97 protein-coding genes and 9 pseudogenes (1 of these 106 running past the window's edge) are annotated in these 115343 nt (G+C 39.7%); 76 read left to right on the top strand and 30 right to left on the bottom strand.

Annotated features, from left to right (window positions below; genetic code table 11):
- On the top strand, positions 1-274 hold the final stretch of the coding sequence (locus tag ACRWSG_RS23420) for a HipA domain-containing protein (RefSeq protein ID WP_462167699.1). 998 nt of this gene lie to the left of the window's left edge; the window shows 274 of its 1272 coding nt (coding positions 999-1272); its start codon lies off the left edge, out of view; it ends in the stop codon at positions 272-274.
- Between the two features lie 340 nt (positions 275-614).
- On the opposite strand, the gene ACRWSG_RS23415 is transcribed toward ACRWSG_RS23420, so the two are convergent.
- Positions 615-1118, bottom strand: a complete 504-nt coding sequence (locus tag ACRWSG_RS23415) for an HD-GYP domain-containing protein (protein WP_462167698.1) — start codon at positions 1116-1118, stop codon at positions 615-617.
- Between the two features lie 848 nt (positions 1119-1966).
- Here ACRWSG_RS23415 and ltrA (ACRWSG_RS23410) point away from each other — a divergent pair.
- A pseudogene (gene ltrA, locus ACRWSG_RS23410) lies at positions 1967-3439 on the top strand (group II intron reverse transcriptase/maturase).
- A 198-nt stretch (positions 3440-3637) separates the two neighbouring features.
- Here the strand turns inward: ltrA (ACRWSG_RS23410) and ACRWSG_RS23405 are convergent.
- A complete protein-coding gene (locus ACRWSG_RS23405; protein WP_138599705.1) occupies positions 3638-4186 on the bottom strand; it encodes a hypothetical protein in 549 nt (182 codons plus the stop codon).
- 183 nt (positions 4187-4369) lie between these two features.
- Here ACRWSG_RS23405 and ACRWSG_RS23400 point away from each other — a divergent pair, with 183 nt between their 5' ends.
- The 15 genes from ACRWSG_RS23400 to ACRWSG_RS23330 all read left to right on the top strand — a co-directional run bounded on the left by ACRWSG_RS23400 (position 4370) and on the right by ACRWSG_RS23330 (position 21858).
- Entirely contained in the window at positions 4370-5086 is a 717-nt protein-coding gene (locus ACRWSG_RS23400) for a hypothetical protein (RefSeq protein WP_462167697.1), read from the top strand.
- A gap of 13 nt (positions 5087-5099) precedes the next feature.
- Positions 5100-6068, top strand: a complete 969-nt coding sequence (locus tag ACRWSG_RS23395; RefSeq protein WP_462167696.1) for a hypothetical protein — start codon at positions 5100-5102, stop codon at positions 6066-6068.
- 151 nt (positions 6069-6219) lie between these two features.
- Complete coding sequence (locus ACRWSG_RS23390) at positions 6220-9966, top strand: conjugal transfer protein TraG N-terminal domain-containing protein (RefSeq protein ID WP_462167712.1); 3747 nt, start codon at positions 6220-6222, stop codon at positions 9964-9966.
- Between the two features lie 173 nt (positions 9967-10139).
- Complete coding sequence (locus tag ACRWSG_RS23385) at positions 10140-12083, top strand: hypothetical protein (RefSeq protein WP_462167695.1); 1944 nt, start codon at positions 10140-10142, stop codon at positions 12081-12083.
- An 8-nt stretch (positions 12084-12091) separates the two neighbouring features.
- Entirely contained in the window at positions 12092-13924 is a 1833-nt protein-coding gene (locus ACRWSG_RS23380) for a UvrD-helicase domain-containing protein (protein ID WP_285222127.1), read from the top strand.
- 566 nt (positions 13925-14490) lie between these two features.
- Entirely contained in the window at positions 14491-14808 is a 318-nt protein-coding gene (locus ACRWSG_RS23375) for a hypothetical protein (protein ID WP_462167694.1), read from the top strand.
- Positions 14809-14887: 79 nt separating this feature from the next.
- Complete coding sequence (locus ACRWSG_RS23370) at positions 14888-15076, top strand: hypothetical protein (protein ID WP_199528639.1); 189 nt, start codon at positions 14888-14890, stop codon at positions 15074-15076.
- Between the two features lie 170 nt (positions 15077-15246).
- Positions 15247-15840, top strand: coding sequence for a single-stranded DNA-binding protein (locus ACRWSG_RS23365; RefSeq protein WP_036973818.1), 594 nt, complete (start codon positions 15247-15249; stop codon positions 15838-15840).
- A gap of 268 nt (positions 15841-16108) precedes the next feature.
- Positions 16109-16249, top strand: coding sequence for a hypothetical protein (locus ACRWSG_RS23360; protein ID WP_462167693.1), 141 nt, complete (start codon positions 16109-16111; stop codon positions 16247-16249).
- Positions 16250-16338: 89 nt separating this feature from the next.
- A complete protein-coding gene (locus ACRWSG_RS23355; protein ID WP_036973819.1) occupies positions 16339-16950 on the top strand; it encodes a hypothetical protein in 612 nt (203 codons plus the stop codon).
- A 9-nt stretch (positions 16951-16959) separates the two neighbouring features.
- Positions 16960-17280 carry a hypothetical protein gene (locus ACRWSG_RS23350; protein ID WP_138600923.1) on the top strand — a complete coding sequence of 107 codons (321 nt, stop codon included), beginning with the start codon at positions 16960-16962 and terminating at the stop codon, positions 17278-17280.
- A gap of 85 nt (positions 17281-17365) precedes the next feature.
- Positions 17366-18418, top strand: coding sequence for an AAA family ATPase (locus ACRWSG_RS23345; RefSeq protein WP_285222126.1), 1053 nt, complete (start codon positions 17366-17368; stop codon positions 18416-18418).
- Between the two features lie 62 nt (positions 18419-18480).
- The gene (locus tag ACRWSG_RS23340) at positions 18481-19005 is read left to right on the top strand and encodes a hypothetical protein (RefSeq protein WP_235404592.1); all 525 of its coding nucleotides are present in this window, start codon (positions 18481-18483) and stop codon (positions 19003-19005) included.
- A gap of 94 nt (positions 19006-19099) precedes the next feature.
- A complete protein-coding gene (locus tag ACRWSG_RS23335) occupies positions 19100-20197 on the top strand; it encodes a DUF3150 domain-containing protein (protein ID WP_235404590.1) in 1098 nt (365 codons plus the stop codon).
- A 233-nt stretch (positions 20198-20430) separates the two neighbouring features.
- Positions 20431-21858 (top strand): VWA domain-containing protein, encoded by a 1428-nt coding sequence (locus ACRWSG_RS23330; RefSeq protein ID WP_462167692.1) that lies wholly within the window; start codon positions 20431-20433, stop codon positions 21856-21858.
- A gap of 259 nt (positions 21859-22117) precedes the next feature.
- Here the strand turns inward: ACRWSG_RS23330 and ACRWSG_RS23325 are convergent, their stop codons facing one another.
- Positions 22118-23023: a LysR substrate-binding domain-containing protein gene (locus ACRWSG_RS23325; protein ID WP_055022412.1), complete on the bottom strand. Its 906-nt coding sequence runs from the start codon at positions 23021-23023 to the stop codon at positions 22118-22120.
- A 145-nt stretch (positions 23024-23168) separates the two neighbouring features.
- On the opposite strand from ACRWSG_RS23325, the gene ACRWSG_RS23320 reads away from it, so the two are divergent.
- Together ACRWSG_RS23320 and ACRWSG_RS23315 are read left to right on the top strand one after the other, a co-directional pair.
- Complete coding sequence (locus ACRWSG_RS23320; RefSeq protein WP_055022413.1) at positions 23169-24035, top strand: DMT family transporter; 867 nt, start codon at positions 23169-23171, stop codon at positions 24033-24035.
- Positions 24036-24248: 213 nt separating this feature from the next.
- On the top strand, positions 24249-24464 hold the full coding sequence (locus ACRWSG_RS23315) for a GNAT family N-acetyltransferase (protein ID WP_171040401.1): 216 nt from the start codon (positions 24249-24251) through the stop codon (positions 24462-24464).
- Here ACRWSG_RS23315 and ACRWSG_RS23310 read toward each other — a convergent pair.
- Positions 24419-25390 (bottom strand): annotated as a pseudogene (locus ACRWSG_RS23310) (IS481 family transposase). The gene ACRWSG_RS23315 and the pseudogene ACRWSG_RS23310 overlap by 46 nt on opposite strands.
- A 330-nt stretch (positions 25391-25720) precedes the next feature.
- Here ACRWSG_RS23310 and radC point away from each other — a divergent pair.
- The 9 genes and pseudogenes from radC to ACRWSG_RS23265 all read left to right on the top strand — a co-directional run.
- Positions 25721-26215 carry a RadC family protein gene (gene radC, locus ACRWSG_RS23305; RefSeq protein WP_138557223.1) on the top strand — a complete coding sequence of 165 codons (495 nt, stop codon included), beginning with the start codon at positions 25721-25723 and terminating at the stop codon, positions 26213-26215.
- Between the two features lie 81 nt (positions 26216-26296).
- Entirely contained in the window at positions 26297-26455 is a 159-nt protein-coding gene (locus tag ACRWSG_RS23300; RefSeq protein WP_162898094.1) for a hypothetical protein, read from the top strand.
- Between the two features lie 109 nt (positions 26456-26564).
- On the top strand, positions 26565-27689 hold the full coding sequence (locus ACRWSG_RS23295; protein ID WP_138600911.1) for a toprim domain-containing protein: 1125 nt from the start codon (positions 26565-26567) through the stop codon (positions 27687-27689).
- A complete protein-coding gene (yfaE, locus tag ACRWSG_RS23290) occupies positions 27686-27928 on the top strand; it encodes a class I ribonucleotide reductase maintenance protein YfaE (protein WP_036973826.1) in 243 nt (80 codons plus the stop codon). Before ACRWSG_RS23295 ends, yfaE begins: the two co-directional genes overlap by 4 nt.
- Positions 27929-27994: 66 nt before the next feature.
- Positions 27995-28222 (top strand): hypothetical protein, encoded by a 228-nt coding sequence (locus ACRWSG_RS23285; RefSeq protein ID WP_036973827.1) that lies wholly within the window; start codon positions 27995-27997, stop codon positions 28220-28222.
- Between the two features lie 87 nt (positions 28223-28309).
- The gene (locus ACRWSG_RS23280; RefSeq protein ID WP_161805764.1) at positions 28310-28459 is read left to right on the top strand and encodes a hypothetical protein; all 150 of its coding nucleotides are present in this window, start codon (positions 28310-28312) and stop codon (positions 28457-28459) included.
- Positions 28460-29125: 666 nt separating this feature from the next.
- Entirely contained in the window at positions 29126-30166 is a 1041-nt protein-coding gene (locus ACRWSG_RS23275) for a GmrSD restriction endonuclease domain-containing protein (RefSeq protein WP_462167691.1), read from the top strand.
- Positions 30159-30839 (top strand): hypothetical protein, encoded by a 681-nt coding sequence (locus ACRWSG_RS23270; RefSeq protein WP_036973829.1) that lies wholly within the window; start codon positions 30159-30161, stop codon positions 30837-30839. Before ACRWSG_RS23275 ends, ACRWSG_RS23270 begins: the two co-directional genes overlap by 8 nt.
- Before the next feature lie 134 nt (positions 30840-30973).
- A pseudogene (locus tag ACRWSG_RS23265) lies at positions 30974-31400 on the top strand (tyrosine-type recombinase/integrase); the annotation flags it as partial.
- Here the strand turns inward: ACRWSG_RS23265 and ACRWSG_RS23260 are convergent.
- Together ACRWSG_RS23260 and cadR are read right to left on the bottom strand one after the other, a co-directional pair.
- Positions 31360-31767 carry a hypothetical protein gene (locus tag ACRWSG_RS23260; protein WP_462167713.1) on the bottom strand — a complete coding sequence of 136 codons (408 nt, stop codon included), beginning with the start codon at positions 31765-31767 and terminating at the stop codon, positions 31360-31362. The pseudogene ACRWSG_RS23265 and the gene ACRWSG_RS23260 overlap by 41 nt on opposite strands.
- 287 nt (positions 31768-32054) lie before the next feature.
- Positions 32055-32444: a Cd(II)/Pb(II)-responsive transcriptional regulator gene (gene cadR, locus ACRWSG_RS23255; protein WP_004588587.1), complete on the bottom strand. Its 390-nt coding sequence runs from the start codon at positions 32442-32444 to the stop codon at positions 32055-32057.
- 78 nt (positions 32445-32522) lie between these two features.
- On the opposite strand from cadR, the gene ACRWSG_RS23250 reads away from it, so the two are divergent.
- The 10 genes from ACRWSG_RS23250 (at position 32523) to ACRWSG_RS23205 (ending at position 42829) form a co-directional block, all read left to right on the top strand.
- The gene (locus ACRWSG_RS23250) at positions 32523-33140 is read left to right on the top strand and encodes a cation transporter (RefSeq protein ID WP_036973831.1); all 618 of its coding nucleotides are present in this window, start codon (positions 32523-32525) and stop codon (positions 33138-33140) included.
- Positions 33106-33522: a hypothetical protein gene (locus ACRWSG_RS23245; protein WP_015065927.1), complete on the top strand. Its 417-nt coding sequence runs from the start codon at positions 33106-33108 to the stop codon at positions 33520-33522. The genes ACRWSG_RS23250 and ACRWSG_RS23245 overlap by 35 nt, the downstream gene beginning before the upstream one ends.
- Positions 33523-33594: 72 nt before the next feature.
- Entirely contained in the window at positions 33595-34914 is a 1320-nt protein-coding gene (locus ACRWSG_RS23240) for a TolC family protein (protein WP_051501955.1), read from the top strand.
- A 14-nt stretch (positions 34915-34928) separates the two neighbouring features.
- The gene (locus ACRWSG_RS23235) at positions 34929-35864 is read left to right on the top strand and encodes an efflux RND transporter periplasmic adaptor subunit (protein ID WP_036973832.1); all 936 of its coding nucleotides are present in this window, start codon (positions 34929-34931) and stop codon (positions 35862-35864) included.
- Between the two features lie 60 nt (positions 35865-35924).
- Complete coding sequence (locus ACRWSG_RS23230) at positions 35925-39035, top strand: efflux RND transporter permease subunit (protein WP_462167690.1); 3111 nt, start codon at positions 35925-35927, stop codon at positions 39033-39035.
- Positions 39036-39160: 125 nt separating this feature from the next.
- Positions 39161-39760, top strand: a complete 600-nt coding sequence (locus tag ACRWSG_RS23225) for a methyltransferase family protein (RefSeq protein ID WP_036973833.1) — start codon at positions 39161-39163, stop codon at positions 39758-39760.
- A 307-nt stretch (positions 39761-40067) separates the two neighbouring features.
- Positions 40068-40349, top strand: coding sequence for a hypothetical protein (locus ACRWSG_RS23220; protein ID WP_462167689.1), 282 nt, complete (start codon positions 40068-40070; stop codon positions 40347-40349).
- 29 nt (positions 40350-40378) lie between these two features.
- Positions 40379-40771 carry a hypothetical protein gene (locus ACRWSG_RS23215; protein ID WP_462167688.1) on the top strand — a complete coding sequence of 131 codons (393 nt, stop codon included), beginning with the start codon at positions 40379-40381 and terminating at the stop codon, positions 40769-40771.
- A gap of 554 nt (positions 40772-41325) precedes the next feature.
- Positions 41326-41601: a helix-turn-helix domain-containing protein gene (locus tag ACRWSG_RS23210; protein WP_036973834.1), complete on the top strand. Its 276-nt coding sequence runs from the start codon at positions 41326-41328 to the stop codon at positions 41599-41601.
- Positions 41594-42829, top strand: a complete 1236-nt coding sequence (locus ACRWSG_RS23205) for a type II toxin-antitoxin system HipA family toxin (RefSeq protein WP_462167687.1) — start codon at positions 41594-41596, stop codon at positions 42827-42829. The genes ACRWSG_RS23210 and ACRWSG_RS23205 overlap by 8 nt, the downstream gene beginning before the upstream one ends.
- A gap of 94 nt (positions 42830-42923) precedes the next feature.
- Here the strand turns inward: ACRWSG_RS23205 and ACRWSG_RS23200 are convergent, their stop codons facing one another.
- From ACRWSG_RS23200 to tnpA (ACRWSG_RS23180), 5 genes are all read right to left on the bottom strand, one after another.
- Positions 42924-43100 carry a hypothetical protein gene (locus ACRWSG_RS23200; protein ID WP_155950874.1) on the bottom strand — a complete coding sequence of 59 codons (177 nt, stop codon included), beginning with the start codon at positions 43098-43100 and terminating at the stop codon, positions 42924-42926.
- Positions 43101-44015 (bottom strand): hypothetical protein, encoded by a 915-nt coding sequence (locus ACRWSG_RS23195; protein WP_235404402.1) that lies wholly within the window; start codon positions 44013-44015, stop codon positions 43101-43103.
- Positions 44015-44800: a recombinase RecT gene (locus ACRWSG_RS23190; RefSeq protein WP_462167686.1), complete on the bottom strand. Its 786-nt coding sequence runs from the start codon at positions 44798-44800 to the stop codon at positions 44015-44017. The genes ACRWSG_RS23195 and ACRWSG_RS23190 overlap by 1 nt, the downstream gene beginning before the upstream one ends.
- A 60-nt stretch (positions 44801-44860) precedes the next feature.
- Positions 44861-45997, bottom strand: coding sequence for a PD-(D/E)XK nuclease-like domain-containing protein (locus ACRWSG_RS23185; protein WP_462167685.1), 1137 nt, complete (start codon positions 45995-45997; stop codon positions 44861-44863).
- Between the two features lie 188 nt (positions 45998-46185).
- On the bottom strand, positions 46186-46581 hold the full coding sequence (tnpA, locus tag ACRWSG_RS23180; protein ID WP_175080771.1) for an IS200/IS605 family transposase: 396 nt from the start codon (positions 46579-46581) through the stop codon (positions 46186-46188).
- Between the two features lie 38 nt (positions 46582-46619).
- Here tnpA (ACRWSG_RS23180) and ACRWSG_RS23175 point away from each other — a divergent pair, with 38 nt between their 5' ends.
- From ACRWSG_RS23175 to ACRWSG_RS23165, 3 genes are all read left to right on the top strand, one after another.
- Entirely contained in the window at positions 46620-47843 is a 1224-nt protein-coding gene (locus ACRWSG_RS23175; protein ID WP_462167684.1) for an RNA-guided endonuclease InsQ/TnpB family protein, read from the top strand.
- A gap of 100 nt (positions 47844-47943) precedes the next feature.
- On the top strand, positions 47944-48462 hold the full coding sequence (locus tag ACRWSG_RS23170; protein WP_235404391.1) for a hypothetical protein: 519 nt from the start codon (positions 47944-47946) through the stop codon (positions 48460-48462).
- Between the two features lie 23 nt (positions 48463-48485).
- On the top strand, positions 48486-48710 hold the full coding sequence (locus ACRWSG_RS23165) for a hypothetical protein (protein WP_235404390.1): 225 nt from the start codon (positions 48486-48488) through the stop codon (positions 48708-48710).
- Between the two features lie 193 nt (positions 48711-48903).
- Here ACRWSG_RS23165 and nagB read toward each other — a convergent pair whose 3' ends face one another.
- The 7 genes and pseudogenes from nagB to ACRWSG_RS23130 all read right to left on the bottom strand — a co-directional run bounded on the left by nagB (position 48904) and on the right by ACRWSG_RS23130 (position 55542).
- Positions 48904-49710, bottom strand: a complete 807-nt coding sequence (nagB, locus tag ACRWSG_RS23160) for a glucosamine-6-phosphate deaminase (RefSeq protein ID WP_462167683.1) — start codon at positions 49708-49710, stop codon at positions 48904-48906.
- Entirely contained in the window at positions 49698-50582 is an 885-nt protein-coding gene (locus ACRWSG_RS23155; protein ID WP_462167682.1) for an ROK family protein, read from the bottom strand. Before ACRWSG_RS23155 ends, nagB begins: the two co-directional genes overlap by 13 nt.
- A 5-nt stretch (positions 50583-50587) precedes the next feature.
- Positions 50588-51171: pseudogene (locus ACRWSG_RS23150) on the bottom strand (N-acetylmannosamine-6-phosphate 2-epimerase).
- 131 nt (positions 51172-51302) lie between these two features.
- Positions 51303-53648 (bottom strand): sodium:solute symporter family protein, encoded by a 2346-nt coding sequence (locus ACRWSG_RS23145; RefSeq protein WP_462167681.1) that lies wholly within the window; start codon positions 53646-53648, stop codon positions 51303-51305.
- A gap of 140 nt (positions 53649-53788) precedes the next feature.
- Positions 53789-54220, bottom strand: coding sequence for an FCD domain-containing protein (locus ACRWSG_RS23140; RefSeq protein ID WP_462167680.1), 432 nt, complete (start codon positions 54218-54220; stop codon positions 53789-53791).
- Between the two features lie 55 nt (positions 54221-54275).
- Positions 54276-54494, bottom strand: a complete 219-nt coding sequence (locus ACRWSG_RS23135) for a GntR family transcriptional regulator (protein ID WP_462167679.1) — start codon at positions 54492-54494, stop codon at positions 54276-54278.
- An 82-nt stretch (positions 54495-54576) separates the two neighbouring features.
- Positions 54577-55542 (bottom strand): DUF4862 family protein, encoded by a 966-nt coding sequence (locus tag ACRWSG_RS23130; RefSeq protein WP_462167678.1) that lies wholly within the window; start codon positions 55540-55542, stop codon positions 54577-54579.
- 139 nt (positions 55543-55681) lie between these two features.
- Here ACRWSG_RS23130 and ACRWSG_RS23125 point away from each other — a divergent pair, with 139 nt between their 5' ends.
- From ACRWSG_RS23125 to ACRWSG_RS23075, 11 genes are all read left to right on the top strand, one after another.
- Positions 55682-56458, top strand: coding sequence for an alpha/beta fold hydrolase (locus ACRWSG_RS23125; RefSeq protein WP_462167677.1), 777 nt, complete (start codon positions 55682-55684; stop codon positions 56456-56458).
- Between the two features lie 165 nt (positions 56459-56623).
- The gene (locus ACRWSG_RS23120) at positions 56624-59038 is read left to right on the top strand and encodes a TonB-dependent receptor plug domain-containing protein (RefSeq protein WP_462167676.1); all 2415 of its coding nucleotides are present in this window, start codon (positions 56624-56626) and stop codon (positions 59036-59038) included.
- Complete coding sequence (locus ACRWSG_RS23115) at positions 58996-59529, top strand: TonB-dependent receptor domain-containing protein (protein WP_462167711.1); 534 nt, start codon at positions 58996-58998, stop codon at positions 59527-59529. Before ACRWSG_RS23120 ends, ACRWSG_RS23115 begins: the two co-directional genes overlap by 43 nt.
- Positions 59530-59652: 123 nt before the next feature.
- Complete coding sequence (locus ACRWSG_RS23110; RefSeq protein ID WP_462167675.1) at positions 59653-60753, top strand: cyclically-permuted mutarotase family protein; 1101 nt, start codon at positions 59653-59655, stop codon at positions 60751-60753.
- 182 nt (positions 60754-60935) lie between these two features.
- Positions 60936-63188, top strand: a complete 2253-nt coding sequence (locus ACRWSG_RS23105; RefSeq protein ID WP_462167674.1) for an exo-alpha-sialidase — start codon at positions 60936-60938, stop codon at positions 63186-63188.
- A gap of 201 nt (positions 63189-63389) precedes the next feature.
- On the top strand, positions 63390-64187 hold the full coding sequence (locus tag ACRWSG_RS23100) for a TonB-dependent receptor plug domain-containing protein (protein ID WP_462167673.1): 798 nt from the start codon (positions 63390-63392) through the stop codon (positions 64185-64187).
- Positions 64123-66225: a TonB-dependent receptor domain-containing protein gene (locus tag ACRWSG_RS23095; RefSeq protein ID WP_462167672.1), complete on the top strand. Its 2103-nt coding sequence runs from the start codon at positions 64123-64125 to the stop codon at positions 66223-66225. Before ACRWSG_RS23100 ends, ACRWSG_RS23095 begins: the two co-directional genes overlap by 65 nt.
- Positions 66226-66280: 55 nt before the next feature.
- The gene (nagA, locus tag ACRWSG_RS23090) at positions 66281-67411 is read left to right on the top strand and encodes an N-acetylglucosamine-6-phosphate deacetylase (protein WP_235404373.1); all 1131 of its coding nucleotides are present in this window, start codon (positions 66281-66283) and stop codon (positions 67409-67411) included.
- Positions 67412-67423: 12 nt separating this feature from the next.
- Entirely contained in the window at positions 67424-68344 is a 921-nt protein-coding gene (locus tag ACRWSG_RS23085) for a dihydrodipicolinate synthase family protein (RefSeq protein WP_055022402.1), read from the top strand.
- A gap of 14 nt (positions 68345-68358) precedes the next feature.
- Positions 68359-69606, top strand: coding sequence for a sialate O-acetylesterase (locus ACRWSG_RS23080; RefSeq protein ID WP_462167671.1), 1248 nt, complete (start codon positions 68359-68361; stop codon positions 69604-69606).
- A gap of 52 nt (positions 69607-69658) precedes the next feature.
- Positions 69659-69892, top strand: a complete 234-nt coding sequence (locus tag ACRWSG_RS23075; protein WP_462167670.1) for a hypothetical protein — start codon at positions 69659-69661, stop codon at positions 69890-69892.
- Between the two features lie 373 nt (positions 69893-70265).
- Here ACRWSG_RS23075 and ltrA (ACRWSG_RS23070) read toward each other — a convergent pair whose 3' ends face one another.
- The 4 genes from ltrA (ACRWSG_RS23070) to ACRWSG_RS23055 all read right to left on the bottom strand — a co-directional run bounded on the left by ltrA (ACRWSG_RS23070) (position 70266) and on the right by ACRWSG_RS23055 (position 73650).
- On the bottom strand, positions 70266-71738 hold the full coding sequence (gene ltrA / locus ACRWSG_RS23070; protein ID WP_462167669.1) for a group II intron reverse transcriptase/maturase: 1473 nt from the start codon (positions 71736-71738) through the stop codon (positions 70266-70268).
- A gap of 598 nt (positions 71739-72336) precedes the next feature.
- Entirely contained in the window at positions 72337-72738 is a 402-nt protein-coding gene (locus ACRWSG_RS23065; RefSeq protein ID WP_230237177.1) for a MerC family mercury resistance protein, read from the bottom strand.
- A 102-nt stretch (positions 72739-72840) separates the two neighbouring features.
- On the bottom strand, positions 72841-73218 hold the full coding sequence (locus tag ACRWSG_RS23060) for a MerR family transcriptional regulator (RefSeq protein ID WP_462167668.1): 378 nt from the start codon (positions 73216-73218) through the stop codon (positions 72841-72843).
- Between the two features lie 42 nt (positions 73219-73260).
- Complete coding sequence (locus ACRWSG_RS23055) at positions 73261-73650, bottom strand: Cd(II)/Pb(II)-responsive transcriptional regulator (protein WP_462167667.1); 390 nt, start codon at positions 73648-73650, stop codon at positions 73261-73263.
- A gap of 77 nt (positions 73651-73727) precedes the next feature.
- Between ACRWSG_RS23055 and ACRWSG_RS23050 the strand changes: the two are divergent.
- The 8 genes and pseudogenes from ACRWSG_RS23050 (at position 73728) to ACRWSG_RS23015 (ending at position 84045) form a co-directional block, all read left to right on the top strand.
- Positions 73728-74341: pseudogene (locus ACRWSG_RS23050) on the top strand (cation transporter).
- 55 nt (positions 74342-74396) lie between these two features.
- The gene (locus tag ACRWSG_RS23045) at positions 74397-75128 is read left to right on the top strand and encodes a transglutaminase-like domain-containing protein (protein WP_004588887.1); all 732 of its coding nucleotides are present in this window, start codon (positions 74397-74399) and stop codon (positions 75126-75128) included.
- Complete coding sequence (locus ACRWSG_RS23040; protein WP_004588886.1) at positions 75115-76017, top strand: cation diffusion facilitator family transporter; 903 nt, start codon at positions 75115-75117, stop codon at positions 76015-76017. Before ACRWSG_RS23045 ends, ACRWSG_RS23040 begins: the two co-directional genes overlap by 14 nt.
- A 55-nt stretch (positions 76018-76072) precedes the next feature.
- The gene (locus ACRWSG_RS23035; protein WP_004588885.1) at positions 76073-76423 is read left to right on the top strand and encodes a hypothetical protein; all 351 of its coding nucleotides are present in this window, start codon (positions 76073-76075) and stop codon (positions 76421-76423) included.
- A gap of 83 nt (positions 76424-76506) precedes the next feature.
- A complete protein-coding gene (locus tag ACRWSG_RS23030) occupies positions 76507-77724 on the top strand; it encodes a TolC family protein (protein ID WP_008468875.1) in 1218 nt (405 codons plus the stop codon).
- Positions 77725-77788: 64 nt separating this feature from the next.
- Positions 77789-79046: pseudogene (locus ACRWSG_RS23025) on the top strand (efflux RND transporter periplasmic adaptor subunit).
- Between the two features lie 11 nt (positions 79047-79057).
- A pseudogene (locus ACRWSG_RS23020) lies at positions 79058-82257 on the top strand (efflux RND transporter permease subunit).
- 345 nt (positions 82258-82602) lie between these two features.
- On the top strand, positions 82603-84045 hold the full coding sequence (locus tag ACRWSG_RS23015) for an IS1182 family transposase (protein ID WP_285222153.1): 1443 nt from the start codon (positions 82603-82605) through the stop codon (positions 84043-84045).
- A 328-nt stretch (positions 84046-84373) separates the two neighbouring features.
- Here ACRWSG_RS23015 and ACRWSG_RS23010 read toward each other — a convergent pair whose 3' ends face one another.
- Together ACRWSG_RS23010 and tnpA (ACRWSG_RS23005) are read right to left on the bottom strand one after the other, a co-directional pair.
- Positions 84374-85165, bottom strand: coding sequence for a hypothetical protein (locus ACRWSG_RS23010; protein WP_235404648.1), 792 nt, complete (start codon positions 85163-85165; stop codon positions 84374-84376).
- 153 nt (positions 85166-85318) lie between these two features.
- Entirely contained in the window at positions 85319-85714 is a 396-nt protein-coding gene (gene tnpA, locus ACRWSG_RS23005; RefSeq protein ID WP_462167666.1) for an IS200/IS605 family transposase, read from the bottom strand.
- Positions 85715-85752: 38 nt separating this feature from the next.
- Between tnpA (ACRWSG_RS23005) and ACRWSG_RS23000 the strand changes: the two genes are divergently transcribed.
- A complete protein-coding gene (locus ACRWSG_RS23000; protein WP_253109369.1) occupies positions 85753-86979 on the top strand; it encodes an RNA-guided endonuclease InsQ/TnpB family protein in 1227 nt (408 codons plus the stop codon).
- A 30-nt stretch (positions 86980-87009) separates the two neighbouring features.
- Here the strand turns inward: ACRWSG_RS23000 and ACRWSG_RS22995 are convergent, their stop codons facing one another.
- A complete protein-coding gene (locus ACRWSG_RS22995) occupies positions 87010-87738 on the bottom strand; it encodes a hypothetical protein (RefSeq protein WP_036973842.1) in 729 nt (242 codons plus the stop codon).
- A 159-nt stretch (positions 87739-87897) separates the two neighbouring features.
- Here ACRWSG_RS22995 and ACRWSG_RS22990 point away from each other — a divergent pair, with 159 nt between their 5' ends.
- Together ACRWSG_RS22990 and ACRWSG_RS22985 are read left to right on the top strand one after the other, a co-directional pair.
- Entirely contained in the window at positions 87898-88062 is a 165-nt protein-coding gene (locus ACRWSG_RS22990) for a hypothetical protein (RefSeq protein ID WP_155950875.1), read from the top strand.
- Between the two features lie 417 nt (positions 88063-88479).
- Positions 88480-91254: a collagenase gene (locus ACRWSG_RS22985; RefSeq protein WP_036973843.1), complete on the top strand. Its 2775-nt coding sequence runs from the start codon at positions 88480-88482 to the stop codon at positions 91252-91254.
- A gap of 401 nt (positions 91255-91655) precedes the next feature.
- On the opposite strand, the gene ACRWSG_RS22980 is transcribed toward ACRWSG_RS22985, so the two are convergent.
- Positions 91656-94133, bottom strand: a complete 2478-nt coding sequence (locus tag ACRWSG_RS22980; protein WP_051501958.1) for a hypothetical protein — start codon at positions 94131-94133, stop codon at positions 91656-91658.
- A gap of 65 nt (positions 94134-94198) precedes the next feature.
- Here ACRWSG_RS22980 and ACRWSG_RS22975 point away from each other — a divergent pair, with 65 nt between their 5' ends.
- The 4 genes and pseudogenes from ACRWSG_RS22975 to ACRWSG_RS22960 all read left to right on the top strand — a co-directional run.
- The gene (locus ACRWSG_RS22975) at positions 94199-95947 is read left to right on the top strand and encodes an MFS transporter (RefSeq protein ID WP_235404517.1); all 1749 of its coding nucleotides are present in this window, start codon (positions 94199-94201) and stop codon (positions 95945-95947) included.
- A gap of 4 nt (positions 95948-95951) precedes the next feature.
- Entirely contained in the window at positions 95952-98321 is a 2370-nt protein-coding gene (ygjK, locus tag ACRWSG_RS22970; protein WP_462167665.1) for an alpha-glucosidase, read from the top strand.
- 165 nt (positions 98322-98486) lie between these two features.
- A complete protein-coding gene (locus ACRWSG_RS22965; protein ID WP_462167664.1) occupies positions 98487-98675 on the top strand; it encodes a hypothetical protein in 189 nt (62 codons plus the stop codon).
- Positions 98676-98710: 35 nt separating this feature from the next.
- Positions 98711-99457 (top strand): annotated as a pseudogene (locus ACRWSG_RS22960) (dihydrodipicolinate synthase family protein); the annotation flags it as partial.
- 61 nt (positions 99458-99518) lie between these two features.
- Here ACRWSG_RS22960 and ACRWSG_RS22955 read toward each other — a convergent pair.
- Complete coding sequence (locus tag ACRWSG_RS22955; RefSeq protein ID WP_287151878.1) at positions 99519-100898, bottom strand: RNA-guided endonuclease InsQ/TnpB family protein; 1380 nt, start codon at positions 100896-100898, stop codon at positions 99519-99521.
- Between the two features lie 77 nt (positions 100899-100975).
- Between ACRWSG_RS22955 and tnpA (ACRWSG_RS22950) the strand changes: the two genes are divergently transcribed.
- On the top strand, positions 100976-101431 hold the full coding sequence (tnpA, locus tag ACRWSG_RS22950; protein ID WP_462167663.1) for an IS200/IS605 family transposase: 456 nt from the start codon (positions 100976-100978) through the stop codon (positions 101429-101431).
- A 111-nt stretch (positions 101432-101542) separates the two neighbouring features.
- Here tnpA (ACRWSG_RS22950) and ACRWSG_RS22945 read toward each other — a convergent pair whose 3' ends face one another.
- Complete coding sequence (locus ACRWSG_RS22945) at positions 101543-102757, bottom strand: M24 family metallopeptidase (RefSeq protein WP_036973848.1); 1215 nt, start codon at positions 102755-102757, stop codon at positions 101543-101545.
- Positions 102758-102799: 42 nt separating this feature from the next.
- A complete protein-coding gene (locus tag ACRWSG_RS22940) occupies positions 102800-104047 on the bottom strand; it encodes an NAD(P)/FAD-dependent oxidoreductase (protein ID WP_036973849.1) in 1248 nt (415 codons plus the stop codon).
- 267 nt (positions 104048-104314) lie between these two features.
- Between ACRWSG_RS22940 and ACRWSG_RS22935 the strand changes: the two genes are divergently transcribed.
- The 8 genes and pseudogenes from ACRWSG_RS22935 (at position 104315) to lhpI (ending at position 114298) form a co-directional block, all read left to right on the top strand.
- Entirely contained in the window at positions 104315-104530 is a 216-nt protein-coding gene (locus tag ACRWSG_RS22935) for a hypothetical protein (RefSeq protein WP_036973850.1), read from the top strand.
- Between the two features lie 3 nt (positions 104531-104533).
- The gene (locus ACRWSG_RS22930) at positions 104534-105535 is read left to right on the top strand and encodes a 4-hydroxyproline epimerase (protein ID WP_010557844.1); all 1002 of its coding nucleotides are present in this window, start codon (positions 104534-104536) and stop codon (positions 105533-105535) included.
- A gap of 13 nt (positions 105536-105548) precedes the next feature.
- Positions 105549-107044: pseudogene (locus ACRWSG_RS22925) on the top strand (aldehyde dehydrogenase (NADP(+))).
- Positions 107045-107164: 120 nt separating this feature from the next.
- Positions 107165-107836, top strand: coding sequence for a GntR family transcriptional regulator (locus ACRWSG_RS22920; protein WP_055022350.1), 672 nt, complete (start codon positions 107165-107167; stop codon positions 107834-107836).
- Positions 107837-108149: 313 nt separating this feature from the next.
- The gene (locus ACRWSG_RS22915; protein ID WP_462167662.1) at positions 108150-111143 is read left to right on the top strand and encodes a TonB-dependent receptor; all 2994 of its coding nucleotides are present in this window, start codon (positions 108150-108152) and stop codon (positions 111141-111143) included.
- Positions 111144-111307: 164 nt separating this feature from the next.
- Positions 111308-112354, top strand: a complete 1047-nt coding sequence (locus ACRWSG_RS22910; protein ID WP_462167661.1) for a proline racemase family protein — start codon at positions 111308-111310, stop codon at positions 112352-112354.
- On the top strand, positions 112351-113436 hold the full coding sequence (locus ACRWSG_RS22905) for a M24 family metallopeptidase (RefSeq protein WP_036973855.1): 1086 nt from the start codon (positions 112351-112353) through the stop codon (positions 113434-113436). Before ACRWSG_RS22910 ends, ACRWSG_RS22905 begins: the two co-directional genes overlap by 4 nt.
- A gap of 1 nt (position 113437) precedes the next feature.
- A complete protein-coding gene (lhpI, locus tag ACRWSG_RS22900) occupies positions 113438-114298 on the top strand; it encodes a bifunctional Delta(1)-pyrroline-2-carboxylate/Delta(1)-piperideine-2-carboxylate reductase (RefSeq protein WP_462167660.1) in 861 nt (286 codons plus the stop codon).
- Position 114299: 1 nt separating this feature from the next.
- Here lhpI and ACRWSG_RS22895 read toward each other — a convergent pair whose 3' ends face one another.
- Complete coding sequence (locus tag ACRWSG_RS22895) at positions 114300-115247, bottom strand: IS30 family transposase (RefSeq protein WP_462167215.1); 948 nt, start codon at positions 115245-115247, stop codon at positions 114300-114302.
- Positions 115248-115343 lie beyond the last annotated feature (96 nt).

The raw sequence follows: 115343 nt of genomic DNA, 5'->3' as shown, positions 1-115343 counted from the left end.
AAAATTATCAATACCGATAAATGGAAAAGAAACATTTGATGAATTAAGGCGAGATGATGTTTTGGCTTTTGCAAATGAAATTGGCATGCCAGACAAGGGAGCTGCAACTTACTTAGATTCCATGGTTAAAAACATTCAAGGTGTATTTGAGATTCTTTACAAAGAAGTCCTAGAAATGCCAACTACTCCTACACGCGCTGTAGAGTTACGTATGCTAAGGGAGATACAATATAAAGTTTTAAATGAAATGGTGGAAAGGTTAAGAATTAGCTAGTTGCATCAACTAAAGTAAGTTGAAGTATGAGAAACCAACTCATTTGAGCCCCAAAATTGTTTTTGGACAAAAACGAGTTAGAGCCGAAGGTCGGCTCTGTGCCATTTGCAGACATTAGCAACGCCTGAGCTCAGGTGCATTTGAGACAACGCCTGCTTTTGCGTTAGCAAAAAAGTGGGTGGCGGATCAAATGTCATCTGCAGAGACTTTTTAGGCAGCGTTCACCGTATTCTAGGAACGAGCGTTTACGAGGCACGTGCCGAACTGGCCTTTATGACTTTTGTAAACAACAAAAAAATATTTGGATCAAACTTCGTGTCCACTTCATGCTTCAAGATATTCATAGTTTCAAGGTGCGATTTAGCCATGCGGTATGGCGTTTGCTAGTCGTCAGTGCATCATACGCATCAATGATCGAAAGTATTCGACTACTCAGGGGAATATCGGCACCAGCCAGTCCGTCTGGGTATCCGCTTCCATCAAATGCTTCATGATGATGTCTGACAATAGACGCGACCTCGTCTCTGTTTGTCAGGAATGTCTCACTAATTATTCTCTCACCGATAACCGAGTGAGCCTTTATCTCTTCCCTTTCATCAGGTGTGAGCTTTCCAGGCTTCGAGAGAACAGTATCACGAACTCCAATCTTACCCACGTCGTGTAATTGACTGGCAATACGCAAGTCATCTAATGAGGGGGCACTCAAATCGGCCGCACGCCCCACTTCCAACGCAAGCGCACAGACGCGGTCACAATGGCCTCTAGTATACGCATCGCGCGCGCACAATGCCGTAATGAGTGATGGGTAAGCATTTTCTTGATCTGGTGCGAGGGCAAAAGCCATTGAATATCTCTCCTTGTTCAGCAACGCCTAACAATTTAATAGTGCGCTCATCACGCATATTTTTGCTGACTTCAAGCTCATCTATCCACATTCCAGCAAATAACCGAGGGTATTTCAAGATTTTAAATAAATTTAAATGTAGGATATACGCGTTGCTCGTTTGCTTGACTATATGAATAAACGACACAACTTTATCTATTAATTAGCCCTAAATTTAGCCATCCTCAATGACCGGTTATCGCTCTTTTGAGGCATTCGCCTAAACACGTTTTGGGGCGTGCGACGTGAAGTCGTATGAAGCGCTGTTCACCGCTTAATGAGTGAACCATCTGTATCACCAGATGATCCTAGGAGCCTGAATAAAGTAGCGGCTCTGACAATGTAACGAAGGTTGGTATGCGCCAATCGGGATCTTAATCGTGAGAGGACGATCCTCCTGATAACCACAAATCGGGTGAGTGCTAGGCAGTCAGTATGATGAACATAAGTGAATCCGCGTAAGGTGCGTTATACGATGAAACAGCGGAAGTGGTTAATACGCTGTAGCCAAAAGGCACGAGAGTCGGAAAGAGATTGCCCCATGCTCTTTCGTGATCACTGAACTCTCCGCACTATAGCGGGCATCTAACCTGACATTGCGCAACATACGGAACACGGTAAGCCTGTATCACTCCCTTTGGGAAAGCTTATATAGCCGATAGTGATGCAGGTAGAGGATGTTGGAGAAAGCAAAGGCTGGATTGTAATGATGCAGATACAGACGTCTGTCTGGCACGAAAGTGAGCTGACTTCCGACTGGTCTTCCTTTGCAAGAGAATTTGAAGAACTTTATTCAAGGAGAAACGCAAATGATGATTTCAAAAGAGATTAGTGCCTCTCCTGACAGTGCTCAATGGCAATCCATAAATTGGAAAACTGTTGAGTCACACGTTTTAAAGCTTCAGATGCGTATTGCAAAAGCAACAAGAGAAAGTAAACACGGCAAAGCGAAAGCGTTGCAGTGGATACTGACTCACTCGCATTCGGCAAGACTTCTTGCTGTTAAGCGAGTATCACAAAACAAAGGCAGTAAAACGCCCGGAATAGACGGCGTCATCTGGAATACGGATACGCGCCGCATGAAAGCAGTCAATCAATTGAGCAGAAAGGCTTATCAAGCCAAACCGCTCAAGCGTATCTACATCCCTAAGAAAAACGGCAAGCTCAGACCTTTGGGTATCCCGTGCATGGTCGATAGAGCGCTACAAGCGCTTCATCTTCTTGCACTAGAGCCTGTGTCAGAAACACTTGCTGACCCAAATAGCTACGGCTTTCGGCGCAATAGAAGCACTGCTGATGCTATTGCTCAGTGTTTTCTCTGTTTGAGTAAAAAGCAATCCGCGCAATGGGTTCTTGAGGGAGATATCAAAGCCTGTTTCGACAAGATTGGGCATCAATGGCTTATGAATAATATAGCTGTAGATAAACGAATGTTGGAACAATGGTTAAAGTCTGGTTTTATGGACAAAGGGCTGTTCTATCGCACTGACGAGGGAACACCACAAGGCGGGATCATATCTCCAACCTTGATGCTGATGACTCTTGCAGGTCTTGAGCAACGCATAAAGTCCACCGCACTTAAAAATGGGGCGAGAGCCAACTTTATAGGATACGCTGATGATTTCGTCGTCACTTGCACTTCAAAGAACGTGCTGGAGAACGATATCAAACCGTTGATTACTGACTTCTTAGCACACAGAGGCTTAACGCTCTCCGAAGAGAAAACGCACATTACTCACATTAGCCGTGGTTTTGACTTCCTAGGCTTTAACCATAGGAAGTACAAAGGAAAGCTGCTCATTAAACCGAGTAAATCTAACACGTTAATATTTCTGAGTAACTTGCGCGAACTCACTAAAAAGCACGCAACCACCCCCATTAACGATCTAATCAAGTTGATAAATCCGAAACTCAGGGGTTGGTCGAATTACTATCGCCATTGCGTTGCCAAACAAGTATTCGGATATGTGAGCCACAAACTATTTCTAGCGTTATGGCATTGGGCTAAAAGGCGTCATCCAACAAAATCAAAAACTTGGATCGCCATGAAGTACTTTATCAACCGTCGATGTTAATGGCAATTTCACGGTTGGCAGAAGAGCATGAATATGGATTGTCAGTTTAATCTATTTCAAATAGCTAAGGTGCCAATAGAGAGACATGTGAAAATCAGGAGTGAAGCTACGCCTTTTGATCCTTTATACCAAGAATACTTGGCAAAGAGAAAAGCAAAGAGGCAATGCCGCAACTCTTGGAATGAACCTAATCTCGCTGCTTTATAAGTTGCTGGGTACCAATTAGGTGCCTTCGTGAAGGCTTGAGCCGTATGCAGTGAAAGTTGCACGTACGGTTCTTAGGAGGGCGACACTTGGTAACAGGTGTCGTCTATCCGACAGAAACGTGTTACGCTTGAAGGTTAGCTATTGGCATAAAGCCGCCCTTTTGGAAATAGGTGTTAAAGTGAAGTATTAAAAGATTTCTTATAAATTACATTCATTAATCAATAACTGACTTATAGAGTCAGACTTTTTTGATAGTTTAAGGAGCTCATCATCCTTTGAAGGGGCTGTTGAATAGTTGAATTCTGAGCTAGAAAGAGTGTTCTTGATTTCTAAATAGTTAGATGAGAATTTTTGACAAAATTCAGTTATCTCCGCGTTAACTATTTCTTCGGAATTTTTCTTGTTCCTCATGTATAACTTGTAGTTCTCCGTTACAACTTCTAAAGCTGCATGATCGTAGCGTATGGTCGCAATCACTTCACTATCTTCGATTGTATAGTCAACAATACTTACAGAAATAGGTCGTAAGATGTTGGCCTTCTCGCTGTAGCTTGATACACCCGCTTGAGAATTGTTAACAATGAAATAAGCGCCTAGCTTTTGAGCTGCTTCTTTATATATTAAATCTGCAATGTTGTACTCATTAACCGTGAGGCCGATAGTTTTAAACTTGATAACTCTGACAGTATCAGCCGCATGAGCGCTATGGCTCAATACTAAAATGACTAGTAAAAACACAAATTTCATAAATCCCCCTCCAAAGTGAAAAGTATAAATTATTGAATGCAGGTTTGTAAGAATATAAAAAATACAATGAGATTTTTTCATAACCTATTGTAAAAAATTGATATTTAGTTTTGTTTTTAACATCTGCGCGAAATGAAATTCATGAAATGATTAATACAGTTTTAGCTATTGGAGATTGTTTTAATGAATTCATTGAAAGCGCTAGCAAATGGGGTTTTTATATCGATTGTATTCCATGCGATCGGGAGTGCTTATGGTGCAGAAAAGGTTAGTGTCAATTTAACGCTCGATAATACCACTGAGTACGACGCACAAGTAATAGAGTATTTACTTCACAAAAAAGCTGTGGAGCAAGCAAAAGTAAACCTCAACACGAATGTTATAAGCGGCAATCAATTATTGCCGAATATAAGGGCAAAACTTAAAGAGCTAAACATTAAGCAAGAGCAAAGTACCCTTAATGCAACGGCTACTTTTGAGTTAGCTGAAGGTCCTGAGTTAATGGCTAATAAGAATACTATTAGGATTTATGACGAAGTATTTCTGTTTAATGGCGTCGAAACAAAACAATCATCAATGAAAAAAAGACTCAAAGAAAAGGTGTTTGAATATAAATTCTTTGCTGATATCCAAAGCAAATTATCTAACCTAGTGACAATATCAGACTATAAAATCAAAGAACCTCAAATTAGTGAAGACCAAATGATTTATGGTGGCCTTAAGCTCTCAGAAGTATTGAACATCCGCGCTTTAGTTGCAGCCCAAAGTTACTCTCGTAAAAGTATCTCAAATGGAGTAAATATTCGAAATGAAGAGTGTGCGCAGCTTGATTCAAATCTGTTAGATGTAAACCCTCAATTTCCATCGATTGGAAAAACTGCACACTGGACCAGAATTTAAAGTAGGCGTATCGATGCTAACACTCCAGCTCTTGACTGGGTTATCTCCAAAAGTTTTAGAAATTGATTTTACTAAAAACTTACTACTATCCGAATTGCAAAAGTCTAGAGTGAGAGTAAAAGACTATAATAGTGACTTATTGCCTTATTCAAATATGTGGGATGCATACAGAGAAAGCATAGAGAACTTCAAAAATGTATTAAATGGGCAGACGTCCAATTTATCTGAAGAATATATGGGGAATATTGAGGCATCACCTTTCAGTCAATATCCGTTTGCAGATGTTAAGCAAGTTACAATGCACCTTAGCTTTGATGAATTAATTAGTGAAGGGGACTACGATGGTATTGAGTTCAATGATTGGTTTTGGGGTCCGAAAAACTACTATGGAGTACGAAACAGCTATATTAATCGCGTAGATGATTTATCGAGAGGCAAGCCTTACTTTTTTCTTGTGATAGAGGTTTCAGGTGTAAAATTCTATCGAGCTGTCCTAGATGTAAACTTTATTCATAACAAGAATAGTTCGGCAAAAGTAAATTTAATTCCAATAGATGTTTTGTCATTTTTACCAGGGTCAGAGTTAAATATCTTTAATCGAACAGACTACCGTAAGTTGTGGCTAAAATCTTTGGAACAAGTATCCGTGACTGATGGTTCAATGAGTAATCGAGCAGTCAATATACTGCCAAAAGAAACAATTGATTGTTTGCCCTATACGTTTGCTTTTGATGTAACACTAAGTGAGTTGTTTGCTTTTAGAAAGGGGCAGACTGCATTACTCGACGGCGACTTTAACCCGGTAAAAAATTCACATGGAGACTACGTTGTTAATCAGAATGGTTTTCTAGGTTTAATGTCTACAGAAGAGCCCGCCTTTCCCGTATCTGTCAGCATGATGGGTAACTCGATAAATATTAGCTATTACAAAGACCATAAAATTGGGGATATAAGCGTTTATTTTGAGAAAAAGGTATTTTAATCAAAAAATACTGAAATTCAGTTGAAAATCACGCTTTTAAAATTTTTTTCAATTTTAAGATTAAGCCAGACTCAATTTTCTGGCTTTTTTTTATGGATTTTACAATTTACTCAATCGGTGAAACAGCGTTCATGTATGAGGTTCTAATGGTATTCGAAGAATGTTTGATTTTGGCTTTTCATCTTTGCATATTTTGATAGGTGCTACAGCTCTACTTTCACTGATGACTCTTGTAGTAAAAAGTTGGATCAACCCAAACTCTAACCCAGTACTATCTTGGTTTATTGGGCTTTGCATGTTCATGGTCTTGTGTGGTCCATTTTCTAAAGTAGATGTTGTTATTGAGTCGGTAAGAACAGGAGATGTGTATTATGTGAATGATGCACCTGGCATAGCAGCTGTTATTGCAATGATGACCTCAGGAATGTATGGGCTTTCACGAGATTATGAAGATTCATTCGCCTCACCGGATGGTTATCAGGCTGGTCAATTTCTCGATCCGATGAGAGCGCTAGTGGCGCTTGATAAATTTGGATATATGGGCTCTGAAGAACTAGATTCAGGCGTTAATGCCCAAAGGTACAGAATCAAAACATCTACAATGAACTACCTTCAAGACTGTGTAATTTGGGATCTTCAAGTTGGTGGCAATGACGCTGAGCTAAATGCTGACAAAATAAAAAAAGCCCCAATGGAAAACTTCCTTGAGTCTATAAGAATTAATACACCATCAAGAAGCACTTATATTCAAATAGACACTCCTGCCATGGAGCTATTAACATGCCCAAACGCATACTTGAAGCTCAAAAGTTACTTTGATAGCTCAAGTTTCAGAGAGATGACTGACAGGTTTTTGCAGAAAGAAAATGTAAAACCACAAGATGTTGAAGCCGGTGCGGAATCGATTTCTGCATTAAGCGCGACAATGAATGCATATCATTTAGCGACGGGAAGGTATTTATCAAATGTTTTTGCTGAAGCTGCTGCAAAAAGTGGGGATATGCAAGGGCTCCGCTCTGAACTTACTTTAATAGAAACAAAGTCTCAGCGACATTACCAAATGGCCGCGGATAGAAACCTAGCTTTGGAGCTATCAATTGGTTTTGCAACCTTCATTGAGGCCTTTGTGTTTTTCTTGATCCCAGTTATTGCAATCATGCTTGTAATGGGTGCTGAAGCTATGAAATCAGCTGCTATGTTCTTTGGGGTAACTGTGTGGGTTAACTTGTGGCCGGTAACCATGAGTGCGGTTAACCTTTTTACTTTACTTGCTATTCAAGGTCGATTCACATCAGTGTCAGCTGGTGGCGGTGGTGTAAGTGCAATCACATTTGGTATGTGGGGGCATAGCATGTCAACAATCGAATCATTTATTGCAGTGGCAAGTAGTTTGGCTGCTGCAGTTCCAATGCTCACTTTATATATACTGCATAGGGGTGTTCACACCATGATGGGTGTATCTAATAAGACGTCTCCTGATACAAATATTGATTCCAAGAAATTGTCACCTGATGTCACAACATCTGCAAATGGAGGTAAAGCAAGTCAAGGTGATACTACTATGCAAGCCAGTGATGTTCATTCCTCATATGGGCAATGGAGCCAAGCTCAACTGAATGGTGGACAACGAAATGATGTAAGTATTAATCCGGGTGGCGCAGGACCAGCCTCGGGTTACCTTAAACAGTCATCAGCTGAGTTGTCAGCGATTGGCTCTAGAAATACTCAATTGGCAAATACTGAAGCCGCTAGCCAAACATTACAAAAAACTGCCACTGATAGTAAATCTGCTACTTTAGATTCAATCAAAGGGTATAAACAAGGAAAGTCGTTTGAGAGTGTGGATAGTTCACAATTATCACAGGACGAAGCTTTCTTAGCGGCACAAACCGCAGCATATGCAACTGAAAATAACATGAGTTTATCTGATGCATATGATCACGTACTACAGGGCTCGGCAAGCATGGTAGCAAAGGGGGCTCCATCAATAGCAGGGTTTGGTTTAGGTGCTGATGCGAAAGCAGCGATCACAGCAAAAGCGGCATCACAAAAGCAAGTAGGCGCCTCAGAAAGATTGTCAGAGGACGAACGTGCACAAGTTTCTGAATCGATAAAAGCTAACTGGGGGAATGCAGTAAAAATGGCTCAATCATCGAGCAGTGATAACTCAGTTGCAAGTAAAGAGGCGGTTTCCCGACAGGAAGCTGTTACAAATGCTCATACAAATATGCTTCAAGCTCAAGCCCTTGAAGCTGAGGGGAATACAGCTAGCTCCGCTTCAAAAGTAATGACGCAAATGAATGCAGGTGAGGTTCAAAACTCAACCACAGGAGCAAATAAAGCATCAATCGGTTCAATTGTTTCAACACTTTCAGATGAGCAGCAGCATGTTCTTTTAGGTAGTTTGATTGGTGATGAAGGCTTAAATAGTTTATCTGGTGACAAGAGAAGTGCTTTAATTTCTGAGCTGGGAGATAGGTTCGACTACCACAAAGAGCAGGTAAATAAAGGTGATAACGCGAGATTACCAGAAAGCCAAAAAAATAATATTGCTTTGGCCAATACGGTTACTGATGCAATCGCAAGAATGTCTGGAAATACTGAAGTGCTGTCTACTGATCATAATGGTAACCAACTTCCTCTTTCAACTGGAGTTACAGCACTAAAACAAGCTAATACCGAAAGAGGAGCTTCTGCAGGCTTAATGAGAGAACTAGGTGAAACACTACAAGCGCCGAGCCTAATTTCACTTAGTGACCAATTGAATGGATATAAACCGAGTGATAATTCACATATTCCAAAACCTGAAGATAATACTGGCATAGACACCAACACTTTAAGTAATGATGTAAATAGTGGCATAAAGACTGATCCAACAAACATGTTCAATAATGAGCGTAATGCACAAGCATTTGCTGAACACAAAGAGCAATCTCAAAACGAGGTTAGTAGTAGAGGGGCATCTGGTACAGGTGCTGTTAAAGCTAAGGGTGAGGATGTTGTTTCTGAGTCAGAAGATAAAAATGCAAATAATTTAGCGCATGCATTTGGATCATTAAAAGTATTAGGCTCAGAATCTAATGAATTATCTGGCGGTGTAGTTAGTTCTATTGGCTCACTATTCACCTCTTCAGTGGGTGAGGCTGTTACGGATGAGTTTAAGAAGTCTGGTAATGGTGAAGGTATTAATTCGAATCTAATTGAAATGGGTTTTAGTGTTTTATCAAACAATACACCAGAAGCTATTAGAAACTTACTAACTAGCGCAGCAAATGGTGAAGGTTCGATTATTAATGGTGAACGCTTATCTCCAAATGAAACACTAATGTATGCTGGGGCTGTTCAAACAGCAATGCGCCCTGAGTCTCTAGCTGCCTTCAATGAAAGTTTAAATTCAAACTCAGCTCTTCTTGCTTCAACGCTACCTAATAACCCTTACAGAAATGCTCAAGAAAATATCTCAGCTGTACAGGAGATGAGAGAGAATGAATCAATTAATAATGCCCTGAAGAGTAGTGAGTTAATTGCGGCATACTCAGCATTGGCAAACCTTGATGACGGTCAAATTGAGGACGTAATTGCAGCCACGAAAGGAGATGATAGTTTCTTAGGTATTAATGATGCTAAATACGCTCGTCATTTAGAAGCGCTAAATGAGTTATCCCCACAGTTAGGTTTAGAACCTCAGTACAACCCATCAAGGTATAAAGACGAGCCAAGTCAAAAAGGTAGTTTGGAATCAGTAAACTACGACTCTCAAGCTAGCTCAATGGCTGGGTTTGCTGGATTAAATGAGAGAGAAAATTTAGATCGAACTGAAAACAGATCGAAACCTAGTGACAAGGTCTTGTTGAGGGTATTACCAAAGGAAATTATGACCAAGATGCCAAAGAGATAGCTAAATATGCGTTAGCAAACTTTAATGCAACTGGTGATACATCAGGAGTTAGCTTTAAGGAACTTAATGATTGAAATTTAGATAATTTTAAATCAGCACAAGTTTCTAGTCGAGAATTTAGTATTCCTGACTTTACTAACATCACCCCTGAAGCAATGGAAGATCTGAATAAGATGAGGGATGCACTTTTAATTGCAGGTAAAGATAGCGAGGCAGAAACACTAACAAATACAATTGCTTCTATTACTTCAGATGAGCAAACTAAAAATGGGTATGAATCAAGTGTATCTAAGGAGCATGAAAGCCAAGTAATTAATAACGCAATTCACTCAGAAGGTGTTTCTAGTAAAGCGAAGGAGTTTGCCTCGAACGCCCTTTATGGCACAAGCGATACTCCAAGAAATCTTTCTCATGATGACATGAGAGATCTACTTACAATAAACAACTTACTAAGCACAGCTCCAGAAGCACAAAGAACATTAAGTGAAGCGATCACAACTGCCTTCACACCGAATTATAGTGATGCCGGTACTAAAGAAGCAAATCCACCTGTAAACAGCCTTAATTCAAGCGAAGCCTCAGTGCCGCAACAGTCTGTAAATGAAAGTGATTATGATAAGAGCTCTGTCACACAACAGAACGCACTGAGCGTAACACCAAAAAGCTTATCAGTTGATAATAACCGTGGTGAAGAAATAGAAGAAACCCCTATCAAGCCAAGTGAGGTAAATAGTGGGGTTAACAGTACTGGTAAAGATGAAAGCGGGAATGTTCTATCTAAAGAGTCATCGATTGCAGGCAATGATTCAAGGGATCGTATTGATACCTACCAATATTCTGGCACAAAAGATGATTCTTATCCGAATACTACAGATTCAGGTCGTTCTTTAGTGGGCACACAATCAGAAAACCTTCAGGCTTCAGTAAGTAATGGCGGCACATTAAATAGTGAGGTTGGTTCTACTGGCAGTACCACTAGTCCAGGGTTGCAAAGCAGCCCTGCGAGTACAGACCAATCAGAAAGCCTTAAGGCATCGGCAAGTACTGGCAGTAAGTTAAATAGTGAGAATAGTTCGACTGATCGCAATGCTAGTCCAGAGTTGCAAAGCAGCCTTGTGAGTCCAGACCAATCAGAAAGCCTTCAGGCATCGGCAAGTACTGGCGGTAAGTTAAATAGTGAGAATGGTTCGACTGATCGCAATGCTAGTCCAGAGTTGCAAAGCAGCCTTGTGAGTCCAGACCAATCAGAAAGCCTTCAGGCATCGGCAAGTGGTGGCGGTACGTTAAATAGTGAGAATGGTTCGACTGATCGCAATGCTAGTCCAGAGTTGCAAAGCAGCCTTGTAAGTCCAGACCAATCAGAAAACCTTCAGGCATCGGTAAATACTGGCGGTACGTTAAATAGTGAGAGCGGTTTAAGTGACCGCACAGCTAGTCCTGAGTTGCAAAGCAGTCCTGTGAGTCTAGACCAATCAGAAAGCCTTCAGGCATCGGTAAATACTGGCGGTACGTTAAATAGTGAGAGCGGTTTAAGTGACCGCACAGCTAGTCCAGAGTTGCAAAGCAGTCCTGTGAGTCCAGACCAATCAGAAAACCTTCAGGCATCGGCAAGTGGTGGTTCTATTGTTGCTGAGCCTAGTCTAAAACCTGACACAAGCGGTGATAATGTGCAGACTCAATCACAGTTAATTGCTTCTAATTCTTCTCAGAAAGGTGAGTCTTTTGAACAATCTAACTCAGATGAAAGTTCAGTTGTGAACAACTCTAGTTCTGAGAACCTAAGTTTTAATGAAACAAACGCTGGTGAAGCAGCGATGGTTAGCAATAGAGAAAATTCATTTGAAGAGAGAAACCCTTCTGGCCTACATCCTGTAGCTGGTGGTGAAGTCACTAGGACCGAGTCACAAGAGGTTGGATTAAGGCAAGTTATTGATAATACAGAAATGAGCAATGATGCATTATTAAAAGCGGAAAATATCTTGTCTCTAGGTACAAATTCCAATTTGAGCTCATTTACAAAGGAAGAAAAAGCAGAGCTATTAGATTTGGCTGACAATCTAGAGGCAAATAATTACATAGCTGAATCATTACGAATCAAAAGAACGTTGGAGAGCTAACATTGACGATGACATTAGAGCAAGAATCAGCAGCTAACGATGTTAATAATCACTCTTTGATTCTTGCTACAGCAGGTAGTGGTAAAACAAAAACATTAATTGAAAAAGTAAAAAACGTACTAAAAAAATCATATGACAGGAAGGTTATTCTCGTTACATTTACAAATGCGGCCGTCAACGAAATGCAAGAAAGGTTGGAAATAGCTCTTCCACAATCATCAATAAATAGAGTTTCTGTAACTACATTTCACAGGCAGTTTCTTAACCAAACAAAGAAACTCATGCAAGGTAAGCTACTAATTGGAGCAACATACTTCAACTTTATTGATAGGTTGAAGAATTACATCGAAAATGAGCACCTACTACCGGAGTTAAAAGTAACATTCAATGACATTACGAGCATTTTGAATGATCAGCCATTAGATGAAAAAAAAGGGTTTGATAAAGACGCTGTTAAGCTAGTTAAAGAATGTTATCAAGAGTTAAAGATAAAGAACCACCTTTATGACTTAGATGACGCAACCAGGCGCGCGGTAGAAGGAACTTTAAGTGGGGAAATACCGCTATTAAATTGTACAGACCTAATGATTGATGAGTTTCAAGACACAGATTTACTACAATATGAGTGGATTGCCCTGCAGGGGCGCGGAGGGATTAATCTAACACCTGTTGGAGATGATGATCAAAGTATCTACTCATGGAGAGGCGCTAGAAGTTATGAAACAATGCTTAAGTTTAAAGATGAATTTAAACCCAATATTCATATGCTTGCAAAGTGTTTTAGATGTAGACCTGAAATAATAGATGCCAGTAAAAATCTAATAGAATTTAATAAAGATAGAATTCCCAAAGGTATGGTTTCGGGGAAGGAAATTGGTGGCACTGTTAAAACATACATACATAAATTTAAAAAAAGTATGCTGTTAACATTTTTGGAGAACTACAGTAAATATGATGGTGAGTGGGCGATCCTAAGCAGAACTAATGTTGCATTGGACTCAATAGAAGAGTTTCTGATAGAACATGAAGTAGCGTATTCAAGAAACAATCAAACAAGTATTTTTAAAACAAGCGCTGGTGATTTTGTAATTAAACTGTGTTCTTATCTTTTAAATAAGTTTGCACACTACCATTTGTCAGAAGTTTTAGGGTACTTAAAAGAGGATGAGAACCTAATTCCTTTAATTTCTGAAAGTATCAAGAGTAATTCTGATATTGAGTCATATCTAAATAATTATGGTCAATCAATTAATGGAACGGCTTTTGAAATGTTCTATTCAAATTATTATTTATTTGAAAATACTCATGATTCTAAAGAGATAAACACCAGAATTGATTTGTTGATTGATTTCATCATAGAGCGCCGCTCAAAAGGCGACAAGCTGAATAAATGCGCTGTTGAAACATTACTTCTTGAAGGGCTCAAGACCAAAACAGGCTCTTGGTTCGAAAGAATTAAGCTTTACTCAGATAAAATTAAAGAGCAAAACAGCAAATCTGAAATTGATAAATCAGTAGTAACTTTAACCACATACCATGGCTCTAAAGGCCTAGAGTGGACTAATGTGGCTATTTTTGATGTTATCCATGAAACAATGCCAAATATGCAGTCACCAATCGATGAGGAAAGACGTTTGCTGTTTGTTGGGATGACACGCGCTGAGCAACGGTTATTTATTCATAGCTACTTAAATAAGGCTGATATTGATGATTTAAAGGATGTGGGTGAATTGGCACTATTCAAAAAAGATTACGAATATAGCCTGCCAATAACATCAGATATTAATGATGTTTGTTTTCCAAGCGAGTTTATCGAAGAGATTTACTACACTAACGATTAATCAAATGTTGTTTGACTTATTTCTGGAAATTTAATCTTTTGTATTGTTGACTAAAAATTTATAAGCAATTATATTGATTATAACCCTAAAGGTTCAGCCTTTAGGGTTAATCAATCAACACAGACTATCAACGTCACAACCACTCCTCTGAGTCATTATCGGAATACAAATTTCCAATAATGATTTCTCAATCCACTTTACCTTTTAGGTCTTTGATTTTTGCACTATGCATAATTATGCCTATTGGTATTTAAAGTGGCTTCTAGCTGTTGAAGTTAAATCTCAGCGTTAATACCTTCTTGGTATTAAGACGGTTGAAGTGATTCTTTCACAAATACCTAACCAATTCCTATACGGGATACTCTTCTGTATAGGAATCGAAATCTCATTCGATGCGACCGCTATACAGATCTACTTATTTTTAGTTCTGCGTTTTCGGTCAAATGCATTGGAGGAGATTATGGATATCATTCTTATATTACTGGCGTGCACATATGTTGCAATCAAAATTCACAGCATTATCGTTAAGCCAATTCTATCAATAGCTAGTTCAAGCTGGGGTTAATTTGAATAAACTAATTCCAACCTACTCGGGCTACAACAATCACAATCAGTTAAAGATTCAGAGTGTATATTGCATTGTATATGACAGGTTAACGTTAAAAGTTTTAGCAACAGCTGAAACACATAACGATGTTAGTCAAATAGCAACTGAGATATTCAACAAAGACAAAGTATTCGCTGTTCCCGGTGAAATTAGGTTTTCAGATGAGAGTATTTCACATAGTAATATTCTTGGAATGAACCTTGTTAATTTTGAATTCTTTGTTGAAGCAAATATGAGTCATCCACTGATTAAATCAACTTTCACAGGCGAGCATTAGCTCCCTGTGAATTTCCTTACTGGTTATACCTATGCAGCTTGAAGCAGGATGCTTAGGTATAACCAATAAGGAGAAACCTATGTTTGAAGATTCCGCTTTTCATATTTTCGACAAATCAACATCAACACTTACATTATTCACGGGTGAGATAAAACAGATTGATGTTAATCATTTAGACAAACCAGACTACCTATCAGCTGTAAAGCAAAAGGCCATTTCTAGTGGCTTAATTGGCGAAAGCGATTTTGTATGTGAATGGGATGTTTAACAGATAGTAGGGTAAACCTTACTCTCTGAATGGGCTTTATATATTAGAGTTTATTCAAAGGGTTACGGTGAATATTGCCGTTATTTTTGATTAAGTCGCGCGATATTTTCTTTATGTAATTATATCTACATCAGTTGTGATGATTTTATAACTTTATAAAAGGCTTATATATGCGTACTGCAAAAGATAATTCAGCAAGGCTTGGTGGTAGAGTCGCGAGTCTTGATATTAGAAATGGTCAAGATGGGTATTTTGGTACTGTGACAATTGCTTGTGATGACGGCTACTTTAAGAAGTCAAACGAACCTAACGGACAAAGTGAGTGGGTTGACAGAACTTACTTTTTTGATGTCAAAGTGGATAGTCGGTTTTTAAAGAATTTTAAACCAGCTATTGAAGTAGGGGACGAAGTAACTTTAAGAGGAAAACTTGTTCAAGAAAAGTGGACTGATAATGGTGGGCAAAACCGCTCTTCAACAAAGATTAAAGCTATCGAGCTAATTCAACATCTTAGAAAAGTTGAAGTGGAATGTTTAAAAGCCTCTGGCTTAATTGGCAATCAGAACCAACAAAATGGTCACCCACAACAAAATAGTTCTTCAAACTACCAAAGTGCGCCTCAGCATCATAGTCAACAGCAAAATAATGCACAAAACTATCAGCGCAGCCAGCAAGACCAGAGCGCACCAATACACTATCCGCAATCGCAGGGCGGTTTTGCTCCTAAACCTCAACCAGGAGGGTATGGCGGTAGTCAACAATAACAAGCTAGATAAGGTTTCCTAGCCTAGGAATTTGCATGACAAGGATGTTACTTTTGTTTTTTCTAATATTCATAATACCTTTTCGCTTCTCGCGAATAACTCTGCTATGGCAGTTAAAGTTGAATATTAGTTACGCACTCTCAACATCAAGTTGAAAAGCAAAAATCTATTTTGTGAGTGCACACCAAGCAACTTCGTTGCTTGTCTTAATCTCTGAGGGTTTAACCTTCACAGGTTAGTCCTTCAGCTTTTTAACTTGGAGGAGCTTATGAATAACAAGTCAATCGGCGCATATCTACGTCGTCGTGAGCGCAAATTAATTAAACGAGCAAAACGTAATAGATTTAACAAGTTAGCTATTCGCGCAAGCCGTTTATATCAAGAGTCAAACCGCGTTTTCCACGGTTAACTTCTAACTCAACCTATCTACCAACCCAGCAAGGGAATTTTCCCTTGCTGGGGATGTTCCCTTTAAAAATCTCTTTGGAGGAGAACATCATGGCTAGACCAAAAAAGGCCATAACCAAAGCTCAAATAAATGCAGAACTTGAAAGAAAGAAGCAGTTTAAACCGAAGCGAAAAACTGATCACTTTCTGTCAGTAAATGCAGAATATACGTGCCATTCGTTAGACGAAGATATCATAACAGCTCACCGAGTTGGTAAAGTTGCTCTTGGGCAGGATGTATTTTTTAGTTTAATGGATGATTGTTTGGATGCTGCAAGAGGTGAATATTACATTCATTGGTCAGACGAGAACATTAAGGCGTTATGGGAAAGTATTTTGTATCGTTCACTTGGTATGCTTCGATATGCTAAAGCGAATTCAGAGATACTAAACGACGAACTTGAATGGATTTGCTCTGCAAATTTTGATTATGTATGCCAGTCTCTAGATTTAGATGCTTGTTTAATTAGAATTGCAGTACCACAGATCTTACAACAGTATAATCAACTTAATGAAATACTTGTAACTAACAAATACGCTAAAGCTCTTTGTGAATACAAGCACTTCATCTTAAATGGTAGCAATTGCTCATCGTCTAACTCTCATCTTTATAGTGACTTAGAAGGACCAGACATCCCTCCTTGGCATGATCTAAAGTTTTAGGAGTTGATAATGGAAATTTATCCTACTCATGAGTCTTATACTTGGATTCTACTTGATGATAATGTTACTGAGCGAAAACTGCTATTAGGTCAGAGTGATGAAGGCTATCACTTTGGTCATATTGATGGTTGGCCAGACTCAGTTGAAGTTTGGAATTCTACCAGTTATGCAACTGAGGAATTAGCAGCAGAGGCTCAAGTGAATTTTATGCTAGACCTTGCAGTTGAGGATGAAACAGAAGCAGCATTTGAATATTGTTCTGTTCTAGACTTACCAAACCTTCATCTTTATGAAAAAAGTTATATAGACTTTTTAGAAGTACCATTTTAAATATTAAGAAATCAAACCCATCAAGGGACACTACACCCTTGACGGGATAAGTGTCCCTCAAAAATCTATTTGGAGGAGACACAATATGAATACTCAAGCACAATCAAACGTATCTACAATTAAACCTGCAACTAAAATTGATTATAACGAAATGATAGAAGTTGATGCTCATGAGCGTTTTCCTGAAATCTTCGACCCTAATCAATACAAGATTAAAATTCGTAAACACCGCCACCCAAATTGTCAAAAAGCTGACATGCATTATACGCCTGATGAAGCAACTCTTCGTAAAGCGTTAGCATGGTGGCTTGCGCCCGCTCAACCGAAGCCTCTTGGCTTGGTGGGTGAAACAGGTACAGGTAAAACGGAGTTATTACTATTCATTGCAGATCGCTTTAATGAGCCTGTTTTTATTGAAAAAGTAACCGTAGCCATGAGTGGTGAGCGTTTAGAGGGTGGTTATGAATTAATTGTTGATGGAAAAGGTCATAATGTCACTCGCAAGCGATACAGCCAAGCTGCATGCGGATACAAATACGGTGGTTTAGTTATCTTAGATGAAGTGGATAAAGCTAATGAAGATTTATCAACATCGCTTCATTTGTTTGTTGAAGGCAAGCCTTGGACACTTAGTGTTTTCGGTGAAACCATAAACAAACATGCTAACTGTCGAATAGCTGCTACAGCAAATACTACCGGTGGTGGGGATAGTGATAGGTATATTACTTCACAGCGTTTAGACCAAGCATTACGTTCGCGTTTTGGTTGGTTAAAAACTAAATATCCAAGCAAAGCAGTTGAGTTGGAAATTTTGGAAAAGAATTTTCCGAAACTAACATTGTCGATTCGCAAGCTTATGGTACAAACAGCTGACTCTTTAAGAACAGCTGCATTAGGTAAAGATCACGATGGCAACATCGATAATGGATTAGGGTGTGTTTTTTCAACACGAACTTTAGTCCACTGGGGTTTTTACATGATGACATTTGGTGCCAATCGTTCTCCATATGAGTCATTTGAATTTTCGTTCTTAGGTTCCATTGATAATGATGAAATTGAAGAGGTTATTTCTGTTGTTCAACGAGTATGGGGTGATGAAATTAATAAACCACTTGGCGAGTTAATTCAAAAAAAGTAACTACCTCAAACACTAACACATCTTCTAACTCGGCTAACTTAAAAGTTGAGAGAGGGGACACAGTGTTTGAGTGCTTTGAAGTTGAAAATGGTCGTTTTATTGGTTTTAGCTACCAACCATCAAATGGTAAATACCTCCGTATTGAAGGGGGTAAAGACCCACTTAAAATTGACGATGTAAGAGACATTAAAGCTATGAGTATGTCTGAGTTAATTCAGGCAACCGATAAGATTGATTACATTAGGAACGGCAATCCTTATTTTCTTATTCATTCGGATGAGAAAATGAAGAGCTGTGACTTTGTAAACTGTCGAGCTCAAGTTATGTTCAATGCTCAAGGTAACCTGAAATGTAATAACCCGTTTGATGTTTATCATCATGCCGGTGAAGGTAAATTTTGGGCTGTAACATCATTCCAAAATACGACATATGTGTTGTTCAAAAATGATAATACTGAATGGAAATGGGTTTTTATGTCTGTAAACGGTGAGAGAAATGCTCTTGCCAAAAATAAAGAACAAAGAGGTTATTCACTTATTGGAATAGGCCACTTTAATCAAAATACATGGGATATTGAAGTGATGTAACAAATCGCAGGTCCTATTAATCAACCAACCCTTTGGGGAGTACTTTCCCCAACAGGGAAGTCTCCCCTTTTTTTATCAAATTGGAGGAGACAACATGTCTTTATCAAACGAAGCAATCGCAAACGGCAAAGAGTTAGCAGAACAAAACACTTCACTTAAAAATGGAGCATGTTTGTTAGGCTGGCAATTAAGATCGCCATGTGGTGAATCAACTTTACCGAACGCAAAGATAGAACTAGATGGTCAGAAAGTATCATCTAATCAAATCAAGGGGAGTAAATTACAGTGGTTTCCTAGAAGCAAGCTGAAGCTTACAACGAAGTACAACAACCGGCTTACACGAACTTTTAATAGTTATGGTGTTAAGTATGGAGACTTTACGGTTGTCCCAACGACCAGGTTAGATGAGCTTAAGTCAGAGCTTGATGGAATAAAGCGTGATTGGCAAGATGAAGTATCAGTATTAATTGCTGAATATGATATTTCAGTTAATCAACATATGGCTGAAAATTCAGATATCGCTGCACTGATCTATAAATACGCTTTATCTCAGGTTGAGTTCCAATCAAAATTCAAACTGTCGTTTACAAAGCCTTTGGCTATGAAAGCGCTTTTTGATGATGATGAAGACGATATCAAAAACGATGTTGCAGAAACTCTTTGGCAAGAAATCGCTAAAGAAGCAGGCAGTGTATATAAAACAAACTGGTTTAAAGACAAAACGCCAGTTAATCGCGTAAGCCAAAAAGTACGTTCACCATTTAGAAGAATGATGAATAAACTTATTGATTTATCATTTGTAGATAATGGTATTGAAAACGTGGTTAGTACAATACAGGAGGTTTTAAATAACTTACCTTCTAGTGGCTACATTGAAGGTCATTCATTTTCAGAGTTAACCAACTGGTTACTCGTAATGAGTAATGAAGACACACTTCGCCTTCATGCTGAAGGAAAACCTCAATATAGTGCAACACCAGAGCCGGAAGTAATTACACATGAGGATACCGACGTAGCGAGCCTTTTCGTTTCAGGTAAATCTAGTGAAACTGCTTCTGAGAGTTCAATCATTTTAGAAACAGCTGATCAAGAAAATTCATTTGAATTTGACCGAGCGCCTAAAGAAGAAACCGTTTTTTTCGAGCCCGCTGAGCGTAACAACTCTTTAGGTGATTTTGGATTTAATTGGTAACAAATTAAGGAAGGAATCTAGCTTCCTTTAATTCTAAACCCACAGGGGATACTCACCCCTTGTGGGTGTATCCCCCTCTTAAACATTTCTGGAGGAGATGCAAATGAATAAATCAAAACTATTAAAACGATTTAGAATGCTTTCAAGAGTAATGAGTAACCGTGGTGACATTACGATTAACTTAACTGGTAACAGATGCTATACAGATTACAACAGCATTACTTTACCCGTAGGTGATTCTTGAAAACCCCGATTATCTCGAACTTTTGGAAGGCGCTATTGATCATGAAGTAGGACATCTACGATGGACCGATAGAACATGGACAGCTAAGTCGTATGAAAAAGGGGTATTTTTCAATGCTATTAGAAATGGCATTGAGGATATTCGTATGGAAAGAATGGTTTGTCTGGAGTGGCCGGGCGCCATCTTAAATTTATCTAAGATGGTTACTCAAGGTATTAAAAAGGGATGGTTCAGTAAACCAACTGATAGCTTCCCACCTTCATTACTGCTGCAAGCTGTAGTTGTATATTATGGTCGATATAAAATTAACAACCAAGTACAACTAAAGGAGTTCTGTGAAATTGCATTAGCTTTATTAACTGATTGTATTGGCCAAAAACCAGTACAAGATTTAATTTTGTTATTGGATACGATACCAACGCTTCAATCTAACCAACATAGTTATGAACTTACAGAACAGATCATTCAATTACTTAAGAAAATAGAGTTTAAACCGGGCGATAGCCAAGGTCAAAACTCAAATGTTAGCCAGCAAGTTATTAATTTTGTAAATGAATGCCTAAATGCCGATGAAAGTCAGCTCATGGCGGATTTACATGAACAAGTTAATAACGAGCTAGAGAAAATGGCTGATGAAGTAAGATCAAGTAATGATATGGAGCAACTAATTGACTTCAATGCTCCTTTAATATCAAAAAATGATCGCGGCACAGTTGGTACTGCAGAGCTAAACCTAGCTAAGAGACTTTCAACACCTATAAATCGAGAACTCCATAAAATAATTTATGAGTTACACCGAAAAAGTGTGAATTTTTCTAAGCAAGGTAGAACTGTTGAGGCAAATAGACTTGCTGGAGTAAAAGCTGGTAATTTTAATGTTTTTAAATCAGAAAGAATTACTAAAGCTCCAACAATGGCGATATCAGTTCTCGTAGACAGGTCTAGTTCAATGAGTGCTGATGATATGAATGGTGTTAATACTTCTGCGCTTGCAATTAACTTAGCAATAGATAAGTTGAAAGGCGTAAATAGTGAATGCATATATTTCAGTGCCGGTTACCTATATGAAGCAAAGTGTTTTAAATCAACAACTAAAGCCGTTAAAGATAACTTTAGAGTCAGTAGTAGAGGCGGAACACATACAGGGTTAAGTCTTTATTCTGTAATTCGTAGGCTGTCACTTCGTGTCGAGCAAAAGAAAGTTGTTTTTATCATTACTGATGGTCAAGCAAGCGATCTAAAGTATTTAGAAAAGTCGATTGAAATGTCGGAACTTCTAGGTATTCAAATTGTATGCATTGGTATAAATACAGGAATGCTTTATGGCTTTGAGAATCAGGAATTACTCAACATTCAAACCGTTGAAGAGTTACCCTCGATTCTAAAACAAGTAATTAAAAATAAATTAATTGCTTAACCAAGTAATGCGCCCTTTTGGACGCATTTTAAAGCAAACACAATGTTTTAAAATGCGGCTATAAGCTGAACAATCATCATGTGAATAAGTCTTAACTTGATCTGCCAGATTTGATTTATAGAGTTGAATTAAAACTGACAGTGAATAGCCAATAAAGGCCTCTGGCAAACTCATTTTGACTGGCAACTAACAAAACTAAACGGACGCTGACAGCTACTTCTAAGTAGCTAGTATTCACCTTCAACTCTAATTTAAATAGCTAAGCTGATTCCAGTTCATAACACTGCTGTTTAAGCCAACGACCTAATTTCATAATATCAGGTTGCCTAGCTCGTGTTTCCTTATAGACAAAATAGAAGTTATCTCCGGTATTAAGCTCGTGCATAGGTATGCGCACAAGACTTTGCTGGCGATCCTGATCATCCATCATGTAATTATTAATGAGGGTAATTCCCAAATTATATCGAGCCGCTTCAGCGGCAAGTAAGACATGACTAAATTGATTAATTTTGACGTCTTTGGGTAATTCAAATTTACCACTCATACACCAACGTAACCAGTCGTCACCAAGACTTTCATTTGTATCTGAGTATTGTACTGATAATAACGGGTGTTGCCATAATGAATCAGGTAGAGGCTTATTTCTTAACTGCTGCCAAAGCTTTTTTCCACACACGGGATAAAGTTTTTCAGTAAACATGAATTGATTGACAAAGTTACGTTCCGGTGGATTCACTGAAATAAAACAATCCGCAAATTGGTCATTATAATCTGGTTGATCCCCGACCATATTTAAAGTTATTTCTATTTCTGGGTGCTGATTTCTAAAATCTTCTAACTTCGGTATCAACCAGTTCACCGCCACAGAGCTATATAAAGCCAAACGAAGATTGCCTGATTTCCCGTGACGTATCATTTGACTGGCATTTGATAGATTTCCTAATGAGTTAGTCACTTCTTCAAAGTAACGTTCCCCGACCTTAGTCAAGGAAAAAGAACGCCCCTGTCGGTTAAACAGAGTTCCACCCAAATAGTCTTCGAGTAATCGAACTTGGTGACTAACCGCACTTTGAGTCACATTGAGGTGCTCAGCAGCTTTGGAAAAGCTATTAAGTCGCGCAACAGCTTCAAAGCATTGCAGGGCACGTAAAGGAGGCAACTTCATTATAAATTTAGCTCATACTAAAAAAATTTTAAACATTATACATCATATAAGGTATGGAATACGCTAATCATATAACCGTTTTACAAACGTAACTCTATTAATTCAGTTCCATTGACATTTTCTAGAATGTAGCAGGAGTAATGAAATGCCCAAAATAACTGTCGGACTCGCGATGACATTACTTATCATCGGAAATATAATTGGTGTTTTTTCTGACGCTTTGATAAAAACTCTGCCAGCAGATACTGCCATATACCAATTTGTATTATTTCGTCAATTGACCGCAGTGCTGATTCTACTTCCATTTTGTCTACTCAGTAATAAACAAAGCCTCTTCGCTGGCCTCAAATGGCACTTTATACGTGGCCACATTTGGTTATTAGGGACAATATTTATGGTATTCGCTCTGGGCGCTCTGCCGTTAGCTACCGTAAATGCTATTTTCTATACAGCGCCTTTGCTTATGCTGCCGTTAGCCATGATATTGTTTCAGGAAAAGCTGACTAGCCACTCAATTGCTGCTGCTGTTTTGGGCTTTATCGGCGTACTTATCGTGGTCAAACCAACACAAATTAATTGGGCAGCGATTGCCGCCCTTGTCGTCGCATTGACTATGGCTGTAAATAATTTATTGGTTCGTAAATTACCTCAGCATCATAATGTGTTCCAAACTTTAATGCTCACCAACCTAGTAGGTATCCCAGCCGCACTTGGGTTGGCGTTATGGGAAGGCAAACCTTGGGACTGGACTCCAATGTTAACGGCAACAGGCTCCAACACTTTTATCCTAATTTATGCTGGTATATGTGTATTGGTATATAGAGCAATCGAAGCCAGTAAAATTTCCAGTGCCGAATACACTGGTTTATTAGGTGCTGTAGTTGTAGGGGTGCTGTGGTTCGATGAAATACCGGACCTGAGCTTGGCTATAGGATCTTCTTTAATTATTATTCCGCTGATTTGGTTAGCCAAGATAGAAGCAAAGATAAAGCAAACAAGTAAAATAATATAAATGGTAAAGTTAATCTAACTTTCCAACGTGACCGCGTTTGGGAACGAGCGTTTAACTGCACTCCCATATGGGATAAATAATAACTAGTTAATTTTTGGAATATTATGACTGAAAATAATTTGATATTTTGTGACTATAGTAACTCTTATTTAGAAGACTGTCTTTGGGCTGGATATCGATCCTAAAATAAACCGTGCTCATATCACTTAGATTGTGACTTCTCCACGGGTGCAGGCTAATGGCATCGGAACGGCAATGATGTCTTACGCTAAGAAAATGGCAAAGGACAGTGACATGAAAGTTATAGATATCGCCGCCAGTCATCTTTCAGCTCCTTTCTTCGAAAAATTTGGGGCAAAGACAATTATAGAAATCTGTGTGATTCATAGAGATCGTTTCAATTTTGCGATCTCTAAATCCCTTCTGTAATTGGATAATTGAACACGTTCATTATGCGCTTGATAAAACCCCTCAATTTCATCTGAAAATGGCGTTTGTTCACTAACTTCAAAATACCTTTCTATCGGCGTTTTTCCATTGTGAGCACTATGTGGTCTCTCCCAATTGTAATAGTGCTGCCACTCAGAAAGTTGCTCGTGAATATCTTCAGATTCCAAATCAACAGTTGCATAAAACTCAGCTTTATCTGTTTTTTGAGAGCGTTCAACTTTGCCATTAAGGTGCGGTGAAGCTGGCTTATTTGGTCGGAATTTTATCTTGTATCTCATTAATAACTTTTGCACTTTTTCAGCAAAAAATTCTGTACCTCGGTCTGTCTAAAATCGCTGTATAGGGAATAGCATTTCTTCAATTACAGACTCTACAAAGTCAATGGTATTAGTGGCACTACGTCGCTTATAAAGCCTTAACACTCGATAGCGTGTACAGTCATCAATAGCTGTGTACTGGTATAAATTAGGGGCTATTTTACAGGTGTCCATTTGAACTCTTTCGCCAGGAATAGGCTTAGAGTATCTTTTGAAGTCAAGCTTTCTACGATAAATAACTATAGGGTCAACTTGGTGCTTTTTAAGCACTTTATGAATAGTAGCTAGCCCTAACTTAATTTGCTCATTTCTAAGCAACTCACTTTGGATTCTTCGAGCGCCTAAGTTTCTAGATTTTCTTAAGACTAAAATCTTAGCTTCCAATTCTGGAGACATTTTTTGATTTGGTGAACTGTGGGGGCTTTTACTCAAACTTTTAAGGCCATCAAGACCTTGCTCTTGATTCCTAGACCACCACTTTCGTAATGTTGGTCTAGATATTCCACAACGCAGACAAACCAAACCTGCGTTGTTTGTTTCTTGATAAAGCTTTATCCACTTAAGTCTTTGTTGAATTTCATCGTTCATAACATCCAAGTATAGAAAGGATGTCTATGAATCACACACACACTACTACATATAAGCCAAATTGATTTTCTGCATTTATCATTAATTTAATGATGGCACCTTGCTATCAAATTTACCGTAAGGTAATTAATTTTGATAAAGCATAAAAGCTACTCAAATCCTTGTATTTGTGTAGAACAAGTACCGACGTCTCGTTGTTACTTTGGGTTTAACCCTAGACTTATCATAAGCTAGTTCAGCTTGCTTGTGTTCAACAAACTTAAATCAACCCATAGGGGATTATTATCCTCTGGGTAATTGTCTCCGCTTAATGTTTCTTTGGAGGAGACAATGACTATTTCTAACTTAAAACTAAATGAAGAAACTGGTAAATATATAATCACGTCAGAGCTTAGCTCTGATGAAATTATTGAAACAGCCAAGAAGCTTCTAAACAATAGGCTGAGACGAGGTGCTATTTTTAAGAGCCCTACCCAAGTCACAGATTATCTAGAGGTCCATTTAAAGGGATTGGAGCATGAGGTCTTTTACATGCTTTATCTTGATAACCAAAATAGACTTATAGACAAAGAAATACTGTTTACCGGAACGATAAATGCTGCAAGTGTTTATCCTCGGGAGATTGTAAAAAGTGTACTAAAAAAGAATGCATCTTCTGTCATTTTAGCGCACAACCACCCATCAGGTATTGCCGAACCATCGCAAGCAGACAAGCTAATAACCACTAAGATCCAACATGCACTCAATCATATTGATGTACAAGTGTTAGATCACATCATTATTGGCGAAAATATTGTCTCTTTTGCTGAGCGCGGTCTTATCTAACTCAAATTAAAACCATTCCTTGTGGGGATACTTCCCATAAGGGGCGTATCCCCTTTTTTGTACTCTTTGGAGGAGATACGTATGAATAATTCAATTAAAAAGGCAATTATGCCAATCCCATCGTCAATACCTAACACTGAAGTGAGAGAGGTACATATTGGCGGTAAAACGATTCTTTCATTACGTGCTAAGTGGGGACCTTTATTTGAAGGTCAACAACGAGCTCAAGCTCAAGGCTAAACGTATGAGTTAGCCTTAGGGCTAACTCTTCTTTTTATTCGAGGCGACCACCTAAAGCGCCTTGTATTCAGGACGCTTTAGGGTCGTCTTGAGGAATAGGAGAGTTGTAATGATTGAATCAAAAATAGATAAAGTACTTGCTTTAGTTAAGTCAAATGGCGGGTGGTCTTCTGTCTACTCAGCCTACCCAGGACTTAATGAAGCAGTTTCAAAATCAAATAACCACGGTGGTTCACCACAAGTACCATGCCCAAAAACTGGAAACGGAAGAACTAAGTTTCGCCTTTTCCGAGATTGGGTTGATACCGGTGGTGCATACCATAACGATGTAGGTGCTTTACCCGGTGGAATAGATGTAATTGCGTTTATGGAGAGTTGCTCAAAAAGCCACGCTTTAAACAAAATAATCGATATCTGTGGTGGTGACTTATCAAGCATCTCGCGCGAATACGTTAAAAATGTGAAAGCTTCACAGCCAAAAGGTATTAACGATGATGAAAAAGCAAAACGAGTTGCAAAACTTGAGAAGCTATTTCAACACGCTATTCCTGCAGCTCATGATCAATCTGGTCGGATACAAGCTTACTTGAACAGCCGTGGACTTAAAACTGATGCGAAAACTTTACCGTATACACTTGGGTATGCTGATGAGCTTTGGTGGGGAGATGGTCAGTCTAAACCTAAGAAACTTCATGGTTTACTAGGTTCAATGACTGATCCAGATGGTAATCGGATCACGATTCATCGAATTTTCCTTAACAAGCAAGGCTTAAAAGCAGATGTACCTAATGCGAAGATGTTAATGCCTCCGCCCAGCTATATTGGTGGATGTTCAATTAAAATTGACTCACCAGTAACTGAAGGTGATAACACCTTTATTGGCGTATGTGAGGGAATTGAAACTGCATTAGCTGTTCGTGAGGCTACAGGTTGTCCTATGTGGTCATGCTATTCGGACACATTACTAAAAATGGTAAAAATTCCAGATAGTGTGACTTCAGTATTAATTTTTGCTGATAAGGATGCATCTGGAGCAGGTCAAGAAAAAGCAGAAGCATTAGCTGCGAGGCTACGTAGAGAAGGAAAGTTTGTTGATATTTATATGCCACCTTTAGATATACCTAATGGCAGCAAAAGTATGGACTGGCTGGACACCTACAACTTAGCAGGCCCTAGTGCTTTTTCATTTCGCTTACCTGTTGACATCTCTGTTAATACTGGAGGTGTCAAATGATTAGCGTTTCTGGTCAAGTTTACAATGACACAAATGGAACACTATTACAGACTTTAGAGCTGAATAGTGTTGCCCCTACATCTAACTGTAAATCAGGTTTTTGTGGGGCGTGTCGCATCAAATTACTAAAGGGCAATGTCGAATATATCGATGAACCAATTGGCTTTACAAATGAAGGTGAGATATTACCTTGCGTTTGTAAGCCAAAAGGTGACATTGAGGTTGAAGTAACCTTTTAGATTTTTACAACCAACCCATGCGGGGAGCCCCCCGCTTGGGAAGCTCCCCCTTTCTTTGGAGGAGCAATGAGTAAACATCATATTGAAATGGCAAAAGCTGGTGGTTCTCAGCTACGTCATTTCGCAGCATACCGTAATGGATACTATCCAGATATGGTTATCAGACACTTCATAGCAAAAACTACTCACTTTTTATTAATTGAAAAATATAGAAAGACTGTAGATTTGCTTGTGATACACAATGTGACAATCGCAAATGCCTGTGAAACGGCAGAATTGCTATTTGAAGCATAAACAACCCTTGGGGGATTACTCCCTCAAGGGTGTGAACCCTCAAATTTACTTTGAGGAGATTCAAATGAATTGCTTATGAAAAACAAAATGCTAAATAAGATCATGGTTGAACTAATCTTATTAGCAACAATTGTTGGCTATATTCCAGAGCTCTCTGTTAGTGGTTTTGCGGATATGTTTGGCCGTGTGGTTTCGACAACAAAACATGCTACGAAATTCAAATTCAAGGACTTATAAAGCTAGTCATTGCTTTTGTTTGTATGTTGGCATCTGTTGTGATAGGTTTCTATATAACTTTCCTAAATGGTTCCGAGGAGGACGATCAAGATGAATGAAATCCAAGCTATTGGTTTGACCTTTTTCATTTTTGGTAATGTAGTTTTTTTCGGTAGTTATTTATGGATGCACCACCGAATAAGCAAAAAATAAAATAAGAAAAGACCGTTAATCGGTCTTTTTTTTTGTCAAAATTTGAAGAGAGGAGCTACTGCGCCTAGAACAATAACCAGTAAGGGGTAGACGCGAAGCTCTTCTATATTGCTGAAAATAGAAAAATTTCAATCAATTCCAAGTGTGTGAGTAGAATAAAGATTCATACCAAGTATTAAACTATCATCCTAAAATGGCAGCGATTGCATCGGTACGCTGCCATTTCTAAAACGTTTTTGCCCCATTGTGTGCTAGTACACTTTTTCTTTGCACTTTACGAATGCTTTTTCTAATCGTTGTGGTGTCTTGTAATGTGAGAGTTTACAAGAATATCGACGTGAGCTTAGCCCTCAGTCCTCCATGAATTGTTAGATAGTGTTTCTAGTCACCATTCACTAACCTATTGACTAATATCGACTAAAATATGAGTTGTTGTTACACTGGAATAAACTTAGATAGCTCACTGGAGAACACATGAAAGATTATATGAATCAACTCGATCAAGAGACTAGGAAAGTAGATTTTGATTCATTTGATATATCTGTTAAAGAGTTGATTTCTATGGCGAATGAATCAATTATCAACATTGCTCCTGAGTACCAAAGGCAATTTCGTTGGCCCGAAGATAACCAGTCTAAACTTGTAGAATCTGTTTTATTGGGAATACCTATTCCTAACTTGTTCATGGCTGCAAATAGAGATGGATCTTGGGAGTTAATAGATGGCGTACAAAGGCTTAACTCATTGATTCATTTTTGTGGGACCCCAGAGCAAATAGAAAGTTTTGGGCTGGATAAGCCTCTTAAACTTAAGGGGCTAGATATCCTGTCTGAGTTCAATGGAGCAACGTTTAATGATCTGCCTCATTCACTTCGTTTGAAGTTCAGTTTACGTCCGCTTAAGGTAACAACACTAAGCGATAAAAGTAATCTAAAAGTACGATTCGACCTCTTTGAGAGATTGAATACTGGTGGAATCAAATTAACTCCTCAAGAAATTCGAGCTTGTGTATTTAGAGGGCAATTTAATGATTTTATCATTGAACTTGCAAAAAATGATGACTTCAACAAAGTTGTTAATGTGTCATCAACTAAAGCGAAAGACGGTACCAGAGAAGAGCTTGTTTTGAAGTTTTTGGCTTACAAAACAAAACGTGATGATTTTAAACACAGTGTAGAGATATTTCTAAATGACTTTATGGCCGATGCATCGGTACATTTTAACTATAAGAAGTATAGAGAGCTGTTTGAAAAAACATTTGAATCACTAAGAGCTGTCTTACCTAATGGAATTAAACGCGGCAATAAAGGAAGTACACCACAAGTGCTTTTTGAAGCCATTGCTATTGGAGCTGCCGATGCTATTGAAGAAGGAGTTGATATTAGCGGATCAAATGTAGCCAACTGGATTGATGATGAAGAGTTACGCCGCTTGACAACTGGAGCCACAAATTCAGGGCATCGCTTACGCGAAAGAGTCGAGTATTGTCGAGTTAGGTTTGTAGATAATGTTTAATGATATTGATGCTGGTGTTATGAATCGCTTGAGGCAACTAGATTCAATACTAGAGTATTTGTCAGATGAGGCACTGACTGAAGAAACTAAAAATTCAGACTTCTATCGTGCTCAGAAAGGCTTGGTGTTTGTTGCAATGTATGCAGCACTTGAGTTCGCAATTACACAATCAGTCACACGAGCATTAGAAGTTATTGGGCAAGAAGAAGCTCCTGCCAATCATTTTAAAAGTGCGGTATTGTGCTCGCTGTTTGATTCTCATTTTAAAGCTCTTCGAGAGTGCGGAGCCTCCAAAGTGTGGGAAAATCGTCATAAACTTGTTCTCGCAGTAACAAGTGATACTGAAGTGACTAATGTTGACAGTTCTGTTTTTCCATCAGGTGGCTCAATGAATATTTCTATTAAACAGCTAGAGAACGTGTGGAATTTTTTTGATTTAGAACGCTCACCACTGCCAGAAGGTGTGCAGCACTTTGTCTTAACCGAAGTCAAGGATCACCGTAACGCGATAGCTCATGGTAGAGAGACCGCAATTACTATAGGGCGAAGGTTTAACGTTACGCAGTTAGATAATAAAGCACGCAGTATAAAGCTTTTATGTCTTCACATTACTTCTTCGTTTGCCTCTTATTGTGCTGAAAAACGATATTTTGTTGCGGATACTGTGGCATAAAAAGCAACTGCTTTGCCATACCAGTAGTTATTCATGGATTGCTAATGCTCGATTTTTCGAAATTCATTTCTTTCCAAATCCTAATCAGTAATACATCCACTATCCTCATAGTGACTTTTAAATAGGAGGTCACTATGAAACCAGAACTAAACCACAATGCTACTGGTGTGAAACGTCCTTTCAAGCTTGAAGAGATTTGGCGTATTCGCACTCGAATTGAAATTCAAAACAACTTGATGCAATTAGCTTTACTGAATTTGGCTATAGATAGCAAGCTAAGAATCATGTGACTTACTCTCTTTAAAAGTTCGAGACGTCACTACTCTCGATCAAGTATTTGAAAGGGTTCAATTAACGCAGAAGAAAACTGGGATCGAAGTTCAATTTGAGATAACTCCGAGAACACAACAAAGTATTATCCATTGGATTCAAGAAGTTAAATTGCAACCCAGTGATTATTTGTTTCGGAGTATACGTCGCTCTAATCAACCAATAAGCTATTCATATTACAGGTCTATCATCAGGAGCTGGGCTGAGCAATTAGGACTTGATTGCGACTTGGGGACAAGAAAACCTTCGATGATAAAAACGCCATATCGATTGCACAACCTCTCTGCGAAGCAATAATGTCGATGACCGCTCGTACCCGTTTATCCTCAGGGCGCGATGAAAGCGCAGGACTATAGACTAGCCCTACCGCTTTATTTACTGTTTTCCACACTTTGTCGATATCGACGTCAGTAAATAGATGCTGAGAAATGGATCCCAATTCTTTGCTAGTAAGCGGCAGAGTATTAATTCCATCACTCCTGGCTTGACGTAAGGCTTTGAGAAATTGTTGGTTTTTCCTATCTTCAGGCTCTAAATAGATGACTACAATCTGATTGTCCTGTGCCAAAACCTTGTGAGGGACATCTTCGAAAATCACAATACATTGTCCGGTGTGAATACTTTGTGCCTTGTAATCTTGAACCGAGATGTCTTTGTCTAAACCAATGCAAATTTGGACAGCATGATGTGCATGAACATCATTATCAGGACTGATTCCGATGTAAATCGCTTTGTAGGGTCACAAATGAATATGCATGGCTGACTCAGTATCAAAAGTTCAGGCTATTGATTTTTGCCTTATAAATCTACACAAATGACGAATGTTAGCCGATAGATACACGTTGAGGCGAGTGCGCACAGTGAAACTGTGTGCTTCTTACACTTTTAAGTGTGTAAATAATTTAAAATGCCACAGTCCCTAATGGTTTTGTTTTGATCACACTTTGACGCCATATTTTCGAGTGATGACTTTAATGCGTTTAGCTCTTCAATGCGAATAATGACGTCTGATAAATGCTTAGCTATTAACGTATTGATATTTGAACAGCTCTGATCTGGCTTCGAACGACTGTCCATGAGCGTTTTTACTTCCATGATAGACATATCCAATGAACGACACTGTTTAATAAATAGGAGTTGTTCAATAGTCCCCTTGTCGTAGACACGATAATTTCCACTTGAGCGCTTGAGCTCAGGCAATAGCCCTTTCTTTTCATAAAAACGAATGGTCTGAATACTACAACCTGTCGTCTTTGCGACATCACCAATTTTCATTTTTTCTCCTAACCGTTGACTCTATACCAAGTATAGACTTTATACTCATACTATTCATCAGTAAAGAGTGTGTTTCTAATGAGCGGATGTGGGTGCGAAGTTGAAATAAAAGACCAGTCTCAACGACAGGTTTTGTATTGGCTTTTGGGAATAAACGCGACAATGTTTGTTATAGAAATGGGGATCGGGTTGCTTGCTCATTCAACCGCATTAATAGCCGATTCACTTGATATGCTCGCCGACGCAGTTGTATATGGTGTTGCCCTTTATGCTATTGGTAAATCGCTATTGCACAAAGCCAATGCGGCTAGAATTAGCGGCTTTTTTCAGATGGCACTGGGTGTGTTGATTATCATTGATATTGTAAGACGGTCAATTTACGGTAGCGAACCTGTATCGGGACTAATGATGGCTATGGGGGCAGTTGCACTGGTTGCTAATGTCATTTGTCTTGTGATCATACGCAAACAAAGAAATGAAGAAGTGCATATGCGGGCAAGCTGGATATTTTCAGCCAACGATGTGATTGCCAACTTAGGTGTTATCTTTGCTGGCGTTTTGGTGTTTTGGCTCGATTCTCGATGGCCTGATCTGGTTATCGGTGTGATAGTTTCGTGCGTTGTGTTGCGCGGGGCAAAAATGATCCTCGAAGATGCTGGAAATGAAAGACAGCGAGCGCTTAATGCGCAAAGTTGATAAGAAAATGCCAATTTTTAATTGCACATCAAAACTGCGTAGGTTGGCATGGCTACTTATTACTTTGCTCATGTGTCAATCGGGCTTTTCGTTCGCCGCTCAATGCGATGACTACCCTGCGGAGGTATCGTCAGTCCCTGAACAATCAAAGTCGATAGGCACTTATGATGTTCCCGAAAAAAATGTAAATGCTGGTGATAATACGTCGAGTGAAGAGTCTAAGTGTTTCCATTGTGTGCTGTGTCAATGTGGACAGATTAAGTTTCTGGCACAGCACCCAATAAATGACGTATCTAAACCGTTATATACCAATCAATACAGTTATTCCCGCAACGTCACTGACGGCCTAGTCGAAGGCCTTTTGCGCCCACCTCAACATTAATCCATTCCCTCCTATATGTTTGCATGGGTGCTTTCCATGTATGTCGTTATCTTATGAACAAAAGGTTCTTTTATGAGTTCTTCACGCCCATTGGGCATAAAAAAAGCTAGCTCAGCGTATCTGAAATTGATATCTGCTGCACTGGTAACCATGAGCATATCTGTTCAATCTGCCAATGCGCAAAAGTCTTCAATCACGCTTGAAAATGCGCTCAAACGCACATTATCAAACAACCCAGATTTAGTTGTGTTCGAATTTAAATCTTCGGCTTTGGATGGTGAATCAAAAATGGCCAGCTTACGACCTGAAATGTCTGTTGGGGTTGAAGTTGAAAATGTGTTGGGAACAGGCGAAGTGTCTGGTATCAAAGATGCCGAATTGACACTGACCTTATCGTCGGTCATCGAGCTTGGAGATAAAGTCAGCGGCCGAATGAATGTGGTGAGTTCAAAAAAAGCACAACTGCTTACACAACGGCGCATTCGCACGCTGGACATCTTGGGTGAAACAACTCGACGATATATCAATGTCATTGTCCAACAAGCGTTGCACAAGACTGAGCAACGAGCTGAAATGCTGGCTCGCACAATGCTTCAGACAGTCTCTACACGGGTTGAAGCGGGGGCTTCTTCACCACTTGAGAAAAAACGTGCAGAGTCAGCGTTGTCGCAGGCGCGTTTGTCGTTATTGATAAGTGAACAAAAACTCAATGAGTATAAACGCGACCTGGCCATCATGTGGGGTGACACTAACGCTGCGTTTGCGGAAGTTGAAGGGACACTGTTATCGTTTCCAAATTCACTATCACTTGAACATATGCTTTCACAGCTTCAAAGCAATCCACACGTTCTGCTTTATGCTGATAACTATCGGGTACAAGAGGCCAGATTGAGAGTGGTTCAGGCCAGTCAGCAGTTCGACATTGCGTGGGAAGCCGGTATCCGAAGAATGCAGGGAATTGATGACACAGCGTTAGTCGCCAGTATTTCGGTGCCGTTAAATACCAAGCAGCGGAATCTAGGTGAATACGAACAACAGCGCGCATTGCTTGACAGTATAGACTATCAAAAACAAGCGAAAATTCGTGAACTTACTCGCCAATTAAATCAAGTCATTAGCGCAAAAGACCAAGCCTTGCTCACTGTTACGACCCTTCAAGACAATGTCGTCCCAACATTGGAATCTGCATTGAAATTGGCGCGGGATGGCTATGAAAGTGGTCGCTACAACTACATAGAGTGGGTGACAACGCAACAGCAACTCATAGATATGCAACGAACTATGATAAAAGCCGCAGGCTTAGTTCACCTTCGAAGCGCAGATCTAGAGGCACTTACGGGAATTCCCGTGTTTTCTGACTCTCCCTCGACGTCTGCTCAATCATCACAATGAATAGAGAAAAAATAATGAATAAATCACAATTTACATTAGTTACTAGCGCACGTGACTTGCTTGGCATGTTAGTCATGCTAGTTACTTTACTGTTTGCTTCTGTCGCCCTGGCTGATGATGACGATGAGGAAGCCGAAGAAAGACCCGAGTACGTAGTGTTATCTCAAGAACGGATGCTTGAACACGATATCGTGACTGCATCGGCCGCATCAGGAACATTATCGCTCACAACCAGAACCTTTGGGCGGATAGTTCATGATCCTGCGTCACTGAGTCATATTCGTGCCCGCTTCGACGGTGTTGTAAAACGTATCATGGTGAATATTGGAGATAAAGTAGAAAAAGGTGACACACTGGCAATCATTGAGTCAAACGAGAGTTTAAATCAATACTCAATCACCTCACCGATGTCTGGAAAAATCATAGCTAGACACGCCAATGATGGTGAGCTCACCAACGGTCAAGTACTGCTTTCTGTTGCTAATTACTCTCGCGCAATTGCTCAATTGGCTATTTTCCCCAAACAACGTACTCGTATTGCCGCTGATATGGAAGTCACTTTAAGGCTTGAGGAATTGCAGCAACAATCAAGTATAAGCCACATTACGTCCTCACCTGATGACAAACCTTATTCTATCGCGTTTGTGAACGTTGATAATGGCAGTGGTTATTGGCCTTTAGGCGCTATGGTAGAGGGTTATATTCAGATTGGGTTCCAAGAAGTCAATCTGGCTCTCCCCAAAAGTTCAATACAAGAGTTAGATGGGCAAACCATTGTTTTTGTCAAAGAAGGGGAGCGATTTTACCCCCGCCAAGTAAAGCTTGGGAACACGGACAACCGTTTAGTAGAGATTGTGAAGGGCGTTCAAATAGGCCAGCAAGTCGTTGTAGAAAATAGCTATCTACTAAAAGCTGATTTATTAAAAATGGAGGCGGGCGATGATGACTAATTACCTGCGCATTTATTGTCAAAAGCAAAGCCAAGTCCATAAAAACGGTGAGGTGAGAACATGATAGCACCAATACTCCGTCTATCCATTGAGCGACGTGGTGTCATGATGTTGTTCGCCTTGTTTGTCGCCTTTTTTGGTATGTACAGTTACAAACAATTGCCGATTGATGCTGTGCCTGATATCACCAACGTGCAAGTGCAGATAAATACCGCAACCCCAGGTTACTCGCCTTTGGAGACTGAACAACGCATAACGTTTATAGTTGAAACCTCGCTGGCCGGTTTGCCTAATTTATCGTATACCCGCTCGATATCACGCTATGGTTTGTCGCAAGTCACAGTCGTGTTTAAAGAGGGCACTGATTTATATTTCGCACGAAATCTCGTCAACGAGCGTCTCACCGCCATCGCGGCGCAATTGCCAACAGGGTTAACCCCTGAAATGGGCCCTATCTCCACAGGCTTGGGGGAAATTTACATGTACTCGTTAAGTGCTGAGCCTCAGGCGCGACAGGACAACGGTCAACCCTATGATGCTATGGCATTAAGGGAGATCCATGATTGGGTAATTAAGCCCCAATTGTCGCTTGTTGAGGGGGTGACCGAGGTTTATGCGATAGGCGGATTTGAAAAGCAATATCATGTGAATCCTAATCCAGTCGCAATGATAAACTTTGGGATAAGTACAGGTGACCTTCTCAGTGCGCTAGAACGCAACAATGCGAATCAAGGCGCTGGTTTTGTAGAACAAAATGGGCAACAAGTACTAATCAGATCGGAAGCCCAACTTAAGGGCATTGACGATATCGACCAAGTGGTTGTTAAGATCATTGATGGCGTACCGGTAAAAATTCAAGACATCGCCCAAATCAACCTCGGTAAAGAGCTGCGCTCTGGAGCCGGCACGTTAAATGGCCAAGAAACAGTGATTGGCACGACAATGATGTTAGTGGGAGAAAACTCTCGTACGGTCGCCAAAGCTGTGGACAGTAAGCTCGAAACCATTAAAACAAGCTTACCCGAGGGCGTAATCCTTGAAGCGGTTTACGATAGGACAAGCCTCGTTGACAAAACCATCGACACAGTGCAGAAAAACCTCGTCGAGGGCGCTTTACTTGTCATCGTTGTGCTATTCGTTTTGCTTGGGAATGTGCGAGCTGCACTTATTACCGCCGCTGTAATACCCTTGGCAATGCTTGCCACGATATCGGGCATGGTCAAAACAGATGTGTCTGCTAACTTGATGAGTTTAGGCGCACTGGATTTTGGCTTGATTGTCGATGGCGCAGTTATCATTGTTGAAAACTGTATCAGACGATTATCCGAATCCCAGAAACAAAACGGCGCTACTCTACCGCTCAAAGAAAGGCTGAATGTTGTATATGAAGCCACTAATGAAGTCATACGTCCCAGTTTGTTTGGTGTATTGATCATTACCATTGTTTATATCCCCTTGTTCACGCTCACTGGCGTCGAAGGTAAAATGTTCCACCCCATGGCAGCGACCGTGATAATGGCTTTGCTTGCCGCAATGGTATTTTGTTTTACCGTAGTGCCTGCGGCGATAGCAATTTTCATGAGAGGTAAAATTAGCGAAAAAGAAAGCCCAATTATTAAAGGTGCAAAGGCAGTCTATCGTCCTGTTTTAACCGGAGCGCTGCGTTTTAGATGGCTAGTGGTAGTAGCAGCGAGTGCTTTGGTTGTCGGCAGTTTATGGATGGGCAGTAAATTAGGCTCCGAGTTTATTCCCCAGCTCAATGAAGGTGATATCTTAGTACAAGCGATACGCATCCCTGGGACTGGGGTAGAACAAGCAGTTGAAATGCAAAAAACTCTTGAAGCGAAACTTATGCAGTATGAGCAAGTACAGACGGTATTCGGTCGCACGGGTACGGGTGAGGTCGCCACCGACCCTATGCCACCAAACATTACTGATACGTTTGTTATTTTAAAGCCTCGGGAGCAATGGTCCGATCCATCAATGACAAAAGCTGAGTTAGTGAAAACGTTTGAAGAGGACTTGTTTACTTTGCCCGGCAATAATTATGAATTTACGCAACCTATACAAATGCGTTTTAACGAATTGATTAGTGGCGTAAGGGCAGATTTGGGGATAAGGCTATTTGGGGATGACTTAGATACGCTCTTTGCATCTGCTTCTGACATTTTGACCGTTATTTCAACGATTGAAGGAGCTGATGACGCGAGGCTTGAGCAGGTAGAAGGCATTCCAATCTTCACCGTCACACCAAAGCCTGATCAATTGGCACGCTTTGGTTTGGATATAGCCGACTTGCAGTTATGGCTCAATGCTGCGACAGGTGGAGAAACCGCTGGAATGATTTTTGAGGGCGACAGACGCTTTGAAATTGTCGTGCGATATGCCGACGACATTCGAAATGAACTCACTCAGCTTGAGAGCGTTCCCATAGTCACGCCCTCTGGTGAGCATGTACCAATAAGCGAATTAGCCACACTTGCATTTAAAGAAGTACCTAGCCAAATAAGCCGGGAGAATGGCAAACGTAGTATTGTTGTCACAGCAAATGTGCGTGACAGAGATATTGGCACTTTTGTTGAAGAAGCTCAGGCGAGAATTAATGATGAAGTAGATTTACCTGCTGGTTATTGGCTCGACTATGGTGGAACCTTTGAGCAGCTCGAAAGTGCGAGTCAACGATTGACGATTGTGGTACCGGTTACGTTGTTTGTGATTTTGACAATGCTGGTAATTGCGTTTGGTTCTATACGCGATGCGTTGATTATCTTCACAGGTATCCCTTTGGCATTAACAGGCGGTGTAATGTCTCTTTGGTTAAGGGATATGCCTTTATCCATATCCGCGTCGGTAGGATTTATCGCGTTGTCTGGGATTGCCGTATTAAACGGATTGGTAATGCTGTCCTTCATCAAGCAACGTTTGCTAGAAACCGGAGAATTAGTGAATAGCATTGTTGAAGGGGCACTTATTCGCTTGCGTCCGGTATTAATGACAGCACTAGTGGCAAGCCTTGGATTTGTGCCCATGGCGCTCAATACGGGCATAGGTGCAGAGGTGCAACGGCCTTTGGCCACGGTGGTCATCGGCGGGATAATATCGTCAACCTTGCTAACACTGGTAGTGCTGCCTGTACTCTATCGACTCGTGCATAGTAAAGGGGATCAGTAGTGTTCTTGGGCATTTATTCGTAAATGCCCAAGTTTTACCTGAACGATTTTTAGGTACCTATTGACTCTTTATTAAGTATAGACTTTACAATCATATTCTTAACGTCATGTACGATAAGGATAGATATGGTTTCGCTTATTTTAATTAGTAGTTTTTTGGCGCTAGCCGTCCTCGGTAGAAGCTTTGTTCAATATAAGAGAAATGGTGATTTTGGTATAAGAGCAGCATCTATAAACGCACCATTAATAGAAATTGTACCAGGGGCTATATTCGTGGTTACGTTTTGCTTTGCATTTGGTCTAGTTCTTTTTGGTTACTTAGGACGTGCGCCCCTACTATTTGTTCCTTCAATTCCATTTCAGCTTCTCGGCTCCTTGATTGGCGCCTGCGGAATTGCTGTAACTTTGTTGTCTCAAATTCAAATGGGAGATTCATGGCGTATTGGCGTTGACCAGCAAGAAACGACTGCACTTATTACCCACGGGATTTACGCAAAGTCTCGCAACCCCATTTACTTTGGTATTTTTCTATTTTGGGCAGGGGTGTGTATAACGTTCCCACATTTGCTGCTTTGGGCATGTGCTTTTGTATGTTGGATTTGCATTGAAGTGATTGTTCGACAAATTGAAGAGCCTTATTTGAAGAAAGTGCATGGCGATGATTTTCTAAAATATAAGTCTGACACTAACCGATACATACCTAAGCTTTCACGCTTAAATAAGTAATGGCGCAGGCTGCTTTATATGCATAAACTAACGAACGGTATCTTTTAACGTCCATTTTTATGAACTGTCGTTATTCTTAAATAAAGTGAGCCGACTGATTATGTTTGCAAGCCCGTTCTCGATTAGCGTGAGTTCATTGTCAATTAAAGTGAGTCAGGCACCGGTCATATTCTCACTTAATGTGAGTCCAAAATGTACGATGTAATCAAGTCAGAGGGATTATGTTCGCGAGCCACTACATCTAGCAAGTGATACCTATAAGCGCTTTTTAGCAAATCAATCGGAAAGCTGTAGTGGCGATTTTGGCATGTCTGAGATGCTCATGACATTTTACGGGGGACAATCAGATAAGTCTTTTGGAGAAATCTTTCAGCAAGGTTCTGTTGATTTACAAAAGTACATGATGGAAGCTTTAGAGGGAATTGACGAAATTGCGCTAGATGAAACCATACATATAGAAAGTATCAAAAAGCTTATTGCAGATTTGCCTGCGTTGATGAGCAGTCAATCTTCGAGAGTAGCAGAGGAACTTGATGAAGGAGGCGAATCCCCAGTTTCAGAGTTCGAGGCCAAAACGGGAATTGGATAGTTATATTAAAAAATGTAAAACCGCCAAACGTGGTGGAAAAAATATGGCAGATTTTATCAGGCATTGAAGAATTCTCAGGAATTGGTATAGAAACATTTTTTGGAGTGAAACCTCGTAGCTTTGAAGCAGATTCGGATAGAGAAAGAACTATTCAAGAGAAAGTCAACGCAGTCTATCACCAGTTAAATTTTCTCGGTTACTATCGTGATTCAAAAATGAAAAAAGATAGAAGATTTCGGGCATCCTTTAGTGATATGACGCATGCAGGTGTTGCTTCATTTTGTCATTTTTTTCTGTGTAGAGACGAAGATTTGGTAATGAAGGCTGCTGCGGCTTATGAATATTTAGGTGTAAACACTAGAGTATTGCACTATAAAGCTTACAAGAAAATGCAGCCGACCGCTGACACGTCGGCTGATTAGGAATTACCAAATAAATACTCTAAAACGTTTTTGTCCAAAGATGAGTTTCTTATCTTATGGTCAAGATTGTCACTGCTCAAGCTCCCTAGTGTGATTTTTAATACTCAAATACTCAGTTGTAGCTCGATTGAGACTTGGTAGTAGCAATTATTTTGAACCTTTATTAAATTCACCCGTTCAACTCTTACACAAATTTAACTAGAAGAGTCTCTGTAGAACCCTTTTTAATACCAATAGGATCAATGCCTAAAGCCAAAGCCACCACCAGAAATAATGGGAGATGTAGGTTTAATTATTAAAAGCAGTGAATACACAGATTAATTTATAAGGCAGAATTCTAATCTTGATACTTTTTGATACTATAGTAACAAATTCAACTGATAATCTTATTTTTTGTTACTATAACAGCAATTTTATTCACCATCGGTGATGGCTTTTATATTGTCTCTTGATGAAACAATCTTCAATACCATTTCATATGTGACACAATAGTAACAAATAATGTCATTATTTATGCTATAATTGATACTATAGTGACATATTTGGAGGTGTGTATGTTATCCCTTTATACTGCTTATGATTTGCAGATGGATCTCAAAGAGTTTATCAAGTCAGCTCGAAAAAAAGACAAACTCAGTGTTCAGAAGTTAGCCGATCTGTCTGGCGTGCCTTATGCGACGATCCGAAAGTTTGAATCATCTGGTAACATCTCATTGCGTCAGTTTCTAATGCTTTATGAGACCGTCGGAGACTTGAAAAAAGTGAAAGAGCTGACAAAGTCGTGTGAGCCTGAATTCAAATCAATAGAGGATGTGCTACGACATGCTTAAATCTGCCCTAACCGTAAGGCGTAAGCTTAGCACCGGTGAAAAGGTGCTTGTCGGCAAGCTTGTTGAAAATAGTCAACAAAGCTTCTTTCAATTTGACGAGACGTATTTAAACGCTCACTCTACTTCTTTGGCCCCGTTCAATTTAAAAGCAGACACAAGCCTACAAGCTGCGCCTAGAAAACCGCATTATGGCATCCATGGAGTTTTTGCAGACAGCCTCCCTGATGGTTGGGGTCTTTATCTCATGGATCGTGTATTTAGGCAGAACAATCAGAACCCAAAAACAGTTACCGCTTTAGAGCGTTTGGCCTACCTAGGTGAGAGATGTATGGGGGCGTTGAGCTATGAGCCAGAGTTAGATTTACTTGATGAGTCCAAGGATTCAATTGATATTATTACCCTCGGTCGAGCTGCGATTGAAGAATTTGAAGGCACTGAGTCAGCTTTGCTTGAGCACTTGATGAAAACGGGTGGATCGGGTGGTGCTAGGCCAAAAATGAACGTTACGCGTTTAGCGAATGGTCAATATTCAACATTAGACGACGTACAAGGCACAAAGCTTATAGTAAAGCTTACATCAGAAAAGTTTGACTTGAAGCACTCTGAATCAATAGTTGAATATTGCTACATGCAAATTGCTCGTAATGTTGGCATCGAGGTTCCTGAGTTTGATTTAATTGATGCGGGTAATGGAAGATATTGGCTAGAGCAGGAGCGATTTGATTGCACAGAGCAAGGTGGTCGAATTCATATGATTTCTGCTTGTGGGTTATTAGATGCCCCTTTTCGAGAACCTTCTTTGGACTATGTGCATTTAGTAAAAGCTACGCGCATCATGTGCAGTGTTACAGAGTCTCAGAAGCTCATTAAGCGTTGCATGTTTAACTATTTAACTGTTAACCAAGATGATCATAGTAAGAACTTCAGTTTTCTTGCCAGTGACTCCGATGTTTGGACGCTATCACCTTTCTACGACATTGTTTACAGCCCAAGTCCTTACAAAGAGCATATGACGGCTTTTGGTGGTAATGACCAAACACCAAAGAATGTACTAAATCAGCTAGCTGCTCAGTCGGGGTTGTCTTCAAAAAAAGCGATTATGACTATGGCTGAAGAAATATTTGAAGCAACGCGCTCGTTTAGGCATGAGGCCAAGCATTTAGGTTTGTCATCTAATCTAATCAATGAGATTGATAATGATATGATAGAAAAGTTTAAGGCGCTTTAAATACAGGATAATTAAAATTGTCATGCCTTATTTTGCAAATGTCAGATAAGTTGAGAGATTTATACTATTTTTAGTCTAAAATAGGAGTCGCCTGTTAAGGCCCATACCAAAAATATGAAAGCTGACTTATCTGACAAATTTCGGTGCCAGCTTCATCATAATTTAGCTTATATTTATGCTGAATTGGGCTAAACCAAAAGTTAACTGGTTTACCGTTTTCCACTTCCTTAAAAGCTATTTGAATTAAAATTTCTGACTCAACTTTAATCATTCAGATAACTCCAAAATCAAGGTTATAAAATTCGCACTGATCTTCTGATGCTTCATTCATTTCGGTATCTTCATTACTCACTTGGCGGTTATGTTGGCCTAGTACGATAACATTTGCAGGTGGTTCAATGATGTCATCTAGTTTTTTTAATGCTTCTTCAAGTTCTCCACCTTCTGTTGATACGTACTGTGAAGTAATTACGCAGCTAGCAAACTTATCGTTATTGGCCTCTTTGTAGTACTTAAAAAAATCAGAGTAATATGAAGTTAATCGGCTTTTTAAAACGGGTAAGATTGGATGGCTAATTACGCTATCCTGCATGTCCAGTGTTTTCAAGGCACGAAGAATTAATGCAAAACCAGCCCATTCAAGTGTATTGTTGAATACATCCATACCCCCAAATACTTTGTTTTGCCATGCATCAAAAGCAGAGTGCATTTCATACTCATCCATATACCAAACTTTGCTTGTACCATTTTCAAACTCTAATAATAAATAGCAACCAGAGTATGAAGCCTCCTGAGTGCTATCGCCTTTAACGTGAGATACTTTGTTTGAGCTAACATCAATTGAAAATTTATCGTTGTCATAAACCACTGCAAGTTCATAGCTTTTTACAATACCTTGAGTTTCAAGGTAGGCAATTACATTATCTGTATTTAGTGCAGGAAACAGACAATATGCAGTAGTGTAGGGATGTTTCCTAACTCTTATGTTCACTAGGTTAAGCAGCTCAGGACTCAGAGAGCCGATCAACATATCCACATCTTTAATTGTCGCAACAACGTCATCTAGGGCGCACTCTTTAATCAAAGCGGAATAATGAGAATGTGAAGCCAAGTTGAACAATGTTTCCCACTGTTTAATATTGTCTGAAGCAGATTTAATTAGCTTTTCAATTTGAACTGATAACATTAGTACGCCTCGCGTGAATAAGCACTTTCGAATTTTTCTTCATAAGCTTGCTGATTGGAACTGTGCTGACAATCTTGATCATCAAACAACATTGGGTCATTCATAACACTATCTCTATAAATACAAGGGCAGAGAGTCTTCCAGTGACGTTTAATAAGGGTTTTCTCCCTCATTTGATCCACATGCACTGAAAGCCACGCTTCATTGCCCATCGCCTTACCTTGCTCTTCAATAGCTAAAATTTCTTCAGGAGGCATAACTGTAGTCTTAAAAGAACCATCAATTAGCTCAGTTTGACAATAGCCACCGGCTAATTGTCCACGCATTGCTTTAGATAGAACGGTTGTAGTGTGGGTAACTTTTGAATTTACACCGTTGTATTGGAAAGTGTCTTTTTCATAAAAAACATTCGCATTAATTTGTTTTACTTTTCCAGAACGGTAAGCAAGTTTAAGAATTCCCTTGTAGCCTAATCCTAATTGAGTCACATACTGGTCTGATGATTCACTATATTCAGTTTTTAAAAAGCAAAGCTGCTCAGTAGGGCAAAGTGAAAGGCCTATTTTTGCAGCTTTTAAAAATGAACTGATTACGGACTCAACTGGAGTGTAAGGGAAGCTGTATTCTACGTTTAATCCAGACATAACGATTTGATAGACGTAGTTTAGCTCTGTATTAAAGTCTAGCTTATAACCATTTTCGGAAAGATAAGCCTCAAACTGGCCTTTGCATGCTGTTAATTTTCCATACAATAAATTTTGATATTCTTGAAGTGATAAACTCATAACGCTCACCGTTGAACTTGGATATGTAATAAGAATATTTGATTTAAAAAATCGCGCTTATTACCAGTCAATAACAACGACCTCATCGTTTTTGGTGTATCCATACCAGTTTTCACTATCTAAACATTCTTTGAGAGTTGCAATTGCTTTCTTCATGTCATTATGAGCAATCATCTGGCGGGTACGTTTCATCTCAAAAACCTCGCATATATCAGCCTCTAAATATTCAACACCGATAAAAGCAAACAATTTAACGGGAATACCTGCTAAATTCGCAACATACTTATAGAAACTCTCTTGAACGTCATATCGAAGGTCTCTGCATTGGAATCTAAACTTATTTGGATTGGCTGAACGAGTAGACTTAACATCACTGGCAATTGCATGCTTGTTAATGTAATCGAATTTTACTTTAAGCATTAATCCTGAGTCAGGATCTCGCGCTATTACAGTAAGTTCCGCAAAACCATTTGAAATTAATCGCTTAGCTCTAGCGTGAGATTTGAATGTATTCAAAATTCTATGGGCGTCATCCCAGACTAAACCATCTATTGGTGTCTTATGGGTTATGTGTGAAAGCGCTCCATCGTTGAAAGCAGCTAATAGGCTAGAACACTTATTTTCTTCCACCATTTTTACAGCTTCGTTGTAGGCTTTGACTCCAGCGCCTTTTATTATGGATTTTGCAATCAAATCATCAAAAATTAGGGTGTTTGGTTTAGCATCTAACAAGCGCTTAACTAACTCTGATTTAGTGCCTGAGACCTTTTGACCTGCGGCTTTTAATGCGTCCTTTAGCTCAGCACTTGTGTGAAGCGCTGTAGGATACTCAATGGCAAGAGGTACACGGAAATAGCGATCATAAAAACCAATTGGCTCTAATATTAACTCATGACCATAAGTGCCAGTATCAAGAGTGTTTCTTTGTGCAGCAGTTCGTTTTCTTTCCTCATTAGAAAAATATTGACGAAATACATGAGCTGGTGTGTTTTTCGCTAACTCTTTAATCAGAGATGAGCTATGAGCATCTAATTTGTGGTAAACAGAATTTGGCACACCGCTATAAATACCCTCAACAAGATCACCATTAGAGTCCAAAAAGTTTGGATTACCTAAATCATCGTATGCAGGCAGAATAGTGTTAAACCACTCTGTAGGTTTTTCTGTTTCTTGAACTTTTAGATTTACTGATGCCATGTTCTTGCCTTGCTCTACTTATTTAAAGTAGTAACATCATGTCATAGAGATTTTTTCGTGCTGAACTGAAGAAGAAAACCTATCTTCAAAGTTAATGATGAGAATTGAGCGCGATCTTTAATTTTATCTAAACTCACCGAGAAAACCCCGTGATCAGAACAAAGTGATGTCGCGGGGATGAATAGGTGTCACCCCTGCTCTTGGATATATTTTCGTATAGTCTCTGCGCTTGCATTCCCTACAGAACACACAAAGTACCCATCAGACCAAAATGTTTTCTCTTTCCAAAATTGGTTTTTCAGATAAGGAAATGATTTCCAGATTTTAGCGGTTGTCGCTTGCTTAATCCTCCTTGCGTGCTGGCCTACTGAATATCGAGTGCCGATTGTAATCAGCATGTGAATGTGATCTTTGTCTATCTCAACCTCTTCGATCCTAAAGTCAGATGATAGAGAAACATCGAAAACCGTTTTCTTTACAAACTCACCCAGCCTTCCGTTTAGCAGAGGTTTTCTGTACTTAACCACCAAAATTAAATGAAGCGCAATTAGATATTTGCAGTGAGATTTAGTTTCATATTCCATCTTGACAACTTGGCCTTATACAGTAGTCTATACAGTATATGAAAAAGACGCTCAGATACAACTACAGGCTAAACCCTACGCCAGAACAAGAAGTTAAGCTCATTGAGTTTGGTGCGACAGCGCGTGGCATTTGGAATCTGTTGTTGTCTGAAAATATGCGTCGTTATGAATACGATAAAACATTCCTGTTTTACAAAGATATGGCTTCTCTCCTCAAGGAAATTAAGCCATTCGAGGAATTTAGCTGGATTAAAGCGTTTGATTCTGCAGCGGCTCAGCAGGTTGCTCGCGACTTGGAAACAGCGATGAAGAATGCATTTTCTAAAGGTCGTTTGCAGCATTTTCCAAAGCACAAAGTTTCCTACAAAAGGAAGCGGCTTCACAATGATAGCTTCCGAGCGGTCAATAATTCCAACTGTATTCGAATTGAAAATGACGCTATAAGCATCCCAAAGGTCGGCAAAGTGCCAATCGTTTTGCATCGTGGACTTGCGAGCAAAATTAAGACCGTAACCATTCAATATCGTCACGGAAAGTGGGGATGCAGCATCACACAGGAAGTGGAGTGTAAAACGGCTAAACAGGTTTTGGAAAAGATCACTGGTTTTGATATCAACTCAAAGCAAACGGTTGTTGGTTCGAACGGATTTGTGGCCGATAATCCGAAGTTTTTAAAACAGTCAAAAGAGAAACTAAATCAATTGCAACGCCAGCTTGCGCGTCGAACCAAAGGCTCAAATCGTTGGCACAAAACTAAACAACGCATCAATAAACTACACGGTAAAATCTCAAGGCAAAGGCTCGACTTTGCGCACAAAATTTCACGACAGATAATCAATGAAACTGATATAGCGTGTTTTGAAGATTTAAACGTAAAAGCGATGCAAAAGTTCAATGGCAGCATGGTTGCCGATAACGTAATGGGGCTGATAACTCAGCTTTCAAAATACAAAGCTGAGTTAGAGGGTAAGTTGTATCACGAAATTGGTCGATTTGAGAAGTCCACTGGGATCTGCTCAGAGTGCGGCCAAAACTATGTTTTAACATTGAACGATAGGTATTTCACTTGTGTAGCTTGCGGAACGTATCAAAACCGTGATCTATCGTCGGCTAAGAGCATAGAAAAGACAGGTGAATTAGATTTAATTGCGGCTGGAATCGTCGCAAGGGTAGCACCCGTATCTCAGGAGAAACAATCCGTTAAAACGAAAGTCTTCGAATTATCGAAGTTGGATTTTGGATATGAGAAAGAAGCAGCCTAGCCGTTAAGCTAGACTGTAGAAGCCCAGTGATCAGAGCGAAGCGATGTCGCTGGTTAGTTCACATAGATTGCTATTATGGACAATTAAACTAGGAAACTCGATGTTCGAAGGAAAAGCATTAAAAGATATTATTGGAAACCTTAGCGCTGATTTACCTGATACTCATTTTAGTGTTGAAGCACACCATCAAATAACCGATTTATTACCAAGCGAAATGATCGAAATTATAAAAAATTATTTCGAGGATCTAACCATTCAGAATATTTTGACGGTGGATGGAATAATACAGCGTATAGAGTGTGCAACCTCTACATTCACAGTGGACGTTATACCACTTTCAGAATGGAATGAAGAATCGCCATGTGGTGAGTTAAACATTGTCGCTAATTTTAGCGAAAAATACAGATTCATTAACTTGATCACAATAAATGAAATTAATGAATCAGTACCAGGGTTGAAGTTATTTAGAAAAAATGAAAGCTTACACTCAAGCACTCTACTGACAATATCATTTGGAGTCACAGCGCAAACTCTAATTAATCAGATAAATTATTTATTAGAAACAACTCAGCGGCTACAGCTGTCTTTATTTGATGAAAAGTCGAACTCTGTAAATTAATTCTATTTATAAGGAGTTGCCTGATGTGGTTTATTACGACGTTGAAAGAGCCATATAAATTCTATAACAAAAATGGAATACCTATATTAGTCTCTGAAATTGAGTGGACAAACTGCATTTATGACGCTGATGGTGATGTAGTTGGGGAATGTTCACCAAGTGTAATAAAAAATAAGCAGCAAGCACTTTTAGCTTTAGTGGATGATAAAACAGATGCTTTAGAAGCAATAGATAAAGGTTTCTATTAAATAAACGTTGGTTCTATATTTTAAGAATGTAAGGTAAGAAAAATTAGGTTAGACATTTAGACTGAGCTAAAAACTTACTCGATAAAGTAGGGATTAAATACATACTTTCAACGACAGATAAAAATGCTTACTCAAGAAAAGGACAGGATTAACTCATCAAGAGCAAGCATGACAACAAGTATAATTCTGTTTGTTATAAATCCTTAAAGTAACCATGTTTCTTTACGATGGATTCATTTTGGTTAGCGACCCATTGAAGATATTCTTTATTTTTTAGCTGACTCGCAGCTGCTTCATCTAAAAGAACAATTGTATTTGGGTGCATTTGCAGTGCCGACGCAGGACAGTTTGCAGATAATGAGCCATTAACCATGTCTGATACGGCTCTTGCTTTTACTTCGCCCGTGGCTAACAACACGATATACTTTGCATCTAAGATAGTAGCAATTCCCATAGTCATTGCTAACTGTGGTTGGCTTTCACCTTTCTCAAAAAGGCGGCTATTATCTTGAATTGTTTGAGGAGTTAGGGATTTTATTCTAGTACGCGATGCCAAACTTGATGTTGGCTCATTGAATCCAATGTGGTCATTAGCGCCAATACCAAGTAGCTGTAAATCAATTCCTCCACACTCTTGTATTAGCGCTTCGTAATGTTTACCTTGCTGGCCAGGGTTTTGATATTGATTACAAGTTGGTAGGTAGGTATTTTTCAAATTTATATCGATTTTTTCAAATAACATGGAGTTCATGAAATAGCGATAACTGTTTCTATTACCTTCATCGATATCATAATATTCATCTAAATTAAAACTGGCAGCTTTGGAAAAACTGATCTCTTTTTTCTCATAAAGTTTTACTAATTCTTTATAAAGTTCAATTGGCGTACTACCTGTTGCTAGTCCTAACGTTGCTGCAGGTTTTAGTTGAAGTAACTCTTTAAAAAGTTGAGCTGCAAAAAATGCAACCTTTTGTTTGTTTTCAAAAATTAAGACTTGCATAGTTCAACTCCTTTCAGCTTTTGCGCGTAATAGTGAACACCTAGCATATCCGCGTTCGCACCTGTAACGGGTTTAATGAGAGTTACTTGATATAAACTTGAAGCTCTTTTGATTCTTTCATTTACCATTTCAAAAAAAAGTTCTGAGTTACCTACACTGCCACCAAGCACCACATGCTGGTTACCGAGTGTAGCTTTCATATTGAAGATCAGTTCTGAAACTGCATCCGCTGCTTGATTGATTACTTCATTGACTGCTCTTAGCTGCGAAGAGTAGTCAAATGCAGTTTTACAATCGATAATTTCACCTAATACTGAGGAGGCATGTTTAGCGATGGCTGTTCCTGATGCTATTGCTTCTACACAGTTATTTCGGCCGCAGTGGCATGGATAAACGTTAGTACCTTTAACGTGGACTGTAGTATGACCTAGATGAGCACAAAACCCATCTTGGCAAGTTATTAAGTTGCCATTACAGACAATGCCAGCACCTACACCTGTGGACACAGTAATGTATACAAAATCTTGTTTACTTAAGTTCTGGTTTAACTCGTATTCAGCCCAAGCTGCAGCTGCAGCATCATTAATAATAGTGACGGGCAAATTGGTTAACTCTTCTAAACGGGATTTCAGTGGTAACTTTTTGCCAGCAGAGAGAAAACTTACTGAATCTTGACTAACTTGCCCTGTGCAGGCAACGTTCACGCTACTTGATTTTGGTAACCAATCTTTAATTAAATCAAATAGATAAATAGGTAGAGATTCAAGGTTTTGATGAATTATCGAATCGACTTTTTTACTCTTTAGAATTTGGTTTTCCTCTATAAGAGCACACGCGATTTTTGTTCCACCAACATCAATTGATATATCCATATTTGCTACGCTCTTGCTTGGCTTTCAATGCTATCAACAAACCAATTGGTTATGTGCTCAATACGTGTAATTGCAGATCCTACAGTGACGCAATGTGCACCCATTTGCATACCAATTGCAGCTCTCTCAGGTGTGTTATATCTACCTTCAGCTATTACTGGCACCCCGACTTCTGCAAGATCACTGACGAGCTTATAGTCCGGCTCGTTAGGCGTATTTGATAAATCTAGGTAGCCAGACATTGTGCTACCTATGAAGGTACACCCTGCATTGAAAAGTAAGCGTTCATTTTATAATCCGCACAGTCAGCCATTGCTATACACCCCTGTTCATGAATAGTTGCGAGTAGGGTTAAGCAATCAACAGGGCGTGTTCTATCAGTGCCATCAAAAGCGATTATTTTTGCTCCTGCTTTAGCTAGCGCAATGACATCTTCAACATACGGTGTAATGCGTATAGGCGAATCGTTTAAATCACGTTTCACAATACCAACAATTGGAACCTTGGTTATTGAAGCAACCGCTCTTACATTTTCAACACCTTCAATTCTTAGTCCTTTAGCTCCACCTGCAACAGCTGCTAGTGCCATTGCTACAATATGTTCAACCTTATCCATTGGACCATTATCGACTGGTTGGCATGAGGCAATTAAGCTTCCCTTAAGAGAATTTAAGAGTTCGGCCTCGAGTTGTAGGTTCTTTGACATGATTTTCTACCTTGCTATTTGTTCATCGTGAATAGAGTTAAGCCATTTAAATCTTTCTGGTGCTTAGGGCTGATAAGGCTGACTACGTAACCAATAATTAAACAAGTCAAAATACCAATTGTTCCGTATAGGTAACCGTTAGCCCAACCAAATTGCCAAGCCGATATCATGACGAGTACACCACTTGTGAGGCCTACAATTGCACCTAAAGAGTTTGCTCTTTTAGTTAATGCCCCAAGTACAAATATTCCGCCTAATGCCCCCATGAACATACCTATCACTTTGAAGTAAGCCTCCATTAATGAACGAATCTCAGGGTCGATGAAGATAAGACCGACGAGTGTTCCAAGTAAGCCAGATAAAAATGTTAATGCTCTAGCTACTTTCATGTATGACTTTTCATTTTTGACTAACTGAAACGGACGTACGAAGTCAGTCACAACAGTTGTTGCAATTGAATTCATACTGGTAGATACAGTTGACTGAGCTGCGGCAAAAATACCTGCGATTATTAAACCTGCTACTCCGATTGGTAGCTCATTTGAAATAAATGCCGGGAAGATTTGGTCGATTTGCAGGCTTGGATCAAGCTTTTCTGGGTGTTGTTGATAGAACACATACAATCCAGTACCAATACAAAAGAAGAGTAGTGCGCCGGGTGCTGCAAGCCATGCATTTGCCCAAATAGATTTAGTAGCTGCATTTGAAGATTCGGTTACCATGTATCGTTGCACTACTGCTTGATCCGCTGTATAGCTAGAAATATTTTGGCCAATGCCGCCGATTACTATGACCCAAATTGATAACGTTGTTATGCTATTAAGGCTAAAATCAACATTTGCAAATGTGAATTTATTATCGGCAATGCCTATTTCGATAAAGTGAGTAAATCCACCATCTAATCCCATTATGATGATTGCAAAGCAAGCAAAAGCACCTATTAGCAATACGATAGTTTGTACTGTATCTGTCCAAATAACGGCTTCAACACCGCCTAAAGTACAATAAAGTAAGCACAAGACTCCCATAATAAGAACACTTTCGGCCGCGCTAAGTGGAGTAACTGCGGATAATGCAAGTGCAGTAAGCGCCATTACAATACCCATCCTTCCAACATGGAATAACGTAAATAATCCGCTCGCAAATAATCTCACGGGTAGATTGAATCTTTTTGATAAGTATTCATAAGCACTTGTTGCATCTAGTTGTCGGAAAAATGGAATCGCAACGTAAACTGCAATAGGAGCAACAGCAATGATCATCCAAATACCCAGTAATAACACCCAGTCGGAGCGATAAACGACAGCAGGTAATGCAATATAAGTAAGGGAACTTAGCATTGTTGCATATATTGAACAGGTCGCTGCCCACCAAGGAATAGACTGACCACCTCGGAAGTAGTCATCTGTATTTTTATTTTTGAACATAAAGAACAAACCGACAGCTACAACAGCTAGCAAATAAACGACTAGCACTAACATGTTAACTAAACCAAAGTCTTTATTTGTGTTTTTAAGCTGTAATCTTGCAATTGAATCAGAACCGCTTTCACTATTGTTGAATGAAGCTACTAGTTCTGTGCCAACTAACTTTGCTTGAATAGTTCTAAGGTAAGGGCTTGCTTCATGATATTCACTCCATGCCTTTGTTACAGTATTAAACCCAATTACCTGTGCTGATTGAGTCATTACTAAGATGTGTGATTGTGCAAAAGCAGAGCTAAATGAAATTGGGTCTAATACAGCTATTTGATTAGCTGGTGTTATAGATTTCCATACACTTTCTTTTGATAAAAATTGGCTAACTTTTATTTTTTCCGTCGGCGAGCTTAGCTGGCTAATGCTATATATCGCTATTTTTTCACCGTCACTTTGAGCTGCTAAATAAACGTTTTTTACAGCACTATTTGGTGACACAGGTGTCGGCAACGATTGCCATTGGGCTTGCTCTTCTTGTAAATCTAAAGAATAAAAGAGCCATTTTTTTCTGTAGCCAACAAGATATAGCTTATTCTCTAAGATAGTAGCTTGGAACTTATCAAAGTGAATAGGAAGAACAGAAAGCTTTTCAATTTCTTGCTGTGATGAATTTTGATTAAAAGATACCTTCTTGGTGACTAAATTATCAGCTTTGTTACTACTAATAACTATGTAACTATCACCGTAAAGTAAAATTAGAGATGAGGGGTCAACATCGAGTTCTGGTTGCTTTTCATTATTAAATATCTGAAAAGCTAATGGGTTGCTAATAATATCCGGCTCCACAGCTTGTGCGTCTTGTTGCCAAGTTGATTGTGTATTAGCTGATGTTGATGATACATACATGAATAATACGATGATAAATATAATTATTTTTTTCATAACAGCTTTTGTTTGTTATCCTGTATACCTGTTATACCAGTGGTAAGTCTAAAAATCCATCATTAATTTAAATTTCAGGCACAAAAAAGGCTAATTTATAGCCTTTTAGGATGTTGCTTGTTCAACTTTATGGAGAGTTATTACCCGTAGTACTTATCGAAAACGTAATCTATATGGGCCATAAGCTGTGCATCAGCTCCTTCAACATCGCCATTCTTTATACATTCAAAAATAGCAACATGGTCATCGTAGCTGCGTTTATTCAATTCAGCAGTATTAACTCTGTCTGGGCGTGCATCGATCAACCAATCAACTAAAGCCTGATGCACCGCAAGAAAAATCGGATTGCCAGGTATAGAAGCGATAACTCTGTGGAAATAAATATCAGTTTTTCTAAATTGGCTGTCGTTTTCAATTGCTTTGCCATTTAATTCTAGTGCATCCTCCAGTTCTTTTATTTGACTTGGAGTCGCATAGGCTGCTGCATGTCTGACTAAGCTTGATTCGAAGAAACGGCGAAGCTGGTCAAAATACTTTAAACCATTTGGCTGTGCTAAAAAGTCTTTAGACATGCCTGAAAGCTCTGAGATGATAGTATCAGCAGAAGGGCGAGTTACTCTGGTTCTTTCACCACTGCTGATTCTTAACTAAGCCTTTTCTCGCTAATGCAGAGAGTGCATCTCGAATTGATGGTCTGCCGACACCGAAAGCCGCCATTAAATCTCGTTCAGATGGAAGAGCTTCACCTTCAGCTATCTCACCCTGGCGGATCATGAGTTCTAATTCTTCTTCAACAGTCTCTGAAAGTTTCTTACGTTCTACAGGGCGTGTTACTTTTAACGACATGTCTTTAACCTATCCTCTATCAAGCTATCATCCTATCATACCGAAGGGTCTTAGATTAGCAAATTAACCAAAACAATTATTTTTAAATTCTATTTTCTAATACATTTTTTATCACAGCTACAGTGTCATGTATGCACTTTATTTTTTCTTCCGTAGCTCTAGATGTAGGTAACAAGGAAATTTTACAGCCAATGAAGTCAAGCGAGCTTGAGTTTAATTCGTTAATAGAATCTTTTATTGCTTGAGTATCTAATTCCGAGTCTTCTAATGTAGGGTCTTCCAAGGGCTCCAAAGAGGGTGGCATATGGCTATCACGCCATTTTCCATAAATGTCAGAGCTTGCACTTGCTCCTGAAAAGATAAACCCATTGAGTAATTGTTTCGCATTACAGGCCTTTATATGCTCTATTGCTCCTAACTTACTTTGAAACTCGATTGCTGATTGACCCCAGTTTAAAGAAAAAGCTATCCCACATTTAGACTCTTGATTAACTTTACTTACAATTGCTAGTTCAGACTCTAAATCCATAAAGCCTTTTTCAAAAGGATTTTCTGGCTGCCATGCATCACAATGTTCAATTAGTAACTTGGCACCATGCCAATCATATGAACATAATTCTAATAAGGATTTTTCAAGTGCTTTATCACATCTATATTGTGGATTAGATGGAGCAGTATGAATTAATACATGAGTTACAGCCTGTTTCTTTAATTGCTTATTAATAGTGGCAATTGCTTCAGCCGCGCCTTTGTAAAATTGCATCGCCTTTTCTCGTCCAGCCGCTTGATTTGAAGCTATACCAAAAGACGCATCCTGATTGAGAGCCATCATTGTTCCAGGAATACAAGTCAGAACATATGTCCATCTTGCACTGAGCATGCTCAAATACCACTGCTCATCGAAGGAATGCAGTTTAGAAGTGAATGGTATTTCCAGCCCATCGATTGCATCGTTGCTTTTTAAAGCATCGTAATAGTTTGATTCTTCTTCTTTGTTCCATGTGTTGTTAGAAGGTGCAGATGCATAAGCGCCAACAATCAGTTTCATGTAAATCCCTCAGAATGAGTACTTTTAATGAAAACTCAAAAGTACATTTTTAAATTTTATTAATATTTAAATTATTATGTTGGTATAGCTGTTATACCAGTGGTATGGTTTTTACACAAGTTTAATTAGAGAAACAATCATGAAAATCTTCAAATACGGTGAAGACTCACAGCAATATTGCCAATTATATCGTCCTGATAATACACAAATGGTGCCAGTTCTTATCGTCATTCACGGTGGATACTGGAAAGATAACCATAGTTTAGATAGTTATGCGACTAAACGAATCGTTGAGTATTTTGCTGATAAAAATATAGCTGTATGGAATATTGAGTATCGCAGAATGAATGCTTTTGGTGATAATCACAGTGCGCCTTGGCCAACTTCATTACTGGATGTTGCAATGGCCGTTGATTATTTAAAAACGATCGAAAGAAGTGAGTATTTGGATCTTAAGAATATAACTATTGTTGGTCACTCAGCAGGGGGACATTTGGCTACTTGGTGTGCTTCACGAAAGAATATTAACAAAGAAAGTCCTCTATATCATAATGATCCATTAAAAATAAAACATGCGATTTCTATATCAGGAGTGGTGGACTTGAGACGCTCAGAAGACTTGGGGCAACCTGAGCAAGTTACAAAGTTATTGTCAGGTAATAACTTTCAAATTGCATCAAGGCTAAGGGATAGCAATCCAGTAGAGCTGCTAGATTCTAAAGTAAACTACCATTTCCTCCATGGCACCGAAGATGAAGAAGTGAGTATTAATCAGTTATCAAGTATTGAGCAAAATTCAAATATCTTAATCGATAGATTGAAGGGCAAAGACCACTTTAACTTTTTTCCTGGTTTCACATCAGATTTACGTTGTTGGAACAAAATTACTGATTTAATTCAGTCAACTCTAATTTAGCTTCTTATTAATATTCAATAAGTTAGATTTTTCAGAATAAGTTTATATCATTTTGTTATTACTTTTTTGTGAACAAAAATATTGCTGCAGGTATACTGGTATGATAGGTTGACTGGGTGATATTTGAGCTGTTGTCACTTTTTTACGATCACATAGAGGGAAACCATGAATAACAATAAAAGTATTTTTCACATGTCAGCGCTTGCGACATGTATTGCTGCGGCGATGAGTCAACAGGTTGTTGCAGAGGAAGCTAAAGCTGAAAAAGGTATTGAGCGTATAAATGTTACAGGCTCAAATATTTTCAAAGGTAGCGTAAATTTTACATCTTCATCTCCAGTAGTTGAGGTAGGTAAAGAAACAATTGAAGGGATCGGTGCAATTTCTATTTCAAATACGCTAAGCCGATTACCTTCTGTCACTGCAGGCACAAATGATGCGTCGAATAATCATGATGGTGGCGGTAGCTCAGGTATTAGTACTACTTCGTTACGTAATTTAGGTACGGCACGTACTCTTGTATTGGTTAATGGTCGTCGTTATGTATCAGGTACCTCTGCTGGAGATGGGTATGGTGTTGATTTAAACTCTATCCCTACATCTATCATCGAGCGTGTTGATGTTCTAACTGGTGGGCAATCTGCAATTTATGGTTCAGATGCAATTGCTGGTGTGGTGAATATCATTACTAAGAAAAACTTTGATGGCGTCGAGATTAATGCTTTCGGAGCAGATTCAGATGCAGGTGGTGCTGCTCGTCAAAATATAGATTTTACTTATGGTAAGAATTTTGATGGGGGCAATGCTTGGGTTTCTTTGGGACTTGCGAATCAAGATAACTTAAATGCTCGAGACCGTGACTTCTCACGAAATAGTATCAATGTACTGGATGATGATGGCGATGGTTTAAGAGAAACATTGCATGTACGTAATGGGCCAATGCATGTTGATGAAGGTGCTTTTAAGTTTGGTGATTTAAGTATATTCGGTAACGGTGATCCATTTAGCCAAAATGCGCCCACAATTACTTCAGATGGTCAGCTTAACGGTGAAAGTGATTTCTATAACCAGACTTATTATCGTAAAGCAATTGCTCCATATACACGCCAGTTTGCTGCAGCAGGTATGACTTTTGATATCTCTGATAAGTTATTTGCAGATCTTGAAATAAACTACTCAGAAGTTAACTCATCAACAAATATTGAGACAGCACCTTTAAGCGTAGTAAACGACGTTTTTGTCGTTAACCGTGGCGGTACGACAGGCATCGATGTTGCGAATAGCCCTTTCTTTAATGGCAGTAGTGCGCAGAGTCAGTTGCTTCCTTATCTATTAAATAGTGGTGATGGCAGTACTTCTTTAGATCGAGTAGAAACATTTCGACGTCTTGCTGAGTTTGACAATCTTGGTGTCGAAAATAGAAGAACAACTTTCCGTATCGCCGGTAGCTTAGATTATGAGCTAGACAGTGGTCTTCTGTGGAGTACATCTGCAGTTTACGGTACGACTACACAAGTTCAAAAAAATACAGGCGATGTAAATTTAGTTGCTCTTCGTTCTGCACTAAATATTGAAGAAGATGGAAATGGTGGCTATCAATGCGCTGATGTAACAGACAGATGGCAAGGTTGTGTGCCAGTTAATCCATTTGGTACTGTTGATAGTGAGCTAGGCCAAGCAGGAATCGTTGGTTTTTCTGATGAAGCAGTTGATTACATCTCTGTAGATACTGGTCAAAATGGCGTAATCAAGCAGTATGTTGTTAATAGTGCATTATCGGGTGAATTACCATTTACTTTAAATGATGAAAATCTAAGTTTTGCTGCAGGTATTGAATATCGCCGAGAAGAAGGTGCTGAAACTCCAGACGCTTTTAGACAAGCAGGTATTACTAGACGCCTACAGGTATTCCCTACAAAGGGTAGTTTTTATTCGTACGAAGCATTTGGAGAGCTTTTTGTCCCAGTTGCTGATTGGTTAAGCGTGAGTTTAGCATTGCGTGCAGGGGACTACTCTTCAATTGGCAGCACTTCGACTTATCGACTTGGTTTAGATGCACCGGTTAATGATTACGTTCGTTTTAGAGCGAGTGTATCTAGTGCGGTTAGAGCACCAAACGTGAATGATCTATATTCATCAGGCTCTGCCAGTGCAACAGGTGGGCATGATGTGTGTGATGGCGTTGATGCAAGCACCACTGGAAATATTGCTGAAAACTGTCGCAGCATTGCCGCAATTTCAGACCGCATTGATTCTACCGGAGCATTTACATTAGTTGGCTCAGAAAGCCAGAATGAGCGCTTTTTGCAAACAGGGTCAACGGACCTTAAAGAAGAAACCGCTGATACCTATACATTAGGTGCCATCTTTACGCCAGTAGAAGCATTCTCGTTATCTGTTGATTATTATTCGATTGAAATTGAGGACGCGATTTTAAATGTTGGTGCTGGTGAGATAATCAGTCGATGCTATGACGTTGACCCAAGTGAATTTGATCCAACCTGTGGTGGTAATGTTGTACGTGCAGTAAATGACCAATTCTTAATATTACCTCTCAAGCTATTAATGAAAGTGAAGTAAGAACTAGTGGTGTCGATATTGAAGCATATTATACATATGAAGGGTTCGACTTAAGCTTATCAGCTTCATACCTTGACGAGTATGTAACGACCAGTGCCGCAGGTGTAGAGCGAGATTATAAAGGTGAAGTTCTATACCCTGAATTCCGTTACACCTTACAAAGTACTTATAGTCTTACTGATGATATTAGCCTTTTTGCTCAACTCACTTATCGTGATGAAACGCAAAATGACGTTAATAATGATGTGAACCAAACATTATCAGACGATATTAATACCCTCGACTCAGTTTATTACTTAGATGTTAGAGCATCATACAATGTAACCGATTCATTGAATGTGTATGTTGGTACTAACAACCTATTTGATGAGCAGCCAGATATTATCCCACGCTTGACTGTGACCGGATCTGCGGCGGGTACCAATACAGAGCCGAGAGCTTATGACATTATTGGCAGACAATTTTTTGCTGGTATGAAGCTCAAATTCTAATTGATTCTTCCTGTGTTAGAACCAAAACCTAATCTTTAAGATTAGGTTTTTATATTTTAAAAAGGGTTAAAAGTGTTACGAATTATAATCTTAGGCTTTGCTTTGCTGATATCAAAGAATCTAATGGCAAAGGATTTATATAAGCAAACATTCGATTTACAGTGGCTGAAAGTAGCGGAGTTAGAAAGTAAAGATAGCCAAGGTAAGCCTATTGGATTATCCGCTATGTTTACAGGAATAATAGATCATTACTTAGTCATTGCAGGTGGAGCAAACTTTCCGAATGGACATCCTGTTTTTGATAAGGCAAACAAAGTCTTTCATAGCAACGTGTATGTGTATGATATTCAAAATGGAGCTTTTGACCTAGTTGCACAAGGCCAATTACCAGTTCCTCAGGCATATGGAGCGACGATCAAAACAGAGAATAGCTTATGGCTAGTTGGGGGTAAGAATGAAAATGGAGATATGAATGTCGTACTTGAGCTAACGCTTGATCGTCAGCTTCAAGTACATACTCGTCAAATTACTACTTTGCCGTTTACATGGTCAAATGGTGCGGCTGATATTTTCAATAATGAGTTATATTTGTTTGCTGGCAGTTGGGATGGAAAAGCCCAAGCACAAATGTGTCGTTACTCCTTCTCTAAAAGTGCTTGCGAAGTTACTTCTATTCCAGGCTTACCCCGAGTGCAATTTGCAAGCACAAGAATTGCTAACAAGTTTTATATTTTTTCTGGTATTGCCCAAACACCAAATGGTACTTCTCATGTACTAACAGATAGTTACAGTTTTGACTTCGAGCAACTCAATTGGCAAGCGTTATCTGAAATAACCTTTAGTGGAAAACCTTTCTCTGTGGCAGGGGGAAGCGCATTAGCTTTGGATGACCAGCATGTTTTGATCTTGGGTGGGGTGAATAAAAATGTATTTGATGATGCCTTAAACCAACTCACTACGTTGGAAGGTGAAGAGTTAATTAATTTTAAGAAAAAATATTTTGCAATGTCACCTGAGGAATTTAACTTCAGCCGCCAGCAATTTATTTTCAATATTCCAAATAATGAATGGCTTACTTTGAATAAACGTGTGCCATTTTATGGTGGCGCAGGGCCATTACAGACGGTTTTAGATCAGAAGTTTGTCTATTGGTTATCAGGAGAGATTAAAGCTGTAGAGAGAACGCCGGCCATATATCGAGCATTAATAATTAACAAAAAATAAACATTAAGAGTTTTTTCGTATTCTAAAGGTGTAACTGTTGACCTATTATACCAATGTCTCATATAAAGGTTCACGCTTTTGCTGTTGTGATGACAACCACTTTGCGTAACTAATTTTGTTGTTTAGTCACGTAATAAAGTTACCCCTTCATTGTAAGGGCTTTATTAGAATGTGAGGAAAACATGAGAAATACGATCGGAGCTAGCTTTTTAACGACTAGCTTCTTACTCCTAAATAGCTCATTAGCTTATGCTGAACTTGTTAAGCAATGGGACACATCAACAACTAGTTTTAATGGATCTTCTACGTATGTATCACTTGATTCTGATTTAGATCTAGTTAACTCCTTAACTAAAGGCAGTATCTATTCAGCTTTTAAAGCAACAGGCACAACTGGAACATTATTCAGCGTATCCAATGCGAACGAGGCATCAAGCGAATATGCATTAGTAATCGACGGAGATGGTACATTACGCATCCATGCCAGAGAAAACGGCGCCTTCATAAATAACTTGAAAACAACAAAGGCGTTTAATGATAACCGTGAACATAAAACGGTGGTTTTAACTGATGAAAATGGTACTAGCATTCTCGTGGATGGTGAATTGCTAGCTCAAAACTCATCGACTTCATTTTTAAATAGTGTCGACAGTCTAAGTTCTATGAACATAGGTCGAAACGAAGATAATGGTGGCGGTCAATGGTATTTCTCTGGAGAAATATCAAGTACTGAAATCTATTCTTCTATATTAAGTAAAGCTGAAGCAGCCTTAAAAACTCGCCCAAATAATGTTGTTGCTCTATTTAATAGTAACTTAGATGCTTCGCCTGATTTGTTAGGTTGGACAAATGACTCCACCCTTCAAGGGCAAGGTAGTTTGCTAGATGATAATGGTGATACTGTATGGCAAGCCGATGGTAGTGCTGGTAAAGCCGAGTGGGAAGTTATTCCTGACTCACAAACAAACTTAGACGCGACAAATTATGGCTGGTCTATGTCTAGTACAGTTAAAGTCCTGTCTGGTTCCTACATTACAAATTACTATGCAAATGGTAATAAACGTTACTTAGTTAATTTGAAAATTGATTCAAGTGGTGCACTCGTTGCTGATGTTGAGGGTGATGCACAATACACACTAGTTTCGCAGCAAGGCTCAGATCAATATCATGACTATGAAGTAAACTATGATGCAAGTTCCCAACAAGCCACTTTTTGGTTTGATGGTGAAAAGGTAACTAGTTGGTCAGGCTCAGCATCAAATCAAAATGTCATCGTCTTTGGCAATGGTTCATCAGGCACAAGTGGTGTTGCAAATTACAAAAATGTTCGCTTTGAAGTAACTGATAGCACTAAGCCGATAGCACTTAGCAGTGTATTCGTAGGTGGCGCTGAAGGTATAAATGGTATGTCTAACTACCGTATACCATCTATTGTTCAGTCTCAAGATAATACGCTTTTGGCTTTTAGTGAGGGGCGTCCTAATGGAGCTGATCCTGGTGCAAGTGGTTTAATAAATATCTCACTCAAGCGCTCTTTAGACTTAGGAAAAACTTGGCAACCGGTGCAAATTATCGAAGAAAGTTCACAATACGATTTTTCTGACCCTAGACCTTTAGTTGATGAGTCAACTAACACTATATTTGTTTTTTACACTCAGTGGCTCGATTTGTGCGCACAAAATGGCAACTGTACTGGTCCAGATGATCCTAACTACCTACTTTTTAAATCAAGCACTGACAACGGACAAACGTGGTCAAACACCGTTAACGTTAGTGATGAAGTTAAAGACCCTACTTGGCGTTCAATTAATGCCGATCCAGGTCATGGTATACAACTAAAATGGCAGTCTTCAGCGCAAGGAAGTCACAATGGGCGACTTATTTTCCCTGCTATTGTGCGTGCCTCAGATAGTTTATTTTATGTTGTGAGTGTGTTCAGCGATGATAATGGAGCAAGTTGGGATAAAGGAAATCTAACCCCAATCTCAGGGCCTACAGAAGCAGACTTTGTTGAGCTAAATGACGGTCGAATTTTGATGACCGCCAGAAATGATGGCTCTGCAGCCGGTACTCGTTATCACTTTTTAAGTAATGATGGCGGAATTACTTGGCAGCAAACAACTCATGATCTTGTTGTGTCTAAAGTCGATATTGGTATAACGCGCTTTAGTTCGACTGTTCAGGGAGATGCAGAGAATAAGATTTTAGTGTCGGCACCAATTGGTAACCCTGCAGGCGCTAATCGATATGATTTAGGTATCTGGGTGAGCGAAGACGAAGGAGTGAGCTTTAATTCTCCTACTCAAATCGTTTATGGCTTCAGTGCATACTCTGACATCATAACTCTAAGTGATGGAACAATAGCTGTTTTATATGAGGCTACAGGCAGCACTCATATTAAATTTATCAATTTAAATATCAACGCAGTTAATTAATCTTCCCCTTCCAGTAGGCAATCAATGGATTTTCTCCATGATAGCCTACTTTTAAATTTTATATTTATCAATACATTACAAAAATATTGTATTTTTCTGTTAGATCCTTTTGACAAAAACTGAACAATTGGTATGCTGGTATAACAGGTTAACAATAATACAGCTTGAAGCTGATCATAATCTATCAACGGGGTACATCACATGAGTAATAAACTGACCACGCTATTTTCAAAATCGCTCCTCAGCATTTGTGTTGGAGCTGCAGCAAGTAACTTTGCATTTGCAGAGGAGCAACCTGAAGCAACAGCAGAGGTTGAAAAAATTCTAGTAACAGGTTCACACATTAGAAAAGGTGATTTCGAATCTCCATCACCTATCAAAGTTGTAGATTCTGATGATATCGAGGGGGTAGGTGCCGTTAACGTTGGTGACTTACTCGGTAAAATTCCATCAATTGTTGGTGATACAACATCTTCAAGTTCAAACTCAAGTGAGCAGGATGGTGGCCTGAATACTATAGCGTTAAGAAATTTAGGCTCTTCAAGAACGCTAGTTTTAGTTGACGGTAAACGTTATGTGTCAGGGATGTCTGTTGGTTCAGGGTATGGTGTAGATTTAAATACTATTCCTACAACAATGATTCAACGTGTTGAAGTATTAACCGGCGGTCAATCTGCAGCTTATGGCTCAGATGCAATCGCAGGTGTTGTGAATATTATTCTGAAAAAGAACTTTGATGGCGTAGCGGTTAAATTACAAAAGGGTGAAACAGAAGCCGGTGCCGCAGGTACTACAGATTTAGAGTTTACAGTGGGCCATAACTTCGATAGCGGAAATGCTTGGTTCTCTCTAGGTTATTCTGATGATGAAGGTCTAAAAGCAACAGACCGAGATTATTCAAGTGTTCATTTAGACTCTGTTGACACCGATGGTGATGGTCTGGCTGATACGCCGCAGTTTGTTGGTTCATCACATATCCCTGAAGGTCCGAATTGGTGATTATAAAGGTGATGGCACTCCATTTGTACGAACTGGTGATGTTGAAACATCAGATGCATTTAATTTCCATGAATACCGTTCAATGATCACTCCATTGAATAGGACATTTGCTGCAACGGGGTTATCACTTGATTTGGATGATAAATCACGTCTTAACTTTACCGCAAATTACTCGCGAGTTGAGTCACGCACTCGCATGGAACCTATTCCTCTTGATACACGCAACGATATCTTCAAGTTATCACGTGGTGGCACTACAGGGATAGATATTGCGACGCACCCTTGGTTTGCAGGTACTGATTTAGGTAATGCCTTATTGCAAGATGGTATAACTAATCTAGACGATGTGAGCTTAACCTTCCGTCGATTATATGAATTCGGTGACCGTGGTGCTGAAAATGTGCGTTCGACATTTCGCGTTGCAGGTGATTACGAATATGACCTTACAGATAGTATTTATCTGAATGTTAGCGCCACCTATGGTGTTACAGATCAAAACCAAAAAAATCATGGTGATATCAACCTTGAACGTGCTCGTTATGCTTTGGATATTGAAAGTGACGGAGCCGGCGGATATCAATGTGCCGATGATATTGCTCGCATTAGTGGTTGTGTCCCGTTTAATCCATTTGCATATGATGGTATCTCGCAAGAGGCCGTAAATTATCTTGCAGCAGATACAGGGTTAAACGGTTCAATCGAACAATATGTTGTGACATCAGTCATTGCTGGCGATATTGATTTTGCTTTCAGTGATGATGTAAACAACCTAGGTTTTGCTGCTGGTGTTGAGTACCGTAAAGAAAAAGGTCAAGAGACTCCAGATCCATTAAGGCAAGCAGGAATAGTGCGTGGCAGTCGAATTGCAAAAACAAAAGGGGAATTTGATGTTGTTGACGTTTTTGCTGAACTGCACGTTCCAATTTTAGAGCAACTTAATCTTGATTTTGCTGTACGCGTAGGTGATTACTCATCTGTTGGAACCACGACTAACTGGACTATTGGTATCGATGCTCCAATTTCAGATTCAATTAAATTGCGTGGTGCTTTAGCAACAGCAGTGAGAGCACCTAATGTGAGTGACCTTTTCGCAGGTGGTACCGCAACAGCAGCATTTGTTGTAGACCCATGTAATGGTATTAGCAATGCAGATACTGGCAACATTGCTGATAACTGTCGTTCTATAAGTGCAATCCAAAACCGTATTGATAGCGATGGAGCATTTGTTCTTACACAAGTTGAAAGCCAGAATACTTCAGGTCTATTAAGTGGTTCTGAAAACGTAAAAGAAGAGAAAGCTGACACGCTAACGTTAGGTATCGTATTAACACCTGAGTGGTTAGACGACTTACAGATGTCGATTGATTATTACGATATAGAAATTGATGACGCAATTGCTAAAACAGACCGCACAGTTATTTTAAATCGTTGTTACAGTGTTGACCCTAGTGAATTTGATGCAAATTGTGGAGGGTTAGTTCGTCGTGATGGCCGTTCAGGTGCCGCACTAGATGTTAACTCAGCTTCAGGTAATGAAAACATTATCAAAACCAGTGGTATTGATTTAGATGTTTCGTATCAAACAAACTTAGATGTCGGTGATTTATATCTTGGGTTAGCAGCCAACTACATCGATGAATACAGCATTACGGGTATAGAATCTGGCGATACACAGCATCTTGAAGGTGAAGTGTTATTTCCAAAACTACGCTTTAATATCAACGCTTCATATAGTATCGAAAACTTTAATCTTTATTGGCAATTACGTTATTGGGACAGCACTAAAGACCGTAACGACAACACCTTGATGACAGATGAGTTAAATGAGATTGAATCTCGTACATATCATGATGCGCGCATCAGCTATAGCTTCTCTGACTCAATTAACGCCTATTTTGGCATTAAAAATGTTTTTGATAAACAGCCTCCACAGCTTACGCAAACCCATAAGTATTATCAGGTTGGTACGCTAACTAACGGTACCGCTTATGACTTATATGGTCGATCATTTTATGCGGATATAAAGCTTAACTTCTAACCTTGCTCAGTTCAGATGTGGGCGGTATGCCCACATTACAAATAATGGAAGACCGATGATATTTAAACCTACTCAACTTTTTGATGGTGTGCAATTTCATGATGATAAAGCAATAAGGGTTGTTAATGGCAAAGTCGCAGAAATAGTTACTTACTACCATGAGTCTTGTATTGAGCTAGATGGTGTCATGGTACCGGGCTTTATTGACACTCAAGTTAATGGCGGTGGCGGTGCATTATTTAACCATGAAACAACGTTAGAAACCCTACAAAAAATGGTTAAAGCGCATGCAATGTTTGGCACAACAAGCCTATTGCCAACTTTGATCACAAGTGACATTGCAAAATTGCAAGAGGCTGCTGAAATTGTCAGTAAAGCTATTAAGCAAGAAATACCAGGTATCGCAGGTGTTCACTTTGAAGGCCCTCATTTAAGCATCGTTAAGAAGGGTATCCACAATAGTCAACACATTCGCAAGATCACAGAAGATGAGCTGAAGATATATTGTCGCAATGACTTAGGGAAAGTAATGGTAACTGTGGCTCCAGAATCAATTTCACCGGCCCAAATTAGTTATCTTGTCGAACATGAGGTCATTGTGTGCCTTGGTCACTCAAATGCTGAATATGAAGATGTTGTTAAATGTATCGAAGCAGGAGCTATTGGCTTCACACATTTATTCAATGCAATGTCGCAGCTAACTTCAAGAGATCCAAATATGGTCGGGGCGGCACTTAGTGATGACCGATGCTGGACTGGAATAATTTTAGATGGTCATCATGTTCACCCTGCAGTCGCGAAAGTCGCTTACAGAGCAAAGCCGAAGGGAAAACTAATTTTAGTCACAGATGCTATGTCGACTATCGGAAGTCAGCAGCAGGCCTTTCACTTTGATGGTCATCAAATTTCATTAGCACAAGACAAGCTTGTAAGTCATACAGGTCAATTAGCTGGTTCAGCATTAGACATGATTAGCGCTGTGAATAATAGCCGAAAAATGCTGAACACGTCTTTTGCTGAATCAATAAACATGGCAAGCCGTTACCCTGCACAACTCCTAGGATTAGCGACATCTATTGGACAAATAGCTGTTGGTGCTGATGCTAATTTTGTGTTGCTCGGGCAAGAAAGTAACGGTGAATATCACGTCAAAAATACCTGGATCCAGGGTGAACAGTTTTATTAATAAGGAAACAAAATGCAAAAAATTAATGGGTTAATCAACGCGCCATTCACAGCGTTTAACGACGATGGCAGTATCAACCTGTCAGTTATCCCTCGATATATTGAAATGTTGGTAAATCATGGAGTATCAGGTGTTTTTGTTAATGGCTCATCAGGCGAGGGGCATTTATTAACTGATGAAGAACGCATGGATTGTGCTCAAGCGTGGGTAAATGCCGCGCCTGAGAATTTTAAAGTTATCGTTCATGTTGGTAGTAATAGCGTTCGTACTAGCCAAAAGCTTGCTATGCATGCAGCTGAAATTGGCGCGTATGCAACAAGTGTGATGGGGCCACTTTTTCCAAAGATCAATCGTGTTGAAGAGTTAGCAGCATACTGTGAGCAAATCGCTTCAGTAACCCCTGAACTGCCATTTTACTATTACCATATTCCGGCCTTTACCGGTGTAAACATCTCTATGCTTGCTTTATTAAAAGCTGTAGATAACAGAATTCTTAATTTTGCAGGTATTAAATATACTTTCGAAAGCTTATACGAGTATACACAGTGCAGACGCTATGAAAATGGCAAGTACGATATGCTGCATGGACAAGATGAAACACTGCTTCCTTCACTAGCCTTTGGTGGAGCGACTGGTTGTATAGGTGGCACATTTAACTATGCCGCTGACTTATATACAGGTATAAGGAAAGCGTTTGCTGAGGGTGACTTGGAAAAAGCACAACAGCTTCAATATCAGTCACTTGATTTAATTGATGTTATCGCAAAGTTTAGAGGCAATATCGTTGCTGGGAAACAAATTATGAAAGTAATAGGTTTAGATTTAGGTGGTAACCGTACTCCATTCCAAAACCTTTCTGATGATGAGTTTAAAGCAATGTCAGCTGAGCTTGAGGCGATTAACTTTAAATCATTTGCTAATAAAGTAAGTTAATACAGAGGCTTGGTATGACTAAATTTAAAGTGATTTTGTATTTAAGTTTAATTATTAGCTCTATTACATCCGGGTTTTGTTTGGAAATGCCGAGTGTATTTAGTGACCATATGGTTTTACAGCAAAAAAAATCCATACCTATTTGGGGCAAGGCTGAACCAGAGCAGGTTATTGAAGTTAGTTATGCCAAGCAATTGAAAACGACTAAAGCGAATGAGTATGGAGACTGGCAAGTATTACTTGATGCCATGGACGGTGGTTACGAGGCAAGTGATTTGATTATTACTACATCTAATAGTCATAAGGTCTTTAAAGATGTACTCATTGGCGAAGTATGGTTGGCTGCAGGACAATCAAACATGCGCTTTGAAGTTAGTAAAACTGTTGGTGCAGATAGTGAGTTAGCTAAATCGAGTAATAATGTGATTCGCTTGCTGGATTATTATAACGATGACTTTTACCCTGATGAGGTTGTTTTTTCAGTCGATAAATTAGCCAAACTCAATGAATCTAATTATTTAAAAACAGATGGTTGGAAACTGAGTTCGCAACAAAGCAATGCTACTTTTTCGGCTGTTGCTTTCTATTTTGCAGCTAAATTACAAAAAGAGTTAGATGTCCCCGTGGGTATTATAAATATATCCGTCGGCGGTACGATGACTGAAAACTTTATTAGTAAACAAACATTAGCCTCTATCCCTGAATTGGCACCTTTAGCTAACGACTGGATAAAGAGTATTATGCCATGGTGCAGAGACCGAGCACTCTATAATTTATCTTCATGGACAGAGCAGTTTCCTTTAAAAAAATTAGCGCATCATCCTTATGAACCTGGCTTTATTTTTGATTCAAGTGTTAAACCTCTTTCACCTTTTCAGATAAAAGGAGTTATTTGGTATCAAGGTGAATCGAATGCACCGATGACTGAAAGTCAAAAGCTTGAACCTTACTTTTCAAAAGATTTAAACAAACTAAAACTAAAAACACTGATTAAAGAATGGCGCCAAACCTGGGATGAACCTTCATTACCGTTTTATATTGTTCAATTACCTGGACTAAACCGCCCATGGGCTGAGTACAGGCAACTACAAAGCGAAGTTGCAAATGAACTATCGAATGTTTCTTTAGTTGTTAGTTATGATCAAGGTGAGGCCGAAGATGTCCATCCTAAGAAAAAGCACCCTTTAGCTGAAAGGATTGCAAGAATCAATACTCTACAAGATTTACGGAAACATAAATCAATATGTAGATGCAGCAATTGATAAGGTTAGCTTTAGAAACACACAAATTGTGATCAGATTCACAGATACAATTATGGTAAATAAGTCGGTTGCAGCCAATGCCATTGGAATTGAGGTAGGGGACCAGCAAGGAAAATTTTACAGTGCACAAACTAGGCTTGTTGGTAACTTACTAGTCGCTTGGAGTGAAAGTGTTAGTAACCCCGCTGCTGTTAGATATGCGTGGTTTGATGACCCAAAAGATAAGGCCAACTTAGTTACAAAGCTAAGTGATCCCATTGCACCATTTATATACTCCAAACAATAAATGTAGCCCCTTAATCGCTTTTTCTAAATTCACTGCGAGCCGCACGTTGCCGGCTCACTACTTAATGTCTGGGTAGTCAGGGTTCACTCTGATAATACTAGTGAGGGAATTGTACGCAAATATACTTTTCTATTGTGGTCATGCAAAGGCGTATTACTAACGATAATGTAAGGCGAGCCTGAAGGAGTAGCGTGCTACTCCTTTTTTATTTACTCATGTTTTAATGTAATAAAAACATGAGTAGTATTTCAACTTGTTTCTGTCGGATAGACGACACCTGTTACCAAGTGTCGCCCTCCTAAGAACCGTACGTGCAACTTTCACTGCATACGGCTCAAGCCTTCACGAAGGCACCTAATTGGTACCCAGCAACTTATAAAGCAGCGAGATTAGGCTCATTCCAAGAGTTGCGGCATTGCCTCTTTGCTTTTCTCTTTGCCAAGTATTCTTGGTATAAAGGATCAAAAGGCGTAGCTTCACTCCTGATTTTCACATGTCTCTCTATTGGCACCTTAGCTATTTGAAATAGATTAAACTGACAATCCATATTCATGCTCTTCTGCCAACCGTGAAATTGCCATTGGCATCGACGGTTGATAAAGTATTTCATGGCGATCCAAGTTTTTGATTTTGTTGGATGACGCCTTTTAGCCCAATGCCATAACGCTAGAAATAGTTTGTGGCTCACATATCCGAATACTTGTTTGGCAACGCAATGGCGATAGTAATTCGACCAACCCCTGAGTTTCGGATTTATCAACTTGATTAGATCGTTAACGGGGGTGGTTGCGTGCTTTTTAGTGAGTTCGCGCAAGTTACTCAGAAATATTAACGTGTTAGATTTACTCGGTTTAATGAGCAGCTTTCCTTTGTACTTCCTATGGTTAAAGCCTAGGAAGTCAAAACCACGGCTAATGTGAGTAATGTGCGTTTTCTCTTCGGAGAGCGTTAAGCCTCTGTGTGCTAAGAAGTCAGCAATCAACGGTTTGATATCGTTCTCCAGCACGTCCTTTGAAGTGCAAGTGACGACGAAATCATCAGCGTATCCTATAAAGTTGGCTCTCGCCCCATTTTTAAGTGCGGTGGACTTTATGCGTTGCTCAAGACCTGCAAGAGTCATCAGCATCAAGGTTGGAGATATGATCCCGCCTTGTGGTGTTCCCTCGTCAGTGCGATAGAACAGCCCTTTGTCCATAAAACCAGACTTTAACCATTGTTCCAACATTCGTTTATCTACAGCTATATTATTCATAAGCCATTGATGCCCAATTTTGTCGAAACAGGCTTTAATATCTCCCTCAAGAACCCATTGAGCGGATTGCTTTTTACTCAAACAGAGAAAACACTGAGCAATAGCATCAGCAGTACTTCTGTTGCGCCGAAAGCCGTAACTATTTGGGTCAGCAAGTGTTTCTGACACAGGCTCTAGTGCGAGAAGATGAAGCGCTTGCAGCGCTCTATCGACCATACACGGGATACCCAAAGGTCTGAGCTTGCCGTTTTTCTTAGGGATGTAGATACGCTTGAGCGGTTTGGCTTGATAAGCTTTTCTGCTCAATTGATTGACTGCTTTCATGCGGCGCGTATCCGTATTCCAGATGACGCCGTCTATTCCGGGCGTTTTACTGCCTTTGTTTTGTGATACTCGCTTAACAGCAAGAAGCTTTGCCGAATGCGAGTGAGTCAGTATCCACTGCAATGCTTTCGCTTTGCCGTGTTTACTTTCTCTTGTTGCTTTTGCAATACGCATCTGAAGCTTTAAAACGTGTGACTCAACAGTTTTCCAATTTATGGATTGCCATTGAGCACTGTCAGGAGAGGCACTAATCTCTTTTGAAATCATCATTTGCGTTTCTCCTTGAATAAAGTTCTTCAAATTCTCTTGCAAAGGAAGACCAGTCGGAAGTCAGCTCACTTTCGTGCCAGACAGACGTCTGTATCTGCATCATTACAATCCAGCCTTTGCTTTCTCCAACATCCTCTACCTGCATCACTATCGGCTATATAAGCTTTCCCAAAGGGAGTGATACAGGCTTACCGTGTTCCGTATGTTGCGCGATGTCAGGTTAGATGCCCGCTATAGTGCGGAGAGTTCAGTGATCACGAAAGAGCATGGGGCAATCTCTTTCCGACTCTCGCGCCTTTTGGCTACAGCGTATTAACCACTTCCGCTGTTTCATCATATAACGCACCTTACGCGGATTCACTTATGTTCATCATACTGACGGCCTAGCACTCACCCGATTTGTGGTTATCAGGAGGATCGTCCTCTCACGATTAAGATCCCGATTGGCGCATACCAACCTTCGTTACATTGTCAGAGCCGCTACTTTATTCAGGCTCCTAGGATCATCTGGTGATACAGATGGTTCACTCATTAAGCGGTGAACAGCGCTTCATACGACTTCACGTCGCACGCCCCAAAATGAGTTAACGTAAATGCACTAAGGGTGGCTTTGAGCGAAAAGCAGACATTGACCGTTAATCGTTTCAACGACGGCAATTAGCCATACGTTGCATGTTTGCTCCCTTACTGGTTTTACGATATCCAAAACCGACATAACGACCATTAAGCAAATACCAAAGTAAAATAGGTATGTGCTCCAATCATATAGCCAAAGAGGATAAAGCGTTAATAGCACTGCTACAGGCCCTAGAATGCTGAAGACAGCTCTGGTATGGTTTTTATTTTTGTGCCAGTTGTATAAGTTTACCAATAGTTCCAAAGATGCAAAAATAGGTAAAAGCGTATTTACAGCTATTCCTTCGAAGTGAGAGAAGAAGCCTAGTCCTAATGCCGATGCAAGTGACCTTAATGCAGGGAGGCAGGCCGTGCCGCTAGCCAAACGCCACTAGAGCCTACTCTGTCTAATATTTTATTTATCATTTGAAAGTCTATTGGTTGATATTACCATCATTCTAAACTCCGTATACAAGTACGGAGTCAATCATTTTAATGAGTCAATTATGGGGCAATGTGTTGGATTTTCGTTTTGCATACAGGTATTTGTCATACCCACAATTACTTTCTCTAAACGTTGAAGGTCATTAATTTTGTCTCGAATGATTGCTAACTTTTGTCGGTTTAATAGCTCAACTTGAGCGCAGTTGCTGTCCATAGACATTAGCGATTTTATTTCTCTTAACGTAAAGCCGAGCGCTTTGGCTTTTGTGATAAACCTAAGTTGTCCTGCTATTGATTCGTCATATTGTCTATAACCAGATATTGGTTTTTCAGGTTGTGTAATCAGTCCTTCTCGTTCATAAAAACGAATGGTTTCTACATTTAAATTTAATGATTGTGCTAATTTGCCAATGGTTTTCATTATTGCCTTTGTGAATACTACTAATCTAAAGTTATATTTAGTTCAACTATCTAATGACTTGATAATGCCACAGACTTCAATTGTACCGTCAGACCCGCAAGAGCTTGCCATTAGTTTTAACTCTTTTTTGAGTGCATTCAATTCCTTCATTCGTTGATTAACTAAAGTTAGTTGCCGATCAATTAATGCATTTACACTAGAGCAACTCTCCTCTGGCTTGTTTTTTAATTCAATGAGTCGCTTAATATCATTAAGCGGAATATCTAAACTTCGACAATGCTTTACGAACTCTAGCTCTTTAAATGCCTTATTAGAATACAACCTGAAATTCCCTTCAGTGCGATCAGGATTTGACAGCAAGCCCTCCTTTTCATAATATCGGATGGTTTGTACTGAATACCCCGATGTTTTCGATAACTCACCAATTTTCATAAAATTTCCAAATAAACTTGACCCTATAGTCACTATAGGATTTATAGTTAGAGCATACAAGTTAATCGGAGATGAAAATGAGCGATTGTGGGTGTGAAGTTGAGCTAAAAGATAACCAGCAAAAAACGGTGCTTTATTGGCTTCTGGCTATCAATGCCTCGATGTTTGTTTTTGAAATTGGCTTTGGTTGGTTATCAGAATCAACGGCTTTAATTGCAGATTCGTTAGACATGCTAGCGGATGCAATCGTCTATGCAATTGCACTATACGCGGTGGGAAAGTCAATCCAACATAAGGCTAATGCTGCTTTAGTGAGTGGCTATTTCCAACTGGGGTTAGGCGTGCTAATTCTAATGGATATTGCTAGAAGGCTGTATGGTGAAAGTGAGCCTCACTCTTGGTTTATGATTGGCGTAGGCATGGTTGCTTTAGTTGCAAATGTGATTTGTCTCATCCTTATTCGAAAGCACAACAACGATGAAGTACATATGAGAGCTAGCTGGATATTTTCAGCGAATGATGTAATTGCAAATCTTGGTGTCGTTATCGCAGGCATACTCGTTATGGTGCTGAAACAGCGTTGTCTGATATCGTCATTGGTAGCATCATTTCAATGTTAATTCTTCGAGGCGCTTACCGAATACTAAGCGATGCTAAACAAGAATTAGCTGTTGCTGAGAAAACACGTTAAACACCAAATGAAGATAAACAATCAACCTTTGGTTGTTCAAAGTAAGGAAACATCAATGAATAGCAAATATCTAGAAAAAACCAAGATAGTAAATTTTGAACACTCTACAATTCAATCATTAATTTCTGAGCGTAATTGGCAAGAACTCGATGACTTCAACAAAATTGGTGCAGCCTACCAATTTGTTAAAGATGAAATATTATTTGGTTACAATGAGAGTGATGATATTTCAGCAAGCAGTGTTTTAGCCGATGGTTACGGACAATGCAATACCAAGGGTAACTTGCTGATGGCTTTGTTACGAGGATTAGGTATTCAATGTCGTTTTCACGGCTTTACTATTGAGCAGCGATTACAAAAAGGAGCTATTCCAACTTATGTATTTTGGTTAGCACCTAAATATATCATTCATAGTTGGATTGAAGTTTATTTCAAGGATCGTTGGATAAACTTAGAAGGCTTTATATTAGATGAACAATATTTAAGTTCACTACAGCACAAATTTAGTCAAATAAAAAACGAATTTTGTGGTTATGGTGTTGCAACAAAGTGTTTCTCTTCGCCAGATACAGATTGGCGTGGTCAAGATACCTATATACAAAAAGAAGGTATTCATGATGATTTTGGTGTTTATAATTCCCCTGATGAGTTTTATCTCGAAAAAGGAACTAACTTATCAGGAATCAAACGTTGGATGTATCAACGAGTGATCCGTCACTTTATCAATTTTAACGTAGTCAATGTAAGAAATTTAAAAGTTCTTGAGGTGGAAAATGCACAATCATAGCCATAGCCATTCGCATGGAAAAGACGACCGTATAGGTTGGACATTTTTCCTTAATGTTTCATTTACTATTATCGAATTTATTGGTGGTTGGCTAACCAACAGTACCGCTATTATGGCTGATGCTGTACATGACCTGGGTGACAGTTTATCTATAGGATTCGCTTGGATACTGAGTCGTTTCTCGGATAAAGAAGCATCCGATAGATTTAGCTATGGCTATCGTCGTCTTACCCTGTTTGGCGCATTAATTAACAGTATTGTATTAGTTATTGGTTCTGTCTGGGTGCTATTTGAAGCAATACCAAGATTATCTAATCCTGAAATGCCAATGGCTGAAGGAATGTTGGGTCTTGCATTACTTGGGGTTGCTGTTAATGGGTATGCAGTATTTAAACTAAAAGCGGGTAAAACGCTGAACGAAAAAGTACTTACGTGGCATTTGCTTGAAGACGTACTTGGCTGGGTTGCAGTCCTAATTGTTTCTATCGTGCTGCTTTTTGTAGATTTACCAATATTAGATCCTTTGCTTTCTATAGGCTTTACACTGTTTATATTGTTTAACGTTTTGAAAAACCTGAAAACAACATTGGCACTATTTCTTCAAGCTACACCTGATGAAGAAGTGCAGAATAATATTGAAAAAGCGATAAAGGCTATACCTGAAATTAATGGGATTCATCATATGCACTTTTGGTCATTAGACGGGGAAAGTCACGTATTAACTGCTCACCTAGAGTTAGCCCATAACTTTGAGGTTGATAAATTAATTAGGCTAAAACAACAAGTGGCTAAGGAACTTTCTTCTTATAATTTATCTCATACAACCATTGAGTTTGAGTTTCCTCAAGAAACTTGCCGTGACGAGCATGAAAAACATGCGCATGGCTAGTTTAGAAAACCTTTTTTTGATATTATAATTTTTCATATTTAAGTAGGTGTTTATTTTGAAATTCAATGTTGCGTTAAAAATACTATTAGTCGTTTCGATTGTTTTGCAATCGTTAACTGCTGTTGTATCCGCAACACCTGAGAATCACCAAATAGATATAGAGCACCTTCAAATTCAACATGATCATGCAGATGATCGAAATGTCTCAAATGATAATGTAGGTGATGAGCAGCATAATGAAAAAGATTGTCATCACTGCGGACATTGCAGTGGCAGCCACTTATCTTGGATTTTAGTCAGTAATTCAAATACCACGGGCAAACTAAACATTATCAATAAAACGCCTTATCAAATTGATCAAACAAGTACCTTTCTTGAAGCGATACTTCGTCCGCCCATTTCTTAATTAGATTAATTTTTAATGACCTATTTATCCTTTAATAATGGATAAAGGTTTCGTGTTTATTAATTTTAAAATTAAGAATTTTTATGTATATATATTTAAAAAATGCAGGTTTAGTCCTGTCTTTATGTATGGCTGTGAGTTTTTCAGTTGCCACTTATGCCAAACAGAAAAGTATTTCATGGCTAGATAGTCAAATAAATAAAGATCCCGAAGTTGTTGCGGCTAAAGAGTTACTTAATGCAAGTAATCATAGAGCCAAGAGCTTAACTAAAGCCGTATATAACCCAGAGCTTGAAGCAAGCTATGAAAAAGAGGGTGATTTTGATAATTATTCTATTGGTATCAGTCAAACGATTGATTTTTGGGATAAGCAATCAGCAAATAAAAGCATTGGTGAAATTGGTGTTTATGCAAACCAGCAACAATTGTTATCTCTACTCGATTCTAAAAAGGCTAACGCTTTAACTGCAATAGTTAATTGGCAAGCAGCAAAAAAGGTGGCTCAGTTACTTTCAGTAAGAGAAAATCAATTACAAACGCTCGTTGGAATTATTGAAGATAAGCGAAAAGCAGGACTTTTAGAGCCACTTGACGCTGAACTGGTTTATTTAAACTTGTCCCAAGTTTTCAGTGAAATATCTGAGTCGCAAATTGCTTTGAAAAATGCAGAGGTAAATGTTCAGGAGTTATTGCCTGATTGGACGCCTAATACTACCAATTTGTTTTCATTTACTTTTGGAGCAACAAACTATTCATTTAACTCTCAGTGGGTTGAGGAACATCCAAAAGTTAAACTCGCTAGAGCGCAATGGAAGATAAAACAATCTAAAGCTCAACTAACCACTATGGAATCTAAAGCCAATCCAACCATTGGAGTTAACGCAGGGAAAAGTGGAGATGAAGACTTGATTGGCGTGACTTTCTCAATGCCTTTAAATATCAGAAATAACTATTCAGATACTGTTAAAGCCGCTTATTCAGAAGCAATTGCAGCAGAGGCTAACTTTCGGTCGGTTTATCGAAAGCAGTCATTTGAAGCAAAAGCTAATTATGAATCGCTTATTGTCAGTAAAAAATATTATGAGCAATGGCAAAAACTGACAAAAGGCAGATTAGATAGCAGCGAAAACTTATTAAATAAGCGCTGGGAAGCTGGTGACATTAATACTTCTGACTACTTACTTGCATTAAATCAACGTGCGGAAGGGCTTCATGCAGGAATACGTTTGGAAAATCAATTCAAGCTTGCAGAAATATCCTTCATTTTAAGTATGGGTCAGTTATCCAAATTTGAGATTTGAGCGCTTTGTTTTTTCAGTAGCGAAAAACGAAATCTTAAATTTATTAAAAATATAGGTTACAAAAATGAATACAGTAATTAGTAAAAAATTTTTAGCCGTAGTAATTAGCTGCCTGTTAGTTGGGTTTACTACAAATCATGATGCTTTTGCACAGTCGTCAGATGGAACTGGTTCTGTCACAAACGTTTCGAAACAAGAAGAAAAAGAACATCAAGATGAGCATGAACACGAAAAGGGACATGAAGAAGATAAAGGTGACCATGACGAGCACGGCCATGAAGGTGGTAATAAAGAGGGAGAAGAAGGACATGAAGAAGGTATCACTATTGATCCAAAGAAGATGTCGCTTGCTAACATTAAAGTGGAAAGTGTTAAGCCTGAATATCAATTTAGCACCGTATATGCACCAGGCGAAATAAAAGCTAATGGCTATAAAAGTTATGTGGTATCGCCACGTACAGAGTCAGTCATTATTAGTCGCCATGCAGCGCTTGGAGAGCATGTAGAAATAGGTCAGAAGTTAGTTACATTATTTAGTGAAGCAATGGCACAAGCACAGGCTGACTATTTAATCGCTTCAACCGAATGGCAACGTGTGAAAAAGCTGGGTAACAAGACGGTGAGTGAAAGTAGATTATTACAAGCAGAGACTACATACAATGCGAGTTACGGGAAGCTTATTGCTTTAGGGTTAACTGAAAAAGCAATAGATGGCATTTCTAACAAAGACATAAAAGCGTTTGGGCAATATACATTAATTGCTCAGCGTGAAGGGGTTGTACTTCAAGACGATTTTATCCAAGGGCAACGTGTTGATGCTGGTGATTCAGTAATGTTGTTAGCAGATGAAAAACAACTATGGGTTGAAGCAAAAGTTTCTCCAAATAAAAAGCTGAATTTATCAATTGATTCTCCTGCGGTACTTAAATTAGAAGGCCAGAGTTACAATGCCAAAGTTATCCAAGAAGCCCATACAATTGACCCTATTACTCGTACTCGAATTATTAGGTTAGGAGTAGATAATTCGGATGATAATCTTCATTCAGGCATGTTTGTAAAAGTTTACTTTCAGTTTGCCACAAAGCAGAAAGTGATGGCTGTGCCAGAAGAAGCATTGATCCGCAGCGCAGATGGTGATTGGACAGTATTTGTCGAAGACCACCCTGGAGAATTTAAAGCTGTAGAAATAGAACTAGGCCGAGCCTTAGGTGGTTTTAGAGAAATCATTGGCCTTGATAGTGGAACGCGAATTGTAACTAAAGGCGCATTTTTTGTTGCGTCTGAAATCGCTAAAGGCGGATTTTGATCCGCACAACCACTAGGGAGCAAGACTATGTTTAATAAAATAATAGATTGGTCTGTTAATAATAGACTCCTGATTTTGATTGCGCTGTTTGCCACTATGGTTGGTGCAGTTATGGTGATCCCAAAATTAAATTTGGATGCCTTTCCTGATGTTACTAATGTTCAAGTTGCTGTAAATACTGAAGCGCCAGGACTGGCTGCTGAAGAAGTTGAACAACTCATTACGTACCCCATTGAAGCGGTAATGTATGCCCTACCTGATGTAGAACAAGTGCGCTCAATTTCTAAAACAGGCTTGTCTGGCGTTACGGTTGTTTTCAAAGAAGGCACCGACATTTACTTTGCAAGACAACTCGTATTTGAGCGTCTTCAAGCCGCAAAAGAACTGATACCAGAAGGTGTTGGGACACCCGAAATGGGACCAAACACCCTGGGCTAGGCCAAGTATTTCAGTATCTTCTTATTTCAGATAAAGGTGCAGGTTATGATGCTATGGCACTCAGGAGTCTCAATGATTGGGTAGTAAAATTACTCGTTATGCCTGTCGATGGAGTCACTGATGTATTATCTTTTGGTGGTAATGTTAGGCAATACCAAGTCAATGTCGATCCATCTAAGCTCTTAGCATATGAACTAACGCAAGAAGACGTTGTTGGTGCCCTAGATAACAACAATGCGAATGTTGGCGGATGGTACATGAACCGTGGGCAAGAGCAGCTTGTGATTAGAGGCACAGGCTGGTTTGAGAGTGGTGAGGCTGGCATCAGTAATATCAAACAAGTTCCCGTTAAAACAGTAGATGGTACGGTTGTTACGGTTTCAGATATTGCTAAAGTTGAAATGGGCAGTGAAATTCGTCAAGGTGCTGTCACCATGACGCGCAAAACCGAAGACGGTAAAGTCGAAAATTTAGGCGAAGTTGTCTCTGGCATTGTCTTAAAACGCATGGGTTCAAATACTAAAGCCACCATTGATGGTATCAATGCAAGAATTCCATTAATTAATCAAGCATTGCCAAAAGGTGTTCGCTTTGAGCCTTTTTATGATCAGGCTGATTTGATTGAAAAAGCGGTAAATACAGTGGTTGATGCACTATTACTAGCATTTATTTTCATCTGTATTGTATTAGCACTATTTTTAATGAATTTACGTGCAACCTTCTTGGTATTAATATCTATTCCAATTTCAATTGGTATCGCGTTAATGATCATGGCTTGGTGGGGCATTTCTGCAAACCTTATGTCACTGGGTGGCATAGCGGTCGCTATTGGTATGCTTGTAGATGGCTCAGTGGTTATGGTTGAAAATATGTTTAAACATTTAAATAGACCTGACGCGACACATTCGAAATCGGTAAAGGAACGTGTTCCAACTTCTGACGCAGATCCGCACGATGTAGAACACGATGAGCACGGCATTAAATTACGTCTGCAAAATGCAGGTAAAGAAGTGGCTCGTCCCGTCTTTTTTGCTGCCTCGATTATTTTAGTCGTATTTGCGCCATTGTTCAGCTTTGAAGGGGTTGAAGCAAAGTTATTCCAACCTATGGCAATAAGCATCATCTTAGCCGTTGTATCTGCGATTGTGGTTGCGTTGTTTATCGTACCTGCACTGGCAACTTATTTATTTAAGTCAGGTGTAAAAGAGAGGGAAAGCTTTGTTCTTAGGTCATTAGACAAACTCTACAGAAAAGGGCTTACATTCGCACTAAAACGCACCAAGTTAGTCATTTCAGCCGCACTTATATTAGTTTTCTCTGCCTTTGCATTAGTTCCATTAATTGGTACTGAATTTGTACCTGAGTTAGAAGAAGGGACGATAAACTTAAGAGCAACGCTGGCACCTTCTTCCAGTTTAGATACCGCGCTCACTGTGGCACCAATTCTAGAAGAAAAACTAATGGCTTTTCCTGAAGTAACCTATGCATTAAGCCGAATTGGTCGAGCCGAAATAGGTGGAGATCCAGAGCCTGTGAATAACATAGAAATTTACATAGGGTTGAAGCCTGTTTCTGAGTGGACCAGTGCATCTAATCGATATGAACTTCAAGGGAAAATGGAGAGATCTTTAGAGGAGTTTCCTGGCTTACTACTAAACTTTTCTCAACCTATTGCGACTCGTGTTGATGAGTTACTATCTGGCGTAAAAGCTCAGTTGGCGATAAAGTTATTTGGCCCTGAGTTAGACGTTTTAGCAGCTAAAGGACAAGAGATCGAAGCGGCTATAAAGAGTGTTGATGGTGCAAGAGATGTTGCTCTTGAGCAAATTGCAGGTGAAGCGCAACTTGTCGTAAAACCTAATAGGCAAGAGCTATCGCGCTTTGGACTTTCAGTTGTTGATATAATGGAAGTTGTGCGAGATGGTATTGGAGGGGTTGAAGCTGGACAAATCATCAAAGGCAATGAACGTTATGATATTTACGTGCGTATTGAAGAAGAGTACCGACAAAATAAGGAAGCTATTTCAGATATTCGAATTCAGTCACCAACAGGCGCCTGGGTACGCTTAGGTGATGTTGCAACTGTTTCATTTGAATCAGGTCCTCCTCAAGTAAGGCGCGATGATGTTCAAAGGCGTGTCGTTATTCAAGCAAACGTTCAGAATAGAGATATGGGTAGTGTAGTAGCCGACATCAGAAAAGTTATTGCTGAGAAAGTTGACCTACCTTCAGGTTACTCGGTAGCAATAGGTGGCCAATTCGAAAGCCAGCAGCGTGCTCAAAGCAGACTAGCTATCGTTGTACCTCTATCTTTAGCGCTAATTGCATTGTTACTTTACTTTGCTTTTGGCTCTGTTGGTCAAGCTATGCTGATATTGGTCAACGTGCCGCTTGCTGTAATTGGCGGAGTTTTCTCCTTATATTTATCTGGACAATACTTGTCTGTACCAAGCTCCGTTGGCTTTATTACCTTATTTGGTGTAGCGGTATTGAATGGGGTCGTTATGGTAGAAAGTATCAACCAACGTATTAAAGACGGTCTAGAAGCATCTAAAGCCGTTTTTGAAGGCGCTACTTCAAGATTAAGACCTGTACTTATGACTGCTATAACATCAGCTTTAGGTTTGATACCGATGTTAATGTCTAATGGTGTTGGTGCAGAAATACAGCGCCCATTAGCGAGTGTTATTGTTGGCGGCTTGGTAACTGCAACACTGTTAACATTATTTGTTTTACCTGTTTTATATCGCTGGTTTTCAGAGAAAAAAATAAAAGAGCTATCCAGATAAAATTACTGTGAACTCTAACCCCACGCTAAAGTCACGTTTAGCGTGGGGTTATTGAGTAGATGAACGAAAAGAAAGATTAGATTTAACAATAAACTAATAGTCATGACTGCTTTGTCGGAATATTTGTCGTTAAACAGGCCAAAGCTAACTTCCGCTTTCGTATCTTTGCAGTCTTAATCTCTATGTGTCTCAAGGTCGGATTATGGCACAGACTGTGTGAAAACTCTGATCACCTTTTGGTCTAAGTATGTTCTGCTTATGATCTATTAATCTATACATTTAGTTCACTTAATATACTGATATTTATATAATTAGACTATTGATTCAGTTGAGGGTTGAGGCAGTATGTCAAAGTTTATAAGCGGTGAAAGTCGTGACCAATCAACGTTATTTCCAGAATCGTTGGAAGATTACGTCAGTGAAGATAATACGGTCAGAGTGATTGATGTTTTCATTGAGGAACTAAATCTAGCTGAATTGGGGTTTAAAGGATTAACTTTAAAGTCCACAGGCCGCCCTAAGTATCATCCAGCCACATTATTAAAACTGTATCTTTATGGTTACCTCAACCGTATTCAATCATCCCGCCGATTAGAAACCGAATGCCAACGCAATATTGAACTGATGTGGCTACTTGGTAAGTTGGCACCCGACTTTAAAACGATTGCTGATTTTAGAAAAGACAACGGAGATGGTATAAAAAATGTGTGCAAAACGTTTGTTGAAGTCTGCCGTCGTCTGAATATGTTTGAGAAACCAGTTGTTGCCATCGATGGTAGTAAGTTTAAAGCTAGCAACAACAAAGGCAATAATTTTACGCCAAGCAAAGTTAAATTCCACATCGACCGAGTCGAAAAGAACATTGAACGTTACCTTGAATTACTTGATGAAGCCGATAAAGAGCAAGCTAACGTCACAAAAATTAAAGCCACAAAAGATAGGCTAGCTGACTTTCGCAGCCAGTTAAAAAAACTACACGAGATTAAAGAACAAGTTGAAGCTCATCCTGACAAGCAAATATCCACTACTGATCCTGATTCACGTTTAATGAAAACTCAAGGTTTTACAAGAGTTGTGAGTTATAACGTGCAAAGTGCGGTTGATACCAAGCACCACCTTATAGTGGCGCATGAGGTGACCAACGTGCCAGATAGAGGCCAGCTTGCGTCAATGACAAAACTCGCACAAAAAGCATTGCGCAAGGAAGATATAAGGGTATTAGCAGATAAAGGTTACTTCAGTCAGCCCGATATAAAAGATACTATCGATTTGGGTGCAGAGCCAATCATGCCCAAGACGGATACATCGTCCTCTGAAAAGAAAGGGATATTTAACCGCTCACTCTTCAAATACGATGCAAATAAAGATATTTACTTATGCCCCGCTGGTAATGAACTTCAAAATCGAATGCAGGTATTTGAGCAAGGTAAATACCTTGATGTTTACTTCAATCACATTGCTTGTCGAGATTGTAAAATAAGAAGTCAGTGCACTAACTCTAAAAAAGACCCTAGTCGAATAAGGCGGTGGGTGCATGAGATTCTGACAGAAGAAATGCTTCAAAAGCTAAAGAATGAACCTGAATTGATGCTTCATCGCAAGCAAACTGTTGAGCACCCCTTTGGCACAATTAAACTCTGGATGGGAGCTACCCACTTACTAACACGAGGTTTAAAAAGCGTGGGGACAGAAATAAGTCTTCATGTCCTAGCTTACAACTTCAGAAGAATGATAACAATTATGGGAGTTAACGGCCTAAGTAAAGCAATTAGAGTAGCGTTGCCATAGCAGTTTCGCTCGCGCGGAGAAAATTGCGATACTGAGAAAAAATCGATCGCAACCATCTTAAATGGTTTCAAACTAAGAACATACCCAAGACAATTTATTAAAAATTAGTTTTCACACAGTCTGGGCACAGAGCCGACCTTCGGCTCTAACTCGTTTTTGTCCAAAAGTGAGTTACAACGAGTATGATACTTTAATATTCAGTTGTAGCTTGATTTGGACTTGATAGTAGCCTTTAGTATGAATTTTTATTTTTAGTCATGTTGAATCATAAGCGGTTCCAGCAGAGTTGCTTGATTGTTTAGCATGAAACTTTAATCCTCTCCTACATTCACTCGCACTGGTAAGCTGAAGCCATACTCATGAATTCATCAACTATCGTGCTTAGCTGGGAAAACCTAGTTTTAACCTCGTATAAGTACATCAAAAGTTTTTGATTGTTGGTTTCGCAATTCAGATAAAAAGGTATGGTTATTAAGTAGTCAGCAAGTGCTGGTGGTATGATTTCAACATGACCGGCATTGTTACGAAGCTCGAAAAACTCTAAGTCACTAACAGCAGAAATGTTAAGCTCATTTAGTTCATCACTTTTGCTCTTAACATACTCAATATCTGCCTTCATTGCCCAAAAAGGTACCCAAGCTGAGTTGCTGAAGTTATTTATAAGTTTTTTAAAATCACATTTTTCAGTCAGGCTACAATCTAAGAATTCTAAATTAGCTTCGTTGATGTCATAAGTTAATGATTTTACAGCCTCAAAACTGTCTTTTATGACACCAGTCTCTTCAGTAGAGGCAAACTTTATACGATGAAGCCAATATAAAACTAAACCATCAGCATACTCGCTGCTTAAACTTTTAAGGTTTATTCCAGCATAACTCTCAACAGGAATAAACTGGCCGTTCCAAGTAACCGGTTCAGAGAACAGAAATGTACCTTGGTTAAGCTTGCCATTAAAGTGATCGATAATAGTTGAGTAGTCAAAAGTTGGCTCTACACTAGAGTTGTCAGCGGGGTGACGTAATTGCAAATAAACTATTGATAAAATAGAGCAAAGTAAAATGGCAATGATAAACCACTTTGAGTTTTGATATTTTGAGTATTTATTCAGGTTTGTAAACATAACAGCCTCCATATATATGCTTAATAATGTACAGGTATACGCAACATATAGAGGCAAAAAAAGCCTAATATTTTTAAAAAATTACTTTTTATCTAAACTCACCGAGAAAACCCCGTGATCAGAACAAAGTGATGTCGCGGGGATGAATAGGTGTCACCCCTGCTCTTGGATATATTTTCGTATAGTCTCTGCGCTTGCATTCCCTACAGAACACACAAAGTACCCATCTGACCAAAATGTTTTCTCTTTCCAAAATTGGTTTTTCAGATAAGGAAATGATTTCCAGATTTTAGCGGTTGTGGCTTGCTTAATCCTCCTTGCGTGCTGGTTTACTGAATATCGAGTGCCGATTGTAATCAGCATATGAATGTGATCTTTGTCTATCTCAACCTCTTCGATCCTAAAGTCAGATGATAGAGAAACATCGAAAACCGTTTTCTTTACAAACTCACCCTGCCTTCCGTTTAGCAGAGGTTTTCTGTACTTAACCACCAAAATTAAATGAAGCGAAATTAGATATTTGCAGTGAGATTTAGTTTCATATTCCATCTTGACAACTTGGCCTTATACAGTAGTCTATACAGTATATGAAAAAGACGCTCAGATACAACTACAGGCTAAACCCTACGCCAGAACAAGAAGTTAAGCTCATTGAGTTTGGTGCGATAGCTCGTGGCATTTGGAATCTGTTGTTGTCTGAAAATATGCGTCGTTATGAATACGATAAAACATTCCTGTTTTACAAAGATATGGCTTCTCTCCTCAAGGAAATTAAGCCATTCGAGGAATTTAGCTGGATTAAAGCGTTTGATTCTGCTGCTGCTCAGCAGGTTGCTCGCGACTTGGAAACAGCGATGAAGAATGCATTTTCTAAAGGTCGTTTGCAGCATTTTCCAAAGCACAAAGTTTCCTACAAAAGGAAGCGGCTTCACAATGATAGCTTCCGAGCGGTCAATAATTCCAACTGTATTCGAATTGAAAATGACGCTATAAGCATCCCAAAAGTCGGTAAAGTGCCAATCGTTCTGCATCGTGAGCTAGTGAGCAAAATTAAGACCGTCACTGTTCAATATCGTCACGGAAAATGGGAATGCAGTATCACTCAGGAAGTGGAATGCAAAACGGCTAAACAAGTTTTGGAAACTATCACTGGCTTTGACATCAACTCAAAGCAAACGGTTGTTGGTTCGAACGGATTTGTGGCCGATAATCCGAAGTTTTTAAAACAGTCAAAAGAGAAGCTAAATCAATTGCAACGCCAGCTTGCACGTCGAACCAAAGGTTCAAATCGCTGGCAAAAAACAAAACAACGCATCAATAAATTACACGGAAAAATCTCAAGGCAAAGGCTGGACTTTGCGCACAAAACTTCACGACAGATAATCAATGAAACTGATATAGCGTGTTTTGAAGATTTAAACGTAAAAGCGATTCAAAAGTTCAATGGCAGCATGGTTGCCGATAACGTAATGGGGCTGATAACTCAGCTTTCAAAATACAAAGCTGAGTTAGAGGGTAAGTTGTATCACGAAATTGGTCGATTTGAGAAGTCCACTGGGATCTGCTCAGAGTGCGGCCAAAACCATGTTTTAACATTGAACGATAGATATTTCACTTGTGTAGCTTGCGGAACGTATCAAAACCGTGATCTATCGTCGGCTAAGAGCATAGAAAAGACAGGTGAATTAGATTTAATTGCGGCTGGCATCGTCGCAAGGGTAGCACCCGTATCTCAGGAGAAACAATCCGTTAAAACGAAAGTCTTCGAATTATCGAAGTTGGATTTTGGATCTGAGAAAAAAGAAGCAGCCTAGCCGTTAAGCTAGACTGTAGAAGCCCAGTGATCAGAGCGAAGCGATGTCGCTGGGTAGTTCACTTTGAGGTTGCTCAGCTTTTCGTAGCTCTACCTCTTTTTTGATCTCAAGCTCTTTAAGCTCAACATCACGCTGGTGAGTGGCTTGAATTGCTTTTTGTTCATCGCTCTTTCTATTCTGCAGTCGCTTTTCAAGTTCATCGAATGCAACAGACACTTTCTCTTCTACTGTTTTAGCACGCAAAGACTGTATTGCTCGGTTATATTCTTCATAAGGCATTTTTACAAGAACATATGCATTTGCTACTCCATCAACATTATACAATTCACGCTTTACTCTCTGCGCACCGGCAACACTAACTTCTTCGACAATTGAATCAATAAGCATATTAATTTGAGTCTCAAGGTTTGAATCTAGAGTCTGGTTTTCATATGAACGCTCTTGGCCAGAGATAAGCTGTTTAAAGCTCTTTGCTACATCAAATTTAGCTCTGAGCTCGGCTGCTTTTAATGCAAAAGGAGGTTTGTTTGATGAACCGAATCCAACGCCAAATACACCTGTTGAGTCAGATTGTGGTACATCTAAGTACCAATCTGGAATACTATTAATGAGTTGGTCCATTTTCTCGGTTTTTTTATCAACTTGCTTTTGGTGAGCAACTTCTATCTGTTCAATTTTTTCATGAATACCGTTACTAGAACATGCTGAAACTGTTAGTACAGTGATCGCGATTAATAGGTGACGTTTTAAAGTTTTCATGCATTTCTCCAAATTTGAATTTCAAAAGTAACGATACAGGATGTTTAAAAACGCGCATTTTTAAAAAAACTTAAATTTGATTAACCAGCAGGACAGTATTTAAGATCCGTATAACCCCCAAATTTGTGAGGGTTATTGAAGAAACTAAAGGATTTTTGCATGAACAAATTCGCCATATTGTTTGGGTTGTCATTTATTTTGCCCAGTAAAGTAATCGCTGTAACTGGTGGAGGAGATCAAGGCGGCCCAGCATATGAAAGTTGGCAAGGGTTGATTATTAAAGATGAAAATCGTTGCTATCCTGAGGTTAAGTTGCAGGCTTGACCATTCCGAGAGCGCTATTTGCTCCCTTACCTTTTCTAGATAGTAAAAACTAACATCTAAACAAATGATGACCTGAGTGTGGCCAACTGAAAACTATTTTAATTTTAAGAGCTGTTAATTTCGTTACTTTTACATTATACAAGTTTATCTTTAGTTTAGGGTGTATTTACATTTACGCATATCTACAGCTTTGTCCTTTCTAGCCATACTTCTCATTCTAAATATTTAATGACTTTGTTTTCTTAGTTGAAATATAGATTAACTTCAGACCTTATTTCTTTCGTCAAACCATCAACAGGATCTACTTACATCGTTATTTAAATATAAAATATATTGTATACAATGATAATTATATGTTACAAAAGTGTTTCTCTTTCCGGGTTGGATAGAGAAAACAATAATTATCAAAGGTAAATTATGAAAATTAAAACATTAATTCTGGCGCTACCTATACTTGGAGCAAGCTCTTTAGCTCAGTCAGCTAACCTGCAAGAGCGCTTGTTTACACCAAAAAATGCAGAAATTGAGCGCACACATCATCACGGTGTAGATCACCAACATAATGAAAAAGCCCCTATAGCTGAGTTGCAAAAGCAGCCGCAACAACTTAATCAATTTATGATGCGCAGCCAAGCCGCCGTTGTCAGTTGTGATTTAGCTGCGATGGCAAGTGCAAGCACTAGTACAATTATCACTGAACTTAAAAGCCAAGGTACTAGTTGTATTAATGAACTTTTTAGTGCGCCATCTTCTATTCAGAGTCAGGTTTATAGTTCAGATAACATGTATGCCGTTGCAAATCATGCTAAGTCACTCTCACAGACTTATGCTGGTGGTGGAGATGTTGATTTAGAAGCGCTGTTTTTATATTTGCGTGCGGGTTTTTATGTTGAGTTTTATAATGCTGACGTGAATTTTAGCTCTTGGGTACAACCTGCAGTAGTTGATGCTATAGATGCATTTGTAAACAATAGCCACTTTTATGATGATAATGATGGACACGGTAAAACACTTGCTGAAGTTATCATAACTATGGATAGTGCTGAGCAGCAGCATCGTTACTTAAACGTAGTAAAGCAGTGGTTAACGCGCTTCAATGAGAGTTATGCTGCAAAATGGAATATGCGCAGCGCTGTTAATGGTATTTTCACGCTACTTTATCGTGGCCAGTGGAATGATGCATTTGTAACCGCTATCGGCACTGATACTGACTTAGTTGCTAAGCTAAGCGCATTTACTCAAAAGCAGTGGATGATAGACTCAGATGCACAATACTTGATTGTTAACGCTGCCAGTGAACTAGCTCGTTTAAAACAATATTCAGGCACGCCAATACAAGAAAGTGTTGATACTGGTTTGAAAGCTATTTTTAGCACCTATAACAGTTTTGGTTATGGTGATGCAGTATGGCTTGCAGCAGCTGATTCTGTAAGTTATTACGCAGATTGTAATGACTACGGTATTTGTGGCTTTGTTGATGAACTAACTCAACAAGTGTTGTCACAAAATTATAGCTGTAGTAGTACTATAAAAATTCGCTCGCAAAATATGACGGCTATTCAACATGCAGCAGCATGTGATGCTATGGGCGCTGAAGAAGGGCTTTTTCATAATAAGCTAGCCACAAATAACACCCCTGTTGCTGATGACAACAATAACTTTTTACAAGTAAATATATTTGACAGTAGTGACGATTATAGCAAGTACGCAGGTGCTATCTTTGGTATAAATACTAACAATGGTGGTATGTATTTAGAAGGTGACCCATCTGTAGCTGGCAACCAAGCTAATTTTATAGCTTATGAAGCAAGTTATGCCAATGCAGAGCACTATGTATGGAACTTAGAGCACGAGTATGTTCACTATTTAGATGGCCGTTTCGACTTATATGGTGACTTTAACGCACCCACAGAAGATATTGTCTGGTGGTCAGAGGGGGTTGCAGAGTATGTTGCTAATTTAAATAACAACGATGCTGCAAAAGCCACTATTAGTGATGGCTCGCGCTATACACTAGCGCAAATTTTTGACACCACCTATGATGGATTTGATCAAGATCGAATTTATCGCTGGGGTTACTTAGCTGTTCGCTTTATGTTTGAACGTCACAACAACGAACTTGATGCTATGTTGGCTCATACCCGCACTGGTAATTGGAGTGCCTATAAATCAAAAACTGTAGAGTGGGCCAATAATTATGAGAATGAATTTGTACAGTGGTGCGATGACTTAGTTGCAGGTACGAGCACTAATACCCCACCAATAGCACAAATTAATGGCCCATATTCTGGCATGCAAAATAACAGTATAAGCTTCACGAGTAATGGTAGTAATGATAGCGATGGTAGTATCGCTAGTTATCAATGGAACTTTGGCGATGGTAGCAGTTCAAATCTGGCAAATCCTACTCATAGTTACACAAGTGCAGGAGAATACACCATAACATTAACTGTGGTTGATAATGAAGGTGCAAGCCAAACTGTCACTACAGTAGCAACTATCGAAGCTGACAGTAGTGTTGATGATGGTGTGCTATTGAATAGCCAGCCAATTAACATCAGTGGCGCTCAAGATGAATTTTTATATTTCACTTTTGATGTTCCTTCAGGCGCCAGCGACCTTATGTTTAATTTAACTGGTGGTACAGGTGATGCGGATTTATATGTAAGTTTTGAAGTAGCACCGAGTGAAGCTATATATGATTGTCGCCCTTACATTGGTGGTAACGAAGAGTCGTGTACTATTAATCCTGCACAAGTAGGCCGATACCATGTGATGGTTAGAGGTTATAATGCATTTGATAACGTTCAGTTAACAGCATCATTTACCCAAGTGACTTCTAACGTGCCAGATGTGTGTGCTAGTCAAGGCAGCCGAAGCAGTGGCCGCTTAAATGATGGCGAAGTAATTTGTCTAGGTAATAGCGATCCTATGTGGTTTAGCATTGCAGATGTTCAAGGCCAAAATGGTATTGCCATCACCACCGCTAATGGTAGTGGTGATTTAAGTCTAAGCTACGCTGCAAGTGGTTGGCCAAATGGTAACAATGAAGTGGCTGAGTCAAATAATAGCGGAAATGGAGAGTGTATTTATATTTCAGGCCAGAGTGAATACTGGGGCTACCTAAAAGTAGCAGGTAATAGCACTGGTGCAAGCTTAGTCGTCGACTTTAACAGTCAAGGGTGTCCTTAGTTAATATATAAACTTAAAGCGTGATCTCACGTACTTTATATAATGGAGTCATCAGTTTTCTGGTGGCTCTTTTTTTATAAAGAAACAAATGCAAAGGTTCATTTATTCAAAGTCAAAACCCCCTTTATCTTTTTTCTGGTGTTTTAAACTAACTATAAATTGAACTACTTGGATGTAAAGTTGATAAATAAACATTCAATTGTACTTACGTTGCAAAAGTGTCGATAAAGCAGACAACTTCAATATTGATGAGTGCATTGAAAGGTAATTAAATTAGGGCATAGATGGCTGAGTATGAAGAGAAAGGAAGCAACTCAGTTAACGCTGGACTAAATAATGGTTATCTAAAGAGAAGCTTAAAGCCACTTTCTTGCGAAAGTGGCGTCGTCCTATTGTTAAGCTTAGGACAAAGTAAGCTCTTGAATAAGGCGAATAGGCTCACCATCAACATTTAAAATGGCCTTTACAGAAATCTGTTGTGGTTTGTCAGTTTTTGTTACTTTGAAGGTGTATGTTTTTTGTTCATAAGGTGCTAAATCAACACTTTTCTGTTGAGATTTTGCGGGAGTGGCTTGCTCGAATGATGTCGAGGTTAGAATAATGTCACCAATTGTATCTCCAGAATAAGGCCCAGATAAATTAAGCTCTACTAACCAATAGTCTTCATGCTCTTTCGTTTTAATTACATTAAACTCAACGCCATTAAACGGGGTTACTCGCTTTGAGAGCGTAGATTGGTGCGTTAACGACTTCCATTTGAGAGTTTGCGCAATAGTAACCTTATCAGCATTTATTTCTGTTGGCAGTGAGATATTATGTGTTCCTGAGCTCAAGCTGCGTTTTAGCTGATGAGTTTTGCTTGGCTTATTAGCACTATTTGTGAGTGTCACTTGTGCAGTAATTTCTAAAGGGGAATCAGTTGGATTGACAACTCTTAAAAAAGGCTTCTGTTGGTGATAATAAATATCAGATTTAACCCCGGAAAGTGTACTAAAACCAGCATTATTTAATGTGGCTATATATTGACTTTCTAAGGCCTCTAGTTCAGAACTGGCTTCATCGTGCAGCTCTATAGAGGGTAATTTTGCTAAAATATTACTCAACTCAAGATCGCATTGTGGTATAAACCCCTCGTGTTGCTGGCAGGTTTTAAAAACTCGGTTTAGTAGATCATAATTTTTAAAAAGCCAAGGGTTTGTAAGCGCATTCTCTGCTGTGATAGGCAACAAGCGAGAAGGGGTAGGATTAAATAAGTAAGGGGTGATTTTATGATTGTTATTTTGACCTAACAAGCTGATCTTTTCGCTGTTAAGTGTTGCAATCATTTGCTTATTCAGGGGAATAGAAAATTGTTGGGTTACTTTCTTACTACCACGTTGAGCGTGTAAGTTAATGCTTAATTGTGCTTGCTCGAGCGTTAGGTTTATTGCAAGTTTCTTATCTGCGATTAATGCACTTTTTATCTCAGGTGTCAGGGCTATTTGCTTTGCTTTAAAGTTATCGTAGCTTTGTGCATTTATAATTAAGTGACTGCCATCTTCAATAAGCAGCATCAGCAATTGATCATCACTTGCCTGCTCTTCACCAACAAAAGTACGGCGATATTTTTGGTTTTTTTGGTTACGCTTTCCTTGTAGTGCTATGCCAATTTTTCCTCGATGTAATTGAGCAGCTTCGAACTCGATTAGCGCGGCCACTTGGTGTTTATTTGCCACATCAATGAGCGAACTCGGCTTTGGAGCAGGAAAGTCCATGACTGGGTGATTAGCCGTTGAGGGGGGGGTAATATCTAACCGCGATAATGCCGTCGATTGAGTGTTACGTAGCCAGTAAGCGTTACCGTCTTGCTCCCAAGGGCCCGATACAATATGGAAGCTAGGCTGGATATTCTCTACAAAATCAGCAAAACCTTGTTCTATTTCCGACCAATTTTTAAAAGTACTCTTAAGCAGTGAGTTAGCTGTTGAAAGTGTGGCTTCGCTGTGTGGGTTCGCTAATCTGAGCTCTTCAATAAAGTGAGCAAAGTACTGTGCCCGTTCAGGAGAGCTTAAAAGGTAATGAATTATAAAAAAATTAAGTCCACGTTTTAGTGCTGGATCGTCATTTATTTCTTCAATTGTAGGTTTATTTGCGCTGTAATATTGTTTTAAACCGGTTTCAATGTAATTCATTGGGGCGCGATCAAATACCATGACGGTGAGTTGTTTTTGCTTAGGATCATAAACATGGTGAGCAATCGAATCAGCTAAACCTTCGGTGATCCAATTAGGTGCCCACGTTGAATGGCCGTTTAATGCCATATGAAAAGCATGCATGGTTTCGTGAATAACTATATAACGCTGATGGTGCTCACGGTGGCTGGGGAAATTATATCCGGCACGGTTATAAAACATAGTTTCACCACCGGCCGTTTTATGTACTCCACGTAAAAAACCATCATCAAGCATGGCTTCTCGTACACGGGAGCGACTACTACCATAAACAACTGCAATGCGTTGGCGCTCAATATTTGGGGGAGCCATACCAAATAAAGCAACATAATGTGGATATGCCATTTCAAGTAGCTCTAAGTATAGCGTGACCTTCTCTTTGGGTAGATCACTTTTTAGCGCAAAGTGCTTACTTACCCACCAGTTGTAGCCCCGACTATTTCCTATTTTGCCATCGCTGTATGTATATGGAATTGTTTTTCCTAAAAACTCAATATCGATATTATTGAGTGTGCTGGTATAGCCCTGGACGGTAATGTTTGCTTGCATTTTACTTGGGCCGCTTTTTATGTTGCCGATATCAGGTTTATTATTCGCACTAGTATTAGGCGTGGGCTGACAGGCAGTGAGTAGTAAAGTTAATAATGTGAGAGATATAATTTTTGTCATTTTAGTTGCTTTGCTTGTATATTGTATGCAATATAAAATACTGCGTTTAATTGAAAAAGTAAACTATGAATAATAACCAACAATTACAATCAGCAGCACAGCAGGAAACTGGTAAAAATAAACAAACTTGGCGTAGCTTTGGGTTAGGTTTCTACTTGGCTAATACCATGGAAATTTTTGAGCGTTTAGCTTGGTATGGCTTTTTTGCAGTATCGTCGGTGTATATGACCACACCCATTGAGCAAGGGGGGGTCGGATTTAGTGATGCAGAGCGAGGCGCCGTGCAGGGGATAATTCCGTTTTTTTTATACTTATTACCTGTGATCACTGGGGCTTTTGCCGATCGCTATGGCTATAAAAAAATGTTTACATGCTCATTTATTGTGATGGCGCCGAGTTATTACTTTTTGGGTCAAGTGACAGACTTTAATTCGTTCTTTATGATTTTAATGTTAGTCGCTTTTGGTGCATCCTGCTTTAAGCCTGTTGTAGTTGGCACTATAAGTCAAAACACTAACGACAGTAACCGGGGTTTAGGCTTTGGTATTTTTTACACTATGGTTAATTTGGGGGGCTTCATAGGCCCGTTAGTGGCTGGGTATTTACGGACTATTAGTTGGGATGCGGTATTTATTATGTCGGCATCTTGGATAGTTGTTAATTTTATTCCATTGCTCTTTTACCGTGAGTCAAGCAGCAAACTACGTAGCAGCATAGGGGCGGCAGCGGTTTTACAGCAAGCTCAACATGTTTTGGGTAACAGCCGTTTCGCATTGTTACTGTTTACCAGTGTAATTATTTTAATGACGGGGGGAGTTAGCTGGTTAACATATACTCAAGCTTTTTCGCTAATTACGATTTGGTTAGCTGCGAACTGGTTATGGGATAAGTGCGTAAGCGTGCAAAAAGCGTCTAAATGGTATCTACAACCGGTGAGGGTTAGCAATCGTAGTTTTGCACTATATTTAGCAATATTAACGGGGTTTTGGACGGTATATAACCAACTTTTTTATACTCTACCTCTGTTTATACGTGACTATATTGATACTCAAGATTTAGTTGCAATCTTGAGCTACTTTAGTCAATCAGCAGTGGATTTTTTTGCTTATGTTGATATTCAGGCTTTAAGTAACAAACTGCAAACACTGGCTGCTACTCATAGTGTAACACCAGTCAAAGAGGTAAATTTAGAGGCTGTGCGTCTAGAGTTAGTCCACTTAAAAGTTAATGTTCCTGTTGCTGAAATAGCGCTATTTTTTAAACAAGCCAGTGCTTCTAGCTTTTCGGCTGAGCAAAGTATGCAATTGGCGCAGCAGTGGCTTAAATACCGACAGGTAAACCCTGAATACCTGATTAATTTAGATTTTGCAGCTATTGTTCTGTTACAAATAATAGTAAGTGTTAAATGCCAGCATTTTAAAGTTATATCTGTCCTAATAAGCGGTTTAATTGTCACAGCAGGTGCTTTTTTAGTGTTGTTATTAATGAGCGCGGGGGTATTACTAAGCCAATTGGGAGGTTTAGTAGTGGTAACGGTTATATTATTAATTGCTTTTGGTGAAATGCTCACCTCTCCAAAAAGCCAAGAGTATGTAGCCAGCATAGCTCCAAAAGGCAGTGCTGCTATGTTTATGGGTTATTACTTTGTATCTATGGCATTAGGCTTTTTATTTGCTGGATTTTTGTCTGGGTGGAGTTATGGTTACCTAGTCAAAGAGATAAAATCCCCCGAAATCATGTGGCTATTATTTGCAGGCATTGCACTAGTTACCGGATTTGGTTTTTATTTATTAGCGCGATACAAAAAGGGCTAAATAAATGATTTTTAAAAATCTGTTTATTTTAATCACCGTGCTTTTAATCAGTCATTGTGAGGCTGCTGCTAGTGATGTGGTTGATTATAAAAACTTAATAGATAGAACCGGAAGCCCATATTATATGCAGGACTTTGAGCAAGGTGGCCACCAACGTTTTAGCCCTCTTTTTGATCTAGGCGCGTGGCATGGACATTTGCTACCAACAGATGAAAACGTCGGCGCGTTCACCGGGTCTGCTATTGTTACTGAGGAGTATTTAAATTTTATAGCGCCTTATCTAGAAAAGCTGACTGTTTATAAAGGCATGAAAGTCGATGAGGCCAATAAAGTGAAGCTAGCAATGCGGGCTTACAGCGAACCCGGCGCGTTAGTGCAAGAGCTGAGCGGTGATGGGGTAAACATAACGCTTACTTTGCGCTTTGTGACAAATCGCACTTCATTAGTTAAAACACAGATTAAAACCACTGAGCCTGTTACATTACATTTCACAGGAAAGCTTATAAACCATTTACGTGCTAACAATGGCACCGAAAAAGCGGGGCGTTCGCCATTTGTGGTTTATCCGAAATTAACCCCCCGATGGCAAGTCACCAGCAATAGTATTGCGATTAGTTTTGGCAAAGTAAGGGCGCATGGACACCTGCTCACCTCGGGGAGTTCACAGTTATTGCTTAAAAAAACGTTAGCGGTTAAAACACGTCATGACGACCTAAGTTACTCAAGCACAACGCACATAAAAAACAATCGCACATTCTACACAAGCTATTCATATTTATTAAATAATCAAGACGTGGTACGTGAAAGAGAGATTGTTGATGAAATTTTAAAGCAACCCGAACACTATTTATCACGTAGTAAATTACGTTGGCAAGAGTATATAAATAAAGCGACACAGCCAATTAGTAACAAGCAGCCAGCCTTACAAAAACTTGCGGTAAAAAGTGTTGAAACGTTAATTGGAAATTGGCGCAGTAAAGCTGGTGCCGTAGGTTTTGATACCGTTAGTCCTGCCGTGACCGGTCGCTGGTTTTCAGGTAATCAAACTTGGCCTTGGGATAGCTACAAGCAGGCATATGCACTGGTAACATTTAATCCAGAGCTTGCTAAACAAAATTTGAATGCTGTGTTTGAGCATCAAATAACGCCAAACGATGCTGTCAGGCCATGGGATGCTGGATTTATACCTGACTTAGTGGCCTATAATTTTAGTGCAAAACGCGGTGGGGACGGCACAAATTGGAATGAGCGTAATACTAAGCCAAGCTTGGCAGCTTGGGCTGTGTGGCAGGTGTTTGAAAATACAGGCGATACTCAGTGGCTCGCGCACATATACCCTAAACTAGTTGCTTATCGTGGATGGTGGCTACGCAATCGTGATCATAATAAAAACGGTGTGCCAGAGTATGGTGCCACGGTTGATAAAGCCCATAATACTCGTGACGGCAAGTTATTATTTAATGTAAAAACCTCGGCAGGTTGGCGAACAAGAAGTGGCTTAAAAAACTATAGGACTTACCTAAACGATGAAGCAACCTTAGAAATTAAAGTTCCGGCACAAACAGCCGCATCTTGGGAATCTGGTCGTGATGATGCTGCTGTGTTTGGTTTTATAAATAATCAACAGTTAAATCGTTATATAAAAAACGGCGGGATTCGTGGTGACTGGCACGTTGGTTTTGCAGAAAATCGTAATGATACAGGTACATTAGTTGGGTATTCATTATTGCAAGAATCTGTGGATCAAGCCTCTTATATGGCTGCTGATAACCGTTATTTAAGTAAAATAGCGAAGCAGCTTAAGTTACCGCACCAAGCAAGTTACTTTTTAAGGCAAGCCGCTCAGTTAAGGGATTATATCAATCGGTGCATGTTTGATAAAAATACAGGCTTCTACTACGACATTGAAATAGCAGATACCCCCTTAGCGAATGGTTGCGCTGGGAGGACTTTAGTAAAAAGAGGCAAAGGTCCTGAAGGGTGGTCACCGTTGTTTAATCAAGTAGCGAGTATGGAACAGGCCAGTGATGTGGTAAAAACAATGCTTGATAACAATGAGTTTAATACTTACGTTCCGCTTGGCAGTGCTGCGCTGACTAATCCGGCTTTCGGTGCGGATATATATTGGCGTGGACGAGTATGGCTTGATCAAGCTTACTTTGGGTTAGTAGGTATGAGTCATTACGGTTATTGCAAACAAGCTCAGCAATTAAGTGAAAAGCTATTAAATCATGCCAATGGTTTGCTTTCTAATGCGCCAATACGTGAGAATTATAATCCGCTTAATGGTGAGCAACAAGGAGCGCCTAACTTTTCATGGAGCGCAGCACACTTATTACTAATTGCTCAAAAGCAAGGTAAATGGTGCCAATAATTGGCACTGTTTAATTCAGTTCACCAGACTAATCACACTATGGCATAAATTAATCACCACTGCTTAAGCTTCACAAATTACAAGAGAATTAACACAAATAGAATATTGTATACAATATTCTATTTGTGTTAATATTTATAGGAGTTACCTTTAAGCACAGGAAATATGATGAAAACAACGAACACAGATTGGCGCTTTTCAGTTATGCCGGCCGTATTCACATGGCTAAAAGAGTCTGAATCTGGATCATTTGAAATAGACTTTGATACAACAAAGAAATACGCTGCAGAAATTTTAAAAGTACAAGGGAAAGGCGGTAGTAGAATGGGGGGCTTGTTGGCTCAGGCACATTAGGTGAAAATAGTTATCTAAGTGTTGATCAGCGTCTTTCTTTACTTGAAGCTCTTTCTGATGTTGCAAAAGAATACGGTGTGCCACTGATCAGTGGTGCTGCGGCAGAAACGAAAGAAGAAATAGCTGAAATTGTAAAGCAACTTGCATCTGTTGGCGTAGATACTGTCATGGTTATGCCACCAAAAACCAAAGAAGCACCTAGTGATGAAGATATGTATGCATATTATGCGCTTTGTGCAACAGCCGCTAAAGAGGCTGGCATTACAATTATGCCTTATAACAACCCAGATGCAGCTGGCTACCATGCGCTCTCAACCGAGCTTCTTAAAAAACTTGCTGCGCTTCCTGAAGTAACTGCGTTAAAAATATCGACGTCAGATGTTTCAATCATTGAGACGATAATGCTAGAAAACAAAGATGCAAAAATTTTGGCAGGTGTAGACACTGTCACTGTGCATGCCGGACTAGCAGGAGCATGTGGCGGGATCACAGGTGTAGGTTGTATCTTTCCAAAAGCGAGTGTGACGATGCAGGAGTATGTAAATAAAGGGGAATGGGCTGAGGCTAACAAAATTTCTCAGGCTATGAATTCCATCTCTTACTTGGATGCTCAACCGCTACTTATGGAGTACCTTAAGTGCGCATTTGGAATTCATCATGACGATAAGGATGGTGGACTTCGTACTTTCGGTAATAAATTAACTCAACAGCAAATTGATGACGTTCGTGCAAGATACCTTATAGCACGAGAGAGGCTTAAAGCTTTGGACTTGTTAGGCTAATTCGTTGTCTAGTTCTGTGAACTACTCGCGCCTAAAGGCATCGAGCTTCCAAGATAATAGCCTAAGCTACTAACCTTTCTTTTTTGACGCTTCGTTGGACACCGCTAGTCGAGCTTTTGACTCGGCTAGTCTTACGATTGCCTCCACGTCCACTATCTGCCTGAGTTATTAGAACTCCATCGCCAGACAACACCGTTCCAGTGTCTAATATTAGGTTAATTGCCCGTTTCTTTATGACCTTTGATGCATTGTTATCTGCATTGTCAGTATTGCCACAGTTACCGCACACAAATAGCTCTTGTGATTTACGGTTGTCGGGGTGAGTGTGATCGCATTCAGCGCACTCCTGACTGGTATGCGGGGCGGGTATTTTGAAGACGGCTTTTCCTGCTTGGTAGGCCTTGTATTTGGTGTAAATCTCTATGATGTGCCAGCCAACGTTTAAAATAGACTTGTTTAGCCCAGCCTTTTGTTTGGCTTTGTTTGACACATACCGACCTTGTTCATCCTGCTTCGCCTTTGGCTTTCGCGTCATGCTTGAGGTTCGTAAAGCCTCGAACACTATAACCTTAGCCTTGCTTTCGATTAACGAACGACTTGTTTTATGTGCAAAATCGTTTCGAATCTTCGCCTTTTTAGCATGGTGCGTAGCAATGCGATGTTTGGTTTTGTTTCTTCGGCTAGAGCCTTTTTTCTGGCGTGATAACTTGCGTTGAAGTCGCTTGATATAGCGGTCAGCTTTGGTCATGTTCGATTTCTGGTTTTCGCAGAAATCGAACGTTATAGAGCCTGCGTGAACAGGAATTGCCACGCCACGATCTACACCAATAGTATGTTCTTCCAGATATTTTTTGGTTGAACCCTGCAAGAATTCCAAATGTTCAGCATTGCTAGGAAGTTCTTCTTCGCTATTGCCGTCTTCATAACAGAAAGATACATAATATTGACCACGCTCTTTGCGCACATATAGCGAGTTTGGGCTCTCGAACTTGCCATGCGCTTTAAAGGATAAGTAACCAATATTATTAGTCTTCGTGCCGATAAATAGTCGTAAGTTTCCATCTTCGCAACGTTCGAAGCTGAACACCTCACGAGTAAGATAGATGCTACCTCGGTCAGTTTTAGGTTTGCGCTTAGGTCGCCCACACACGCCTTTCATGAATTTTTGGTAAGTCTGATACCAGTTAACCGCACTGTTTCGGATAATCTGACTAGGGCATCGAGATAGCCAAGGGGTTAACTCCTTCGACTTGAATTGTGATGTTTTCTGGTCAATTGGGGCATAAGTGCCCGTTGGGTAGTATTTACGTGCAAAGGTGCGGTAATACTTTTCTTCGTCAACTTTGGCATTCCAAATACTGCGTGCGCAACCCATCCACTGGCTTAAAACCAGTTTTTGATATGATGTTGGGTTAGCACGTAGCTTAATGCCAGTTAGCATGCTCTTTCCGTCGGTTGTCAATTGCGGTAACTATTATTACACTTAGCGTTAAATTGTCAATCTAGTCTATAAGTAAAATGTACGAATGGAGAACAGGCAGAAACTGCCTATTTAAAAATAATGCTCATCTAGTATTTGTTACAAAATACCGAAGAGACGTTTTCACTAAAGAGATGTTAGATAGAACCAAAGAGATAATGGAGGAAACCTGTAAGCAAATGGATTGCGAGCTCTTAGAGTTTGGTGGAGAACATGACCACGTTCACTTAATGGTGTCTATTCACCCCAAAGTTGCTGTATCGAATTTGGTTGGCAAATTAAAAGGGAAGTCGTCATATATACTAAGGCGTGAGTATTGGAATCGGATTAAGACGATGCTTTGGGGAAATCACTTTTGGTCGCCTAGTTATTGTGTCGTGTCATGCGGCGGCGCGAGTTTGGATGTAATTAAGCAGTACATTGAAAATCAAAACACACCGCCAAGTGAAAGAGCCGTAAAAACTTCACGCGCTTTAAGTCAGAAAAAAGACTAGTTACCTCTTGCTTGACTCGCCCTTGAAAGGGTGAGATTGCGCAAGCCTAATGTTCAAGTACTAATTAGCTGCACGGTAAGTATTCGCCGTGCAGCAATGAGTATATTTATCTTATAACCCAAATGGGTTTTCGAGGCTATGAGCGGGTTCAGTGAACCACTTTGGACCATTTTCAGTAATATAAAAGTGATCCTCTAAACGCACACCAAATTCACCAGGTACAACTAGCATTGGCTCATTACTAAAGCACATACCTGCGGCTAGAGGTGTTTTATCGCCGCCGACTAGGTAAGGCCATTCATGGATGTCTAAGCCTATACCATGACCGGTACGGTGTGGGCAGCCAGGTGTTTGATACTCAGGGCCAAGGCCTTGCTCTGCTAAGTAAGAGCGGGCAGCGTTGTCGACACTCTCACAACTTTGACCTGTTTGAGCTGCATCAAAAGCGGCCATTTGTGCGGCTTTTTCATAATTCCAAAATTGGCGTTGGCGGTCTGTAGCTTCACCAAATACGTAAGTGCGAGTTATATCTGATAAGTAGTCGTGTACTTTACAGCCAGTATCAATTAAAACCATATCTCCTTTTTTAAGAATTTGTGGCTCTTTGACACCATGAGGAAATGATGTCGCGAGGCCAAACAAAACGATGCAAAAGTAGTTACCAGGCGCGCCAACTTTTTTGTGCGCTTGTTTAATAAATTCTTCTACCTCAGTTGTGCTTATACCCTCATATAGCATGCTGGCTGTGGCCTGATGAACTTTTAAGGTCATATCCATCGCACGCTGTATTAGCATTAGTTCATTGGCTGACTTATGCATGCGGCAATGAGCTGTAACAGGCTGTGCATTAACGAGGTTTAAGCCTGTTTGCGCTTTATTTATGCCATCGAAAATGAAAAACTGCGCGCTTTCGTCAATCCCTACAGTGCCGTTCTCAGCAATGCCCATTTCGGTGAGCACTTTGACAAATAATGCATAAGGACTTTCGTGTTCAAGCCAGCCGCGAATTGGGCCTTCTATAACTTTAAAGCCATTGAGAGAGCCAATTTCAAAATCAGGGGCTATATATTGTACTTCGCCCTTCGCGGGTAAAATAGCACCGACCATGCGCTCACTTGCGTACCAGCGCATACCCGTAAAGTAAGTAAGGTTAGTCCCTGCATTTAAGTAAATTGCATCAATATTATTGGCTTGCATATACTCTTGAGCACGGGCAATACGGGCTAGATGCTCATCAGCTTGAATGGGAATTAAATCGCGAGTCATATTGGAAAGACTAGCAAGTGCTTGTTCTTTCGTTTGAGTACCAATACCTTTGGTCATCATTAGGTTCTCCTATGTATTTGTTTAATTATAATTTTTAAAGAATTAGCGCATAAACCGGTTTATAGAATATGGCTCTAAATTTATGGAGGGGGCTTTATTGAGACACAAATCTGTAATTAACTCGGAAGTTATGGCTCCTTGTGTCAACCCTAAATGCTGATGACCAAAGGCAAAGTACAGGTTATTGTGATTGGGGGCTTGGCCTATTATAGGTAATGAGTCAGGCAATGATGGCCTACAGCCCATCCATGTAGTCTTGGCACTAAGAGGCTGGCTAGCTAATAACGCTTGTGCATGGGGCAGTAAAGCTAATGCACGTTTATTATTAGCCTTTCTATTTATACCCGCAAACTCCACTGTGCCTGCCACTCTTAACCCTTGACTCATCGGGGTCATGATAAGACTCCGTTCAGCGGAAGCTACGGGCCGTGTTAGGCCATGGTTAATATTAACCATACAGTGGTAACCACGCTCGGTATCTAAAGGTGCTGTGTATCCAAGCGGCTCGATGAGAGAGGCACTCCAAGCACCCGCTGCGATCACGACTTTATCGAAATTGAGACTATCTTGTTCATCACTCACCATAAAACCTTCACTTTTAGGCGTGATAGCAACTACTTTCTGTTGACGAAATTGCCCTTTTAATAAACTGAACTTTTGCGCTAATTGGATACAAAATAAATGTGGTTCAATACTATGAGCAACGTCTTCAAATAATAAAGCGTGTTTTATTTTGTCGGATAAACTGGGCTCTAGAGCATGTACTTGCTTTGTATCAAGTAGCTTTACTTTAATTCCTTGCGCTTGATACATAGCCAAGGTGCGCTGCACATCAACCAATGGGGTTTTTTCAAAGGTAAGTAAACTCCCTTGTTTAGTAAGCAGGTGGCCCAGTTGATAGTTTGCTAATAATCTTTCATAAGCATGAATTGCATGTTCATTTAAGGCTTTGAGAGCGTGTGTATGTGCAATAAATCTGGCAGTAGGCATATTTTTAATAAACTGCCAAAACCAAGGGAGAGCTTTTATTGCATAGCGCCAATCAATGCGCAATGGTCCTAATGGGTTAAAAAGCATAGCAGGTAATTTTTTTAATAATGCTACCTGCGCTAGAGGAAATACCTGTTCGGTGGCAAAGTGCCCAGCATTACCTTTTGAACAGCCTTGCGCTAGGCCATTTTCATCGTATAGCGTCACTGCAAAGCCAGCTTGTTGTAACTGTAAAGCTGTGCAAATACCAATTACACCGGCACCGATCACGGCGACTCTTTGAGTTCTTGTATTGGTCAAAATTACCTTCCCCTGATGATAAAAGTAAAACGCTATACGTTTTTTAAAAAATAAATCGATATTGTATTTACTGACAAGTAGTAAGAAAAAGCTCTACAAGCTCTTTCTAACTCATTTTTAGTTATAAATTTCAATTAGTTATGTGTAATTAGTTATTTGTAATCTTTTAAGGGTGTGTACCTATAAATTTAATATTAAAATAGGATATTGATTATTGTATACAATATACTTATCATATCAAGCATAAATTCAGTTCGGAATAGGCAAATGAAAACCAATTGGCATGGTGTAAACCCAGCAATAGCCGCTCAGTTTAATAGTGATGAGTTAGTTAACTCTACATGGCAACTAGTTGGCAGCGCTATAGTAAAAGCTATAGCAGATTTTAAACTACTGGTTGTAAATGAAAAAACTTCTTCATCAACGCTTAACGATACTGCGAAAGCGTATTGTGTTGATGTAAATAAACCTAAATTGGATTAAGTGATGCGCAAAGGAACATTTTTTTGTATAGATGGCCATACTTGCGGTAACCCTGTGCGGCTTATAACAAGTGGCCACCCCCTGTTACAGGGAAATACCATGAGCGAAAAGCGCCAGGACTTTTTAGCTAACCATGACTGGATCCGTCAAGCGCTCATGTTTGAGCCCAGAGGTCACGATATGATGTCGGGCGGTTTTTTATACCCACCTACTAGCGAAGATGGTGATGCAGCCATTTTATTTGTAGAAACTTCCGGCTGCTTACCTATGTGTGGTCACGGTACAATGGGTATTGTTACCTTCGCCTTAGAGCATGGTTTGCTACATGCTAAAACCCCCGGTACTTTAAAACTGGATACGCCAGCAGGACGAGTTCAGGTCAATTATGAAATGACTGGTGGTAAAGTGCAGTGGGTTAAAATTTACAATGTGCCTGCTTATTTAGCGCATCAGTCTATATGTATCAATATTCCAGAGTTGGGCGAATTAAAGGTTGATATCGCCTTTGGTGGTAACTTTTATATTATTGTTGAACCACAGGGCAACTTTAAAGGTATTGAACATTTTAGTGCAGGGCAATTACTCAAATACAGCCCATTAGTGCGTGATGCTATTAATACCAAAATACAATGTATCCATCCGCTCGACTCTACCGTTCAAGGTGCTAGCCATGTGTTATGGACTGGCTCACCCAAAAATTCCAACTCAGATGCGGCTAATGCGGTTTTTTATGGAGATAAAGCCATTGACCGCTCACCATGCGGAACAGGCACTAGCGCCCGCATGGCTCAGTTGTTTAGTAAAGGCTTATTGCAGCAAGGCGATGCATTTATTCATGAAAGTTATATTGGCAGCCAGTTTATTGGCTGTATAGAGCAGGTGTCTGAAGTGGCAGGTCAAACTGCTATTTTACCTAGCATTCGTGGCTGGTCTCGGGTAACCGGAACGAGCACCATTACAGTAGATGACGACGACCCATATGCCTATGGGTTTCAAGTAATTTAACGAGGAGAAAAGCATGACATTAACAGGACAAAGCCTAATTGCCGGACAATGGCAAGGTCGCGCTGAGCAAGGTGAATTTCAAGCCTTTTCACCGGCTAAAAATCAACCATTATCGACACGCTACTTTAATGTAACGAGTACTCAGTTAAATACGGCAGTTGATGCTGCTGATAATGCTTTTATCGAGTACAGAAAAACGAGTTTTAGTCAGCGTGCAGATTTTTTAGAGTGTATTGCAGAGCAAATTTTAGCACTTGGCGATGATTTACTAACGCAAACAGCGCAAGAAACCAATTTACCTATGGCACGCTTACAAGGTGAGCGAATGCGCACGGTTAATCAGTTAAAAGCATTTGCCAGTGCACTGCGTGAAAACCCAGATTCACCACTAGGTTTAAAGCTGATTGATGAAGCTGATAGTAATCGCTCGCCACTACCTAAACCTCGTACAGAGCTTAATTACTTACCGCTTGGGCCTGTAGCTGTATTTGGTGCGTCTAATTTTCCGTATGCATTTTCAACACTGGGGGGGATACCGCCGCCGCACTTGCAGCAGGCTGCCCAGTGGTTGTTAAAAATCATACTGCGCATCCAGGCACAGGGGAGCTAATGGCTCGTGCAGCGCTTGCTGCGATTAAAGAATGTGATATGCCGCTAGGTGTATTTTCAGTGCTGCAAAGTGATGTTTACGATATTTCGCATCAATTAGTCGCGGCGCCAGCTATTAAAGCTGTTGGTTTTACGGGGTCATTTAATGTCGCACGTTTACTACAAGAAACAATTGCCAAGCGTTCAGAGCCTATTCCGTTTTATGGCGAGCTCGGCAGTATAAATCCACAAATAGTTTTACCAAAAAAAGCTCAAAATGAAGGTAAAGCTATGGCTGAAGCGCTATGCCAATCAATGCTAATGGGTAATGGCCAATTTTGTACCAGTCCTGGCTTATGGCTGGTACCAACGGGCTGTGATGAATTAGAAGCCGAGGTAGCCAACTGCATTAGTGCAGCCGCCTCAGATACTTTATTAACCCCAGGTATTGTGAAGACCTTTAAAAAGCAAGTTAGCCAGCGCAGTGAGCTCGAAAACGTAGAGCTTATTGCAAAAGGCGCACTTACAGAAGACTTTCATGGTAATGCCCATGTATTTGCCTGTAATGTTGATACCTATTTAGCAACCCCTGCATTACGTGAAGAAGTATTTGGCCCAGCCGCTTTATTGGTTCGCTATGAAAGCATGGAGCAGTTAAGTTTACTAGTAGCAGCGCTTGAAGGGCAGCTTACGGCAAGTGTGCATGACAGCGCTGATGATTTAGCTAAAGCTGAACACGTTATAGAAGAGCTGAAATACAAAGTAGGGCGTTTAATACACAATCAAATGCCAACCGGCGTAGAAGTATGTGGCTCAATGAACCATGGTGGACCATTTCCAAGCTCCACAGATGTACGTAGCACTTCCGTTGGGTTAAATGCAATGTTGAGATTTTTGCGACCAATTTGCTATCAGTCTTAGTTAATTGTAGCGGGAGTGGAAATTGCATTTCCCGCTATCTCTTTATTGTGAAGGATTCTAACTTGGCATGCGTGTTTTTATAGGTATAATGTATATCAAATGCAATTTATAGAAATTACTATGGCCATAGAACATAAAACTCGAACTCAGCTTGTAGCAGAAGCTATTCGTGAAAAAATTCTTTCAGGTGAAATAAAAGCGGGTGATCCGCTACGCCAAGCTGCATTAGCCACAGAGCTAAACGTGAGTCGAATTCCGGTGCGTGAAGCTTTGCTACAACTTGAAGCCGAAGGGCTGGTTTACTTTGAAGCTCATAAAGGAGCCACTGCCACACAGCTTTCGGCGTCGCAAATTGACGAAATTTTTGACCTCAGAGCACTTCTTGAAGCCGAGCTATTAAAACATTCAATACAAAGCTTAACTGATCAAGACTTTATTGAAGCCGAGCTTATTTTAACTGAGCTTGAAAGAGCCATGGATGCCGGCGATACCCACCTTGCCACTGGCGATTTAAACAGCCAGTTTCATGCTAAATTATACAGCCGCGCCGCGCGACCACAAACCCGTGAGTTGGTTGATATGTACAGCAAAAACTCAGAGCGCTATGTACGTATGCATATTTTATTGGCAGGCGGTTTAACAAAAGCTCCTGAAGAGCACCGTACTTTACTCGAGTTATGCAGAAAAAAAGACTGTCAAAATGCCTGTGAATTTCTAAAAAATCATATTGTTAAAGCTAAAAACGATATAAAACAATTACTGATAAAATTAGAAAGTGAAAAAAGTAATTAAAAAATATACCTAGCAACTAGTACCGGCTATTAAACCCTAATTTATAACTTTAGGCATCGCTTTAGCTTTCCAGCAGCAATAATACAGAAGTGATGCCTTCCCCCCCTTTTTATTATTCCCATTAGCACCATAAATAGATCCTTTCTGTTGGGTCGAAAGTTCATAAGAATTTTTCATTAATAAGATCAGTTGCTTAAAGATGAATACGAATTAGGTGTATATTTAATATTGTATACAATATGTAATAGGTGTATATTTTTTGTCGTCTAAGTTAAATAGGCAATATAACCAACAGGAACAAGGGAACATTCACATGTTTACAAATAATAAAAAGCAAACTCGGGGAATAGGCATTAAATCGCTGTTAGCAACGGCTGTGACGGCTGCATTAATAATGACTCCTACAGTAAAAGCAGTTGATGGTAGCAGCATTGTTAAAGGTCATGTAGTGGCACAAGCTGGCAACGATTTAACAGGGGCTACAATAACTTTAAAACATAAAAGTAAAGGCTTAGTGTATACCATTACCAGTAATAATGATGGTGACTATTTACTGCGCAATGTGCCAGTGGGCACTTATGATGTAACCATTAGTAAAGAAGGTTTTGAGCCATTAGTTGAAGAAAATGTAGCCGTAACTATTGGCCAATCAATTATTCTAGACGCGCAATTATACAAAGCAGGTAGCGATATTGAGCGTATTGCCGTTACGGGATCCGCCATTCGCCGTGTTGATATGGCCTCGTCTACTTCAGGTCTAACATTCAGTGATGCTGAATTAAAAGCAATGCCAGTTAATACAGGCTTTGAAAGTATTGCTTTGTTAGCTCCAGGCACAGCGGCACCGGGCGGCGCAAGTTTTAATGGTGCTTCAAGCTTTGGTGGTTCATCAGCAGCTGAAAATGGTTATTACTTTAATGGCTTAAACGTAACCAGTATTCGTTCAGGTTTAGGCTCAATTCGCTTGCCATGGGAAGCTATTTCACAAACGCAAGTGAAAACGGGTGGTGTTAGTCCTGAATTTGGTGGAGCACTTGGCGGTATTGTTAATGCGGTGTCTAAGTCTGGTGATAATGACTTTAACTTCGGTGCAGAAGTACGCTGGGATCCTGATAGTTTACGTAGCCAGCACGACTCTATTTATCAAGAAAATGGCACTATTAGTACAAATACACAGCAAAGCAGTTACGATTTTAAAGAACTTCAGCTCTGGGCCAGTGGTGCAATTATCGAAGATACATTGTTCTTTTATGGTTTGTTTGCACCACGCCGTGAAGAGTCTACTGGCGCTGGCCAAACGACTTATTCAGATTTTGAACGTGATGAAGACCGCTGGTTCACAAAAGTAGATTGGTTTATAAATGAAGATCACTCAGTGGGTTTTTCAGCGATGAACAACAAGCGCACTTGGACCGATAAAACCTTTGCATACAGCTGGCAAGAGAATGTGATTGGTGAGCAACAAGGTGTGGATGCACCAGGGGAAGATGGCGGTAAAGTATATAGCTTAAATTATAATGGCTACCTAACTGATACTTTTTCTGTTTCAGCAGTTGTTGGGCGAGTGACTGAAAACGTTGAAAATGTGGTTGCATCACCAAAGCCAGGTGTTTGGGATGAACGTGATGGCTTTGTCACTTTGAGTCAACATACAAACTCGTCTGTGACTGAACAAGAGTTTACGCGCGACCAAGCAAGGATTGATTTCAATTGGGATCTAGACATGCATTCAATCCAGTTTGGTATTGATTACACTAATGTAAAAGTTGATTACTTTGAAGGTCAAAACGGTATTGGTGATGCTGAGGGATGGTGGACAGTTAAAACTGCCGGTGAAAATGATGTATCTGGTGCTTCTTTGGGGAGTGACTTTATAGAAAGACGAGTTCGAAGTCGCGAAGTCGATTCAGATACAACTTCACTCGCTTTTTATATTAATGATTCATGGCAAGCAACCGATAGTTTAGTGCTTAACATGGGGCTACGCTATAGCCAGTTTGAAAACACGGTATCAGATGGTCGTGCCTTCGTTGATATTGACAATCAAATAGCACCGCGTTTGCAAGCTATTTATGATGTGTCGGGTGATGGCAGTGCTAAGATCTTTGCTACATATGGGCGTTATTTCCAACCAGTCTCTGCGAACATGAATATTACCCAAGGATCTGCTTCGATTGAATGGTTTGAGTACTTTGAGTTAGATGAACTAGACGCAAACGGTGCACCAAGTTTAATGACTGATGGTTCGCCAAGCAGAGGGGACATGCTACGAGATAGGCGTTGGCGCCAGCGTGGTATTACTGAACCAGGGTTAATTGCTTCATCTTCATTAAAACCAATGTACAGTGATGAATTTACTATCGGCTACCAGCAAGAAGTGTTCGATACTATGTCAGCGGGTGTACGCGCTATTTATCGTGATCTTGGACGCAGTGTTGAAGACACTGATGTCGGCCCGGTATTAGCTAAAAAGCTGGCAGAAATGGGTATTACCGATAACGTGGGTCAAGGCTCTTATTATGTGCTTAATAACCCAGGTGAAGCTATTCAAATGTCATATGATTTTGACGGTGATGGGCAGATTGATGAGGTTAATTTAAGTGCTGATGAACTTGCTTTACCAGAGGCGAAGCGAAAGTACTTAGCACTTGAGTTTACCTTAGACGGCAATGTGACGGATGATTTACGTATTAATACCTCATATACCTGGTCACATAGTTATGGTAACACCGAAGGGCTTGTGAAAACGGATAACGACCAAGCTGATCCAGGCTGGACAACCTCTTATGACTATGGCGATTTGATGGATCACGGCTACGGTAACTTACCTAACGACCACCGCCATGCATTTAAATTCAGTGGTGCATACAACATCACAGAAGCTCTGACCATTGGTCTTGTTGCCCGTACTACATCAGGTCGTCCTAAAAGTTACTTTTCAGTTCATCCAGCGGGCGTAGATAGCTGTGCAGAGGGGAATCCTTGGGATGCGTGTATTAGCCAATACTATGATCAAGCATCACATTACGATGAAAATGGTAATCCAGCTCCTCGTGGTAGCAAAGGAAACCTACCTTGGTTAACGAATGTCGATATGTCATTGACTTATAACACGGACTTTTTTGGTACCGATATGACTTTAAAAGGCACCGTCTATAACTTATTTGATGGTGATAGTGCTATGTCAATCAATGAAGAGCGTGCGCAGTACGGTGATAATGGCTTAGAACTGAATCCAGACTATGGACTCGTGACAGGGCGTCAAGGCGCGCGTTATGTGTCTTTAGTTGCACGTATAGAGTTTTAACTCCCTAGTGAAACAGCTGTTTGAAAACAGCGGACTAAGCTATTTATCTTAGGGTAATTTAGTTTGTTGTTTTGATGTTTAAGCACATGCTCATATGAGCCATACAGCCTTAATGCTGAGCAGGAAACTGCTTGGCATTTTTCGTATAAATTTTAAGGTTAACTATGACGAACAGTTTATATTCTCATTGGCAACAGCCTAAAGATGGTTGGCTGCAAGTGGATACTCTTGATATGCATACCGGCGGTGAACCTTTACGCATAATCATTGATGGGTTTGCTGAACTACAAGGGCAAACCATGATTGAAAAGCGAGCTGATTGCCTAACAAGATTCGATCACCTACGTAAAGCACTGATGTTCGAACCCCGAGGTCATGCTGATATGTACGGCGCGTTGATCACAAAACCTGAACGTAAAGATAGCCATTTTGGCGTACTGTTTTTACATAATGAAGGCTATAGCACAATGTGTGGTCACGCTATCATTGCGCTTGCCACAGCAGCTAAAGATAGCAGCATTTGCAACTTTATTGAAGGCGTTAATGAGTTACGTATAGATACACCTGCAGGGCTTATCAAGGCGTATATTACTCTTCGAAATAACCAACTAATAAGTGTTTGTTTTGATAATGTTGCAAGTTATGCAGAAAAACTTGATATGCCAATAGAGATACCTCTGTTTGGTACCGTCAATTGCGATATTGCTTATGGCGGCGCTTATTATGCTTTTGTAGATGCTGATACTTTGGATGTAAGTTTGGCGCCCAACGATCATGAACAAATTATTAGCTTAGGAAAAATCATTAAGCAGCATGTTAATAGCCACTACCAACCAAAACACCCGACCGATGATGCATTAAGCTTTTTATATGGGGTGATTTTCTATTCAAATTCACAAAAAAGTCATTCTGTATTTAGTCGTCATGTCTGCATTTTTGCTGAGGGCGAATTAGATCGCAGCCCTACTGGTACCGGCGTGAGTGCCAGAGCTGCATTAGAGTTTGCAAAAGGCAGGCTTAAATTAGGACAGCAAATAAAAATAGAGAGTATTTTAGGCTCTATATTTTCAGTTGAGCTAAAAGCGCAACGCATGTTAGCTGATACCCATGCAGTAATACCTAGAGTGAGCGGTGAAGCCTTTGTCACTGGCAAACATACTTTTTTAATTGATCCAAATAATCCCCTAAAGCAAGGATTTATATTTCGATGAAAAATCAATTTACCTCTCGCCAACAATTACTAAAGCAGGCATTAAAAAAAAATGGGTTAACAGCACTACTCGTATTAGGCCATGAAAATATTCGTTACTTAAGTGGCTTTAGCGGTAATGCTGCTTACGCGTTAATAACTGCGGAGGAAAGTGTACTAATAACCGATTATCGCTATTTTGGCCGAGCTCAAGAAGAGTCTATTGGCTTTGAGGTTGTCAGCCGTGATCGTGATAGTGAAACATTAGGTCAGTGCATAAATCGTTTTTTAACGACTAATAGTCAATTAGGTTTTGATGCCGCTTTTATTGATGTTGCACTTTGGCAGCAAGTGGCAAGTGAGTTAACTAGTCATACAGTTACACAAGTTACCGGTATGGTTGAACGTTTACGCATGGTTAAAAATGATTGGGAAGTCGAGCAAATAAAAGCGGCTGCGGCCATTGCTGACGAAGCGCTTAGACAAACATTACCCTATTTTAAAGAAGGTGTAACAGAGCGAGACCTAGCGCTGGAACTTGAATTCAGAATGCAAAAACTAGGCTCTGAAGGAATGTCGTTTGCCACTATTTTAATGTTTGGAGAGCGTTGTGCACTGCCTCATGGCAGCCCGAGTGAACGTACTCTATCTAAAGGTGATTTTATTACTCTTGATTTTGGCGCAGTGGTCAATGGTTACCGCTCTGATATGACTCGCAGTTATGTACTTGGTAAAGCTTCAAAGAAACAATCAGCAATCTATCAAAGCGTAAGTAATGCTCAGCAAGCAGCGATCAACCTACTCAAAGCAGGTGTTGACTGTCTAGACTTACAAAACATCTCACAGCAAGTACTCGATGACTCTGGTTTTGGTAAATGGGCAGGGCAAGGGTTGGGCCATGGAGTTGGCTTGTTTTTACATGAGTTGCCCTTTATTAATAAAAATTGCCGCCATGTATTAGAGGCAGGTAATGTGATCACGATTGAACCTGGTATTTACATTCCGAATTTTGGTGGTGTGCGAATAGAAGACGATATTTTAATAACTCAAAATGGTTATGAAGTATTAACCCACGCCCCTAAGCTGTTCGAATTGGAGGGGTAGGATGAAAGTAATAGATCAAACGCAAATTGATGTTGTCCTAGATTTTGACTCGCTTCGCATTGCTTTACAAAAAGGATTTGCTCAGCAGTTTACTATGCCCAAGCGTCATGTGTATGAGTTAGATAAAACAGACACAAACCATGACGCATTTGCCGTATTACCAGCATGGAATGAACAGGTTATTGGAGTAAAGGCATTTACCTACTTTCCAAGTAATACTGATAGTGAGTATGCGTCACTTTATTCAAAAATAATGCTGTTCTCTCGTGCTCATGGTGAACCTCTTGCTCTAGTTGATGGTACACGTGTAACACTTTGGCGCACAGCTGTAGTATCTGCTTTGGCAAGCTACTATTTATCGCGAAAAGATAGCCAGCATTTAGTGTTTTTTGGCAGCGGCAATTTAGCTGAGTATATGGTTCGAGCACACTTGAGTGTGCGCGATTTTAAATGTGTAACGTTAATTGGGCGTAATCAAGATAAAGTTGCTGTTTTACACAATAGCTTACAGCGTGCATTTACTGATATTGAGTTTGTTATCGGACAAAGTTGTGAAAAAGTTATTAAAAGTGCCGATGTGATCAGCTGCGCAACAGGTTCACCAACGCCATTATTTAAAGGTGGTTGGTTAAAGCCTGGTACGCATGTTGATTTGATTGGTAATCATCGCTGCGACTCGCGCGAATGTGACAGTGTTACTATCGCACAAAGTAAGGTATATGTAGATAGCAAGGAGAATGTTCTTGCTGAAGCTGGTGAATTGTTGATTCCTATTTCTGAGGGAGTTTTTGATGAAGCTAATATATCCGGCGAGCTTGCGGATTTAGCCGCGAATTCAAGTCCGAAGTGCACCACTCGCTAAATTAGGCTGCTTTGCGTAATTCATCGAATATTACCGCTGGTTGCCTAAACCCTAGACATTTTCTCGAACTCGCATTGAGCGCCTTTTCTATGTGCGCAATTTGCTTATCTGTCACCGTTCGTAAATCAGTGCCTTTGCGAATATATTGACGCAACAAGCCATTAAAGTTCTCATTTAACCCTCTTTCCCATGATGAGTAGGGGTTAGCAAAGTAGATGTCGGTTTTTAGCTTGTCTGAAACATGCTCATGTTCACAAAACTCACTCCCGTTGTCTGCGGTTATCGTATGAACATGGCGTCGATAGCGCCACAGCATACCTATCATTGCTCTGCTCACTTGCGCTGCACTTTTTGCTGGCACTTTGCGTATCAGGTAAAACTTACTTGTACGCTCGACTAAACTAACGATTGCTCCCGTACCATGCTTGCCAAGTACTGTATCCGCTTCCCAATCACCAAATCGTGTCTTAGTGTCAACAATCGCAGGTCTATGTTCAATGCCAACACGATTTGGGATGATGACACGTTTGCTTCGGCTGCCTTTACGATAACGTCTGTGCCCTTGTCGCAGATGTTTGTATAGCTTGCCACCACTCAATTTATCTTTTTGAATATAGCCATAAATCCATTCATGACTCACAGGATGCCCGATAATTTTGCTTACACCCGCAACCTGCTCAGGGCTCCATTTTTGCTCCAATCCAAACTCAACGAACGCAATTGTAAGTGCTGGCATGGAATACTTGGCAGCTAGATGTTTTCGTTTACATGCCTTTGAATGTGCAACCTCAGGCAAGTAATGACTTCGAGTACTATTGCGCCTAACTTCACGACTTATAGTGCTGTGGCTCACTTTTAGCCTTTTCCCTATCTCTCGATAGCTAAAACCCTCGCGTAAGTAGGCCTCAATCTGGTATCTTTGCCCTTCGATCAACTGCTTGTAACTCATGGTATCTACTCTTGTTTTTTGGCGATTACAGAGTACCACCAACAGGCAGTTGATCTCTTCTCACCGTTTAACCATGAGTGGTGCACTTATTATCTG

Source organism: Pseudoalteromonas sp. GB43 (assembly GCF_054923805.1).
This window is presented reverse-complemented; position numbering and strand designations above follow the sequence as displayed.

Excerpts from the sequence above, each read along its gene's own strand:
- ACRWSG_RS22905 (WP_036973855.1), top strand. The coding sequence starts at position 112,351 with ATGAAAAATCAATTTACCTCTCGCCAACAATTACTAAAGCAGGCATTA.
- ACRWSG_RS23145 (WP_462167681.1), bottom strand. The coding sequence starts at position 53,648 with ATGAAAAAAATAATTATATTTATCATCGTATTATTCATGTATGTATCA.
- ACRWSG_RS22915 (WP_462167662.1), top strand. The coding sequence starts at position 108,150 with ATGTTTACAAATAATAAAAAGCAAACTCGGGGAATAGGCATTAAATCG.
- ACRWSG_RS23140 (WP_462167680.1), bottom strand. The coding sequence starts at position 54,220 with ATGTCTAAAGACTTTTTAGCACAGCCAAATGGTTTAAAGTATTTTGAC.
- ACRWSG_RS23350 (WP_138600923.1), top strand. The coding sequence starts at position 16,960 with ATGGAAATTTATCCTACTCATGAGTCTTATACTTGGATTCTACTTGAT.
- ACRWSG_RS23235 (WP_036973832.1), top strand. The coding sequence starts at position 34,929 with ATGAATAAATCACAATTTACATTAGTTACTAGCGCACGTGACTTGCTT.
- ACRWSG_RS22995 (WP_036973842.1), bottom strand. The coding sequence starts at position 87,738 with ATGAAAACTTTAAAACGTCACCTATTAATCGCGATCACTGTACTAACA.
- ACRWSG_RS23295 (WP_138600911.1), top strand. The coding sequence starts at position 26,565 with ATGATTGAATCAAAAATAGATAAAGTACTTGCTTTAGTTAAGTCAAAT.
- ltrA (WP_462167669.1), bottom strand. The coding sequence starts at position 71,738 with ATGATGATTTCAAAAGAGATTAGTGCCTCTCCTGACAGTGCTCAATGG.
- ACRWSG_RS23270 (WP_036973829.1), top strand. The coding sequence starts at position 30,159 with ATGTTTAATGATATTGATGCTGGTGTTATGAATCGCTTGAGGCAACTA.
- ACRWSG_RS23300 (WP_162898094.1), top strand. The coding sequence starts at position 26,297 with ATGAATAATTCAATTAAAAAGGCAATTATGCCAATCCCATCGTCAATA.
- ACRWSG_RS23130 (WP_462167678.1), bottom strand. The coding sequence starts at position 55,542 with ATGAAACTGATTGTTGGCGCTTATGCATCTGCACCTTCTAACAACACA.
- ACRWSG_RS22895 (WP_462167215.1), bottom strand. The coding sequence starts at position 115,247 with ATGAGTTACAAGCAGTTGATCGAAGGGCAAAGATACCAGATTGAGGCC.
- ACRWSG_RS23125 (WP_462167677.1), top strand. The coding sequence starts at position 55,682 with ATGAAAATCTTCAAATACGGTGAAGACTCACAGCAATATTGCCAATTA.
- ACRWSG_RS23200 (WP_155950874.1), bottom strand. The coding sequence starts at position 43,100 with ATGATTAAAGTTGAGTCAGAAATTTTAATTCAAATAGCTTTTAAGGAA.
- ACRWSG_RS23110 (WP_462167675.1), top strand. The coding sequence starts at position 59,653 with ATGGCAAAGGATTTATATAAGCAAACATTCGATTTACAGTGGCTGAAA.
- ACRWSG_RS23320 (WP_055022413.1), top strand. The coding sequence starts at position 23,169 with ATGCCCAAAATAACTGTCGGACTCGCGATGACATTACTTATCATCGGA.
- ACRWSG_RS23170 (WP_235404391.1), top strand. The coding sequence starts at position 47,944 with ATGTTCGAAGGAAAAGCATTAAAAGATATTATTGGAAACCTTAGCGCT.
- ACRWSG_RS23045 (WP_004588887.1), top strand. The coding sequence starts at position 74,397 with ATGAATAGCAAATATCTAGAAAAAACCAAGATAGTAAATTTTGAACAC.
- ACRWSG_RS23075 (WP_462167670.1), top strand. The coding sequence starts at position 69,659 with ATGGTAAATAAGTCGGTTGCAGCCAATGCCATTGGAATTGAGGTAGGG.
- tnpA (WP_175080771.1), bottom strand. The coding sequence starts at position 46,581 with ATGGAATATGAAACTAAATCTCACTGCAAATATCTAATTGCGCTTCAT.
- ACRWSG_RS22910 (WP_462167661.1), top strand. The coding sequence starts at position 111,308 with ATGACGAACAGTTTATATTCTCATTGGCAACAGCCTAAAGATGGTTGG.
- ACRWSG_RS22975 (WP_235404517.1), top strand. The coding sequence starts at position 94,199 with ATGAATAATAACCAACAATTACAATCAGCAGCACAGCAGGAAACTGGT.
- ACRWSG_RS23085 (WP_055022402.1), top strand. The coding sequence starts at position 67,424 with ATGCAAAAAATTAATGGGTTAATCAACGCGCCATTCACAGCGTTTAAC.
- ACRWSG_RS23135 (WP_462167679.1), bottom strand. The coding sequence starts at position 54,494 with ATGTCGTTAAAAGTAACACGCCCTGTAGAACGTAAGAAACTTTCAGAG.
- ACRWSG_RS22955 (WP_287151878.1), bottom strand. The coding sequence starts at position 100,898 with ATGCTAACTGGCATTAAGCTACGTGCTAACCCAACATCATATCAAAAA.
- ACRWSG_RS23230 (WP_462167690.1), top strand. The coding sequence starts at position 35,925 with ATGATAGCACCAATACTCCGTCTATCCATTGAGCGACGTGGTGTCATG.
- ACRWSG_RS23195 (WP_235404402.1), bottom strand. The coding sequence starts at position 44,015 with ATGTTATCAGTTCAAATTGAAAAGCTAATTAAATCTGCTTCAGACAAT.
- nagA (WP_235404373.1), top strand. The coding sequence starts at position 66,281 with ATGATATTTAAACCTACTCAACTTTTTGATGGTGTGCAATTTCATGAT.
- ACRWSG_RS22930 (WP_010557844.1), top strand. The coding sequence starts at position 104,534 with ATGCGCAAAGGAACATTTTTTTGTATAGATGGCCATACTTGCGGTAAC.
- ACRWSG_RS23105 (WP_462167674.1), top strand. The coding sequence starts at position 60,936 with ATGAGAAATACGATCGGAGCTAGCTTTTTAACGACTAGCTTCTTACTC.
- ACRWSG_RS22980 (WP_051501958.1), bottom strand. The coding sequence starts at position 94,133 with ATGACAAAAATTATATCTCTCACATTATTAACTTTACTACTCACTGCC.
- radC (WP_138557223.1), top strand. The coding sequence starts at position 25,721 with ATGACTATTTCTAACTTAAAACTAAATGAAGAAACTGGTAAATATATA.
- yfaE (WP_036973826.1), top strand. The coding sequence starts at position 27,686 with ATGATTAGCGTTTCTGGTCAAGTTTACAATGACACAAATGGAACACTA.
- ACRWSG_RS23015 (WP_285222153.1), top strand. The coding sequence starts at position 82,603 with ATGTCAAAGTTTATAAGCGGTGAAAGTCGTGACCAATCAACGTTATTT.
- ACRWSG_RS22920 (WP_055022350.1), top strand. The coding sequence starts at position 107,165 with ATGGCCATAGAACATAAAACTCGAACTCAGCTTGTAGCAGAAGCTATT.
- ACRWSG_RS23210 (WP_036973834.1), top strand. The coding sequence starts at position 41,326 with ATGTTATCCCTTTATACTGCTTATGATTTGCAGATGGATCTCAAAGAG.
- ACRWSG_RS23405 (WP_138599705.1), bottom strand. The coding sequence starts at position 4,186 with ATGAAATTTGTGTTTTTACTAGTCATTTTAGTATTGAGCCATAGCGCT.
- ACRWSG_RS23275 (WP_462167691.1), top strand. The coding sequence starts at position 29,126 with ATGAAAGATTATATGAATCAACTCGATCAAGAGACTAGGAAAGTAGAT.
- lhpI (WP_462167660.1), top strand. The coding sequence starts at position 113,438 with ATGAAAGTAATAGATCAAACGCAAATTGATGTTGTCCTAGATTTTGAC.
- ACRWSG_RS23080 (WP_462167671.1), top strand. The coding sequence starts at position 68,359 with ATGACTAAATTTAAAGTGATTTTGTATTTAAGTTTAATTATTAGCTCT.
- ACRWSG_RS23345 (WP_285222126.1), top strand. The coding sequence starts at position 17,366 with ATGAATACTCAAGCACAATCAAACGTATCTACAATTAAACCTGCAACT.
- ACRWSG_RS22935 (WP_036973850.1), top strand. The coding sequence starts at position 104,315 with ATGAAAACCAATTGGCATGGTGTAAACCCAGCAATAGCCGCTCAGTTT.
- ACRWSG_RS23280 (WP_161805764.1), top strand. The coding sequence starts at position 28,310 with ATGCTAAATAAGATCATGGTTGAACTAATCTTATTAGCAACAATTGTT.
- ACRWSG_RS22990 (WP_155950875.1), top strand. The coding sequence starts at position 87,898 with ATGAACAAATTCGCCATATTGTTTGGGTTGTCATTTATTTTGCCCAGT.
- ACRWSG_RS23325 (WP_055022412.1), bottom strand. The coding sequence starts at position 23,023 with ATGAAGTTGCCTCCTTTACGTGCCCTGCAATGCTTTGAAGCTGTTGCG.
- ACRWSG_RS23190 (WP_462167686.1), bottom strand. The coding sequence starts at position 44,800 with ATGAGTTTATCACTTCAAGAATATCAAAATTTATTGTATGGAAAATTA.
- ACRWSG_RS23240 (WP_051501955.1), top strand. The coding sequence starts at position 33,595 with ATGAGTTCTTCACGCCCATTGGGCATAAAAAAAGCTAGCTCAGCGTAT.
- ACRWSG_RS23030 (WP_008468875.1), top strand. The coding sequence starts at position 76,507 with ATGTATATATATTTAAAAAATGCAGGTTTAGTCCTGTCTTTATGTATG.
- ACRWSG_RS23165 (WP_235404390.1), top strand. The coding sequence starts at position 48,486 with ATGTGGTTTATTACGACGTTGAAAGAGCCATATAAATTCTATAACAAA.
- ACRWSG_RS23100 (WP_462167673.1), top strand. The coding sequence starts at position 63,390 with ATGAGTAATAAACTGACCACGCTATTTTCAAAATCGCTCCTCAGCATT.
- cadR (WP_004588587.1), bottom strand. The coding sequence starts at position 32,444 with ATGAAAATTGGTGATGTCGCAAAGACGACAGGTTGTAGTATTCAGACC.
- ACRWSG_RS23095 (WP_462167672.1), top strand. The coding sequence starts at position 64,123 with ATGGTCTGGCTGATACGCCGCAGTTTGTTGGTTCATCACATATCCCTG.
- ACRWSG_RS23415 (WP_462167698.1), bottom strand. The coding sequence starts at position 1,118 with ATGGCTTTTGCCCTCGCACCAGATCAAGAAAATGCTTACCCATCACTC.
- tnpA (WP_462167663.1), top strand. The coding sequence starts at position 100,976 with ATGTACGAATGGAGAACAGGCAGAAACTGCCTATTTAAAAATAATGCT.
- ACRWSG_RS23250 (WP_036973831.1), top strand. The coding sequence starts at position 32,523 with ATGAGCGGATGTGGGTGCGAAGTTGAAATAAAAGACCAGTCTCAACGA.
- ACRWSG_RS23155 (WP_462167682.1), bottom strand. The coding sequence starts at position 50,582 with ATGGATATATCAATTGATGTTGGTGGAACAAAAATCGCGTGTGCTCTT.
- ACRWSG_RS23335 (WP_235404590.1), top strand. The coding sequence starts at position 19,100 with ATGTCTTTATCAAACGAAGCAATCGCAAACGGCAAAGAGTTAGCAGAA.
- ACRWSG_RS23000 (WP_253109369.1), top strand. The coding sequence starts at position 85,753 with ATGAAAAAGACGCTCAGATACAACTACAGGCTAAACCCTACGCCAGAA.
- ygjK (WP_462167665.1), top strand. The coding sequence starts at position 95,952 with ATGATTTTTAAAAATCTGTTTATTTTAATCACCGTGCTTTTAATCAGT.
- ACRWSG_RS23175 (WP_462167684.1), top strand. The coding sequence starts at position 46,620 with ATGAAAAAGACGCTCAGATACAACTACAGGCTAAACCCTACGCCAGAA.
- ACRWSG_RS23380 (WP_285222127.1), top strand. The coding sequence starts at position 12,092 with ATGACATTAGAGCAAGAATCAGCAGCTAACGATGTTAATAATCACTCT.
- ACRWSG_RS23400 (WP_462167697.1), top strand. The coding sequence starts at position 4,370 with ATGAATTCATTGAAAGCGCTAGCAAATGGGGTTTTTATATCGATTGTA.
- ACRWSG_RS23370 (WP_199528639.1), top strand. The coding sequence starts at position 14,888 with ATGTTTGAAGATTCCGCTTTTCATATTTTCGACAAATCAACATCAACA.
- ACRWSG_RS23365 (WP_036973818.1), top strand. The coding sequence starts at position 15,247 with ATGCGTACTGCAAAAGATAATTCAGCAAGGCTTGGTGGTAGAGTCGCG.
- ACRWSG_RS23225 (WP_036973833.1), top strand. The coding sequence starts at position 39,161 with ATGGTTTCGCTTATTTTAATTAGTAGTTTTTTGGCGCTAGCCGTCCTC.
- ACRWSG_RS23040 (WP_004588886.1), top strand. The coding sequence starts at position 75,115 with ATGCACAATCATAGCCATAGCCATTCGCATGGAAAAGACGACCGTATA.
- ACRWSG_RS23245 (WP_015065927.1), top strand. The coding sequence starts at position 33,106 with ATGAAAGACAGCGAGCGCTTAATGCGCAAAGTTGATAAGAAAATGCCA.
- ACRWSG_RS23285 (WP_036973827.1), top strand. The coding sequence starts at position 27,995 with ATGAGTAAACATCATATTGAAATGGCAAAAGCTGGTGGTTCTCAGCTA.
- ACRWSG_RS23205 (WP_462167687.1), top strand. The coding sequence starts at position 41,594 with ATGCTTAAATCTGCCCTAACCGTAAGGCGTAAGCTTAGCACCGGTGAA.
- ACRWSG_RS22965 (WP_462167664.1), top strand. The coding sequence starts at position 98,487 with ATGATGAAAACAACGAACACAGATTGGCGCTTTTCAGTTATGCCGGCC.
- ACRWSG_RS22985 (WP_036973843.1), top strand. The coding sequence starts at position 88,480 with ATGAAAATTAAAACATTAATTCTGGCGCTACCTATACTTGGAGCAAGC.
- ACRWSG_RS23185 (WP_462167685.1), bottom strand. The coding sequence starts at position 45,997 with ATGGCATCAGTAAATCTAAAAGTTCAAGAAACAGAAAAACCTACAGAG.
- ACRWSG_RS23060 (WP_462167668.1), bottom strand. The coding sequence starts at position 73,218 with ATGAAAACCATTGGCAAATTAGCACAATCATTAAATTTAAATGTAGAA.
- ACRWSG_RS23395 (WP_462167696.1), top strand. The coding sequence starts at position 5,100 with ATGCTAACACTCCAGCTCTTGACTGGGTTATCTCCAAAAGTTTTAGAA.
- nagB (WP_462167683.1), bottom strand. The coding sequence starts at position 49,710 with ATGCAAGTCTTAATTTTTGAAAACAAACAAAAGGTTGCATTTTTTGCA.
- ACRWSG_RS23120 (WP_462167676.1), top strand. The coding sequence starts at position 56,624 with ATGAATAACAATAAAAGTATTTTTCACATGTCAGCGCTTGCGACATGT.
- ACRWSG_RS23355 (WP_036973819.1), top strand. The coding sequence starts at position 16,339 with ATGGCTAGACCAAAAAAGGCCATAACCAAAGCTCAAATAAATGCAGAA.
- ACRWSG_RS23360 (WP_462167693.1), top strand. The coding sequence starts at position 16,109 with ATGAATAACAAGTCAATCGGCGCATATCTACGTCGTCGTGAGCGCAAA.
- ACRWSG_RS23220 (WP_462167689.1), top strand. The coding sequence starts at position 40,068 with ATGTCTGAGATGCTCATGACATTTTACGGGGGACAATCAGATAAGTCT.
- ACRWSG_RS23385 (WP_462167695.1), top strand. The coding sequence starts at position 10,140 with ATGAGGGATGCACTTTTAATTGCAGGTAAAGATAGCGAGGCAGAAACA.
- tnpA (WP_462167666.1), bottom strand. The coding sequence starts at position 85,714 with ATGGAATATGAAACTAAATCTCACTGCAAATATCTAATTTCGCTTCAT.
- ACRWSG_RS22945 (WP_036973848.1), bottom strand. The coding sequence starts at position 102,757 with ATGATGACCAAAGGTATTGGTACTCAAACGAAAGAACAAGCACTTGCT.
- ACRWSG_RS23055 (WP_462167667.1), bottom strand. The coding sequence starts at position 73,650 with ATGAAAATTGGTGAGTTATCGAAAACATCGGGGTATTCAGTACAAACC.
- ACRWSG_RS23010 (WP_235404648.1), bottom strand. The coding sequence starts at position 85,165 with ATGTTTACAAACCTGAATAAATACTCAAAATATCAAAACTCAAAGTGG.